The sequence below is a fragment of the Luteolibacter rhizosphaerae genome, from assembly GCF_025950095.1.
Lineage (GTDB): Bacteria > Verrucomicrobiota > Verrucomicrobiia > Verrucomicrobiales > Akkermansiaceae > Haloferula > Haloferula rhizosphaerae.
The window spans coordinates 576,717-692,059 of record NZ_JAPDDR010000001.1 but is presented as its reverse complement, the minus strand read 5'-3'; the positions used below and the strand labels follow the sequence as shown (position 1 = coordinate 692,059).

Genomic DNA, 115,343 nt, shown 5'->3' with positions numbered 1-115,343 from the left:
CGGCACGCGCTCAAGCCGGGTGTTGCGGATCTTCGCACCAACCTTGTCGGAGGAGCGATCGACCGTCACCCGCACTCCGGCTTCCGCCAGCTTCGTGGCGACGTCTTCCGCGGCGTCGAGGAACTTGTCGGAGATAGGCAGCACACGAACCTGCTCCGGCGAAAGCCAAGTCGGGAACTTGCCTTCGAAGTGCTCGATGAGCAGCCCCGTGAAACGCTCCAGCGAACCGAAGGGCGCGCGGTGGATCATCACCGGGCGGTGCGTGGTGTTATCAGCACCGATATAGCTCAGGTTGAAGCGCTCCGGCAGGACGTAGTCGACCTGCACGGTGCCGAGCTGCCAATCGCGGCCGATCACATCCTTCACCACGAAGTCGATCTTCGGGCCGTAGAAAGCGGCTTCGCCCGGCTCCTCCGTGAAGGGGGCTCCCAGCGTGGCGGCGGCGGCACGGCAGGCAGCCTCGGCGAGGTCCCACTTCGCGGGATCACCCGTGAACTTGCTATTATCCGGATCGCGCAGTCCGACGCGCACGCGATAGTCGTGCATGCCGAGCGTGGTCAGCACCGTCTTCACCAAGCTCAGGCAGCCGATGAGCTCCTGTGCCACCTGCTCCGGCGTGCAGAAAAGGTGGGCATCGTCCTGAGTGAAGCCGCGGACGCGCGTCATGCCGCCGAGTTCACCGGATTGCTCCCAGCGATACACTGTTCCGAACTCGGCCAAGCGCACCGGCAGATCGCGGTACGAGCGGTGCTCGCTGGCGAAGATCTTGATGTGGTGCGGGCAGTTCATCGGCTTGAGCATGTAGCCCTCGTAGGTGCCGTCGGACAGACCGTTGATAAGGGTCGCGCAGCTCGCATCCTCGTCGGCGAGCTTCTCCAGCACGTCGCGCTCGGCGATCGGCGGATACTGGCTCTCCTGATAGTAGGGGAAGTGGCCGGAGGTGCGGTAGAGGTCCAGCTTGCCGATATGCGGCGTGAAGACCTGCGAGTAGCCCTGCTTGTCGAGCTCCTGGGTGATGAAGTCCTGCAGCGCGCGGCGGATCATCCCGCCTTTCGGTTTCCAGAGGATGAGCCCCTGCCCCACCGCTTCGTCGATATGGAAAAGGTGCAGCTCCTTGCCGAGACGGCGATGGTCGCGCTTCTTCGCTTCCTCCAAACGCACAAGGTGCTCTTCAAGCAGCTCCTTCGATTCAAAGGCCGTGCCGTAGAGACGCTGGAGCTGGCCCTTCGACTCATCCCCCAGATAGAAGGACGAGGACACGGACATTAGCTTCACATTCTTGCACTTCGAGGTGTAGCCCACGTGCGGGCCGGCGCAGAGGTCGATGAACTCGCCGTTCTGGAAGCAGGAGATCTCCTCGCCTTCCGGAATCTTGTCGATCAGGTCGAGCTTGAAGCGGCTCGGGTTGTCCGGGCGCTCGGAGAGCCCGCCGAGGCGGCCGCTCTCTGCCATCGCCTTCGCCTCCTCGCGGGAGATCGCGCGATATTCGAACTTCTGGTTCTCCTTCGCGACCTTCTTCATCTCCGCCTCGATCTTCTCGAAGTCATCCGGGGTGATCCGGTGCTTCATCTCGAAGTCGTAGTAGAATCCGTTTTCGATCGGCGGGCCGTAGGCGAACTGCGCGTCCGGCCAGATCCGCAGGATCGCGGTCGCCATCACGTGGGCGCAGGAGTGGCGGAGCCGATCAATATCGGACATTTGCTGGCGCTCATCGAGTGTCTTCCGGTCGGACATGGGGCGGAGAGACTGCAACGGAAACCGGGTTTTTCAATACCCGATTGCGCCAAGCTCCAAGGACGGGCAACACCCCGAAGCAGCCGCAAGGACGGGGAAAAGTGATCCGCAGGGTCGCGCGTGACTATTTCTTCACCTCCCCGTGGAATCGCACCTCATCCCAAGCCTTAGCGCCCACCACCTCCAGGTAGGGCTGCGAGGCCGCCGCGCCCCCCTCGGTCCCCAAGGCCTTGTACAGATGCCAGATCGGCTTGATGCCGTGCGAATCCTGGGGATCGTCGCCGAATTTCCGTAGCCCCAGCCTCAGGCCGCCTTCGCCGCGATCGTCCGCCCAGAGATGATATTGAAAGGCGGTGACGGTGTCCAAGGGCGCGATCTTCTCCCACGCGTAGGCCATACCCGCCGCTTGGTCCCGCAGCGATTTCTCGGAGTAGTCCGGTGAGTTGAGCCCCTGCTCGGTGAGCTGGATCTCCCGCGGCTGGCCCCGGTAGCGCACCCGCTCCTGCCGCGCCCAAGCGTCGAGCACCTCGATGTTCCGGTAGGTCAGATAGGGCGTCGCGAAATCGAAGGTCGCCTGCGAATCCTCCCAGGTCCGCGGATTGAAGATATCCTGTGGGTAGGGATGGTGTGCGATCGCCCACGGGAAATCCCCTTCCCTATGACCAAAGGATACCATGTGCTCCATGAGATCCCGCCCCGCATAGCCCCGAACATCAGCGCGACGGCCCCAGCAGTGCTCCAGCGATATCAGCGGCTTTGCATTCGGATCATACTGTCGCGCCAGCAGACAGGCCACGCGCATGGACTTCTGATAAAGATCCATGTAAGTGAGATCGGTCTTTTGCCCGGCGCTAGCCCAGAAGAAGCCGCTGTTGATCTCGTTGTGCATGATCCAGTGGTGCACCCGGCCATACTGTCCGTCCGGTCGGCTATAGCGCTGGGTCACGAAGTTCATCGCCGCCGCGTAGGCATTCACCCCGGTCTTGCTGGTGAAGTCCGGCAGTACGAAGCCCGCGCCCGGATCGGCTTCGGGATGGGCCGCCTCGCGAATCCAAGCGTTCTCCGGCGCGTTGCGGACCGGTGGCAGCAGCACGATCGCGGAAACCATCCACCCGTTCTCCGCCGCGATCTTCATATCCCGGTCGTAGCGTGCCACCGCCGCGTCCTCCGTATGCCAGGTCCTCCCGGCAAAAACATGGGGCGTGCGCCCCGGGCCGGCCTCGGCATGCAGAAGCTCGTTCAAGATAATGTTCAGCGTGACGGACGCGATCCCCAGTTCCTGCATGTCCGGATGGTCGAAGGGGCAACCGCCGATGCCTTTCTTCGAGCGAGGCTTCGCCGCCGGCAGATCCGCACGGGGGATCTGGTCCTCCACATAGCGCATCGCCGAGAGCAGTTCCGGCACGCCATCACTCATCCGCACCACGGCCCATCCCGAAAGCAACGGCTCGCGATCCTCAACCGCCGCCCGCGAGATGCTCACTTTGAAATTCCCCGCATCATCCGGATCAAGTCCATGCAGGCTCGCGGGGATCTTGAGGGCGGTCACATCCTCCCACATCGGCACCTCGGCGAGCTGACAATCGCGGCCCGCATGCCCCAGCTTCCCTTCCACCGTGATCGTTCCGGCACTAGCACTTACCTTCGTGATCCGGGCGGGGAACTCCTTGGAAAAATAAGCCCGCAAACGCTCCGCATGGGCCGCATCCGCCTCAAGCCGCGCCGTGCGAGAGGCCGCCAAACGAAGCTCCTGCCCTATCGCTTCTCGCGCCCGGAAATTCCTCAAGCGCGCCACCACCCCGGGCCCTTGGCCGAGTGTCAGACGCATCGAAGTCACCGGTCCCTGCGGCCTCTCCAGTGTTTCTCTCAAATCCACCGCGAACTCGCCCCATCCCTCGCGGCGCCCCATGTCCACCGTGATCATGTGTGGCACATCGATCGCAGGCCCCAGGAATACCAAGGTCCGCCCTACCCCGGTGGTACTGAAGTATTCCAGCGAAAGCATCGGCGTGGCCCGAAGATCCAATGCGGCGCCATCTGTCTTGAGAAGCAGGTAGGGATCGGCGCCCGTGGTCCGCACTTCCCACTCTCCGTTCCCCAGATCGCTGAGCTGAAGGTCATTCGTGCCCTGCGGATCAGGAATCAGCCGCAGTTCCCCTGCCGTGAGCAGGCAGGAAAAAAACGAAAGAAAGAGGGCGGTGAAAGAGCGGACCATTGCGGTCCACCCATACGCACCCTCCCCCGAAATGTTGCAGGCTTAGCGCGGCGTCTCCGCCGTCGGGATGGCTGCCGGACTGGTGGCGGGCCAAGACAAGGTGGAGGATGAGGCTCCCTCCGAGATGGTCTTGTTCCCCGCGCCCAGCACGAAGGTTGCCGGATTGAAACTCGGCAGCGGCGCGAAGAACGAGGCCCCGTCGAAACTGCTCGCGGCAGGTACCGTCTGAGAAAAGGTTCCTCCATCCGGCAGGACGTAAGTGTAGGTCTGCTCATAGGCGCCGCTGGCACGCAGATGGAACGCGGAGAAGCTGCCGTTCCCCCTCATGGTTCCGGAATTCGTCAGCATGTGTCCCTCCGGCACGTGATCGCTCACGAGATCGAAGGACTTCATCGTGGAGCCGCCGTGATAGCTCAGGGTCACGCCCTCCATCGGACTATAGGTGCCCGCGGCACTCATCATACCGGTGCAATCGGCGATGCACCAGAAGCTCGTATTCTGATAGACCACCGGTGCCTCCGGATAGATCCGTTCGCCGCGCAAGTCCGCGCGGAATTTCACGTTCATTACCATCTTCTCGCTAAGACTTCCCGCTTCGTTGAAGTTCCAGGTAAAAGGCACCGTCCACTCCGTGATCGGAACCTCATTACTAAAGGCATCGTAGACGAAGCCGCGGCTCACCACGACCTGCACGCTGCCAACCGGCGCCGGATTCGGCACCCGGACGTAAATGCGGTCCGCGCCCTCCCATCTCAGCACCGGCAAGACTTGCCCGCCCCAGATTACACTCCTCTGCCCGGACCCCGGATCCTCGCCGAAGTTGCCTTCGATCATCAGCGCGCTGAAACGCTGGTCCGGCCCTGCCACCTGATTCAGGATCCGGATAATCGTCGGCTTCAGCACATAGGCCGGCGTGAGCGGATGTTGCTTCCAGATCAACTGTGCATTCGAGCGAGTCTGCCCCGGATACTTCGGGCTGGGGTCGAATTCATAGCCTTGCTGCCACATCCACGTCTCCACGATCGGCTGCGAGAACGAGCGCTCTTTCACGGTGGAGATGGGTGCCTCCTGATTCATGCCCAGCATCCGGTCGAAGATCTTCCGGCAGGATTCACCGCTGCGCTTGCCTGACTCCCAATCCCAACTGACGTAGGAGCCCGCGCCAGAGTCGATGAAGGACTGGGCCAGTTCGGCATTGGTGCCATGGCAGGCGTCGATAACCACCAGCGAATTCGCGGCGAAGCGCATGTACTTCCGTACGAAGGTGGGGGTGATCACGTAGTAGGGCACCGTCTGCCCGCGATCGATCGCCAGCGCCAGTTCGCCGCTGTCGCGCATCGCCTTGTAGGCACCCTGGCTCAGCGCCACGCTGGCGAATTGGCGCGTGACCAGCCCCACGCTCTGCACGCCATCCTTCTCATAGGAGCAGCCGTGCACATGCCAGAAGAGCACTCCGAGCGAACCCGAGGAGAACCAGCTCTTCACCTCATCCACCGTCGTGCCGCTGACCTTCTTCACGCTATAGCCTGACGAAGCGAGCCAGTTCCCGATGGTCGGTGCGGAGTCAGGAAAGAAAGCCTCGAGCGAGTGCGCGGTCACCGCCCGGTTGCTAGCTGGCAAGCCCAAGCTCTCGGTAAAGGGTGCCTCCGGCCCACGTTCCCTCCGCCTCATCTCCACCGCCGCGGCAAACTTGCGGGAGAGCTCCGTGTCCGTCCGGTAGGTTCCGGCAGGTGCAGACTCGGGAACAAGCGTTTCGGAATCCCTCTGCTTGTTCAGCAGCACGCAGACATCGCCGTCGGTGAAGCGGATCGCCACATTGTCCGCAGGCATCGACACCGACGCCACCGCCACCAGCGGCTTGGTATGCGCCCATCCGATCAGCCGCGCCTGATACTCCGCCCTTGGCAGCGACGCCCACTCCCGCATCTTGGCCGAGGCGTCGCGCAGGAAATCCAGCTTCACCTGCTCGCCCAGACCACTCTCGTAGATCACCGTGTAGAGCGTGGGATCGCTCAACTGCGCCGCGGGCACCGTCGTTTCCGGCCCCGTCCTCACCCGCAGGATCTCCTTCGTGCTGAATCCCGCCTGCACCCGGAAGATCACCCGTGCCGCGCGACCATCCAAGGCACCTGCGACCAAGTTCTTCCACCTCATCGGCGGCCCTTGGACATGTGATTCCAGAACCGCGTGGCGCGAACCCGGTGGCACGTCGACCTCCACGGTGTATCGCCCCTGGCTATCGAAGTAGGCGGAGCTCGCTTCGAAACCATCCGCCGCCAGCGCGCCCACCGGCAACATCAGCACTAATAACAATCTCAGGATATTTCTCATGGGAAGGGTCATGGGATGAGGCAGCCACCGCACCCTGCCCTTCCTCCCCGGAGCTGGTAAATACACCGGAAGGTGGTGAAACCGACCCCGCCGCCGAGGCGGACTAGAAGCTCTCCAAAGACATTCTCCCGTCCCTTCCCGCGGATGAAGCTTGCCGGGCCGGAAGCGCCCGCTATGCACCCGGATCGTCCATGAAGCGCCCCGCCCTCGCCTCCCTTCTTCTCCTCGCAAGCCTATACCCTTCCCACGCGGCCTTCGAGAAATGGACCAACAAGGACGGTAAGACCGCCGAGATGGAAATCTCCGGATTCAGCGGCAGCGGCACCGATACCTTGGTCCACTTCAAGACCCGGGCCGCCAAGGAAATCAGCCTGGCTCTCTCCGATCTCTCCACCGCCGATCAAGCCCGCGCCCGCAAGTGGCGGCCGCGCTTTGAAACCCGCTATCTCAAGTCGGATCTCGACGACTCTAACATCAGCTTCTCCTTCGATGTCGCCGCCCCGGGCTTCATCGGAGCCGCGGAGACCCCGGTGGAAGTGAAGCGCTTCATCTTGGGTGCCAGCACCATCGTCGCCACCGATTGGTCCGGCGGCATCTCGCAGGATCCCTTCGCCCGCGAAGTCCCGCTCAAGAGCAGCAATCTCGTCATCCGCGCCAAGATCGATCCGGCCAAGCTCGACGAACGCTCGATCGACAAGACCGATCTCCAAGCCACCCTCTACATGCAGCAGGGCGGCACGCCGAAGGAACTCACCGCGACCTTCGATCTGCCCACCGGGATGAGCGACCGCAAGTTCCAAGAGCTCGGCCCCTTCCGCGTGGCCCTCATCGGTCGCCCGAAACCTTCCGACTCTCCCTTCGGCAAGCCTGTCGATGCCGGCAAGAAAATCGAGGAATACGCCGTCGTCGTCGCCGAGGATGATCCCCGCATCATCAGCCAAACCATCGTCGCCGGTGACAAGGACTACACCGACTCGGTCGAAGTCGCGAAAGCCAACGGCCCCGTGAAGGTCATCATCAAATACTGGTCCGAAGTCCGCGAGGTCCCGGTCACCCTGACCAAGAAGCCCGGTCAGAAGCCGCTCATCACCGCGCCGAAGTAGCCGCCTACGAAGGCTGGTTCGTGCGCGTGGAGGTATCCTTTCTCCTCGCCGATTGGGACATCATCCACAGCCCGTCCTTCCAGCTCCCGGAGAGCAGCGGACACTCCGAAAGCTCCCGCGCAGCTTCGGCACCACCTTCGCCGTGATGCATGATCGCGTTGCTCCGCGCGATGCTCCACTGCGGCCAAACCCGCTCGCGCAGCTCGATGCCGTCGCCTGCCGAGACATGCCCGTGCTGCAGCACGCGGAAGTAGAAACCCGTCTTGCCGTTCCGCTCCACCTGCGCCGCCAGATCCTTCACCCGCCAGCGCCGCGCCAGCTTCCAGCACGGCTGCCGCGGCTGCGATACCTGCACCAGCGCCTCGCCTATCTGATAGATATCACCGATGCAGGCCTCCTCCTCCGTCAGTCCTTGCGTACTGAGATTCTCGCCGAAGGCACCGCTCGCCATCTCGCCCAATCCCGGGAGCGCACGCCAGTAGTCCAAATGCTCGCTGGCATACACGCAGACCGCCTTGTCCACGCCGCCATGATAGCGGGTGTCCGCCACCTCGTCCCCGCGGAAGCCCTGATAGCCGAGCCAACGCGGGCCCTCCTGCGCCTGCTTGTGAAAGCCGGTCCGCCACTCCTTGTCCCACCACTCGCCGCTACCTTGGGATGCCACCTCGCATGCGGGTGCCGTATGGAGCGCCAAGATCAGCATGCCGCATTCTCTCAAGCCCGCGCCGGGGGTCAAGCGGGCACCTTTTGGTACCCACCCGTATCATCATCGGATCTAACGCGCCTTCTTCTTCGGCGCCTCACGTCCCAGCTCCGGCCCCTTGTCCGCTGGCATCGATTGGTGCCACGCCACCGCAGCCTTCGCCAGACGCTCCGCCGTCCCTTTCTCCTCGCCTGCCAGATTCTTCGCCTCACCCGGATCCGCCACCACGTCGAACAGGCGCGTCTTCGTGCCATCATACTCGCAGAGCAGCTTCCACTTGCCCTCCCGCACCGCCAGATCCGGCTTCGGCCCGTTCGCATTCTTCCGGTCCGGCGGGCGCCGCCAGTAGATCGCACCCTTCCGCGAGTCCTGCGATTTCCCTAACAGCGTCGGCGAAACATCCTCTCCGTCGAACTTCACCTCCGGTGCTTCCACCGCCGCGATCTTCAAGAGCGAGGGCGCGAGATCGAAGGCCGCAAACACGGAAGCATCGTTCGCACTCCCCGCCTTCGCCTTCTCCGTCCAACCCGGGCCCCACACCACCAGCGGCGAACGCACCCCGCCTTCCAGCAGGGTTCCCTTCGCTCCGCGGAATTCTCCCGCCTTCCCCGCACCCGGCTCCGGCCCGTTGTCGGAGAGCACGATGATCAGCGTGTTGTCCCTCAGCTCCGGCGTGGCCCGGATGTGGTCGAAGAGCTTGCCCAATTGCCGGTCCATTTCCTTCAGCACCGAGAGATACATCCCGCGCTTCCCCTCCACCCATTGGTTCACCGGCGGCCAGAAGGGCGAGTGCACATCGTCCGGCCACAGGTTGATGAAGAAAGGCTTCTTCGCCTCCGCCGCCTTGTCGATGAACGGGATCGCCGCATCGACGAATCCGGTCGTGATCTTCGAGCGCTGCATCCAAGTCACCGGTCCTCCCAGACGCTCCGCATCCTCCCAGATCTTCCCCGGCGTCGTCTCGCCCGGCTTCAGCGTCAGCGGCAGCAGCTTCGGCCCCATTCCCTCGAAGTTCGTCAGACTCACATCGAAGCCATACTCCGTGATCGCCGGTGCCTCGGCCACGTCCCGCTGGCCGCCCAAGTGCCACTTGCCGAAGTGACCGGTCGCATAGCCCGCCGCCTTCAGCGATCTCGCCAGCGTCGGAGCCTTCGGATCCAGCCACTGCGCCATCCCGCGCCGCTCGTTGTCCGCGCGGTTGTTCAGGAAGGACGTGATCTTCCAGCGCTGCGGATACTGCCCCGTCGTCAGCGCGCAACGCGAAGGCGAGCAGATCGGCGAGTTCACATAGAATTGCCGGAACCTCAGCCCCTCGCTCGCCAGCCGGTCGATGTTCGGCGTCTTCGCCTCCGTATTCCCGAAGCAGGAGAAGTCCCCCCAACCCATGTCGTCGATCAACACCACCACGACATTCGGCCGCCGCTCCACCGCGGAGAGTGGGGGAACGAGCATGAGAAACGACGCGAGGATTCTAACTTTCATAAGGAGCTACATGCAGTGATTTCGTCGGAAGGGAAAGCGTGCCACTGATTTCCTGCATTTCCCCGATGAAATTAGTTGGTCTTGCCCCGGTCAGCCGCTTTGGGCTTCATCCCATCATGCCCATTCCCTTTCATCGCCTCGCGGCTTTCATCTGCATCCTCTGCAGCGGTTTCGCCTCCGCGCAGGATAATAGGGCCCATTTCGAAAGCTGGCTGCGGGAGAACCGGGAGAGCTTCCCCATGGTTGGATTCGGTCGCGACAAGATCCCCTTCGCGCGTGTCCACACCATGCCGCCCATCAAATCCCAGCTAAAATGGAAGGACCGCTACTTCACCGGTTTTCGCTTCACCACCCCGGAGTGGCATGAAGGCCATGTGTTCTGGATGTTCGGCATGCCGGGCGATTTCTCCGCCCAGCCGGACTTCCACTGGTATATCGTTCCGGAGCAAGCTCAGGAGGAGGAGTTCCGGCTCGTGACCTCTCGTCAGGGAGCGCGCTTCTATCCCCGTTTCCGCGAACTCTTTCCCGGCTGCGGATCCATGGTCCAGCAAACTTTCGATGGCGAGCTCCTCAAGCCATCCTCTCGCTATATCGTTTGGTTCTCCTACCCCACTCCCCAAACCCGCGAGTTGCGCTTCGCTCTGACGGTCGGCTCCAAACGCGGTATCGCGGAATTCGGGATGCTCCCGAGCGGCTATCCGGACATCGGTCCGCTCGAATGCTTCCGCAAGTCGCCCGATCTCAAACCGGTCCCTCCCAAGGATCTCCTAGCTGCCGGGATGAAGACCTTCAAGGAGAAGGGCATCGCTCCCGCACTCGAAGAACTCGACCTCGGCCTGCGCCGGAATATCGACGCCGGAGCACCCTTCCAGGATTTCTGGGTGACGATCTGGCGGGAAGCGCAAACCGGCAGCGGCCGCTCGGAACGCGAATGGGCGGCAGCACTCAACCTCTGGCTCCAAGAGCGCTGTCTGGAATTCGATGCCACCGATCTCGCCGTCCAGCTCGGCTCAAATGGAGCGACCTCCTTGATGAACGTCTATCGATACGGCAGCGCACGTTCAACGCTGATTCCATTCCACGGGCAAATGGAGCGCCGCAAGTTGTCGCTTGATCCCACGTCCTATCCAGACTCCGGCCCGGCCTTCGCATCCCTTCCCGATGTGAGGATGCGGGAGTTTCCCGTCGCGGGTCTGCAAGGGGCATCCTACGTGGCACCCAACGGCATGATCGGCACCCGTCGCGAAATGCCGAATGCCTTTGGCGCGTGCATGCACAATCTTGCCGCCCTCGAACTGATGGGCGGTGAGTGGCGCACGGCGATCGAGCGGAACCTCTGGGTCCGCGCTTGGGCGGAACGCATGCGCGAGAAAATCTTCGAACCCGAAGGCTCTTGGTACGGCAGTCAGATCGGGATCGCCGACGCCCTCTTCGATCTCGGCCTCCTGGAACTGGCCGATGCACAATATGAAACCGCTCTCTCCCACGATTGGCCCGATATCTACCAGAACCGCAGCAAGCTCGCGGCGCGGGGGAACAGAATCTCGATCCGACTGGAACTCGGCCAAGCCGATCCCCGTATGCTGGAGGAACTCGACGAAATCCATAAAGCCACCAAGGAAAATCCCTTCTGCCATCGCCGGGCGTGGGAAGCGGTGGAGATCACCAAGGCAAAATGTCTCGCACAACTCGGCCGCGACGCAGAATGCAATGAGATCCTCAAGCGTCTCGCCGATGATGGCAGCCACCCCGCCCGCCTCGCCATACTCAAAACACAGATCCGTTCCGGAAAAATCGAGGGTGTCGAAGAAGAGCTACTCGCGATCCTCGAACTCACCCGCGATTGGGGCCGCAAGCTGGATGAGGCCGCTCTCTACTCGCTCTATGCCGACTTTCTGACAAACAACGGACGCTTGCCCGAAGCGCTCGCCATGCGCCGCGAAGCGGTACGCCTGATGCGGAGCTTCGACCTTTTCGTCCAACTCCCGCAGGAACTCGCACGGCTTTCGGTCCTGCTCTCGAAGTGCGGGGATGCCCCGGCTTCCGCTTCCTCAGCCGATGAAGCGACCCGGCTCGGTGATGCCAAGGACCGCCTTCCACCGCGCGTGCAGGCGGAGATCGCCGGGATCTTGAAGCAACGCGCCGCCTCCAAGCCGGTGGCCGCCCCGAAGTCTCTTCTCGTCGACCTTCAGCCTCTGAACGCGTCCATGGTTCCGGTGAAAGGCAGGCCGCTGCGCGGGCGACTCACTCTCTCGAATCCCTTCGCCCAGGCAGTCGAAGGCACTCTTTCGTTTTCCGGCCTACCCGTGGATGCCGCATGGAAGCAGGCCAGCGGGGAAGCGACAGTGCTCTTGGGAAAGACCGGCACGAACCAACTTGCCAATGTCAGGGTCGAAGCCGGTAGCTTCGCTGTGATCGACCTCACTTCGCCTCCGGACCAATTCGCCCCGGGAGAACTCTCCGTGATCTGGAGTTCGCCGGGACAGAAGGATCAGATTTCGGTGTGGACCATCGAGGACACCGAGGCCGCAGTCGCTGCCGCTGTTGTGGACGCGGGAGTGTTCAAGCGGAATGCATTCTACGGGGTGCCGGTTCACCACCACTACCAAAGCCCGGCCGCTGATGACGGAAGCGCTCCAATCCGCGCAATCTGTTCCATCCCGGCCCGGGTCGAACTTTACGATGCGGAAAACCGGCCGGTCTATGTCGACGCAAATGGCAACGGCGAATTTGGCGATCCGGGAGATGTCGTTCATCAGGATCAGGACCGGGATGGAAGCCCCGACATCCAGCTTCGATCCGGTGAGACCCGCATGCGACTTCAGGTGTTCCCCTCGGGCGATCTTCCTAGCGATGGCTTGAAGATCGCCTTGGAATCTCGTTTTCAAGCGAAGTGGACCCCCTTCGCGGAGGATCTCCTGCAACCTTGATGGGAAGCGCACGCTCCTCCATTCACGGACCTCTCCGTGAAACAAGCCGGCCGCTCTCTCGGTAGATCGGCGATGACGTCTCTCCGCACTGTCGGGATCGCCGCTCTCGCGCAGATCCTCGTGGTTCTCTCCAGCCATGGGGCAGAGCCTCAGTCCCCTCCCAACCCCGCCGTCGCCACCGCTCTCGAGCCCTATCTCACCACCCACAAGCTCGCCGGCTTCATCGGCATCGTCGCCGATCGCGAAGGCACGATCCGCTACCGGAACACCGCCGGATACGCCGATGTCGAGGCCCGCAAGCCTCTGACCGAGGACAACCTTTTCTGGGTCGCCTCCATGTCCAAGATGTTCGTCGGGGCCTCCATCATGATGCTCGTCGATGAAGGCAAGCTCGCCCTCGACGACCCTGCCACCAAGTTCATCCCCGAGTTCGACCGCTGGCGGGTCGTGACCGAGCAGGATGCCAAGCACACCCTGCTGAAGCCTCTAACAACACCTGTCACGCTCCGGCATCTTCTCAGCCACACTGCCGGGCTCGAGCCCCTCGCCGAGCTCCAACATCTCGCCGGTGCCGATACCACCTCCATCAAGGCCCGTTCCATCCCCTCCGTCACCGGTCCGCTCCAGTCCCAGCCGGGCCAACGCTACGCCTACGGCAACCAAGGCATGAACATCGCCGCGCGCATCGTCGAGATCGTCAGCGGCATGTCCTACGAGGATTTCCTCCAGCAGCGCTTCTTTGATCCCCTCGGCATGAAGGACACCGGCTTCTGGCCCAGCGAGGCCCGGCTCACCCGCCTTGCCGGCGCCTATGGCCCGAACCAGGACGGCTCCGCTTGTGTCCGCGGCGACATTTGGTTCCTCACCAAACCTTACAGCGATCGCGCCCGCCGCTTCCCGGAGCCCGGCGGCGGCCTCTTCTCCACCACCGGAGATATCCTCCGCTACGGCTTGATGCTCGCAAATAACGGCGAGCTCGCGGGCAAACGCTATCTCTCCCCCGCCGCCATGGATGAACTCCGCAAGGAGCAAACGGGCACCACCAAGGTGAACTACAGCCTCGGCTATCATCTCCGGAACGGCATGTTCGGCCACGACGGAGCCTACGGCACCGACCTCTCCGTCAACCCCGTCACCGGCATGATCGCCATCTTCATGGTCCAATGCACCAGCGGCGACCAATGGCAGGCCCGCGATGCCTTCCTCGAGAAGGCCGCCGAAGCCCTTGGCAGCGCGGAGTAAACTCCTGCCGTCGTGCCCGTGCAGTCGCTCAAGCGCAGAATTCCGCACCACACCAGAATCTCCAACAGCATTGGACGCGCCCGCCCGGTCGTGCTATGGGCCGCGCGCATGCTCCGCCCCACCCTTGCCCTTCTCTCTCTCGCCGCCGCGGGTCATGCCTCGGCAGGCACCCTCGACATCCTCGGCCCGGGCACGGACATCACCGATTCCGTTAACTACTCCAGCTTCGTTTTCTTCGACTGGAATGGCGACGGCAAGGAAGAGGTAGCCGGGGTGGATAGCGTCAAGTCGCGCCTCTATCTCGGCAGCGTGGACTTCCCGGGGATGTATATCGGAGAAGGCACCGCCCTCGCTTCCGGACTGGACCACGCCGCGGTCAGCTTCTCGGCAGACACGGATGGCGATGCGAAGTCAGACCTGATCTTGGTCGATGGCACCCGGCTCCGGGTTTGGAAGTCTCGGAGCCGCCCGGGCCTCACCGCTGCCGCTCCGGATATCGACCGGGAATTGCCGTCCGGAGTGATCCAAGGCTCCTATCCCCCTGTCCTCGCTGATTTGGACCGCGATGGCAGCCCCGATCTATTCCTTCCGGAGGAGCCGGGCCTTCGTAGCGCCAGCATCATCTTCTCATTCACCACCGCCACTCCGCTTCTGGTCGGGTTGCCGGAGGACTCACGAGCCACACGGGTTGGTCCTCCTTGGACAGCTGGAGGCTCTCCCACCTTGGTTTCCGGAGATGGCAGCTTCCATGGCGGCACCGTGCGTATCTATGTCGCCGGACAGGACCGCACCATAAGTTTCGTGGCAGACACTCACAAGTTTGGCACCCTCGTGGAACTCGATGGAGAAGCACCGCCGGAACTCTTCGGCATCGAGCACAACCCGATCCAAGGCACGGTTCATTATCCCGTCTTCAGCCTCAGTTCCGGTGCTTGGACCGAGGTCTCCTCGCTCGGCTCCGGCTCCCCCTTTCCCGCCTATCCGCCGGAGCAGGCAGTCTTGGATGCGGACAACGATGGACGCCAAGAGCTCTACGTTTGCTCACCCGGCGAGAAGCGCCTGCAGGTGCTTCGCAGCAGCTCCACCGCAGCGGCTTCAAGCTTGGTGAACCTCCCCGAATCGGCACGTCCCTTGATCGGACTCAGCGAGGTCCGCGTGCCCAGCTTGGGACGCTCCCTGCTCGCACTTCATAGTGGATCGCTCATGTGCTTGCGCTACTTCGTCGGCTTCGATCTCTGGCACCCGGGCCATGGATTGCAGCCAGCGGTACGCCTGTCTCCGCTTTTCACGGGATATGCCACCGACAGGAACGTTCCCATCAAGAATACCCCCGGCCGAATTGGCTCGGCGAAGCTGGACAAGGACTCGCTTCCGGACCTCGTCGTGATGGGTGCGGACAGCTTGGAATTGGAAGCTTACCTCGGGCCTCTGCTCCCGGCGGTGAACGAATATCGTCCGTGGTCACGGGAGTTCTGGGGCGCGGACAGCCTGCTCCTTGCCGACTTCACCGGTGATGGCGTGGCCGACCCGCTGGGAGCTAGCCAGAATGGAGTGGCCGTCGTGGAAACGATCAATCAAGAGCCCGGCTGGCCCGAGATATTCTTCCGCAAACGCTCGGGAATCGATTGGTCCGGCACGGGCAGCACCAATGTTCCCAGTCGCGTGCTCGGCGCCGCAGACTTCGATGGCGATGGCGATCTCGATCCCTTGTTCATCCGCCGTCCGGATGAAACGCTCGCGTGGTCACGAAACTCGGCCGGTGGCACCCTGTCCGCCGCGGAGTCCATCTCGGTCGCGGGACGCACTTGGATTCCGCCGCAAGACGGAGTTGCCGGCCATTATCGCTGGCTCACTCAGGACCAGGTCTTGACCACGGATGCGGATGGCGATGCTGACATCGACATCATCACCGCGCCGTCTGCCTTGGGAAATCGCCTCGCCCTGCACAGGAATCTTGGTGCTGCCGGATTCTCCATCGAACCCTTCGGCCCTGACCTTGCCTCTGATGGCATTCCCAGCCATCTGCTCAAGGGTAGCTTCCTCAGCTCCGGGGAACCTTTCCAAATGCTCGCCTTCTGCCAACAGGGCCACCTGGGCATCACCGCCCGGATATTGAAGGGCACCGGTGGTGATGTATCGGCATTGGCTCCCACCGTATTGGCCGAAGGAGACGCCGTGACCGTGACGGACTTCGACCAGGACGGCTTGGACGACTTGATCTGCGGCGGCCTCGAACTCCACTTCTATCGTTCTCAAGGCGATGGAACCTTTGCCCGGCCGGTGACACTCGGCCGGACCATCGGCATCGCCAGTCAGATCCTCGCCGCAGACCACGATGGCGACGGACTCGTGGACCTGGTGGTCGCCTCCGAGAAGACCGGTAGCATCGAGATCTTCACGCACGATAGCATCCCCGCTCTGCCGGGATATGACGAATGGGCCGCCACATTGCCGCCGGAGGATCGTAGCCCCGATGCGGACGCCGATCATGATGGAGTTGCCAATATCCTCGCCTACGCCGGCGGGATGCATGCAACGGCAGGCAGCACCGCCCCTTTCACGGCGGCCATCGATGTGACGGACCACTACCGGTTGACCGCACGGTTTCCTCGGCCACGCCTGACCGACGGTTCCGCGGTCGAGGTTATCCTCCAGAGCTCTCCGGATTTGAAGACTTGGCAGCCGGTGGAAGAAGCGGCCCGGATCATGGTCGATTCCCTGCATCCGGAGTGGGAGATTCTCCAGTGGGGCATTCCGGTGTCCATCGACGAGGAGGTGCCGAGGCTCTACTTCCGCTTCCACGTGACTTGGCAGCCGGCTCCCTGACCCCTGCGCTCCCCGCCACCTCTCCCTCTTTTTCCCTCGCTACCGCTACTTGCTACTCGCTACTTCCCCCCGTGCCCACCCACCACGAATGGCTCGTCCTCGCCGCCGGCTTCTTCGCCGCGGTGATGAATGCCGTCGCCGGCGGTGGCACCATGCTCACCTTCCCCGCCCTCATGGCGGCCGGTCTCTCGCCGGTCCTGGCGAATACCACCTCCACCGTCGCCCTCTTCCTCGGCATGCCCGGCAGCGTCTGGGCCTTCCGCAAGCGCCTCGTGGAGGTGAAGTCGTGGATCCTTCCCCTCGCCATCGTCAGCTTCCTCGGCGGCCTCGGCGGCGGCGTCCTGCTCCTCGCCCTCCCGCCTTCCGTCTTCGAGCGGGTCGTCCCCTGGCTCCTGCTCATGGCCACCCTGCTCTTCTTGCTGAATGCCCCGATCCAGCGCTGGCTCAAGAAGAAGCGCGGCGAGCACGCCGATGAAAAGGAGCCGGAGCGCCCCCGCCCTTGGGGCATCGTCTTCCAATCACTCGTCGCCGTCTACGGCGGCTACTTCGGCGCTGGCATCGGCATCATGATGATGGCCGGTCTCAGCCTGCTCGGCCTGCGCGAGGTCAACCGCATCAATGCCCTGAAGGCCCTCCTCGCCGTCGTCTGCAATGTCGCCTCCGTCGTCTGGTTCATCTCCCGCGGCAGCGTCGATTGGCGCCTCGCCGGCTGGCTGGTGCTCGGTTCCATCCCCGGCTACTTCCTCGGCGCCCATTTCGCCCAGCGCATCCCCGCCACCGCCGTGAGAATAATTGTGGCCGTCATCGGACTCGGAATCGCCGGAAAGCTCTTTTGGGGGCAAATCGCAGCATAATCGGCCCGAATTACGCTTTCGCGGGACTTGCGCCGTTCGCCAAAGGCTGCTAGACGACGCCCGTCCACCCTACCCCCCCTACATCCATGAAGATCAGCATCATCGGGACCGGCTATGTCGGTCTTACCTCCGGAACGTGCTTTGCCGAGGTCGGCCATGAGGTCACCTGCGTTGACAACAATCCGGAGAAAGTCGCCACCCTCCTCGCCGGCAAAGTGCCGATCTACGAGCCGGGCCTTGAAGAACTGGTGAAGTCCAACGTGGCCGCCGGTCGCCTGAAATTCACCACCTCCACCGAGGAAGGCGTGAAGAACAGCGATGTCATTTTCATCGCCGTTCCCACCCCGCCCCAGCCGGATGGCTCCGTGGACCTCTCCTTCATCGAGAAAGTCGCCCGCGAGATCGCCCAGTGCCTCACTCCGGAGCTCGGCTACCGCGTCATCGTCGACAAGTCCACCGTGCCCGTGAAGACCGGCGACAAGGTCGAGCAGACCGTCCGCCGCTACGCCCCTCCGGGTGTCGAGTTCGGCGTGGTGTCGAATCCCGAGTTCCTGCGCGAAGGCTGCGCCGTCGATGACCTGCTCCACCCGGACCGCGTCGTCATCGGCTCGAACGACGACCGCGCGCTGGCCTACATGCAGAAGATTTATGAGCCCTTCGTGGCTCCAGTGCTCGTCACCGACATCAACTCCGCCGAGCTGATCAAGCACGCCGCCAACTCCTTCCTGGCCCTCAAGATCTCCTACATCAATGCCGTCGCCAACATCTGCGAAGCCTCCGGCGCCGACGTCGAGAAGGTCGCCGAAGGCATCGGCATGGACAAGCGCATCGGCCGCGCCTTCCTGAATGCCGGCCTCGGCTACGGCGGCTCCTGCTTCCCGAAGGACATCAAGGCCTTCATCCACATCTCCGAGACCCTCGGCCAACCCTTCGGTCTGCTCAAGGAAGTGGAAAGCATCAACGCCCACCAGCTCGAGCGCTTCCTCAACAAGATCCGCGAAAAACTCTGGGTCTTCCGCGAGAAGAAGATCGCCCTCTGGGGCCTCGCCTTCAAGCAGAACACCGATGACGTCCGCGAGTCCGTCGCCATCAAGCTCTGCCAGAAGATGCTCAAGGAAGGCGCCGTCGTCGCCGCCACCGATCCGGAGGCTCTCGGCACCGCCCAGAAGTTCGGCGAGCTCACCGGCGATATCACCTATCACGAGGACATGTATGCCACCCTTGATGGCGCGGACGCCCTCGTCATCGGCACCGAATGGCCCGCCTTCGCCAAGGCCGACCTCGCCGAAATCAAAAAGCGCCTTCGCACCCCCCTCGTCTTCGACGGCCGCAACCTCATCGACCCGAAGGACGCCAAGGCCGCCGGTCTCGAATACCACTCGATCGGTCGCTAAGCCCGATCCAAGACAAGTCTTGAACAAGGAGGCGCGGGCATCAGCTCGCGCCTCTTTTTTCTTTCGTCAGCCGGCATCGCTCGGGCATTTTATCTGATGCCCGCCTCATGCGGCTTCCTGGCATGAAACATTTGCTCCGGAGAAAACGGTTTCGCGTTGTCGCATACTGCGTCGCGGCCCTGCTCGCCTTGTTGGCAGCTGGCATCTCTGCTGCGAACCGCCGGGGCGCAAAGGAATTGCGTAGGGCTTTGGAAGAAGCGCGGACGGAGGGCATCCCGATCAGTCGTGAAGAACTTGAATCGGACATGCCCCCGCAGCAGCTCAACGCTGCTCTGCACGGCATCCTTCAAGAGTGGGAAGCTGCGATGGCTAGGCCTCCCATCCAAGGACGCGATGCCCGGCTTGCTTCTTTGAGATCCTTCATCGGCCCCCAGTGGGACACACCTTGGAGCGAGCCCAAGATCGCACGGAGCGCTTCCAAGCACCGCAAACCGAAACAGCCGAAGGGAAGCTTGGAGATCATAGGTCCTCCGCACCCTCTTCCATCGGTCGGCTCGGCGGACTTCCGGCTACTGAAGAAGGCCGATGGCTACGGTCGGGATCCGGCAAGTTTCTTGGCCGAATTCGAGAGCAGGCATGGCGCAACACTCTCACGCCTCCGCCATGATCTCTCGGCCTTGCCAAATCTCCGGCGACAATTGGCTGATACCACTCCCTTGGTCACCGACCTCGTTCGTGATCGTCTCGCCTATCGCTGCGAGAGCATTCACGCAGCACTGGCGCTGCGAGCGGAAGCAGCGCTCCAAACGGACCAGCCGGATCTGGCAACCGATAGCATCCTACTGAGTCTGAAGTTGACCGAGGCCCTCGGCTCCCGGGGACCGAGCGGAACATGGACGATGTCCCGCACGCTGAGAGTCATCGCAAAGCCGCTCAGGACTGGAATCGCACGTCGGCAGTGGAGAGAGGATGACCTCCATCGGATCGTGGCCGAGTTGGAATCCATGGATCTCCGGGCTGCAGTGAAAAGGGATGTGGAAGCCACCCTCCTCATGCTGCCTCTATGGGAGAAGTGGAGGAACGATCGTCACGATTTTCGGCGTCAAGTTCATCTGGCTTTCGAGGTCACCGACGCTCGCCCGATCGAATACGCGTTGGTGAGCGACTTCGGAGCTTATCTGCTTCCCGGCGGCTGGTTCGACTGGAACGCGGCGGCATTTCTGCGAGCGACCATGGAGTGCCGCAGGATTGCAATCTCGCCCGGTCCTGTCAGTGCTTGGACGGAGGGGGCGGCGGATCTGAGAAGTGCTCATTATCCTGACGTAACGAAAAAGAACCACCTCCTGATCGCCTTTCCCCACGCGACCTGGCCGCTAACGGTGGGAGCAAATGCAATGGTACTGCTTGACCTTATGGTGGCGGCATGCTTGATCGAACGATCTTGCCTGAAGGACAAGGCCTACCCGGAGCTCCTGCCGCCTGATATCCCGGAGGATCCCCGTTTTTCCCGACCTTTCGCGTATTTTCTGAAGCCGGGTGGAGGCTTCGAAGTTTACTCGGTCGGTGCCAATGGCACTGATGACAGCGCACGTTCCAAGAGCAAGCGCCGCCAGAAAGATGACATCTGGTGGTGAATTTGGTGAGCGCCCTTAGGCGGTTCCAAAGCAACCGCTTCCAAAATGAAAAACCCCCGGCGAAGTCGCCGGGGGCTTGGAGAATGACGTAGCCTAGCGCCGACGGCGCATCAGTCCGAGCAAACCGAAAGCGCCCAGCATCGCCGCAGCCGGTTCCGGCACGGCGGTGATTTCGGAGAAGGTGTCGATGCCCATGTAAACGCCATTCTGCGCCCCGATATCCCCGTCGGCATCATAGGGAAGGAAGCTGAGCATCATCGACTCGGAGGTGGCTGTGAAGGTGATGATGCGCTCCTCCCAGTTGAGTTCCGTAGCCTTGTCCGGATCATCCCATGCCAAGGTACTCGTGGTTGGAATCGTGGTTCCTACCAGAACTCCACCCGCATACACCTGCCAGCTTCCAGCGTCGTCCCGTCGGTTGGTGTGCCCCACAACCGCTTGGAAGAAGCTGAAGGAGTACTCCTGTCCCACCGTGAATCCGCTCACGGTCTGCTGGAGTCCCTCCTGAAGCGTGTGCGGGCTGATAAAGCCGTGGACACCGGCATAGAAAGTGGTTCCGGAGTTCGCAGCGCCGAACAACCCCGAAGCCAAGGAAGGACCATCCGCGGCGAGGATATCACCGGTAACTCCCGAGGAAACCGTGGCCAAGCTGTAAGGGGCGTCGTGGGGAATGAGTTCCCAACCGGTGGGAACAGTAGATTGGGCTGCCGGAGTGCCTTCCAGATCGGCATTCGTAAAGACGATGGCACTGAAAGCGGGTGATGCGAGGGCAAGGGACGCAGCCAGAACCAAGGGGCTCAGGCCACGACCGGGGCAGGACGTGTAGTTCATGTAAGGGTGTAATTGCAGGGTGAACGACGCGGCAGCAGTTGCAGGACTACCCCGTCGGTGCCCGCCTCTAACAATCACCTAACAATCCATCAACCCGGAATATTGCGGAACCCGGCATTTTGCAAACTTTGCAGAGTAAGATGTTTGAATCACCGCGCACCGCCGGGAGCCGCGGACCGCCCTTCATCCCGCATTTCCCTCGGCAGAAGACTTGAATCCCCGGCTCAGCCGGGCTTCCCTCCCCTTCCCGCACCTCAAGTCTTGTGGCTTGAGTCTCCAAGTCCTGAGTCTCCCGTATGAAATCCCCGCGCCGCGCCGCCGTTTCCATTCTCCGTGCTTGGTCGAAGGGCCATGCCTACGCCGAGAACCTGATCGAGCGCCACGCCTCGCGGAACGATCTCTCCTCCGCCGACCGCGCCCTGCTCAATGCCATCGTGCTCGGCGTGCTGCGGAACCTGCGCCTGCTCGACCACTGGATCGCCGAGCTCCGCAAGGGCAAGCTCGATGACGAGACCCGCGACATCCTCCGTGTCGGCCTCTGCCAGCTCCTGATCCTCCAGCTTCCCGATCACGCCGCGGTCTTCGAAACCGTGGAACTCGGCAAGAGCGGTGTCCGCGGCTTGCTGAATGCCGTGATGCGCCGCGCCGCCTCCTCCAAGAAGAAGCTCTTCGATCTCGATGAGCTTCCTCCCGAGGTCCTCTATTCCCACCCCGATTGGCTCTACAAGCGCTGGCGCAAGTCCTTCGGCAAGCAGGACGCGATCGCCCTGATGGCCTTCAACAACGAGCCCGCTCCCGTCTACGCCCGCCTCAATCCGCTGGCCGAAGCCATCGAGATCCCAGAGCCCGCCGAAGGCAGCGAGCCCGAGGGACTTCCGCCCGGCTTCATCCGCATCGAGGGCCCCATCCCCGGCGAATGGCTCAAGAAGGGCGCCATCTACATCCAGGACACCGCCACCCGCCACTGCGTCGAGCTCCTTGCCCCGCAGCCCGGCGAGCAGATCCTCGACGCCTGCGCCGCTCCCGGCGGGAAGGCCTTCCTCATCGCCGCCGCCCAAGGCGGTGCCAGCACCCTCACCTGCACCGACTCCAACGAGAAGCGCCTCCCGCGCCTGGAAGACAACCTCAAGCGCCTCCAATGCTCCGGCGCTACCGTGGAAGTCCACGACTGGGCCACCCCGGCTCCCGCGAAGTGGCACGCCGCCTTCGACGCCATCCTCCTCGACGTCCCTTGCTCAAACACGGGCGTCTTCCGCCGTCGTGTCGATGTCCGCTGGCGCCTCCGCCACTCCGACATCACCGAGCTCACCAAGCTCCAGCGCAGCATCATCGAGAATGCCCTGCCCTGCCTGAAGCCCGGCGGCCGCCTCGTCTACTCCACCTGCTCGATCGAAGCGGAGGAAAACCAGCATCTCATCACCGCCCTGCTCGGAGCCCATCCCGAGCTCGAACTCGTCGACTCCCGCCAGGCCCTGCCTCATCGCGACCAGACCGACGGTGCCTACGCCGCCTTGCTCCGCCTCCGCTGAGCCAGACCGCGCAACCAAGGGGAAAGAGGCTTCTTGCCCATCCCCTCAAAACCTGAACACTCCCTGCCCAGCGCTCCACGATGAAATCCTGCCTCGGCCTTCTCCTCACCCTCCTGATATTGGTAGCGGTCGTCGGCACCGGAGCGGCCATCTGGTATCTCAGCGGCACCGCCGAGTTCTCCCGCAAGGAAGCCCCCGCCGCGCCCTGAACAAAGCCTCCCGAGACTTCTCAAACAGGAGCTTAGGGAGAAAATGGAGGCACTGCGCCTTCATCCCATCCATCGGACTCATCCCGGTCCAAACCCTTTTCATCCGCGGTTGAGCGATGGCAAAAAAATTGCCCGCCGTCGCGCCTGAAAAGTCTCCGTATCATGAGCGATCCGGCGACAAAGTGACGCGACGACGGGACATCCGGCTGGACTCAGCCTCCGTGGAGACCGACTTACCAAAAGTTGACGCAAACTAACTTGGCCCCGCCAGACACTAAGAACCAGTCCCCGGATCAGGGGGTATTTCCGCATCACCCGAGCGAAAGCGCGCAATCAGCTCCGCTTGCGAATGCACCCTGAAGTGACGGAAGATGTCCTTCACATAGCCATCGATGGTGTGGACCGAGATCCCCATCGTCGCCGCCATCTCCTTGCGCGATTGCCCTTCCAGCATCAGGTGCAGCACCGTCCGTCGCCGCGGCGAAAGGCTCGGCAGCAGCGCCTTCTTCTCCTCCGGCCACTCCGTCTCGTGCAGCCACGGCACCTCCGCGAGAACGATGTGCGCCATCCGTGCCGCACGCGCATCGAACGAATCCTCACCCACCTGGCGGTAGATACCCACCGCGCTCAGATCGCCATCGGGCAGCGGACATGCCGAGATCATCAGATCACCGATCCCCGCATCATGCCAAAGCTCCTTCACCTCCTCGCGGACGAAGTATCCTTCGGAGTCCATCTGCCGCCGCGTCCATGTCAGATGCTGGCTCCGTTCCTTCATCTCCCGGCTCATGCTGGTGAAGATCCCCCAACTCCCCGGATGATCGAGTGCTCTTAACAGTTTCGGAAACTGTCCATCTTCGAATCCACCGTGCGCCACCGCGGTATAGAGCGGCTGCTTGCCCGGCTGAATCCGCTCCCGGGAGGACAAGGTCCAGAACCACCGGTGCGCGTCCACCAGCCGGATCAGCCCATCCATCAGCACCCGCCGCTTCTCGTGCGGGCCTCCACGCGAAGCCCCGACATCGCCGACGAGGCGGATCATGGATCGCACGTCTGCCTCGCTAAGCTCCGGAAACAACATGGAAAAACTTCAATCAGGGGAGTGCGGGGGGAAGCGCGTTATCGGCCCCGGCCATGATCTATGCAATCACGATTCGGTTAGATCACTTGCTTTTTTGATAGAACGACCGTCATCCGAACGGCACACTCCCACACAATAAGACAACTCCCTCGAATCAACAGTCGCAAAATTGGCAAAACACGCACCCACGCGGAGAGACAGGCCGTCCGACAACTCAGAAAAAGAGCAGCCGCAAGCCCGCCACGACCGAGAACCCGATCACCATCCACTCGAAGGCCCGCTGCGGCACCCGCTGCACCAGCCACTTCCCGATCCAGATCCCCGCGAGCACCCCGGGCAGACACTTCAGGTTATCCATCAGCGAGTCTCGCGTGATCAGGTTCAGGCTCCCGCTGAAGGGCAGCTTCAGGATGTTCACCAGCAGGAAGAATCTCGCCCCGATCCCTAACAGCTCCATCTTCGGCAGCCGCCGGGACAGCAGGTAGAGTTGGATCACCGGCCCCGCCGCGTTCGCCATCATCGTCGTCACCCCGCCGGCAGCTCCCGCTGCCGTTCCGAAGCCCCGAGAATCCGCCAGCCGGGCTGACCACTCCGGCCGCCACGCTCGCACCGACTGTAGCGCCACCATCGTCAGGATGCAGCCGCCGATCACCTTCCGCGCCACTTGATCCTCCTCGATCACCCCCAGCAGCCACCAGCCGGCCAGCAGGCCCACCACCGTCGCTGGCAGCAGCTTCCACACCGGGGCCCAGCTCGCATGCTTCCGGAATGCCGGGTAGACCACCAGGTCCGCCACGATCAGCAGCGGCAGCACCACCCCCGTCGAAGTCTCAGCACCATACAGGTCCGCCATCAGGAACACCGAGATCAACGAAATCCCAGTGAACCCCGCCTTCGACATGCCGATACAAAACGCCGCCACCAGGGCCAGCGTCAGATCGGTAGGACTCGAAAGCACGGCCAGCCCTTAAAGCTCAATGCCGTCTCCGACAAGCCCGACGACCGCTTCCCGCATTCGGAAGCTCGCCCCCTCTCACTTCTCCCGCCACTCCGGATACTTCGACTTCAGCATCATCCGGTACTCTTGGGCCCCGGAGGGATCTGCCTTTTTCTCCAGAGCCACCGCCACCTTGTGGATCGCCTCCGGCTTCAGCACCCGGTCGTTGTCGTCCAGTTGCTCCACCGCCGCCACATAATCCATCGCCGCCCGCGCCGGATCGTTCCGCTTCATCTGGATGTCGCCGTTCACGATCATCACCTCGGCATTCGTCCGTCCCTGCGGGCGTAGCGCCCGGCACTCCGCCGCAGCCGCCGACGCCTCATCAAGGCGACCCAACGCGATCAAAGCCTTGGCCCGGTCTAACAGACCATCCGCCTTCCACATCCCGCTGTCTTCCACATCCAGCGCATTGGCGATCGGCTGCAGGGCTTCTTCCGCCTTACCCGCCGCCAGCAGCGCCTTGCCCAGATAGCGCCAGGTCTGCTTCGCCGTGCTCCGCGGCTCGTCCTCGTCGGCGATCAACCCGTAGAAGCGCGCCGACTGCTCGAAGCGGTCGGCGCTATAGGCCTGCATCGCCGCCCAATCGATGAGCTGCTCGGGCAGGTAGTCGATGTAGTCTTCCTTGATCGCGCGATCCACGTCGTCGCAGAGCTCCGTCGGGTTCTGTAGCGTCCAGTGGGCCAGTGCCAGCAGCGCCCCGGCATTCTTGCCATAGGTCGCGGAGTCCAGTTCCCGTGCCGTTTGCGCATGGGTCAACGCCTCCTTCAACCGGTCCTTCTTCACCAGCCCCCAAGCCAGCCAATAGTTCGCCTTCGCCTTCCGCGCATTCGAGGCGTCCGGGAATTGATCGAGGAAGCGCTGATAGCGCCCGATCATGTCCTCCACGCTGCCCTCCTGCTTGGCGATGTCCGCGGACTCCAGATAAGCCGTCGCGGTGAATTCCTTGGTCAGGTTCTGCTTGATCACCAAATCGTAGTCGGCCAGTGCCTTCACCGCCTCGCCACTCGTCTTGTAGGCTTGTGCACGCTGTAGGAGCGCCTCCGCCGCACGTGGATCATCCGGATAGTCCGCGATGAATTCGCTAAAGGAACGCACCGCTCCCTGCGGATCCTCCGCAGCCAGCAGGCACCAGGCCCGCTTGTAGAGCAACCCCTTCCGGTTCTCCGCGCTCAGCGTCGTCGCATCGATCTCGTTGTAAACCTTCGCCGCTTCGGACGCCTTCTTCTCGTCCATCAGCGTCTCCGCCTTCATCAGCAGCGCCGAATGGATCTTCGGATCTCGCGGGCGGTTCTTCCGGTAGATGTCCAGGAAGCCGTCCACCTGGTCTGGCACATGGCGACCCTCGATCCGGTAGAAGCACAGCAAGCGCAGGTAGTTCGCCTCGAAGGCGTGGATGTTGTTGGGAAGCATCAGCTTCTCCACCTCGCGGAAGAGCTCCAGCGCCTGCACGTTCTTCTCCAGCTCCATGTAGGATTTCGCCGCCACCATCAGACGCCGTGCTTCCTGCTCGCCCTGCGCCTTCTCCTCGCTCCGCCGGAAGAGCGCGATCACCTCGCCATACTCCTTGCTCTCATAGCGCGAGACCATCAGCGCGATCTGAGCATCCGGCCGGTAAGTCTCCATTCCGGGCGTGCTCAGCACCAGCATCAGGTACTTGTCGGAGTTCTCCTTCTTTCCCAGTTTCGCCGCCACGATCCCGGCTTCCACCGCCGCAGGTCCGCGCACGTCGGAAGCGCTCTTGGACATCACCGCTTGATCCAGCAGCGGCATCGCATCCTCCAGCCTCTCCGCTCGTGCGAAGAGACGGCCCAGATGCAACTGTGCCTTGTGCAGGAAAGGGTTCGCCCCTTCCGGCTCGTCGATGACCTTGCGGTAGTATTCGGTCGCCTCACGCGTCCGCCCTTGCAACTCATACGCGTAGGCCGAATAGAAAAGCCCCTTCAGCCGGTGGTCCGCGCTCGTTGCCGCGCTCACCATCTTTTCAAATAGAGGGGCCGCCAGCGCATACTGCCGGTTGTTGAAATGATCCACCGCCAGACGGAAGGCTGCGGCACTCGCATAGCCACCCTTGCCATAGCGGCTCAGGATCCCGTGATAACAGCGCCGGGCATCATCCACCCGGCCGCCGCCATAGTAGCTCTCGCCGAGGTACCAATAGGCGGCCTCGGCATCCGGCCGGTTCGAGTACTCACTCAGGTAGCGCGAGAAGACCTCCACCGCCGCCGCATAACGATCCAGACGCTGGTCGATCACCGAGCTCGCCTTGGCCGAGTCGTGCAGGCGCTTGCCGTGGGCGAACAAATCCGCCGCCGGATCCGGGGCCGTTTGCACTTCCGGCTCCTCCACCGGTTCCGCCCGTCGCACCTCGTCTTGGGCGATCGCGGTCGCCGTAGCGGCTAGACAAAGAAAGAGGCGGGTCATCACGGCAGGCGGATCATCACCCCTCGATCGCCGTTTGCCAAGGAACCGTTTTGCCGCAAAACCAGCATTTCATCCGCTCCCGCTACTGCGACGGCCTTTGCGTGGCGAAGGAGATGTTCCAGATCCCCGCCTTCTGGCAGGTATCGATCACCGTCACCATCGTCTGGTAGCTCGCTTCGTTGTCCCCCCGCAGGCGGATCGGTTGATTTTCGTGCAGCTTGGCGATCGCCGTCAGTTTGGTCCGCAGCTGGTCCTGGCTCATCGTCTGACCCTCCACCACCACGTCACCGTTGGCCCGCACGTTCACGATGATCTCGCCCCGCGCGCGCTTCGCATCCGCCCCTTCCTGTGCCTTCGGTACTGAAACCTTCAGATCCATCTCCGAACGATGGAACTCGAAGGTCACGATGAAGAAAATCAGCAACTGGAACACCACGTCGAGCATCGGCGCGAGCTGCAGCTCCGCCGGCGCCATCTTGTGATTGCGGAATTTCATCGGCGCGCGGCTTCAGATACCGTGGAGATCCGGGCGATCCTCCGTCAGCGGGGACGGCACCGGCATCGCGTAGTCCTCGCGCCCGCGGCGCTGGGCAGCCGCCGGACCTGCCGCCTGTGGCGCCGCATGGCGATCCACCTGCGCGCGTAGTACCGCGATCAAATGCGTCGCCGCACCTTCCATGTCGGAAATCAGCTTCTGCACCTTGCCGCGGAAATAGGCGTAGAACATCAGTGCCGGCAGCGCGATTGCCAGACCTCCCGCAGTCGCGATCAGAGATTCGGACACACCGCTCGCGAAGGCCATCTGCCGCGCTCCTTGGAAGCCGCCATCGGACACATGGTAGAAGGACTTGATCATCCCCATCACCGTGCCCAGCAAACCCACCATCGGCGCAATCGCACCGATGTCCGCCAGATAGGAAACCCGCGTGGTCAGCATGCTCGCTTGGCGTGATCCTTCCGCCTCCGCGACATCGCGCACCTCGGAGAAGGTCGCACCGCTGTTCTTGGTCATGAACTCCAGCGCCCGCTGCGTGATCCGCGCGATGCACTCGTTCCGGCGGTGACAGTAGCTGATCAGGCCCAGGAAATCGTTCCGGCGGATCAGCGCCTCCGCATTATTCATGAAGCGGTCGCTCACCACCGCATTGCGGCGCAGCAGCAGCAGGTAGAGCAGTACCAGCACCACCGTCAGCACGGACATGATCGCCAGCACCGGCATCGTGAAGCCGCCGGCCTCATACAGGTGCATCAGGTCGATCTCCTGCTTCGGCGGCGTGGCCGTCTCCTGAGCCGAGGCGAGGCCCGGCAGGAAGCCCGCCGCCCCCGGTAAAATCGTGCGCCACGTCATTTTCAAGGCCGGGAGCTTAGCCAAGCGCCCCCCTATGGCAAGCCCCGCGCGCCCGCCTCCGGCGGGAAGTTCCCAGTCAGAAGTTCCGAATTCCAAGCAAGACATGACGAAAAGCGGCGCATCTACGCAGCCAGCCCCCCCCGGCCTTTCCAATTCCCCCGCCGGAAATCGAGAATCCTCGATTCTCCCCCTTGCATCCCCTATCCCGACAGCTTCCATTCCTCCCGTGGCCACCGCGGCATGTAAGGAGAAACTCAGGACCGTCCCCCATCAGCCCGGCGTCTACCTCATGAAGGACCGCCTCGGCTCCATCATTTACGTTGGCAAGGCCCGCGACCTCCGCAAGCGACTCTCCTCCTACTTCCTCGCCTCCCGCAAGACACGCGCTGATCTCAAAACCCGCGCCCTCATCGATACCATCGTCGATTTCGAGTTCCACCTCGTCCGCAACGAGGCGGAGGCCCTGCTGCTGGAAGGCAAGCTGATCAAGGATTACCGCCCGCGCTACAATGTCGCCTTCCGCGACGACAAGCGCTTCCTGCTGGTGAAGATCCAACCGAGCGAGCCATGGCCGCGCTTCGTGCTCACCCGCATGAAGAAGGACGATGGTGCCCGCTACTTCGGCCCCTTCGCCCACTCCGGAGCACTCCGCGCCACCATCTCCTGGCTGAACCGCAAGTTCGGCCTGCGCGCCTGCCGCCCGCTCAATCCCGGCGAGAACGACTACAAACACTGCAATGCGGACATCATCCGCAATTGCTCCGCCCCCTGCATCCTCCGCACTACCCGCGAGGACTACCTGCGCCGCATTGATGAGGCTTGCCTGGTTCTTGAAGGCAAGGGCCGCCGCGAAATCTTCAGCGACCTCGAAGCCGACATGGCCAAAGCCGCCGAGCGACTCGACTTCGAGAAAGCGGCCCTGCTCCGCGATGTCGTCGACAATCTCAAGAAGACCCTCAACCCGACCCGCCAGTTTACCCGTGGTCGTGGCGTCCCCACCACCGTCAAGCCCACCGAAGACCTCGCCGATCTCGGCGAAGCCCTCGGCCTGCCCGGCCCGCCGCGCGTGATGGAGTGCTTCGATATTTCGAACGTCTCCTCGAATCACATCGTGGCCTCCATGGTCCGCTTCACCGAGGGCAAGCCGGACAACCAGAACTACCGCCGCTACCGCATTCGCACCGTCGCCGGGCAGGACGACTTCGCATCGATGGCGGAGGTGATCCGTCGCCGCTATTCGCGCATCCTTGGTGAGAACTCCCAAGCGAATCCCGAAGAAGAATACTCTCAGGAAGATCCCGTGGAGATGCAGCGCCGCTTCGCTCGCGAAGGCCGCGCCAAGATCGTTCTGCCCGATCTCGTCATCGTCGACGGCGGCAAGGGGCAGCTCTCCATGGCAGTTCGCGAGCTTCACAACCTCGGACTTCACGATCTTCCTGTCGTCGGCCTCGCCAAGCAACGCGAGGAAGTGTTCTTCCCCGAGAAAAGCGACCCCTTGCTCATCCCCCACGACCGCGGTGCCCTGAAACTCCTCCAGCGCATCCGCGATGAGGCCCACCGCTTCGCCAACGGCTACAACGCCCTCCTCTACCGCCGCCGGATGAAGGAAAGCCTCCTCGACGATTGCCCCGCCATCTCTCCCAAGCGCAAGCAGACCCTGCTCGCCAAGTTCGGCAGCGTCGATCGCATCCGTAAGGCCAGCGTCCAGGAAATCGCTGCCCTCCCCGGCATCTCCGGGAAGTCAGCCGCGGCCATCCTAGACTGGCTTGCTTGAGATCGTCCTGATCCCCGACCGCTCATCCGGCCCGGCAAAATGCGGAAACCTGTTGCGACCGTTACAATCTTCACTTGGCTTTGTGGATTTTAGGTCCACCGTGGGCTCCGTTAGGCCATGGCGAATCGCAATAATCCTCCTCGGAAGTCTCTATCTGCCAAGCAGCTCTCTATCCCAAAGGCCCCCACGGGAATTACGGGTTTGGACGAGATCACGGAAGGCGGATTCCCCACGGGACGCCCGACACTGGTTTCAGGGAGTGCTGGCGCGGGTAAAACCATGCTAGCCACCGAATTCTTGGTGCGCGGTGCCACGCAGTTCAACGAGCCGGGGGTTTTTCTCATGTTCGAGGAGAATTCGGAGGAACTCACCGCGAATGTTCGTTCGCTCGGCTTCGACCTCGATAAGCTTTCCGCGGAGAAAAAGATCGTCCTCGACCATGTCCGCATCGAACGCAGCGAGATCGAGGAAACCGGCGAATACGACCTTGAGGGCCTCTTCATCCGCCTCGATCATGCCATCCGTAGCATCGGTGCCAAGCGGGTCGTGCTTGATACGCTTGAAGCCCTCTTCGCCGGACTCCCGAGCCACGCCATTCTCCGTGCCGAGCTCCGCCGGCTCTTCCGCTGGCTCAAGGAGCGCGGCATCACTGCCCTTGTCACGGGGGAAACCGGCGAGGCCTCCCTCACACGCTACGGCCTTGAGGAGTATGTCGCGGATTGCGTGATCACTCTGGATCATCGCGTAACCGGGCAGGTTTCAACCCGCCGTCTGCGTGTCGTGAAATACCGCGGCTCCAGCCACGGAACCAATGAATACCCCTTCCTGATCGGCGAGCATGGCCTCTCCGTGCTTCCGATCACCTCGCTGCGCCTCGATCACGCTGCTCCCACCGAGCGCTTCCCAACGGGCATCGACGGCTTGGACCAAATGCTCGGAGGAAAAGGGGTTTTTCGTGGTGCTAGCATCCTCGTCTCCGGTTCACCTGGCACTGGCAAGAGCAGCATCGGGGCAAGCTTCGTCAATGCGGCCTGCCGCAGGGGCGAACGTGCCATCCTTTTTGCTTACGAGGAATCCGCGGATCAAATCGTCCGGAACATGCGCTCGATCGGCCTCGACCTCGCCCCTTGGATCAAGAAGGGCCTGCTCCAGATCCATGCCTCCCGCCCTACCCTTCAGGGCCTTGAGCAGCACCTTCTCGCGATGCACGATCTTATCGCCGACTTCAATCCTTCCGTCGTCGCAGTCGATCCGATCAGCAACCTCACCTTCGTGCGCGATGACATCGAGGTGAAGCCTACTTTGATGCGCCTGATCGACCACCTCAAGAAGCACGAGATCACCGCGGTCTTCACCAGCCTTACCTCGGGAGCGAACAGCACCACGGCACCGGAGGATTCCCAAGTCGGGGTGTCCTCGCTGATGGATGTCTGGCTGCTCCTCCGCAACCATGAGATGAACGGCGAACGCAATCGGACTATCTACGTCCTCAAGGCTCGCGGCATGTCCCATTCGAATCAGGTTCGCGAGTTTCTCCTTAACGATAGTGGCATTTCGCTCGTCGATGTCTACATCGGCACGGACGGCGTGCTTACCGGGACCTCCCGCGTGGCTCAGGAAGCTCGCGAACGCTCCGATGCAGAACTGCGCCTCCAATCCCACGCCCGCAAGCTCCGCCAGCTTGCCAGCAAACGGAAGACGATCGAGTCTCAGATCGCCGCCCTCCAAGCCGATTTGGATGTGGAATCCGCGGAATTGGACTTCTCCGTTGCAGAAGAAGCGGCCCGCATTGAAAATGATCGCCGCAACTTGGACAAAATGGCGATACGCCGCGGTAGCCAGCTGTCCGCGAAAGACAGTCTAAAAAAAGGAAAGCGATGAAAGAGCCGAAATCCTCTTCCAAACCTTCATCTTCGGGGGCAACCGTCCCGGCTTACCAATTGCGTCTCTACGTCGCGGGCCAAACATCCAAGTCGCTCGCTGCCTTCAATAACCTGAAACGCATTTGTGAGACTCATCTCGCCGGCCAGTATCGCATTGAGCTGATCGATCTGCTCAAGACGCCGCAACTTGCCGCCGGAGATCAGATTTTGGCTGTACCCACCTTGGTCCGGCGCCTTCCGGAGCCGATCAAGAAGATCATCGGCGATCTCTCCAATGAGGAGCGTGTCCTTGTCGGCCTCGATGTCCAGCCGCTTACGGACTGAGATCCGATGAAGAAAGCCTCCTCTACCGACGAGAATCTCCGCGCCATGGAGGCCGCTTCTGCGGAAAATGCCGCTGCTTGCATCAAGCTCCGGCTTTACGTAATCGGCGATACGCAGCAGTCCAACCGCGCGATCGTAAACACCCGCCGGATCTGCAACGAGCATCTGGCGGACCGCTACCACCTCGATATTCTCAATCTAAGGGAGCATCCCGAGCTGGCGGCCGTGGATCAGATCATTGCGGCGCCCACGCTCGTGAAGATCGGACCGCTTCCGCTGCGCCGCTTCATCGGTGATATGTCGGATACGAGAAAGATCCTCTCCGGACTCGGTCTCGACCCCTCTTACCCGGGCTGAATGAGTGCGGAAGATTCCACTATCCTGCAGAAACTCCGCGCCGAGAACGCCGATCTGCACGCACGGCTTGAAGAGGCGGAAGATACGCTGCGGGCGATCCGGCATGGCGAGGTGGACGGCCTGATCGTTGAGGGCGAACCCGGCCCCCAAGTCTACATCCTCCAAAGTTCGGACGCCGAATCAAACCGTTTTCGCAGCGATATCCTTTCAAAGGTCAGCGAGGCGGTGGTCGCACTAGATGCGAACAACAAGGTCATCTATTTCAACACTGCCGCCGAGGAGCAGTATGGCATTCCCACCTCCGAAGCGCTCGGACGCCCCCTCACCGAGCTCTACCAGTATCTCTGGGTGCGACCGGAAGACGAAGCCCTCTCCTTCGCGGAAATCGCATCCACAGGCCATTGGCGCGGCGAGAACATCCACATCCGCCGCGATGGCGTCCGCATTCATGTTGAGTCTTCCGTCAGCCGGCTGATCGATCGCGATGGAATGCCCGGTGGACTTCTCGCCGTCATTCGCGACATCACGGGACGACGTCAAGCGGAGGCAGCCCTGCGCTCTTCGGAAGAGCGCTACCGCACTCTCTTCAACTCGATCGATGAAGGGTTCTGCGTGGTTGAAGTGCTCTTCACTCCGGACGGCGAAGCCTACGACTACCTGTTCTTGGAGACCAATCCGTCCTTCCTCCATCAAACCGGACTGAAAGACGTTGTTGGCAAGACCTCCCGCCAACTCATGCCTGGGCAATCGGATGAGTGGTATGGAATCTACGGGAACGTCGCACTCACCGGGGAGGCCCTGCGCTTCGAGCGTTTCGCCCCCACCTTGCGCCGACATTACGACCTCTATGCCATGCGCGTCGGCGAGCCGGGCCAGAATCTCGTCGCCATCGTCTTCAACGACATCACCCAACGCAAGGAAGCGGAAGAAGCCCTGCGGCGAAATGAAGCGCTCTTCGTGGAGATCATTCGCCGCGCCCCGGGGGGCGTCTATGTTGTCGATGAAAACTTGGATATCGTAGAGGTGAATGAGAAGGGTCGGCCTGTTTTCTCCGAAGCGGAACCTGTGATCGGCAGACCCCTGCTCGAAGCGCTCTCCATCCTCTGGGGCGAGGATCTCGCCGAATCCATTACCGCCCGCTTCCGCCACACCTTGGAAACTGGCGAGCCTTTCGTGTCTCCGCGTTTCACCCAAACCCGCGAGGACATCGGCGTGGTTCAGTCTTACGAATGGGAACTTCAGCGCCTCGCCCTCCCCGGTGGCAGCCACGGCGTGGTCTGTTATTTCAGCGACATCACCGAGGAAATCCGGCTCAAGGACGCGCTGCTCGCCCAGACCACGGCTCTCGAGGAAGCGGACCGTCGCAAGGACGAATTCCTCGCCATGCTCGCCCATGAGCTGCGCAATCCGCTCGCCCCGCTCCGCAACGCCGCGGAGATTCTCCAGATCGACGACACCAAGCCGATCGACCGCGCGGCCGCCCAGCGTCTCATTGGCCGTCAGATCGAGAACATGAGCCGCATGATCGACGACCTCCTCGATGTCTCGCGCATCACCGAAGGCAAGATCACCTTGCAGAAGCAGACCATCCCCCTCGCCGGCATTCTCCAGTCCGCCGCCAATCTCATCCGCCCCGCCTGCACCTCGCAGGGCCAGCAGCTCACGGTCTCGCTTCCCTCGCAGCCGGTCTACGTCCACGCCGACCCCACCCGCCTCGAACAAGTCTTCGGGAACCTGCTGGGCAACGCTTCCAAGTACGCCGGCAGCAGTTGCCACATCTCGATCAGCGCGGAACTGGAGCCGGAGCGCAACCTGGTCCTCATCCGCGTCGCGGACGACGGAGCGGGCATTGACCCCGAACTTCTCCCCCGCATCTTCGATCTCTTCGTCCAATCCAGTCGCACCCTCGACCGAGCTCACGGAGGTCTCGGCATCGGCCTCACGATCGTTCAGCGCCTCGTCACCATGCACGACGGCTTCATTGAGGCACATAGCGACGGATTGGGCCGCGGCACCGCCTTCACCATCCGCCTCCCTGTCCGGGATGCTCCGTCGACCGATTCGCGGGCCACGCCGGCGTACACCTCCTCACCCAAGGGACTGCGCATGCTCATCGTGGACGACAACCGCGATTCCGCCGAGAGCATGGCCATGCTGCAGGAACTCTCCGGTCATCTCACCCGCATCGCCCACACCGGCCCGGAAGCCATCCTCGCCGCCACCGAGTTCCACCCCGAGGTCGTCCTTCTCGACATCGGCCTCCCCGGCATGGACGGCTACGAAGTCGCCCGCCAACTCCGCGCCCTCCCCGACCTAACGGATGCTTTTCTTGTTGCACTCACCGGCTACGGCACCTCCGAGGACCGCCAGCGGGCCAAGGACGCCGGCTTCAATGAGCACCTCGTGAAACCCGCCGACCTCAACCAGCTCCGCCGCTGGCTTCAAGACCTCCCCCGCTAACCTCTTCCACCCCTACAATCCGCCCATTAAATTCCCCTGCAGCTTCTCTTCATCTCGGCTACAATTCCCACAATGACCCAAGCCATCAAGCCGCCGGAGCCTACTCCAGCCGAGAAGATCGCCAATGCCATCTTGCGCTTTGTAGGTGAGGTCCCCGCGAGCACGCAGGTCGCTAGTTTCACGCCCAAGTCAAAAGCACTTTCCCTCGCTAACGCCGCCGCCCTCAAGGCAGGAACGACAGCAGGGATGCTTTCGCTCCCGCCCGGACCTCTCGCTTGGCTCACAATCCTACCCGAACTCATCGGCGTCTGGAAAATCCAGCAACAGATGGTCGCCGATATCGCTGCAGTCTTCGGCAAGTCCGGAGAGTTGTCCAAGGAGCGCATGCTCTACTGCCTCTTCCGCCATACCGCCGCTCAGGCAATGCGTGATCTCGTTGTCCGCGTGGGAGAGCGCTACCTTGTGCGGCAGGCTTCCTTTCAGACCCTTCAGAAGGTAGCCAGCCGTATTGGAGTAAAGATCACCCAGACCAGCATCCGCAAATCCCTCTCACGTTGGATCCCCGTCGCCGGCGCGATCGGAGTCGGCGGCTATGCCTATGCCGATACCCGCAAGGTTGCGCTCACCGCCATTGAGTTCTTCAGCAGCGATGCCTCTCTTCTTGAAGAGGACTCAGCCCCATCGATCACTCTCGGCGACAACCCATCCCCAAAGCTTCCTCCGCCCTTGCCGCCCGCCTGAGAGCGGGCACCTATTCCTCCTCGGGCGACTCCTTCTTCTCTTGGGGCCGCTTGAGCCGGATCTGAAGATCGGCAAGAGCGTTCATGAAATAGATGTAGCCATCGTAGGCGCTGCCGTAGGGCGAGAAGTATTGATGAACGCTCCCGTCCGTCCCTCCCTTGGTAGACATCCAATAGAAATGATCGGAGGTCTGCATCTTCGCCCAGACATGGCTGAGGCTCGGGTCCTTCGCCGCCAAAACCTCTTCCTCCAGGCGATGAATCTTGGCGATCGCTTCCTGCTGCATGACGTTTCCAGTCCAAGCGCTGAGATCGCGCTCGGCATCTGCCCATGAAGTAGGCCAGTGGCAGTCGTAGTCCTTGGAGGCGCGGAAGAGATCAACCACCTCACCGGGAGTGACCCATTTGATATCCTCATCAAGCACTGCCTCGGGTAAAGCCTCCCAAAACTCGAAGATCCCGGTGTCCTTCCACTGGTGCTCACCGATCGTCTCGTAGTCGAGGAAGAGATTCACCACATCGCCCGGAGCCTTCTTGAGCCATTTCGCAAACTTCTCCGGAGTCAGCGGCCATTCGGACCAACTCTTGTCGGAGAAGCGGAAGCCCAGATCATCGGAGAGCCCGATGTTGCGGAGAATCGTTTTGAGCTGCGAGACGTGCGGCGCGCGATACAGGAAATTCGGCGATTGCCCGTTGAGAACCCAAGGCACTCCCTCAGCAAGAATGCCGTCGAAGCCCATCGTCTCCGCTTGGGCGGCAATGGCATTGTTGTAGATAAGCTCGGTATTGCGGAAGACCCGGGGCCGCACGTGGAAAACTTCTTCCAGCTTGTCCAAGTGAAGCTCCACCTGCCGTTCGAACTCCTTCTTCGAATGAAGGATGGCAAGCGAGTGGTAGTAGGTCTCGGCGAGCAACTCGACATTGCCGGTGGCCACCAAATCTTGGAACGACCTCAGCACATCCGGGCGATGGTGCTCCATCTGCTCGATGACCGTCCCGCTGATGGACAGGGCCATCCGGAATCGCCCCTTCGTCTCCTTGATCGCCTTCTGGAAGAGTGCGTTCGCAGGAAGATAGCACTTCTCGGCAACCTTCGAGAGAACTTCACCGTTCAGCCCATCATCCTCGTAGAAAGCGTGTTCACCGATGCGGAAGAAATCGTATGGGATCAACCTGTTCGGCTGATGCACCTGAAAGTAGAGGCAGACGTCGGGCATGGAATCCGGAAGCGATGATCAGCGGGAAGAGAGGAGATCGCGGTAAATCGAGACGACTTTCTCCGCTGCGGCGTCCCATGTCGAGGCAGCCATGTCCTGTTCGGCTTGCTTGACCACTCGCTCTCGAAGCTCGTCGTCTTCAAGGAGATCGATAATGTGCTTGGCCATCAGGTCGACATCCCAAAAATCGGCCTTAAGCGCGCCCTTGAGCACCTCGGCAACGCCGGACTGCTTCGAGATCACCGCGGGGATCCCGAATTGGGCCGCCTCCAAGGCGGACAAGCCGAAGGGCTCGGAGACGGAAGGCATGCAATAGATGTCGGTCATCGAGAGAAGCTCGTTGACCTTCTCCTTGTTAAGGAAACCCGTGAAGTGGAAGTAGCCGCCAAGACCGCGGAAGGCCCCGCTTTCGATCAATGGCTTCAAGCGTTCGCCCGTACCGGCCATCACGAAACGCACGTTCTTGTTCACATCAAGAACCTTGGAAGCGATCTCCAGAAAGAACTCCGGCCCCTTCTGCGCAGTGAGACGACCGAGGAAGAGAACCAGCTTCTCCGGAAACTTCTTTTTCGTGCTGAAGACCTTCACCGACTCGGCACCATTGTGAACCGGGTGAATCTTCGCGGGATCGATCCCATAGTGGCCGGCACAGACCTGACCGGTATAGCGACTCACAGGAATGACGGCATCAGCCTCCTCCATGCCATACTTTTCGATGTCGTAGATCCATCCTCGGGCATCGGCACCGGCGCGGTCATACTGCGAAGCGTGGACATGCAGGACGAGCGGTTTACCGGTGGCTTTCTTCACCTCCACTCCGGCCAGGAAAGTCATCCAGTCGTGAGCGTGCACGATATCGAATTCGCTCAGCATCGCGAGCTTCGCCGCGATCTTGGAGAACTCGACCACCTTCGTGCCGAGGTCGGCACCATAGAGTTCTCCCATCTTGAATTGCTCCAGTTGGTTCCGCGTGGTGGTGGAGAACCTGATCTCGCCGCCGGGCTCCATGCGGATCTGCTCCACGGTCGTTTCGCTGGTATCGTAGGGATCGAGGTGGATCGGAACGCGGTCGATCTGGGCGAAACTCTCGTAGCGGTACTTTCCCTCCACGGTCTGCAGCTCTTCCACGCGGAGATTGTTCAGGCCGGTGAGCTGAAAGCCATCGAAGTTCGCTTCGGGCGCGGAGCGCGGGACGACCACCCGGAGGTCGACATGCTTGGCGAGAGCTTGCGAAAGACCGAGGCAGGCAACTCCCAGACCGCCGTTAATCAATGGGGGGAACTCCCAGCCCAACTTGAGCACGCGAAGACGATTCATGAGCGAAGAAAAAGCACCGTGGGGGCCTGATTTTCAGGCACTCCGGGGCCACCAAAGTGCCTGAGCAATGGGCGGGCCAATGTCGAGGGAAAATACGAGGATACACGTAACGGGTTGGCCACGCTGCCGTTGAAAACATTCATTGCAAGGGGCGGGTTGTGCGGAGGTCCGGGGAGATGTCCGGTTTCGCGGCGGGGGGAAGCGATTTTGCCACGGTCGCCGCCGATTTTGCCCGTTGTTGGAAAAGGCGCGGATGCTTGGGATGACGACGGTTTCCCATTCATTTCCTCTCAACCCGAATCCCCACGACTCCCCATGAAGTTTCATGCCTCCAAGCTGCTCCGTCTTTCCGCCATGGGCGGGACCGGTCTGGCCCTCGCCCAATCCTTGCACGCCGCCACGATCCTGAGCGGAACCGGACTCGCCAATAACACCGCGGTGCCGGCCGCTCACGGCAGCAACGCGCCCGGCACCCCGGACATCGCCGTGAACTGGAGCGATGTGGGTCCGGCCGTGGGCTGGGAATCCTACAATGCCTGGCCAGGCGGCGGGCAGGTCTATCAACTCGATGCCCCGGGCAGCGGCTACCTCGGGACGACGACCTACAACATCGCCTTGACCCCCTCGTCCGCGACGATCGCGGTGGTCCTGACGTCAATCGACCTGAACGATTGGGTCGGGCCGACGACGGTGAGCTTGCAAAACACCACGCTGAACTGGAGCGTGACCGGAAGCGTTTCCGGTCTGCTCGGAAGCGGGACAGGACTGGTGGTAAGCAACGGAACGGTGCAGGCGCTGAACTTCGGTCTCCAAGGCGCGGGCGGCGAGACGCTGACGCTGGCTTTGACGCCGACGGGTGGCTCCGGATCCTACTTCGCGGTGGACAACTTGAGCTTCGACCAGGTGACCGTGCCGGAGCCCTCGGCGGCAATCTTGGCGGCCACAGGTCTAGGGGCTCTGGCCCTGCGCCGCCGCCGGAAGTGATGGGTTCCACTTCCAGCCCGCATCCGCGCATGCCGCGCGAGATGCGGGCTTTTCCTTTTTCAGAATGGATGCAGGGTTCCGTGCGGTGAACAAGGAAGCACTGCCGCCATCCGGGCCCGACGGCCTGTTAGAACAGGCGACTCTCCTCCAGCGCCTGTATCGCTCCGGGGATGCCGGCCCACTGTGGGAGCGGCTACTGGAGCACCAGGGGGCCGATAGCGCGCAGTTGCTGGCGGCGGCGAGGCAGTGGTTCCAAGCAGGACGGTTCCGGGGAGCCGCGCGCTTCACCGCGCGCGCTTTGGCGATGGAACCCGGGGCTGCGGACACCGCGGCACTGCATGCCGCGGCGCTGGAGCGTGCGGGCGAAGTGGAGGAAGCAGAGCGGGTGGCCGCGGAGATGTTAGAGCGTCATCCGGGACACGCGCGGCTAGTGCGGCAGCTGGCACGGATCGAAAGGCGCCGCGAATCCTTCGGGGTGGCCGAGGAGCGGCTGAAGGAACAACTGCGGCGCTTCCCCGGTGCGGAAGACTGGCGCCTGCGCTACGAACTGGCAGCCGTGCTCGACCGGACCGGCGACTACTCTGGAGCGATGCGGGAGCTCGAGCTCGCGAAGAGGCAGTTGCTGCCGGAGGCAGCGAAGCACCGGCCACTGTGGCGGGCTATTTCCGCACGCCAGCGGGAGGTGCTGGAAGGGCTAGACCCGGAGCGACTGGCACGCTGGCAAAGGGATCCTGTCGACGAGAGGCGCATCTGCCTGATGGCGGGCTTCCCGCGCTCGGGAACCACGCTGCTGGAGCGAGTGCTGGTGTCACATCCCGAATGCATCGGAACGGATGAGTCCGGGGTGCTGGCCACGCAGTTCCGGGATCCGATCGTGTTCGGAGCCGGATCGTCCGCGGAAGTGCTGGCGGAGTTGGACGCCTACGAGGCGGAAGATCTTGCGGCAGGCCGGGCCGAATACTTCCGCTGTACCGCGGATGTGCTGGGGGAAGAACCGGGAGAGCGGGTCTTGATCGAGAAGGACCCGCTGCTGACGCCGGATTTGGCACTGCCGCTGCGCCTGTTTCCGGAGGCGAAGATCCTGATGCCGCTGCGCGATCCGCGCGATGTTTTGATCAGCTTCTATTTCACGATTGTGCCGCTGGCTCCGAACAGCGTGGCCGCGGCAAATCCGGAAGACTCTTGCCTCTATCTGGAAGAGGTCATGGGCCACTGGCTCTTCCTGCGGGAAAGGCTGGCTCCGGAGCGCTGGATGGAATCGCGCTACGAAGACCTGCTGGCGGAACCCGAGCAGCGGACGCGGGAGCTCGCCTGTTTCCTCGGGCTAGACTGGCGCGAGGAGATGCTGGCGCCGCACCGTCATGAAGCAGTCCGCGGCGGCGGCACGCCGACCTACGAAGACGTGTCCAAACCCCTCTACACCCGGGCCCGCGGGCGATGGCGGAACTACCAAGCCTGGCTGGAACCGCACTTGGAACGGCTGGAGCCGCTGCTCGACGCATTCGGGTATCCCGCGGGCTGAAACTGCTGGGCCATTTCGGCATAACGTGACCTCGCTTCTTCGGGCCAAGGAGAGTGTTTGTCTGGGAGCGTAGCCCACGGATTAAACACGACCATAAAAGGAAAACCCTACACGCCCGAGGAGAAGACCCGCATCCTGCGGCAGGCCGATGGCGGCAAGAAGATCACCGACGTGCGGCGCGATGGCAGCCGCAACCAGGAGCTGCTTAGGCGATGCAGAACGACACGAAACCGTGCGGAATACATTTCACCCCGCGAGCCACGGCCGAGGGCGGAAAATTACTTCGGGTTGCGTCAGACTTCACTGTGCGTCCCCTTCAGCAAAGGTATCACCTCCTTCCCGATCAACCTGATGGAGTTTAGCGCTTGATCGTGGGGTAGTGAGGCGACGCTCATCTGAAAGGTCATGCGGGAGATGCCGCCGAGCTCGGCGTCGTAGGAGAGGATCTTTTTCGCGACGGTTTCCGGATCTCCGACCATCAGGGCTCCTCGGGGCGAAGCTCCAGCGTTGAAGTGAGCCCGCGTGGTGGGTCCCCAGCCGCGCTCCTTGCCAATTTCGTTGAAGCTGCGGAGGTAGCCGGGCGCGAAGTCTTCCGCCGCCTGTTCGTTGTTCTCCGCTACGTAGCCGATCGCGTGGACTCCCAAGGTGAGACGCTCGGGCGGATGACCGGCCTGTGCCCCTGCCTGTCGGTAAAGATCGACCAAGGGACGGAAGCGCTCCGGGGAGCCGCCGATGATCGCGACCATGAGGGGAAGGCCTAAAACACCGGCACGGATGAAGGATTCCGGCGTGCCTCCGACCCCGAGCCAGACGGGCAGAGGGTTCTGGATCGGACGCGGATAAATTCCCTGTCCGGTGAGCCGCGGGCGATGCTTGCCGGACCAGTGAACCATCGGGTTCTCCCTGATCCTGAGCAGAAGCTCCAGCTTCTCGGTGAAGAGCGAGTCGTAGTCGTCCAAGGAGAGACCGAACAGCGGGTAGGCATCGACGAAAGAACCGCGCCCGACGATCATCTCAGCGCGACCTTTCGAAACCAAGTCGAGGGTCGCGAAGTCTTGGAAAACGCGCACCGGATCGTGCGCACTGAGAACGGTAACAGCGCTGGTGAGGCGGATACGCTGGGTGCGGCCCGCTGCTGCCGAGAGGATGACCGCGGGTGCCGAATCCGCAAAGTCAGGCCTATGGTGCTCTCCGATTCCGAAGACGTGGAGCCCCGCTTGGTCCGCGCACTCGATCTCTTCGAGAAGGTTGCTCATGCGGTCGGCGGTGGTGAGTCCACCGCCATCAGGTGCCGCCGATGAGTTGATAACGAAGCTATCGATACCGATTTCCATTGGAGGAGCCTTGCCCATTCCGCCTAGGGTGCAAGCGCGAGCGGTGTTCGTTCATTGACGTAGCAACCGGCATGGACCGGGGACGCATCCCGGAGAGGTCACCTTTTCGCGGAGAACCAGACCGGGGAACCGTTCGGCAAACCACGAGTTCCAAGTGGAATTCAAAGAGAGCCGAATGGCGTCAGCGCAGGCACCGGGAACCAATTACAATCCTACAAGGCTTTTAGGATTCATCTCTTGCGCCGGCTAGCTTTCCGCAAAAGCTCGATGAACGCGCTCGTGTGAGGTTTGGGGTTCTTCTGGGACCATCCGATTTTCGCAATCACCGGGTCAAACGCCGGGAAAAAGGGGCGGCAAACCAGTGACCGCGGCATGAAACTCACGGCGCTTTCTGCCAAAATGGCGGCTGCGTTGAGAGCCTCGATGCTCGCGAACATGGTCGAGACGCCGTCCCGCTCCAAGGCCACAAAATGGGGTCGGACGTCGAAGGGCTTCAGGATCTTCTTAACGTAAGGCACGTGTTCCGGAAAACTCTCCGGGGCAAGGCCGACGAGTGGAATATCACGCAGGCGGGATGGGGGTATGCGCTTTAGTTTAGCGAGCGCGTGGTTGGCTGGCATCACCAGGACGATGCGTATCCTGGAAAGTTCCTCCCACCTAAATTGGGGCACGGGCGACCCGGGAGCTTCCAGCGTGATGACGATGTCCAGCTCCCCGTCTCTGGCCTTGTTCATCATGTCTTTCGGGAAAAGGTCCGTGAGCTCAACGCGCACGCGTGGATACTCCGCGTGAAACCTCTGCAGCACACTTGGAAGGAGGCCGGCTGTGACTGAAGGCGCGTAGCCGACGCGCAAGATCTCGGTGTGAGGCTGGTTACGGATGCGCTGAACCGCCAAGTCCACGCGGGCAATGATCTCCCGCGCCTCCTCGTAAAATGAATCGCCAGCGGCCGTCAGCGTCACCGCGTTTGTCCCCCGCACGAACAGCGGCACGGAAAGCTCTTCCTCCAGATCCTTCACCTGCCTGCTGAGCGCAGGCTGCGTGAGGTGCAAGGTCTGCGCGGCGCGATTGAAGGAACCATGCTTCGCGACGGCTATGAAATAACGCAGATGACGAAGTTCCATCCTCTCAGCCGAGCTCATACTAAAAGTATGAGCAAGCCCAAAAACACGGCATTGGAGTGTGAAACCGCGGTTCAGGTATTCTCCGGTCGATGAAAGCAGACACACAACTACCAGAGGCAGTAACCCGATACATCGAAGCATCCAACCGCTTCGATGCGGAATCGGCGGCCGCCTGTTTCACGCCCGAAGCGACCGTTCGCGACGAAGGGAAAACTCACGTCGGAACCGAGCAAATCAGGAGCTGGGTCTCGCACTCGAGCGAAGCGTATCAACCTCAAGCAAGCGTCGTCGGAGCTGAGCAAAAGGGGGATAAGCTGGCGGTCACGGTCAACGTCACCGGTCAATTCCCCGGAAGTCCGGTCGAACTCGATTTCGAGTTTCTCCTGAGTGGCGAGAAAATCGCCGAACTCGCGGTTCATTGAGTCGGGCCAACCACGGCTATCGCTGAACCCTACATCATCGCAAAAGCAACCTTAGCTTCGGAAAATAATCATGAACCAATTCGCTTACATCCCTGACGAGTTCAAAGGGCAACGCATTCTTGTCACCGGCGGCACGCAAGGCACCGGCAAAGCCATCACCGAGCGCCTGAAGCGTGGCGGTGCAGAGGTGATGGTGACCGCCCGGCAGGAACCTGACAGCTTGATCGCAGACCACTTCGTCGCGGCTGATGTCACGTCTCCGGAAGGAATCGCAAAAGTGGTGGATGCTGTGAAAGCATCATGGGGCGGCATCGACATGATCGCTCATAACGTCGGAGGTTCGAATGTGCCGGGCGGTGGCTTCGCTGCCCTTACGGACGACCTCTGGCAGCATGAGCTGAACCTCAATTTCCTTGCCGCTGTCCGGCTGGATAAGCAGCTCCTGCCCGGAATGATTGAACAGAAGCGAGGCGTCATCATCCATATCTCCTCCATCCAGCGCATCCTGCCTCTCTTTGAATCCACGCTGGCCTATGCAGCAGCCAAGGCAGCACTAACCACCTACAGCAAGGGCTTGTCCAAAGAGGTGTCGCCAAAGGGAGTGCGCGTGATGTCGGTATCTCCCGGCTGGATCAACACCGAGAATGTTACGGGTTTTCTCCAGCGGCTGGCAGAAAGCGGTGGCATCACCATCGAGGAAGCAAAGCAGAATGTGATGGCCGCCCTTGGCGGCATTCCTATCGGGCGACCGAATCAGCCGGAAGAAGTGGCGGAACTCGTCGCATTCCTTCTCTCGGATCGCGCTGCCTGCATCAACGGCACCGATTACGTCATCGACGGAGGAACGGTCCCCACGATCTGACCGCCGCTCTGATCGCAATCGATCATCGACCAAACAGCAGTCCCCTCCGCCCAACCGGAGGGATCCAATTACGACAAAATGAAAGCGAAAGATTTGACCCTATGGTCGGCGCTGGGCGCGGCCTCTCTTTTCCACATCGGTGCCGAGCCCGCAGCCGCACAGTCGGACGGAAATGCACCGGCGGTAAGGAATGTAGTGCTGGTGCATGGAGCCTTCGCCGACGGCTCGGGCTGGAGAGGCGTCTATGACATCCTGACTCGCAAGGGGTATCGTGTGTCTATCGTGCAGAACCCCCTTACATCGCTTGAAGACGACGTTGCCGCTACCAGGCGTGTCCTCGCCAGACAGGATGGCCCGTCAATCCTCGTGGGACATTCCTACGGTGGCAGCGTGATCACGGAGGCCGGAGTCGATGAGAAGGTGGCTGGCCTCGTCTACATCTCCGCCCTCGCGCCGGACGCCGGTGAGTCAACTGCCGATCAATTTGCGGAGATCCCCGCTCCACCCGAGTTCGTGATCGAACAGGGGGCCGACGGTTTCGGGTTTGTGAACTTCGAGAAGATCAAACTCGGATTCGCGAACGATACCTCCAATGCCGACGCGGCCTTTTTGAGGGATTCACAGGTGCCCATCAACATGGCGATCTTTGGGACCAAGCTCACGAAGGCCGCGTGGCGGACCAAACCGAGCTGGTTCATCGTCGCGACCGAGGACAAGGCCATTGCTCCCAAGCTTCTGCACAAGCAGGCCAAACGCATCGGTGCAGAGGTGGTGGAAGTCAAAACCAGCCACGTCCCATTCATTACCAAGCCGAAGAATGTGGCTGAGGTCATCGAGAAAGCCGCGATCAACTCTGTGAAGGAAACTCCATAACGCCGTCTATTTAAGCAGACGGAACCGGTGAGGGGGCCTGACTACCTCAACCGCACAACGCGAGAGGACCATTCGGCATGCAGGCAGCTTCGCGATTCTCTTCATTGCCGGGGTGGTCGTTGGGAGCATCCTCATCATCATTGGGTCACTGACGCCTCTGAAGCTGACTATCGACCGGATGTATGCCTGAGGCCGGTATGATGCTCCGGGCGAACCTCTAGCTGCAGCAAGGTCCCCGGCGCACTACCAGCCTCCTCGAATATGGCCAGGGCGTTATCAGGCGGAGGTCCTGATCGGACGAGTAAGAGAGGATACTGGTCTGAAGGGGGACCTAGGCACAGAACCTCCATTACCGACTGCGTTATACCATATTGAAATAGCCCTCAGACTTGTGACAGCTCTCGCTTGCCGTCCCCTTTCCGGCAGAAGAGGATGGGGAGCCATGAAACGACTGACCCCCCTCGTGCTTTGCGTGCCGCTCGCCTCATGCTCGATCGAACGCAACTGGCCTGCCGGCATGAAGGCGGAAACATACAGTGGCCGGATACTGCGAGAGTCCACCGGGAAGCCGGTCGGCGGTGCGGAGATCGAGTTGAAGCGGCGAGGGAAGAAGTTCTCGAAAAGCTTGCTCGGTGGCTGGGCCGCGGTTCAGACCCCAGAACTGATCGGCACCGGAACCTCAAAAGCCGATGGCTCGTTCCAAATCACCACCCGCAGCGGCTATGCCACTTCCGCCGCCGCCCAGAAGGGAGAACTCTACGGGAGCATCGGGTCCTCCGACCAGAATCATTCGGAGTCCAAGCGCCTGCCAGACATCTTGAAGATCGAGGTGAAGTAAGCCCGGAAGTCAGCGCCACGATGGAGGCTTGCCGAAGACCTTGGCGAAGCGCCCCCGATCGGCAATCTCGCCGATGAGATCGATATAGCGCTCGGAGTCCGTCCGTTTTGCTGCCCCTGGCGGCGAAAATGCACCTACCCGAGATGGGGCGGTCATCCCAATCTTGAGATGACCCCGACCAAACCCGTCGTCATGAAGGCCCTCCTCTTATCGCTCGCATTTGTCGTTGCATCGATCTCCTCCTTGTTCGCGCAGGCCACGTTCCAGCTCGATAAGGCAAGCTACGCTCCCGGTGAAACGATCGTCAGCTCCTGGACCGGCAGCACGAACACGAAAGACTGGATCGGAATTTATCCGCGCGGGATCGTGCCGGATGGAAACCCGGTTTCCACCAGTTGGGGTTATGTGACGGGGGCGAGCGGCTCGCGCAATTTCACGACGCCCACACCGATCGGGGTCGGTGAATGGACCGCATGGTTCCTAGCGAACGACGGCTACGGGGTGATGCCGGGAAGCGCGCCGGTGGACTTCGCGGTGGTGAATCCGAACCCGCAGATCACGGGATTCACCTCAAGCACGAACTTCGCCGGCGGTGCTCCGGTGACACTATCCTGGACCATCACAAATCCCGGGCTGGTCACGAGCCTGACGATCGAGGACGGAACGAATCCGCCCGTGGACGTGCTGGGGCAAAGCTCGCTGGCGGTGAATCCCGCGGTGAACACCACCTATGTGCTCAAGGTAAACGGCGGCGTCTCCACCGCGGACCGGCTGGTGATGGTGGCGGGCGCGAACAGCCCGGCCTTCTCGCTGAACCGGCTGGAGTACGAGGTGGGTCAGCAGGTGCAGGTGAGCTGGTCCGGCGCCACGGCGAATCCGGACTCGTGGATCGGCATCTACAAGGCCACGGCGACGCCTCGCGCGCAGGTGTCCGACCAGTGGAATTATCTGAACGGAACCCGGACGGCCGGCGGAAGCGTGCCGGAGGGTTCCATGCAGTTCAATCTGCCCGCGGGTTTGTACTACGCCGTCCTCTTCACGGATGAAGGCTACGTGGTCGAGCAGGGCCCCATCTCCTTCAGCGTGGTGCAGGAGCGGAAAGTGAGGGTTTCTTCGTTGGTGAGGACTGCCACCACCATGACCATCGAGTGGCACTCCCGGGCGGACTGCGAGTACGACGTGTATGCCACGGACACCCTCGCGGGAGATCCCGCCCCGGTGTGGGAATTGCTCGAGCTGGGACTGCCCACGACAGGAAACGGGACCATGAGCTATACGGAGACGCTGCCACAGCCGACACCCGCGCGACGCTTCTACAAGGTCTACGAGTTCAGCCTTCTTCCGGACTAAAAGGGCTTCCGGAGGAGGGCGGGAAAGCGGCGGAGAGAGCCACCCGGGATCGGCGCGCTGCCGGGTAGCGGTGGATCTAGGAGTTGGCATGGTCCCGGCGATGATGTTCGGCAAGGGGTTCAGCGCGCTCTAACTTGCCATAGTTGGGGAAGTGCCGAATGATCCTTCCATCATGAAGAAGCGTGTATTCACCGCATTGGTATCCGGTCTGATGTTCTTGCTACCATCCCCTTTGAAGGCTGCGGAGAAAGACCCCTTCGCCGCCAAATTCGGCGGTCCCTACAAGGAGGGGGTATCGGAGCAATTCAGGAAGGATCTGCTGGAGTATGGCAGCGAGCTGAGGGCGGCGGTTCAGGTGAAGATGGCCTTCGCCTTCGTGGCGGATCCGGCGGCGCTGCCGGAAGAGGAAAGAAAGGAAATGGAAGGCTTTCTGAAGGCAAGCGTGATGCCCGGTGAGGCGGAAGACGAGGTAAACCGATTCACAGGGTTGCTGCTGCGTTTCCCGGGCTACGCGATGAAGATGGATTTCGAGTCGTATCAGAAACTTCTAAAGCGGATCAAAGAGGCGGAGGAGTAGCGATGGCAGGAGGAGTTGGCATTGTAGTGGCTATGGTGCTAAATAAGACGCATGGCATCCGAAGAGTTTTCCGGCAACTACATGGAGAAGCACACGACCGCGGTGGCGGTGGTGGATTTCTCGCCCGGTGGCATCCGTGAGGCGCGGCGGCCGGGGAATGGGATCTTCGAGTTCGTGACGGACAACGGGGTGCTGATGCGGATGCAACTGGTGGCGGAGGGAATCGTGAGATTCCGCTTCACGCCGGAGGGGCGCTTCGAGGATGACTTCTCCTATGCGATCGATCCGGCATTCCGGGGCGAGCTACCGGCGCACGAGCTGATCGAGTTCGCGGACGGTTATGCATTGAAAACCGGGAGGCTGTCGGTGCGGATTGCACGGCAGGGGCTGAAGACGACGATCACCGACACGGTTTCGGGGAAGATTCTCTGCCAGGACGAGAAAGGTTTCCACTGGGAGGACAACAAGATCTTCGGCGGCGAGGTGGTGAAGATGGCGAAGGTCTGCCAGAACGGGGAATATTTCTACGGGCTGGGCGACAAGAGCTGCGACCTGAACCTGCGAGGCCGGAAGTTCGAGCTATGGGGCAGCGACACCTATGCCTACGGACGGGACACCGATCCGCTGTATAAGAACGTGCCCTTCTACCTGAGCCTGTGCCGGGGCCTGTGCTACGGAATCTTCTTCGACAACACTTTCCGCACGGGCTTCGACTTCGGCAACGACAAGCCGAACGTGACCAGCTTCAAGGCGCAGGGCGGTGAGATGGATTACTATTTCATCCACGGCGAGACGCCGCTGGAGATCGTGCAACGCTACACGCGTCTAACAGGGATGGCGGAGATGCCACCGCTGTGGGCGCTGGGCTACCACCAGTGCAAGTGGAGCTACTATCCGGAAGCGACGGTGCGGAACATCACGCGGGGCTTCCGGCAGCGGAAGATTCCCTGCGATGCGATCTACCTGGATATCGACTACATGGATGGCTACCGCTGCTTCACGTGGGATGCGGAGCGCTTCCCCGATCCGAAGAAGATGGTGAGCGAGCTGGAGGCGGAGGGCTTCAAGACCGTGGCGATCATCGACCCGGGGCTGAAGATCGACCCGAACTACCCGGCGTGGGTCGAGGGAATCGACAGGAACTACTTCTGCCGGCGGCAGGACGGCGCGCTGGCGAAGGGCTCGGTGTGGCCGGGCCTGTGTCACTTCCCGGACTTCACGCGACCCGATGTGCGGGAATGGTGGGCGACCCTGTTCAAGGATCTGATCGGCGAGACCGGCGTGCGCGGGATCTGGAACGACATGAACGAGCCCGCGGTGTTCGAAGAAGGAACCTTCCCGCACGATGTGCGCCACGACTACGACGGGCATCCCTGCTCGCACCGGAAGGCGCATAACATCTACGGCATGCAGATGGTGCGGGCGACGCGGCAAGGGCTGAAGCTGTGGGGCAAGGGGCGGCGGGCATTCTCGATCACGCGGTCGGCCTATGCGGGGACGCAGCGTTTCGCTTGTGCGTGGACGGGAGACAACGTGGCAAGCTGGGAGCACCTGAACATGGCGAACACGCAATGCCAGCGGCTCGCCACTTCGGGGATGTCTTTCATCGGTTCGGATATCGGCGGCTTCATCGAGACACCGACGCCGGAGCTCTATCTGCGCTGGGTGCAGCTGGCGGTGTTCCATCCGTTCTTCCGCACGCATTCCTCGGGTGATCACGGGGAGCAGGAGCCGTGGAGCTTCGGCGAAGACACGACAGACTGGGTGCGGCGGGCGATCGAGATGCGCTACCACCTGCTACCGACGATCTACACGGCCTTCTGGCAGTATGTGAGCGAGGGCACGCCGATGCTGAGATCCCTGCCGCTGGTGGATCACCAGAATCCGGATGCCTACTGGCGCAGCGCGGAGTTTTTCTTCGGCGACCATCTGTATGTGGTGCCGATCATGGCGGAGGGCGAGGAAGGTCGCTTCCTGTATCTGCCGAAGGGCGATTGGTTCGCGTATCACGACGACTCGCGGCCGAAGGCGGTGGCGACGGATATCTGGATCGAGTGTCCGATCGACCGGATCCCGGTGTTTGTCCGCGGCGGGGCGGTGGTGCCGCACTGGCCACTGCAGCAGCATGTGGGAGAGATCGCGAATCCGGAGCCGGAGCTGCGGGCTTGGTGGAAGAACGGTAAGGAGACGAGCCGCTGGTATGAGGACGAGGGGGATGGGGAGCAGTGGAAGGAGGAGGTCTACCGGGACTCGACGATTTTGTTAGAGGGTGAGGAGGGGCGTGTGGCGATCTCGCGGGAGTGGAAGGGTTCCTGGACTCCGGGATATGAGTCGGTGGAGGTGAGCTTCTGCGGGATCGGGAGCGCGGAGGCGGAGCTGGTGGTGAGCGTGGATGGAGCGGAGCGTGCGGCGCTGCGGGGGGATGATGGGAGGTACCGGGTGAAGGTGCCGCGGGATTTCAGGAAGGTGGAGATGGTATGGGTGCCGGTGGAGGTGGAGGTGGCGAATGCGGGGAGGGAGAGATCGAACGTGGAGTGAGATCCCGGGGAGGAGGATGGAATCTCCGTCAGGGATAGGGACCGGGATGGATAGGATAGTTGCAACTGGTCCGGGACTTGGGTGAGGTGGGACCGGCGCGGGGTCAGCAGGATGGGAGACGGCTTCGTCCGCTTGAAAGCGGACTACTTACCCTTGTGGTGGCGGGCGGCAGGGGTGGATTCACGGCAGCAGGGCTGCCTGCCGAAAGCGGCAGCAGGCTGCGCGCAGTCCAAGGCGGCGGAGCCGCGAGTGGCTAGTCCCACATTTTCTTGAGGACGATGGTGACGGGTTCTTCGGGGGTAGTGGGTTCGGGGGCGGGTTTGAGCCAGCCCATGATCTGGGAGAGGAGGCGGGCGGCTTCGAGTTTGGCGAGGCCTTTGATGCGGATGAAGTCGGCATCGCCGCGGCGGGTGATGTTGAGTTCCTGAACGAGAGGGTGAGCATCGCTGAGCTCGTTCATGGGGGTGTGGAGGATGGAGACGAGGTAGCGGATCATGTCCTCGCGCTTGAAGTCGGCACGGGCTTCGGCCTCGCGCTGGCGGCGGGCAATCTCGGCGGCGACGTTGGGGTGATGCGCGAGGGCGGAGGCGTCGGCCTTGCTGGATTTCTTGCCGTAAACCTGGAAGTAGGCGGCGGTCTGAGTGGTGCCGTCGGCGACGAGGCGGGCGAACTGGAGCTGGCGCGGGCTGATGGGGCGGGGCTTTTGGGATCGGGTCGGTTGGTCGTCCATTTCCGCTCAGGGTATCAGGAAGGAGGGCGGAACCGTGAGGAAAAGAGGCTTGCCGGCCGCAATTGGGAAATTTGTGGTTTGGGATCCGGGGAGGAGAATTGAACAGGAGAGAAGAGAGGGAATTGAGTTTCCGAGGGTTTTGGGGCCGGAGGGGCGGTCGGACTAGCGGGGCGAGGGAGGGTTCCTCGCCCCTTGGCAAAGGGGCGGATCGCGGTCATGATCGGGTCGTTGTGACGATTCGCCTTTTACTTTGCCTCGCCGCTGCCGGCACTGCCGTGGCTCAGGAAGAACCGGCACCGCCCAAGGCGGAGCCGGTGAACCCGGCGCTGGAGGGCAATGCGGGGCAGGATTGGTACGAGCGCGGGAAGAATCTCTACGATTCGGCGAAGGCGACGGCCAACGAGGGGCAGAGGAAGGAGATCTACGGCCGTGCGGTGGAGGTGCTGAGCGGGTATCTGGGGCAGTTCGCGAATCATCCGAATGCGGATGCAGCTTCCTGGTATCTGGGCGAGAGCCATGCGGCGCTGGGCAAGGAGGAGAGCGCGCGGAAGTGCTATCGCGAGATTGTGAAGCGGGGCGGAAAGTCGCCCTTCACGATGGTGGCGGCGAACCGGCTGGCGGTGGAACACTACAAGAAGAAGGAATTCGCCCAGGCGGCACCGCTCTACGAGCTGATGGCGGAGGCGGCGAGCACGCCGGGGGACCGGCTGAAGGGCCGTTACTTCGCCGCGGTGGCCTACGACCATGTGAAGGACGGGAATGCGAAGGCGGCGGCGAACTACCGCGAGGTGCTGGCCGACAAGTCGAAGGACAACAGCTTCCGCACTGCGAGCCAACTGGCGCTGGGGAGGATTCTAACAAACGATGGGAAGCTGGAGGAGGCACTGCCCTATCTGGAAGAAGCGGCGGGGGCCGGTAGCGCGGCGGAGGTGCGCGGGCCTGCGGCACTGCAGGCGGCGGCGGTGGCGGCGAAGCTGGGGAAGGAAGACGTGTCCGCGAAGTATCTGGAGTTGGTGCTGAAGACGCCGGGCATGGAGGGCTCGCGCGAGAACGCGCGCTTCGCGCTGATGGCGGCGCATTTCGATCGCAAGGACTTCGCAAAGGTGCTGGAAATCTACAAGGCGGACCCGGCTGCGGGAACGAGCGAGCAGGATGCGCGGCGGCTGATGCTGGCGGCGCGATCCAGCTACGAGCTGAAGCAGTATGAGGAGGCGGCTCGACTTTTCAACGAGGTGGAGAAGCACCCGGCGGGTGGTGCATGGGCCTACGAGGCGAGCTATCTGCGGCTGCTCTCCGCGTATCGCGGGAAGGGCTCGCACGACATGGCCGAGGTGGATGCTTTCCTGAACCGCTACCAGAAGGATCATGCGGAAGATCCGAAGATCCACACGGCGCTGCTGATCAAAGCGGAGGCGCTACTGGAAGCGAAGAAGCCGGAGGAGGCGGCGAAGGCATACCGGGCGATCAATGCGGAGCTGGTATCCGGCGAGAACCGAGCGGGGATGCTCTACAACCGCGCGCGGTGCCTGAAGGAGATCGGGGATCTGAAGGGGGCGCTGAAGTCCTTCGACGATTTCATCGCGGGATTCCCGAAGGAGAAGCGTTTGCCACAGGCGCTCTTCAGCCGGGCGCTGACGCATCAGGCGGCGGGGAACACGGCGAAGGCGGTGGCGGACTTCGATGCGCTGATCGCGAGCGAGGGGCCGGACGAGCTGAAGGCGACAGCTTACTTCGAGTCCGGGGAGATCCTGGCGAAGGAGGAGAAGCTGCCGGAAATGATCGTGCGCTATCGGGGCTTCCTGGAGAAGTTCCCGAAGGCGAGCAGCGAGCGGCGGGCGCTGGCGAGCTACCGGGTCGCCTGGGCGCTGGTGAAGAGCGAGCAGGTGAAGGAGGCGCTGCCGCTGGCCGAGCTCTCGCGGGAGCTGGATCCGAAGACTTATGCGAAGCCGGCGGGGCTGATGATCGCGGCCGGACATTACTCGCTGCAGGATGCGAAGGCGACGGGCGACGAGATCGATCGCGCGATCAAGGAGGGGTATGATGCGGAGCTACCCCCGGCGCTGGTGACCTGGGCAGGGACGCAGGCCTTCCAAGCGAAAGGCTACGAGCGGGCGGCGACATATCTGCAGATGGTAGCGGATCCGAAGCAGGCGGCATCGACGCCGAAGGCGGTGTGGCGGATGCTGGGGAAGGCGCAGCTGGAGACAGGGAACCCGGAACCGGCGCTTGCCTCGCTGGATCATGCGCTGGCGGCGGAGGAGCACCCGACGCTGAAGACGGAGATCATGGTGGAGAAGGGCAAGGCGCTGCTGGCGCTGAAGCGAGCGGACGAGGCGCTGGCGATCGCGGGGGAGGCGCAGGATCTGCGGCCGCAGGGCCGGGCGAACATGGAGGTGCGGCTGCTGCTGGGCGACGCCTATATGCTGAAGAAGGATCCGGCGAAGGCGAACGAGGCGTATGTGGTGGCCGTGACCTTCGCCGATCCGAACGACCGCGAGCTGACGCCGCTGGCGTATCATCATCTGGCGAGGTCGCTGGAGGCGGTGGGGAAGACGGCGGATGCGGAGAAGTACCGGAAGGAGCTGAAGGAGAAGTTCCCGGAGTGGAAGGCTCCGGAGTGAGTCGGGTAACAGGGCGGAATTTTAAAAAAATCTTGGCTGCGGCAGGATTTCTGCTAGAAGGCCGCCAGCAGCGCAGGCTCCGGGGGGATCCGGCGTTGCCACTCCCCCACCCTCTCCCTGCGCTGCCCGCGCGATCTCCCTCGCTCCCCAATCCCCCACCCGCCTGCCCCCATGCACACCCCTCCCCCGGTGTACCGTATCCGTCGGAGTGCCTCGACGCTGCCTCACAAGCGTCCGATGAGCCTCTGGCAGCATCTTGCCTTTTTCCTATTGGCCGTGATCGGCGCGGTTCTGGCCGTGTGGGTGACGCTGGTGATGAATTGAGATCCGGCGGCCGGGGCGGGAGGCATCGCTACTATGGAGATAGTAGCTATCAGTGTGGGTTCGGCCAGGCTGGAGCCTGACGCTCCCGGTGTGGCTACTTTTGAAGAGGCAGGTTGAGGAGCCTGAGGGTGCCGGATTGGTCGGTGTATTCGATGCTGGCGTGGTCGGCGGTGACTTGCTTGAGGAGGTAGCGGTTGTTCGCGCCGAAGGTGCTGCCTTCCCCGATGACGAGGGGGGTGCGTTCGGAGCCTTTTACGGCAATGACGGCGGAATGATCGGCATAGGCGGCGGCGTCGATCTCGGCATCCAGGAGGCCGTATTGGGATTCGTAGCGCTTGCCAAGTTTACCGGGGCTGAGGTCTTCGTAGATGGCGACCTGTACATTCTGGCTGGTGCCGGTGAGACTGGAGAAAACTTCCCTCTCGGTGAAGCCGATGAGCTTGAAGCGGCCTTGCATCGCGCCATCGCCGAAGAAGGTGTCACCGGGGTTGAGCATGGTTGCGGGGTTGACGCGGTTATTAAAGGGTTTCTTAAGATGATCCTGACCGAGAAGCTTGGGAGCCCACTTTCCTTCCGACTGCAGGCCGAAGGTGACGTACCACTTGGTGCTGCGCATTTCGAGGAAGCTGAGGTCAGCAGCGGTCCAGACGGGGGTCATACGGGTAGACTCTTCCGCTTCCACCACGGAAGGATCGTAGTCACCGGTCTTCCGGACCATGGAGACAAACTCGCTGCGCTGCTCGCGGGCGTCATCGGCGAGTCCCGGGCGGGCGATCGATTCAACCTTGGCCCATGGGACATCGGCGACATCCGGGAGCTGGCGGAGCTTCATGCCGAAGAGGGCGACGGCGGAGGCGAAGCGGAAGTCGTTTCCGGCCTGTTGCCAAGCGACGGGCTCGCCTTTGACGGTGGTTTCGATGAGCGAGCTATTATCACCTTCCGGATGCTTGTAGCGGAGCTTGAGGGTGAGCCAGTCATCGCTGGCTACGACGTCGCGTTCGAGGGGCTTCTGATAGCGGAGGGGATCCACCGAGCCGGTGGCCGGCATGTCCACGCCATCCGGGACGATCTCGTAGAAGGCGGTGACGGTGTGGCCCGCGCCGATGTCGCCGGCATCGACCTTGTCGTTGTTGAAATCCTCGTGACGGAGGATGCGGTTCGCGTAGCCGATGAGGCGGTAGCCCTTGACCTTGCCGGGATTGAACTCGACCTGGATCTTCACGTCCTTCGCGATGGTGACGAGGGTGCCGGTGAGCTTCTGGAGGAAGACGCGCTGGGCCTCGCCGTCGTTGTCGACGTAGAAGTAGTTGCCGTTGCCATCCTTGGTGATGGCTTCGAGCATGGCGTCGTTGAGATTGCCGGTGCCGAAGCCGAGGACGCTGAGGTAGATGCGGTTGCCGGAGCCGTTCTTGACGAGATTCACGAGGGCGCCCTGGCCGGTGGTGCCGACATTGAAGTCGCCATCGGTGGCGAGGATCACGCGATTGGTGCCGCCTTGGACCAGGTGCTTGGCAGCCATCTGATAGGCGCGCTGGATGCCTGCACCGCCATTGGTGGAGCCGCCTGCTTCCAGCTTCTCGAGGGCTTGGATGGCTTGGGACTTGCCGCGTTCATCGAGCAAGGTGGGTTCGAGGACGACGCCCTCGGTGCCGGCGTAGACGACCATGCCGACGCGGTCGCGTTCATCGAGCTGGTCGATCAGCACGCGGATCGAGCGCTTGAGCAGCGGGAGCTTGTCGGGCGACTGCATCGAGCCGGAGACATCGATGAGGAAGACGAGGTTCGAGGCAGGGCGGGAGTTGTTCGGGATCTCCTTACCCTTGATGGCGACGCGGGCGAGCAGGTGTCCGGGCTTCCAAGGGCAGGTAGCGAGATCGCCGGTGACGGCAAAGGGGCCATCGCCCTGCGGGCCTGCGTAGCGGTAGTCGAAGTAGTTCACGAGTTCCTCGATGCGGACGGCATCCGCGGGGATCTGGCGGCCCTCGGCGATCATGCGCCGGATATTGGTGTAGGAGGCGTTGTCGACATCGATGGAGAAGGTCGAGAGCGCTTCCTGCCACGGGTACTTCCAGGGCTGGTCGATGAGTCGGCCGTAGTTTTCGCGGGAGGGTCCGCTGTCGGTCCGGGCTCTGGCCTTGCCGGGGAGATTTTTGGAGCGCTGCGTTAGTTCGTTGGCCTCGGGCTCCGAGAGAGATTCGGCGAGGGGAGCTTCGGAGGGGAGGACGAAGCTATCCGCGGCGGCACCGGCAAGGGCATCCGACGGAGCGGTTGGTGTTCCCCAAAGAAGCATATTCTGTTCGATGTCCTTTGAGTCTCCCTTAGCAGGAGCTTGAGAGAGATCATGACGCGGGCCACCCATGGCAGAACCGGAGCCGCGACCGCTTCCTGAGTTATCGGCGAAGGATTGGTTCGAAACAGCAGGGGCGGCAGCGGGTGGAGCTTCGAGGGTCTCGAGCTTGAGGGAGGAATCCGGGACGACGAGCGAGCCCTCCGCATCGCTGGAGGTGATACGTGGAGAAGCCGGCTTGGCGGAGGCGACGGAGCGTTGGAGCTCCTTGAGGTCGTTCTCGGGGACGATCTGTTCGCGTAATTGTGACTCGCGATATGAGGGAGCCGCCACCTGCTCGGAACGCTTGGCTTTGTTCATCGCCATATTGGCTGAACCGAGTATGAGCATGCCGAGAGTAACGACAGCGGCCAAGGCTCCGATGACAGCGGGGTTGCTGAGGACGGAGCGCGGACGCTCGGCTTGGGCGGATGCGGGGCTTACGGCGTCGAGCTTCTCCTCGATGGACTTGAGGAGTTCCTCATCGGCGGAGCGGCGGGCCTGCTCGCGCAAAAGGGAATCGACCAAGCGGTCGGAGGGATCTTCAGAAGGATTCATGGAAAGGAACGGGAAAAGGGTTCAGGCCTTGCGGGAGAGGCAGAGGCGGAGGGTTTCACGGGCGCGCTCCAGACGTTTGCGGAGCGCGGCGGGATTCAGGTCGAGAAGGGAGGCGGCTTCCTCGCTGGTACGGCCTTCATCGTAGCAGACGCGGAGGGCCTCGGCCATGGGCGGAGGAAGCTTGTCGCGGCAGGCTTCCAGGCGGACGAAGATCACGGCATCCCCCTGAGGGTGCGGTGAGAGGGTCTCTTCCAAGGCGGAGAGGGCGGCCTCATCGAAGGGGACCTCGCGGGCATGGGTGCGGCAGTGCTCGCGCCACTTGTTCCGGAGGATGCCACGCATCCAGGCGGCGAAGTCGCGGGTGACTTCAAAGCGGCCGATATTTTGCCAGGCGGCGACGAAGGAGTCCTGGACGAGTTCGCGCGCGGTGGCGTCGTTCCCGGCAACCGCCCGTGCGTAGGAGAGCAGGGTAAGGTGGTGCTGACGGATCAGTTCGGAGAAGCGGCTCCTGTCCATGGGCTCGGGTGGGGATATGGCGAGGGCTTGCATGGCGTTCGACAGTTGTTGAAACCAGTGACCCCCTTTGTGACATTTTTCTTAGCGGGATGTCTGTTTGATTTGGTGGTGGGGCGGAAACGAGCAGCGGAGAGCCGGGGGAAATCGACCGCGGATTTCGCGGATGGCACGGATGGGTAGAAATTTGGAAGGCGGAGGAACTGGTAGAACTTGGATCTTGCCATATTTACTTTGCGCGACAAAGCTTCTACATGCGAAGCATCAGTTCATCTCTAAGCCGCCAATTTCTCATCGGTTTTCTTCTATTGAACCATGGATTCGGCGAAGGGCTGGCCCCGGGCGATTCGATCAAGCTGACGCTGCGCGGTGTGGGTAGCGAGGAGCAGGAGAAAGTGAACGGGAACTACAAGCTGGGCCAATCCGGAGGGGTGCGCCTTCCGATGCTCGAGACGCTGCTCAACGCGAAAGGGCTGACTCCGGAGCAATTCGCGCGGAGTGCCGAGAAGGCTTATCGGGAGCAAGGGATCTACACCCAACCGGCAATTGAGATCGAGGCGATAGTAGGTGGGGAGAAGGGAGAAGCCGCGAGCATGGTGAGCGTGGGAGGGCAGGTGAAGAATGCGGGAGACTCCGAATACCGCAAGGGGCTGACCCTGCTCCAAGCGATCAATGCCGCGGGTGGACGAAATGAGTTCGGAGGACGAAACGTGATGCTGGTGCGGGAGGGGAAGTCGTATTGGCTGGATTACTTGAATCTGAAGCACAAGAACCTGCCGCTAAGGCCGAACGATGCGCTACAGGTGGAGCAGCGCGGGGCGATCTCCGATCGGTGGAAGGGAGATGAGGCGAGTGTGAAGGGGCTCTTCGAATGATGATGGGGTGGGTTTCCCCTGCCCTGCTTGAGATGTCTTTAGAAGAGGGCGGCGGCAGGGTGTGGTCGGGGACATATTTTGTGGGAAGCGGATGGCGCTCTAGGGGGAGGCGCGAGCCGCCGGAAGGACGAGAGTCCTTCCGCTACAGGTGGGGTGCGACGGCGGTGAGGGGTGGTTCGTCCGCCTGAAGACGGGACTACTTCCCCTTGATGGCGGGCGATGTATGTGGCTTCACGGCAGCAGGGCTGCCTGCCGCAGTCCAAGGCGGCGGAGCCGCGAGACTGGGAGCAACAGGTGGATTCCTCGGCTTGAAGGCGGAACTGCCTAACCTTGGCGCCGGGCCTTCTCGCTGCGCGGAGTTCGAGGCCTTAGACGGAGATGTCGATGGCCTTCTCCGGGGAGGACGCGAGAAGCCGGAAGGACGAAGTCCATCCGCTACATGAGGGTGCGACGGCGGTGAGGGTGGATTCGTCCGCCTGAAGGCGGGACTACTTACCCTTGGTGGCGGGCGATTTACGTGGCTTCACGGCAGCAGGGCTGCCTGCCAAAAGCGGCAGCAGGCTGCCGCAGTCCAAGGCGGCGGAGCCGCGGGAATACAAGTTCCCCCGTAGTTCAGACGCCGATGGTTTCGCCGATGCGGGGGAGGAGGAGTTCGACGCCCTTTGCGGTGAAGGCGGCGTGGGCGGCGGTCTTGTCGAGCTTGATGGGCGGGAAGGTGTCGTAGTGGACGCCGATGACGGTGCGGGCACCGGTCCAGTTCGCGGCGAGGGCGGCGTCCTCGGCACCCATGGTGAAGTTATCCCCGATGCAAAGGACGGCGAACTCGAGTTGGTGCTGCTCGCCGATGATCTTCATGTCCATGGTGAGGGCGGTATCCCCCGAGACATAGAAGGAGGCGCCGCCGGATTCGACGATGAAACCCATGGGGCCGCCGCCGTAGGTGCCATCCGGCAGGACGGAAGAGTGGATGGCATTCACGCCTTTCACACGACCGAAGGGGAAGTGGAAGGCGCCGCCGGCATTCAGCGGGTGGGCATTGGAGATGCCCTTGCCATTGTACCAAGAGACGATCTCGAAATTCGCGATGAGCTTGGCACCGGTGCGCTGGAGGACCGATTCGGCATCCGCCATGTGGTCGAAGTGCCCGTGGGTGAGCAGGACGTAGTCGCCCTGGATGGCCTCGATGTCGATGTCCTTGGCGAGCTCGTTCGCGGTGATGAAGGGATCGAAGAGGAGCTTGGTGCCGTCGGCCAGTTCGACGCTGAAACAGGAGTGGCCGTAGTAGGTGAGCTTCATGCGATCAGGACATAGAAAAGGCCCGCGGGGATCAAGTTCCCCGCGGGCCCGAGCACATAAATCTATGCCGCTGGAAGCTTACTCGCCTTCCGGAGCACCGCCGGGAGCGGCACCTTCCGGCATCGGGAAGGGCAGGCCGCCGTGCGGGTTGGCCGGGGCGTCCTTGATCTCGGTGAGCTCAAGTTCGAAGATCAGGACGCTGTTCGGTGCGATCTCCGCGCTGCGGCGCTGGTCCTTGTAAGCAAGCTCGCTCGGGATGAAGAGCTTCCACTTCGCGCCGATCGGCATGGTGGTGAGAGCTTCCTTCCAGCCATCGATGACCTGGAGGGTCATCGGGACGGGGCTACCGGCGGGAGAGGCATCGAACTCGGTGCCGTCGATGAGGGTGCCCTTGTAGTTCACGAGGAACTGCTTCTCGGGCTCGCCTTCCTTCGGGGCGACGTATTTCTTGTCGCCGCCCTTGGCGAGGACTTCGTACTGGAGGCCGCTGGCGGTGGTGGTCACGCCTTCGCGCTTGCCGTTCTCGGCGAGGAAGGCCTTGCCGGCTTCGAGGTTCTTGGCGGCGCGTTCTTTCTCGCGGGTCTGGAGGAGATCGCCGAGGGCCTGCATGGAGGCCTTGAGCGCTTCTTCCGCGACTTCCGGCTTGTCGCCCTTGAACGCGGTGAGGAAGCCCTTGAGGAAGGCTTCGGTATCGATGTCTTCGGCGGTGATGCCGAACTGGCCGTAATTTTGCGCGAACTCACCGCCGGTGCGGAAGCCGAGGCCGTAGGAGGAATCGGACTTCACCTTGGCCGGGTCGATCGGGGCGGCGGGAGCGGCCGGGGTCGTCTCGGTAGCGGGCTTCTCCGCGGCACCTTCATTCTGGGCGGCCGCCGGGATCAGGGTGGCGAGGCCGAAAGCCAGGACGCCGGGAGTAAGATACAGTTTCATGTCGGCGCGGACGCTAGGGGGAGAAATGGCACTTGTCTAGCCGCCCTTCTGACCGTTTGGGGGAGCTTTTTGCCGGGTTTGGGGCGAGGTGAAGGGTGGCTTCCGGGGGTGGATGGAGGGGATACCGCGGAGGCGCAGAGATCGCGGAGGAACGCGGAGAGGAAGATGGGTCTACTGCGGATGGCGCGGATGCTGGAGAGGATGGGCGTGGATTTGGCGGAGGGGCATTTCTTCCTCCGCTGGACAGTGGCTGCCGGGCCGTGTTTGGCTCGGGAAATGAAACTTTCCGTCCTGCTCCCTGTCCTTGCGCTCGGCCTTTGTTCCTGCGGTGGCGGGGGATTCGGCGGGACGAGTGTAAGTGATTCCCCGGCGGTGCTGAATGTCTCCGGCTGGGATCCGAAGGAGCGGCAGCGCGGCGGGGCGAGCTACTCGGAGCACGATGTGTCCGCACTGCGGGTGAACGGGGCGCAGGGCTTGATCGCACGCTCGGCGAAGGGGCCGCTGCTGGATGAGAAGTTCCCGGCCTTCCTGCGGTCCACCGACCGGAGCGGGATGCTGCTGGGGGCCTACCACTTCGTAACGATGGATCAGGACCCGGCGTATCAGGCGGACTCCTTCGTGGACCGGGTACGGTCGGTGGCGCGGGCGCAGGGGATCTCGCAGCGGAAGATCCTGCTGGTGGGAGATTTCGATACGGCGTCATCGCCGGACCGGCTGGTGAAATTCATCCAGCGGGTGGAGCAGCGGACGGGTGTCACTCCCGTCACCTACCTGGAGAACAGCGCGAAGCTGAGGGCGAGCCTAAGCAATGCGAGCCCGGCGCAGAAATCGATCATCCGGCGCTCGCCGTATTGGATCGCGCTCTATAGCCCAGCAGGGACGGAGCGGAGCATGGGCGGCGCGCTGACACCGGACGGACTGATGGAGCAGTACGGGATCTGGGACGAGTGGGCGATGTGGCAGTACGGCGGTGTGATCTGGCAGGGCGGCCGCTCGCAAGCGAAGCACTACAACACCGGCTCATGGGCAAGCCCGCGATACTTCGGCAGCATGGGGCACCCGATGGAGCGGAATGTTTTCAAGGGGGACATGGGCGAGCTGAATTCCTTCTGGGACCGGCACGGGTGGGCTTGGTGGTGATACAACGGCCGCCCGATTCACCAGATGTAGCCCGTTATCCGCAGACAAGAATTGCTCCTACTCAAGGGGAGAAACCCGAGGCCCCAAAGCTCCGACCAAAGTTTGTCCAAATCGTTTCTGCCATCTTCCTGAGAGGGGACCTCGATCCAGTCGATCTCGTTATAAAGAGCAAAGGGGGCAGGAAGCATGTCCGGAAGACTATATACCAACAAGGATCCAGCCGGGGGAACCGGCTGGTAGAAAATTCGTTCGTCATCCACGAAGCGCCACCGGATCGGACTTCTCAAATTCTCCGAATTCGCAAGGACCGCGAGAACTTCGCGCCACTTGGTGTTGTTCATCAAACACGCGCGGGCACCCGAAATTCTAGCTTCAAGACGGCGTTGCCGTTCGGATTCTGGAGAACCTGAAGAGGATTTCATCTTTCTTGCGCGTTGACTGCCCAATGATGGTTGAAGATGCCCGGTCGGGAAGCCGGAGTATTGATCAGAAGTTATCTGGCAACTTTACTCCCAAGCTTCCATTCCGGAAGCATCCCCGATCCACGTTCCGAAGTAGGGCAACTCCGCGCCCTCGCGCCACATGAAAACGAAGAAGGGTCGGTCGAAATGGAAATCGCGGGGAGTCATCGGCGGTGGCGGCGGCGCTTCGCCGAAGGGGTCCGCACTGAGTTCCACTTTCGCACGAACCTTCGCCCCCTTTTCGGTTATCTTGAACTTCGTCCGCTGCTCGGCCTTCACGATCGTGTAAGGAACGCTGGTGCCGGGATGGAATCGCAGCCCGTCAAGCGCCGGGAGGAAGTCGGCCCGAGCCTCCAGATCGAGGTAGGGGATGCGCAGGTCATCTTTATCATGCAGCGAAGGATCCGTCGCTGAACCATGCTCGCCCTTCAGCCGCTCCTTGCGCCAGCCCTGCAGCTTCGTGCATGCGGCGCCGAAGCTCTCGCGCTCCTTGGGGAGATAGAGCACCAGCGACTCCTTCTCATCGGAGCGGATCTCCAACGCATGCGAGTCCGCGTCCCGCGAAAGGATCTTCACCATTCCGCCGAAGCCGCCCGAGAGATTCCCGCGCACGCCGAAGAACTTCACCGGTTGCTCCCTCTCCTCACCCCCGCGGAACGCGAGTGGCATCGAGGTGGAGCGGTGGAGCGGCTTCAGGAACTTCAGTTCGCGATCCAGCAAAGCCAGCACCAGACGGCGGCCGGGCCGGGCGTCCGGGTGTTCGGGCGCTGCGGAGAACGGGCCTTGGGCGTCACCCGTCATGCGTGCGGCTTCCCCGTTAGCCATCGCGACGAAATCCGGAGTGGCCGCTCCCGACCAGACTTTCCACTTCCCCTCCGGCATGACCGACCCGGCCTGCCACTTGAAGGCATCGAGACGCGCCATGAGCGCATTGGGTGGCTCGACCTTCACCGGAACGCCGCCCAAGTCGGAGTTCATCCGGTCCCATGCGGCTTGGAAAAGAGGAGTCCAGACCACGGTCCGATCGGTGGCAAAGTCCTCATCGGGGTGAGCCACGGAGAGGACATCCGCAGCATGGACGCCGGTGGAGAGGCCTGCCACTGCGGCCCATTTGACCCAAGGCGAGGAGCGCTTGCGAAGGATCTTCATGGCAGCAGGTCTATCTGATATGTTGAGAAATGTCGTCCCAATTCAGAGATGCCCTTCCTGGACACCGGGAGCGATGATTTCGTTCGCGAGCTTGTTATGGAATTCGAAGAGGTCGGTGCGGCGATCGGTGACGGGGGTGACGCTGCCATTCAGGCGGGAGCGATAAAGGTCCGAGATGTCGAGATCGGTGACGAGCATGGTCTCCACGTTCGGGTCGGCTTCGGCCTGGATGCCATCGCGGGCGAACTCGAAATCGCTGGGGGTGAAGACGGCGGCACGGCCGTAGTGGATGTCCATGGCGGGGACATCCGGCAGATTGCCGACGACGCCTGCGGTGGCAACGTAGATCTGATTCTCGATGGCGCGGGCGGCGGCGCAGAGGCTGACGCGGAGGTAGCCCTGGCGATTGTCCGTGCAGTACGGGATGAATAGTATTTCCACGCCGCGATCGGCGAGATAGCGGGCGGCCTCAGGGAACTCGACGTCGTAGCAGATCAACACACCGATCTTCGCCTTAGGGGTCTGGAGCACGATGAGGGAGTCACCGCCGGAGATGCCCCACCAGGTCTTCTCGGAGGGGGTGATGTGGAGCTTCGGCTGGGAAACGTGGGTGCCATCCGGCTTGAAGATCATGGAGGTGTTCTCCAAGCGGCCATCGGGTTGAGCGACGGGATGGGAACCTGCGATGAGGTAGAGACCCTGCTGGCGGGCGAGGCCGCTCATGAGTTCGATGAACTGCGGGGTGTATTCCGAGAGCTTGCGAATGCCCTCCCGCGAGCCGAGCGGCGGCAGGGCGCTGAGGAGTTGCACGGTGAGGAACTCCGGGAAGACGACGAACTCCGCGCCATAGTCCTCCCCTGCCGTCTCAACGAAGTAGCGGACTTGGTTCGCGAAGTCATCGAAGTCGGTGACCTTGCGCATGTGATATTGAACGCAGGCGACGCGGACCTTGTTACTGGTCTCATCGTTGGCCTGGAACTCCGGGTTGATCCATTCGATCAGCGCGGCGTGATCGCGCGAGCGGTGATCGTGGAGGTAATTCGGCATGATGCCGCGGACGGCGAAGCCTTGCTTGATCTGGAAGCCAAGGACGGGGTCCGGGATCTTGCCGTCCTGCACCTGCCAGACGTATTCCTCCGGAGTGAGGCGGGCGGCGTGTTCGTCGTAGTGCCAGAGGCGGGCGCCGGCGAGGATGCGGCGGAGATTCAGGCGGCGGCAGAGATCGCGGCGGGCGGAATAGAGCGCGGCACCGACGCCGAACTTGCGGGCATCGGGATCCACATAGACGTCCGCGCCGTAGAGGGTGTCGCCCTGGGGGTCGTGATTGTAGAAGTAGCCGTCGTCGGTGATGCCGTCGTAGGTGTGCTTGCGGAGCGGATTGCGCCCGAGCGAAACGATGAGGGAAGAGGCCACGCCGAGGATCTGGCCGTCTTTCTCCGCGAGGAGCTGGCCCTCCGGGAATACGTGAATATGCGAGCGGAGGTGCTTCTCATTCCACGGGCCGCCGGCATCGCCTTCCTGCGGGAAGCAACGGCGATGGAGGGCGAGGATGGCGGGAATGTCGGCGACGGTGGGATTGCGAACGAGAACGGAGCCCAGCTTGGTTTCGTGGTCTTTCGGCGGCACGAGCTAGATCTAGTGCCTGTGAAGGCGGGCGCAAAGGATTTGAGATGTTTGGGCGGGAGATGGGTGTGGGGATTCTTCGCCGCAAAAAGGCGCGAGAAGGCGCGAAAATCTGGAGAGAGATCTGAGCGCGCATGGGATTATCGGCGGTGAGGGTGCTTCACGGCAGCAGGGCTGCCGCAGTCCAAGGCGGCGGAGCCGCGGGAGAAGAGGCGGTAAGGTGAGGCGGAACGAAAGATGGCTTCGTCCGCTTGAAAGCGGGACTACATACCCTTGGGCGGGAAGCCGTAGGGATGGCTTCGTGGCAACATGGTGCTCGGGCTGAAAATCGTTACGGCCGGCACGGGGGTAAACCCAAGAAACCCCGTGCCGGCCGTATTTTGATCGGCTGCTACAAACTGGAGTGAAGAAACCCAAGAAATCACTCCGCTCGCCACAGCCTATGTGGGTCCATTAGAAGCTGCGGTCGTGCCAATTCACGTCCAATAATAAGGAAAAATCGTCACATTGGGGACGATTCTCCGGCTACTATGAATGCCGCGCATCGATCGGCGGCGTTTGCTTGCCGTCCACGATTTCACGCACGTCCTCGTCGGACAGATCGATGCGTTGGTAGACGCCTTTGGCGGCATCGATCATGGCGACGGCGCTTTCGCGTTCGTCGTGGATGACTTCGATTTCGAGGGCGCGGAGTTCTTCGATCTCGGCGGCGAACTTGGCGCGGGCGAAGATCACGATGCCGGGATTGTGTTCGCGGACGATGGGCACGGCGGCCTTGGTGAGCTCCACGGCGGGGAAGGTGAAGGCGACCATGCGGGCGCGGCTGATGCCGGCCAGATCGAGAGCTTCCGAGTGGGAAGCATCCGCGAAGAGGACGGGCTGACCGGCGGCCTTGAGCGCGCGCACGGTGTCCGAATTGAGCTCGAGCACAAGGGTGTCCACGGCACTCTGGCGGAGGGCTTCATTGAGCGAGCGACCGACGGGACCGTAGCCGCAGATGATGGCGTGATCGGAGATCTCCTTGATCGCCAGAGTGGGGGTGAGGTTTTCCCCCACGGTTTTCTTCTTCGGCTTGAAGAAACCGGTGCCTTCCAGGATGCGGCCGGCGTGACCGCTGCCGCGCATGAGCAGGGGCACGGTGGCCATGGTGAAGGCGGCGCAGCTGAGGAGGAGCTGCTGGATGGAGGGATCGGCCGGGCGGTAGTCGGCAGCCTTGCCCAAGAGCACCAGCGAGAACTCGCCGGAGCTGGAGAGGGCGGCGCCGGTGAGGAGGGCCGGGCGCAGGGGCAGCTTGAAGAGGCGGGCGACATTGAAGGCGATGGTGCCCTTCACGATCAGGATCAGGATGCTGAAGCCGAGGATGCGCATCCAATCGTTCATCACGATGCCGAGATCGATCTGCAGCCCGACCGAGACGAAGAAGATCGCGAGGAAGAGATCCTTGAAGGGCATGATGTCCGCCATGATGCGGTGGCGGTAGATCGACTCGCTGACGATGAGGCCGGCGGCGAAGGCACCGAGTGCGGGCGAGAGTCCGAGCAAGGCGCCGAGAACCGCGACACCCGCGCAGAGGGCGACGACAGCCAGGGTGAAAAGCTCGCTGCTGCGGGTGCGGGCCACCGCGTGGAGGAGCGGGGTGATGCCGTAGCGGCCGAGCAGCATGGTGCCGCCGAGGAAGAGGATGCCCTTCCCGAGCGCGAGCGCGATATCGCCGCCGATGGACCCCTCCCCTTTCCCGAAGAGTGCGGGCAGGATGATGAGGAAGAGAATGACGACAATGTCGTCGAAGAGGGCGATGGCCAGGGCCGTTCGAGCCGAGGGATTGTTCGGCTGCCCCATGTCCTGGAAGGACTTCATGGCGACGGCGGTGGAACTGAGCGCCACGGAGACGGCGAGGACCACGACCTCCGAGGCGGGACGGATGCCACAGAACCAGCAGATGGCTCCGCCAATGGCGGAGATGGTTCCGACCTGGATGCCGCCGCCAATCAAGGACACGCGCCAGAGATGCTTCAGCTCGCCGAGGGAGAACTCGATGCCGAGCGTGAACATGAGCAGGATGACGCCCATCTCCGCGAGGTGGGCGATGACGCCATCCATCTGGGTATCCGCGCTGCCGAAGGAACCGAGCAGCGAGGTATTCGCGATGATGATCCCGCAGATCATGTAACCCACGAGGAAGTTCTGTTTCAGCCGGTGCAGCAGGAGGGCCATCAGCACGGCCATCAGGAGGACCATGCTGATTACACCGAAGAGGGGCGAAACATCCGCCGCCCCGGCTGCGAGAACCGAAAAAACAAGCATCGTGGCAGGTTTTCCCGGCAGAGCGCAAACCCGCCAAGGAAAAAGGCTCGGATTGGGAAATTTCGGGGGAATCCCACTCAGGGGCGCTCGCGCTTGGCCCGCTCCATCCACGGTGCCCAAGGGACATCGCCCTTTCTCAAACGTGCCGATAGGTCGGGTGGCAGCTCGGAGAGCTTGGTCCAAAAGACGATGGGCCGCCATCGTCCGGGAGTGCCGAACTCAAGGTAAGCCCGGCCACCGGCGGTGCCGATGTAGGTGGTCCAGCAGGCGCTATTAATCTCCGTGATTTGCTCCGCCTGCGCCTCGAAGGCTCTTCCGCTCAATTTCCGCAGACACCAAAGCTGATCGACCAGCACCGATACCGTAAAGAAGGCGATCACAGCCAGTAGCACCTTGAGGGGTTTCTTCAGCTTCGGCGGGACGGTCATCGCGCCAGCCTAGGCGCCTCCCCGCAAGCGACAAGGAGTTCGTGGTGCGAGCGAATCACCATGCGGCCACGGCCATCTTCCACTTCGGGAAGGGATCGGGGAAACGCTTCGGCCAGAGGTGCTCCGGGGTGGCGAGTTCTTCCGGGGTGAGCAGGGCGGCATCGAGCATCGCGGTGAGAGCGGGGCGATCGAGATTGGTGCCGATGAGCACGATCTCCTGGCGGCAATCACCATTCGGCTCGCGCCAGACGCGGTCGATATGGGTGGTATCGGCGGGCCAGTGATCGCGGGGCACGACGGACCAGAAGTGGCCGGCGCATTCGTAGCGGGCCATGCCGCCGGCTTGCGACCAGTAGCCGGCGAGCTTCAGGCGGGTGGCGAGCCAGAAGACTCCCTTCGAGCGGATGACGCCGGGCCATTCGAGCTGCAGCACCTCATGGAAGCGCTGCGGGTGGAAGGGGATGCGGCGCTCGTAGACGAAGTTCGAGATGCCGTATTCCTCCGTCTCCGGGGTGTGCTCGACCAAGGAGTCGAGCCAGCCGGGGTGCTGTGCGGCTTTCTTGAGATCGAAGCGACCGGTGCCCATCACCTCGGCCAGAGGGACGGCGGAGTTCACCGTCTCGACAATCCGGGCTTGGGGATTGAGGGCGCGGATCATGCCGTGGACGGTGTGGAGTTCGTCGCTCGAGATAAGGTCGGTTTTGTTGAGGAGGATCACATCGGCGAAGTCGATCTGATCGCCGAGAAGATCGACGATGCTGCGCTCGTCGTCATCGCCGAGTGCCTCGCCGCGATCGTCCAGACTCTCGTGCGAGCTGAAGTCGCGGAGGAAATTGAAGGCGTCCACGACAGTGACCATGGTATCGATGCTCGCGATGTCCCCCAGCGAGCGGCCTTGGTCATCGGTAAAGGTGAAGGTCTCCGCGACGGGCATGGGTTCGCTGACACCGGTGGATTCGATGAGCAAGTGGTCGAAGCGACCTTCGCGGGCGAGCTTGCCGACCTCCACGAGAAGATCCTTGCGGAGGGTGCAGCAGATGCAGCCGTTGCTCATCTCGACCATCTTCTCCTCGGTGTGGGAGAGGGCGGCATCGCCATTGCGGACGAGATCGGCATCGATGTTCACCTCGCTCATGTCGTTCACGATCACGGCGACGCGTTTGCCCTCGCGATTGCGGAGGATGTGTTGAGCAAGGTGGTCTTCCCGGCGCCGAGGAAGCCGGAGAGAACGGTGACGGGAAGCTTGTGATTCATGCTAGCGATGTGAGGCAAAGCGTTTGGCGCGGGAGAGGGATTCCGGGGCAGCGAGGAAGTCTCGCAGCCAGTCGCGATCGAGGGGCGGGCGGAGCCACGGGCGGGCACCCGGGAGACGCTTGAACTGGCGATGGCAGGCAGGGCGATAGGCCGGGCCCTTCTCACGCGCGATCCAGTCCTCCGAGTGCAGCCACCACGCGATGAAGGGTGCGGCCAGCGCATGCATCCGCTGCAGGTCATCCGTCTTCAGGAAGGGAGAGGGCCACTCGCCCGGGATGGCGGATTGGCCGCCGTTCCAGACATGGCAACGACCCAAGGGCCGGACGTAAATGAAGCCCTGACCCTGCCGGGAGAACCAGCCTGCACAAGCACCATGCAGCTCGATGCTGCCGCCCTGCCACGGCAGTTTGTAGTGGCTGGTGCCCTTCAGCCCCGCGGACGGCTCGCGACAGAAGCCCTGCCGGACGAGCAGGTTTCCACCCGGGTTCACCACATCTAGGCCCCAAAAGAACATCTGTTGCTTGAAGCCGCCTGCCAGGTCCCGGAAGAGATCCGGCAGGCGGGATGGAATCGCCATGTTCCGCGTAGCCATGATGCGATCAGCGGCGACGGCGGAGAAGGAGGCCGAGCATGCCCAAGCTCCCTAACAGGGCGGAGGCGGGCTCAGGCACCACGTGGAAGGTAAGGGTCTCCGTGGAGGACTGGAACCCATCGGTCACGTGAGTACCGCTCACGGTCATCTCGATCTGCCAAGTGCCGGCCTCGGTGAAGCCCCAGTTGTAGTGAGCGTGGCTGCCGGGCGGCAGGATGAGGGAATCGCTTCCGGGATCGGCAGTGGACATGCGCAAGAGGACCTCGCCGAAGGAGCCCGACTGCCAGAGGGCGAATTCACCATTGCCGCTGGGCGAGGTCACATTGCCCAAGGTGAAGGTGATGTTTCCCCACTCGGAGAGTTCGAGCTCTTCCGTGGCCAAGCCCAGGAAAGGAAGATCGGGATCCTGAACCTCCGGGAGCACCCAGATGGTCTGACCGGTGCCGGCACCCAAGGCCGGGAAATCGATGGGTAGGACGAGCGAGGACGAGGTGCTGGCGATGACGGTGACATCGGGGATGTCATACTCGACATCCCCCGTCACGGAGCCATCGACCGTGGCGCCATCGGCATGGAAGTGGAAATGGAAGTCGCCCGCTTCATAGGCCACGCCGAAGTCGCCGTGACCGCTGGTGTAGAGCGCGGCGGAGGAAGGCAGGCACAAGAGCGCCATGGCCGAGCAGAGAGCAGGCAGGGTGCGGAGCGAAGGGGGAGTTGTCATGTTCATGGTCATGGTTGGTGTTGTCAGGGCCCGGTCACATCGAACCGGAAGAAGGCACGCGAAGGATTCGCGGAAAGATCATCGAGGCGGCGCTTCATGATGCGGCCCCAGGCATTCCCCTCCTCCGCGCCATTCTCGAAGAGCTCCATGGGGAAGCCGGGGGACTGTGGCGAACGGTAGTGCCACGCATGAAGATCCGCGGAGCGGCCCGGCCTGAGTTGCCATGAGGAGCCATTGAGAGGGTCCTTGTAAGTATCCCTCAGGAAAGGGAAGGCCGGACGCCCCGCCCCGTCGCGCGTCAACGCCGGTTGGAGCCGGGCATCCGGCCTGGAAGGGTCAAGGCCATGCCAGAAGAGGAGGAACTCCGCGGAATTGGTGAGGCCATCGCGATCCGGATCGGCTTGGGGATCGGCAAGGGTTCCCGGCGCCAAGTTGGCCGCTGCCTCGAAGCTCGCGCTCCAATCCTGATAAGTAAAATCGACGCCGAGTCCGGAGCCGAAGACGAGAGTGAAGGGCCCCGTGCTTTCCGGCACGCCTTCTACCAAGACGCCGAGGCGAAAGATTCCCTTTGCGGTGAAGGCTGCTACGAGGTTCCTCGTAGTTCCGGGATCGAGTGGCAGGACATCCCCCACCCCGTCGGCCAAGGCGGTGCTGCCATCGAGGAAGGCGAAGTTCCCGGGGCCGCTGAAGCTCACGATCTTCAGGCCGAGGCCGGTCTGTGCGGAGGCGGGCAGGCCGGCCGAGACGAGGGCGGGGTCGATTCCGACTCCATTCGCCATGGTAAGCGGCCCGGTGCCAAAACTCATGGGGACCTGCCACTGCGCACCGGGCAGCAAGGGATGAGCCGCGGCAGGCTGCCGCGCTTCGATCATCACGCGATCCGGGGGATAAGCCACCGACTCCGCGGGATTCGCGACGGCAAGAGCAGGTAACACGCGGACCGAGGCTCCGGCTGCTACCGAAGATGAGAAGGGCACCGCGAAGCGGAAGGTCCTGCGTGCGGAAGTGAGGACATTCCCGTGAGCTGGCATGAGCTTGCCCTTCGCCTCGAAGGTGAGCTCGTAGGTTCCCGGCTTGGTGAAGCCCCAGTTGTAGTGCGTGTGCGAGGAGACCGGGATCGTAGGGATCTCATCGGCCGCGCCGATGCCATCGGTGCTGTCGAAGGAGAAGACGGTGGTGCCGAGGCTTTCGGTCTTCCACGTGGCGAACTGCCCTCCCGCCGCCGGACCGGTGCCGGTCATCGAGACCAAGCGCATGGAGACACTGCCCTGAGCATTCGGCGAGTAGCTATTCCCGACGCGGGCTTGGAAGAGGCCCGCGGCCATGGTGGTCCGCACGCCAAGATAAGGGGTGCCGGACAGGAGATTCTGCGGCAGGACCCAGAGCGGGGTGCCAGCAGGACCGAATCGGCTGAAGGTGCCGGGCGGCGTGGGGACGACCCTCGCGGTGGCGGGCGAAGCGAGGATCACGGTCGAGTCCGGATCCATGCGCACCACACCATCCTGCGAGCTGAAATCGTCATCCCGATCGTAGGAGACGGAGAAGTTCCAGCCGGCGTCGGGGTTTCCCGGAACGGGCTGATAATCGAGGTGGATCTCGTAGTGCCCGTAGAGGAGATCCATACGGGGAGACGCGGCCGAAGCGGCAAGCGCCGGGGCGAGGAGCAGGAGTGGCAGGAGTCGTCCGGGCACGACGCAGCCTTTTCGCATTTTTATTGCATTAGCAATATAAATTCATACGCATCTTTTTTTCATGCGCCTACGGTGTGCGATAGCAAGCTTTCTTGGAATGACATGGATCCTTCGAGGACAGGATCTTTTGGAGGAGTTGCCGGAGGAGGAGGCCTTGGAAGAAATCGTGGTCACCGCCGATTCGGGCGGGGATATTCCCCCTTCCCTCGCGGATTTCTCGATCCAGAAGGTGCAGTCGATTCCGGAAGAGGTGCTGCGGAGGAATGCGCAGGCGAGCCTCGGCGAAACGCTGGCGTGGGAGCCCGGGGTTTCCTCCGGATACTTCGGCCCCGGGGCATCGCGACCGGTGTTGCGCGGATTCGAGGGAGTGCGGGTGCGGATGCTGCGGGACGATCTGGGCACCTTCGATCTCTCGGATATCAGCCCGGATCACGGCGTGGCGCTGGAGCCCGCACTGCTCGACGGAATCGAGATTCATCGTGGTCCGGCATCCCTGCTCTACGGGAACTCCGCGATCGGCGGGGCGGTGAATGCACGGAGCAAGGTGATCGCACGTGAGCGGATGGAGAAGGAGGTCTCCGGAGCATGGGAGACCCGCTATGACAGCCAAGGAAGCGGTCGAGCGGGGGCGGGCCATCTCTCGCTGGCAACCGGTCCCTGGGTGCTGCGTTTCACCGGCTCGGCGCGGAAGGCGGAAGACATCGCGATTGGCGGGCGGGCGCGGACTCCCGCCTACCAAGCACTGGAGAACCCGCAAATCTACCAGCCCGGAAGCGGAGCATTGATCGATGTTCCGAATCCCGACGGGATGCTGCCGAACTCCGCTCACCAGTGCAGCACTTGGTCCGCTGGGCTGTCCCTAATCCCGGAGCAGAGTCCGCTGCGACTAGGGATCTCGTACTCGCGCTTCGATACGAGGTATGGCGTGCCCTACCTCTATCCGGGCGATGCCACCGACCTCTTCGGCGATTACACGCTGGAGCTGATGCAGGACCGGCTCGACTTGGAAGCGAGCCTCGCTCCCGAGCAAGGCCCCGTGAAGGGGATCGACCTGAAACTGGGCTACGCGGACTACGATCATGAAGAGCTATTCCGCGGGCTGGGCAAAGACGCGGGACGGGACTACGCGGATACCATCCTGGCGAAGGATGCCTTCGAGGCGCGGCTCGACGTCAGGCACGAGGCACTGGACGGACGCCTCAGCGGGACGGCGGGAATCAGCGCGAACATGGAGCAGCTCACGGCGACCCGCGCGATCTATCCGCCGCCCGACTTCCAGCAGGCGCGGAACGAGCTCCGGGGGAAGGGCGAAGGGATCTATCTGTTAGAAAAATACCAATCCGGCGAATGGACCGGCCAACTCGGCTACCGGCTGGAAGCGAGCCGGGTGAAGGCCCTAAGCTCGGAGCAATCCGGCTATGTGCGCGGTGAGAGCGGGTATTCGCAGAGCCTGTCCTCCGCGCTCACATGGGATCGCGAGGGCTTTGCGGGGATGGACCGGCTGGCCATCACCGGCATGGCATCGAGGATCGAGCGGCTCCCCACCGCGACGGAGCGCTATGCCTTCTGGCACAATGCCGGGATCGGGCGCTTCCTCATCGGCGGGGACATGGATGGCACGCCGCTGTCCACCGAGGCATCGCTGGGAGTGGAGCTGGGGATCGAGGCGGAGAAGGGGCCGGTGAATGCCCGGGTGAATGGCTACCACTACGACTTTGACAACTTCATCTTCCTGCAAGAGGCACCGGAGCTGACCGGCGGCTTCGGGCGGGCGGTGCAGTACATCGAGCGCGCCGCCACTTTCACCGGATTCGAAGCGGAGATCGATTGGGAGATCATGCCGGGGCTGCGTCTGAACCTGATGAGCGACTATGTGCGGGCGGAGAACCGCAGCGACCACGAACCGATCCCGCGGATGCCGCCGCTGCGATTCGGAACGAGGGTGGAGTGGAAGAACGACCGTGTGACCGTGGGCTTGGAAGCACGCCATGCGACCGCGCAGGAGCGGGTGAAACCGGCTCCGCGTGCAGAGCTGCCGAGCGACGACTACACGCTGGTAAATGCCGACATGAACTGGGAGTTGCCGGTGGAGGGGCAAAAATTCGAGTTCTTCCTCCGCCTCAGCAATCTGCTCGATGAGGAGGGGCGGGTCTCGACCTCCTTCCGCAAGGACGTGGCTCCCCTGCCCGGCCGCGGGCTCTCCCTAGGACTGCGGCATGAATTCTGAGACTCTTGGTTCACGTCAAAAATACGCGCTTGCACTTTTATTACATTAGTCCCTTTGTGGCAAAAATGCTGCGCGCGCTTATCAGCTCACTCCCCCTCTTACTGTGTCTCGCCCCCGTGCTGATGGCGGCGGATGGTCATGACCACTCCGGGCACGATCACGACCATCACGGGCATTCGCATGCAACCGAGGAGAAGGAGGGCTGGTTCCGGCTGGACCCCCACCTTAATGCAGCGATCGCGCTGGGCGGTTCCACCTCGGAAAAGAATCTGGGGCTGATCCGTGGGAGCCATGCGCCGATCGACGATGGATTCAACCTGCAGGGAATCGAGCTGGGCGTGGTGGCAGGACTGGGAGAGTCGGTCTCACTGCATGCGAACCACAATGTCTTCTGGGACAACTTCGACGGCTGGGACGGCGAGTGGGAAGAGGCCTTCGCCGCGGCGAAGCTGCCAGGCGGCGTGAGCATCCGGGCCGGCCAGTTCTTCGCGCCCTTCGGCTACGAGAACACGCTGCACCTGCATGCGCGGCGCTTCGTGGAACCGCCGATCTCGATGATCCGCCTGCTAGGCGAGGAAGGACTGGTGGTGCAGGGTGGCGAGCTGGCGTGGTCACTGCCGGGAACGCAGGACCGGTGGACGATCCACTTCGGCTACGGACAAGCGCGCGAGCACTCCCACGGCTCGCAGCGGGAACTACGACGCGAGGCGTACTTGGAGGGAATCGAGCACGCCGGGGAGCATCACGAAGAAGAAGGAGAGGAAGAGGAGGAGCACGGTCACGAGCACCACTCGCACGGCTTTGCCGGGAACGGAGGGGTGTATGACCCGGAGCAGGCTTATTTGGGCGACGGCTTTTTCTTCGGCCGCCTGGAGAGAAAGGTGGAGCAAGGGCCGGTGGACCGGGCGGGCATTTCCTTCGCGGCGGGGCAGAACGGATTCGGCCGCAGCACGTGGACCGCGGGAGCGGATGTGGGAGGAGACCGGGAGCTGGGCGGCTTCCCGATCTGGTGGCAGGGCGAGGCCTTCTACCGCGCGGTGGAAGCGCGGGATGAAGCGGGAATCAAGGGCGACTACGACGAGCTTGGGATCTATCTGGCCTGCGGCTGTGAGTTCGCGAAGGACTGGACCGCGGGGAGCCGGGTAGAGTGGGTCTCCGGGAACCGGATGGCCGGCAACGAGCGGCGCTGGCGTGCCGCGGCGAACGTGGGAAGACGCTTCGAACTGGCGGAGATGGCTGACCTGCACACCCGAGTGCAGTACACCTATGACCGTCTGGGCGGCTATGCGGACGAGCACAGCGTGTGGCTACAATTCGTGCTCGATGTGGGTGAAGACCACGGGCACCGGCACTAGGCGCGGCGAAGCGTCCGGCAAATGAAATGGACGAGCAGCATGCCCGCACAGGCGGCGATGCCCGCGACCAGGGGCTTCGCCTGAGTGGGGAAAAGCAGGATGAAACCCTTGCCCTTGATCAGCGTCGAATAGCTCGACACGCAAAAGGGAAAGAGAAAGAGGCGGAACTTCGTCCATGGGTCCATGCGCTGGCCGGGGACACCGGTGGCGAAGATCAGGGCGATGCCGATCAAGCCGGAGATCCCGAGGGCGGAGAGCCAAATGGCGGGCGAGGGATCGAAGTAGCAGGCGACCACCGCGAAGTACCAAGCGAGGTAGCACCAGAGCACGAGCTTCGGAGGACGCAGCGCGGCGAAGTAGCGGATGGGACCCATCTCGTAACCCGTTAGTCCCAGACGGTGCCTTGGTTCAGGGCGGCGATGCCTCCCCATGCGAAGGAGCGGCGCAAGGTTTCGCCGAGATACGCCTTCGCGTCCTGAACCGCCTGGTGGAGATCCGCGCCGAGCGCCAACTGCGCGGCGATCGCGGCGGACAGGGTGCAGCCGGTGCCGTGCGAAGCGGCACCCTCGATGCGGTCCGAGCGGAACCACTCCGGCAAGCCGTCATCCCAAAGCAGATCCGCACAGACCGGAGCGCCGAGATGGCCCCCCTTGAGCAAGACGGCGCAGCCATGGCGGGCGGAAAGCTCGGAGGCGGCGCGCTCCATGGTGAGCTCATCCCGCACGGGTGCCCCCCAGAGCACCTCGGCCTCATCGAGATTCGGCGTGATGACCGAGGCGAGGGGGAACAGGCGCTCCTTGTAGGCGGAAATGGCATTCTCTTCCAGCAGAGGATCGCCGGTGGAGGCGATCATGACCGGATCGATGACGAGCGGGATGCCGCGGTACTCCGAGAGGATTTCGGTGACGGCAACGATGTGGGCCTTCGAGAAGAGCATGCCGGTCTTGATCGCGGCGATGGGGAAGGCGTCCAACATGACGCGCAACTGGTCTTGCAGGATGGCCGGGGGCACGGCGTGGACGGAGCGGACCACCGCCGGTGTCTCCGCAACGACGCAGGTGACGGCGGTGAGGCCGAAGACGCCGTGATGCTGGAAGGTCTTCAAGTCCGCCTGCAATCCCGCGCCTGCCGAACAATCGGAACCGGCGATGCTGAGGGCGACGGGAGGGGGCGTATTCACGCGCGGAGGATAAGGCCAAGCCCCGATGCGAAGCAATCCATGATCGACAGCGGGCGACGGGAAGATAGCGATAGAGTCCATGGAAAGCCCCTATCTCCCGCCCTCCTCCACCCCGCCGCCAATGCCCCTGCACACGCCATCGGGGATCGAACCGGGTGTGGTGAAGGCCTTCGGGGTGATCCACCTGATCTTCGCGGGGCTGGGATTCCTGATGGGGACGTGGAGCTTCGTGTCCATCTTCTTGACGGGGATGTTCCTCAACCCGAAGACGCCGGGCTACGCAGCACAGATCAAGATGCAGGAAGACCTGAGATGGATCACGGTGATGTCAGGAGTCTTCACCCTGGGGCTGGCGATCCTGCTGCTGATCTCCGGGCTCAAGCTGGTGCGTTCGCAGCCGGCGGGGATCCCATGGTCGAACCGCTACGCGTGGGCATCCATCACCACGAAGGTGATCTCCGGCGTGGTGACCGCGCTGTGGGTAATCCCGCTGACGCGGCAGATGATGGCCGAAACGATGGGAGGCTCCGGGCTGCCCTCCGGAGCGGAGAAGGGCATGGTCTCCGCCATGGGGTCCATGATGGTGGTGAGCAGCGTGATCACCCCGATCGCCTCCTGCATCTATCCGGCGCTGGCGCTCTATTTCCTCAATCGCCGCGACGTGAAGGAGTGGGCCGCGGCCCGCCTTTCAGGTGGTGTTTGAGGATGCGCTTCACTTCGACGGCGGCCTGCGGGCAGGCAGGCACGCTGTGATTGTAGGGGACGATGCACTCGCTCTCCACGCGATCGAGATGCGATGACCAATAGGGGACGATGCCGTCGGAACTCTTCGGCGTATCACCGCGGCCGCGATCGCCAATGACCGAGTGGATGGCGAGTCGATCCCGGAACGGAACTTCGCCCAAGGCCTTGTAGGCGGGATAAGAAGGCGAGAGCGAGCCGATGCTGGTGAACCAGCCCTCCGGAGAGACCTCTCCATCGGTGGCCAAGCTGCCCAAATCGTTCAGGGTAACCGCCACGAGATCGATGGTCAGCTTTTTGGGCAAGCGGATCATATGGCGGATGACGGTGGAGAAGAAGCGGTCCGCCATCGGTGAGCCGCGGTGAGGTGCGGCCATGAAGATCACGCGGTCGGGGGGCTCCAGCGGCTCATACATGGTCAGGAGGCGGATAGCTTCCCGCATGTCCTTGTTGTCCGTGACCTTCTCCAAGGGGCGCTGGTGGAAGGCCTTGAAGAAGGCGTCTCCCGGTTTCTTGAGCGAGGCATGGGTGATGACACCGCCCATGGAGTGACCGATCACCACCATCTGCTCCCACTTGTCGGTGGGGCCGTGTTTCTTGGCGTAGCGATCCGCCTTCACCATCGCGAGGCGGAAGAGGGCGGCGCTGTAGAGCCAGTTGTTCCCGGTGGGATAGCTGTAGAACCAGACCTGGTAATTCTGGCGGAACCACGGCTCGCGGTTGAGCTCGTTGTAGAGGCGCTTGAAGGTGCCCGGGCTGGAGTTCAGGCCGTGCACCATGACCACGGGGATCTTCTTCGGGTCGTAGGGTGCGACCACGTAGAGGGAGGTCTCATCGCTGAAGCGGCTCGGCAGGAAGACCTTCTCCATATCGAGGTCGTCGAGATCGCTCATCTGCCAGTAGAGGGCGGAGGGTGCCGACCAATCCGCCGCCAAGGGCAACTTGCGTTTGCCCGCCTCGACATCGCGCACGCGACCGGGATAGGCGAAGGACCACTCGGGCGGCTTGCCGGCGGGGAAGCGCAGCAGAGCGGTAAGATTCAGCGGCACGCCGGTGGGCGGCTCGAATTCCCAGCGCGGCTTGCCCTCCTCCGCGGTTTTCTTCCAGCCGACCACGGGCAGCCCCATGCCGTGCTCCACGTGCCGGTCGCCGATCGCCTTGGTCGAGACTTCCGAGGCCGGGACGAGGGCATCGAGATCCTGCAGGCGGATCCCCGCACCGAGGGAGCGGGATTCGTCGAAGACGCAGCCCATGGCCGCGGCGCGATCGTGCAAGGTCCCCTCCCCGCAGCGGAGGCGGTCGAAGAGCTTGGCCACCGCCGTGTTATAGCTGGCGATCGCCTGAGGGTCGCCGCTACGTGCTGCGGTCTGCCAAGCGCTCTTCGCTTCTTGGAGCGTGAGTGCGGGGTCGACGCGCGAGGCGCGAGGGAGGGTGCGGCACTGCGGCGGAGAGGGCGTGCCGCAATTCGCCAGGAGAAGGACACCGGCGAGGAGGGCGATGAGCTTCGGGGTTCGCATGGGAGGGGCGAAGGTGGAAGCTAGCTCAGCGGGCTTGGATCGCGGTGATCGCCCGTTCGATGAAGACGGAAAGCTCGGCATCCGCTCCGGCACGGGCGGCTTCGAGCACCGGAATGCTTTTGGCGCTGCCATTCTTCCCCAAGAGCCGGGCGGCGGAGCGCTTCATCGAAGGTGCTGCCTTGTCGAAGTGGCTCAGCACGAGGTCTTCGATCGCCGGACCGAAGTTCCCGTAGAGTTCTTCCCAGCGGTTGTGATCGGCCACCCAGAGAGCATCGACCAGCGGAATGGCTTCCTGATCCTTTGAAGTCGCGAGGAACTTCACCATGCTCTCCGGCACCTCCCCCCCCTTCGGCGGGAGCTTGGCCAACGCGGCACGGACCGCAGGCACCGAGCCATCCTCCGGCTCCGCCCAGACAATCAGAGCGCGGCAGATCTGATCCTGCATCCGGACATCGCCCTCCTTCATCAGCTGAAGCATCCGTGCCACGATGTCCTTACGGTAGAGTTTCGGCTCGGCATCCGCCAAACGCACGACCGCATTGCGACCGCGCTCCAGATCGATGCTCTCGAGCTCGCGTCGGTTCATCTCGTAGAAGCTCGGGTTGTCCCGGTTCGTGAGTTTGTCGAGGGGGCCTTCTTTGAAACTTTCGTTGTCCACCGCCACCTCGATCACGCGCAGATCGTCGATCACGCGCTTCACCTCGCCGAAGCGTTCGCAGAGGCGGGCCAGCTCCGACAAATCCTGGCTGACTCCGGACACCACCATGAGATAGTCCGGCGTGCGCGGATAGATGTGGGATTCCGGATCCGCGCCGGTGCTGCGGATGATATAATCGCGGATCTGGAGGCGGTGGTAGCCCTGCATGCCGCGCAGCCAGATGCCTGCGGCGCTCTTCCCAGCCAGCTCGGGAGAACTCTTGTAGCGCTCGATCTCCCGCTCCACCTGTTCGTAGCCGAGCTCCTTCTTGAGCGCGCCGTAGGTGGGATCGTGAGGCTCGTCCCGCTCCGGCGGGACTACGGGATTGACCACCAGATTACCGCTATCCTGGCTCTTCGGGGTGTCTCCCTCGGTAAAAAGGAAAGGGAAGGAAAGCAGCAGACCGCTTGCGAGAAGCGCCCCGATGGTCGCCCGGATGCGAGCCCCGGGGTTCGCGGCGAGGAGGAAGACCCAGGCAATGACCGCCGTGAATGCAGCAAGCATCAGGCGCTTGGACTGGGTAGCTCCGTCGAGCATGCCGCCCGGCTTGCCACCGAAGGCCAGCAGCATGAGCACCAGCACCACCGCCGTGACTGCCACCAGGCCGAAGATGAGGCGGAGCGGGGAAGTCCCCGCGACGGGCGTATGGATCGGCTCCTGCACGTAGTGCGCGGTCTGGAAATTAGTCGCCAGTTCGCGGCCCTTGGGAATCCTTGAGAATTGGTCGAGGCCGCGGTCGCGCCGCTCACCCGGGTAGAACCTCTTCTGTCGCACCACCACCTCGTCATTCACCCGGAACCGGTGTTCGCAGGTACCGCACTCCACCATGCGATCCATCAACTCCGGCCCCACCTTGAAGCGCTGGCTACACCCGGGGCAGCGGATCGAAAGTTTGTCAGCATCACTCTGTCGGTCATCCATGCGGTGGCGTCATCATTGGATGTTCCCGGGGCCAATGCAACCCGCGATCCGCCCCTTGCCGCGGGACAAGCTTGCAGCGGCAAGGCCCCGCCGCTAACAAGCGCTTATGTCGCCCTCGATCCAAGCCCTGCTCGTGCTCCAAGACCGCGACCGCCGCCTCCGCGGCATGAACGAGGATCTGGAGCGCATCCCGAAGGACGAGGCTCGCGCGAAAGACCGGCTCTCCGGAGACGAGGTGGCGGTGACGAAGGCCCGCGAGGAACTGATGGCCAACGAGGTGGAGATCAAGAAGGTCGAACTGGACGTGGGCACACGGCGCACCACGATCCAACGGCTCAAGACCCAACAGTTCGAAACCCGGAAGAACGACGAATACCAAGCCTTGGGCCACGAAATCGTCCGTTACGAAAAGGATGTAGACCAATTCGAGACCAAGGAGCTGGAGCTGATGGAGCGGGCCGATGTGCTACGCGCCATCTTGTCGGGAGCGGAGGCAGCATTGGCAAAGACCAAGCTGCTGGTCGATGAAGACTTGGCCTCGCTGGCGGAGCGCAAGAAGCGGATCCAGGGAGAAGCCGCCGAGGTGAAAGCCGAACGCGAACGACTGGCTGCGGATGCTCCTGCCGCCCACATGCCGATCTACGAGCGCCTGCTAAAGACGAAGAACGGACTAGCGATCGTGCCCGCCATCGGCGGCAAGTGCAGCGGCTGCCACATCAAGCTGGTGGCCTCTACCTTGGTGAAGGTGAACTCGGGCGTGGAAGGCACGCAGTGCGAGAGCTGCGGGCGTCTGCTCTACGCGGAGGATTGAAGAATTTTGCAGGATCCCCTCTCCCGCTGGATCGCAGGAGAGGCCCGGGCAGAGCGCTCAGCGGGCGCTGCCGTCGGAGTTGTAAAAGGCCTTGCGGCGTTCTTCCACGGTCACGAGCCAGTTCATCATGTAGATGGGAGGCAAGGCTGCCGGGTGAGTGATCGGCTTGAGGTTCACATCGATCTTGCTGGCGGCGGCATCCGCTCCGCTGCTCATCTTCATGTCGAGCAGGTGAACCGGCGTCTCCGATCCCGTATCGCCGCCCAAGTGCCCGAGCTGCCCGTTCATTTCCACGCGGAACGGATCCTTCTCCGTGCCATAGCGTTTCTCAGGAGCAAACAAAGAGCAGGGCGGAAAGAAAGGCGCAGTCAAGCCCGCCGGCGTAGTCGTCGGGACAATATTGAAGTCGTCTCCGATATAGAGCCGCATATTCGTAACCAGAGAGAAGCCCTTCTCGTAATGGTGAAGGTCGTCACACTCGGTCATCAGCACCCCGTAGTCATTCTCCGGACATGGTGGGGGTCCAGGCTTGGCAAGGGCTGGATTGGCAACGTAGTCCACATTGATCACAATGGAATTGTTCACATTGGTTCCCGAAGGCCCACCTGGGAGGGCAGCGACGAACTCGCGGAGGCGTTCGGGGTAAATGGCGATCGAGCGTTTCGACCCCAACAGCTTGTTATCGAAAGGCAGGGCAGGACGGAAATAGCCCTTCTTGACCTTTGTCACACGAGGATCGCCGAAGGTGGCGTTGTCAAACCTGACCCGACCAGTCACATTCCGAATGTAATTGTAGTAGCCCTCAATGCCGTAAGCCACATCAACGACGCGAGTCCCGAAATTGTATTCCTGATTCTCTTGGGCAACTTCCGCAAATCCATCCTCTAAAGTCCTGGCAGTCTGCGGATTTACGGGCGGAAACATATTAACATCCATCGTGCGCCGCGCGCTTCCTGTCGTTCCGGTGAGATAGGAGAAGCGATAAACCGAAGGAGTAGGATTCGTGGGAGTGAGGACTTCTTTCACGTCCAATCGAAGCGCACATTGGAGAGCTCCGACAGAATAGTTATTCCACGAGGTCGGCGACAAGACGTTGACCTCTACATCCTTGTTGGTTGCATGAAAGCGATCGAAAAACTCGATCCCCCGATTGATCGGAACAAACGCAGCTCGGCCAGCCTCGGATGCCAAGGTAACAGGCATAAAAGCCCCTTCATGCTTGATTTCGTATTTCTCCCGGACTCCCGGATCGAATGGGTTTCCACCGAGATCTTCCGTACCGACCTTAACGTCACTAGCCAAGGTAAGGCCGCGACGGCCTGAAATGCGATCGATGTGAAGTCCCGAACCCACCTCTGCCCGGGTGGTGTAAACGGCACCTTCAATCGTGGTGTTTGCCCACTTCTCCCCATCGGCATGCTTGCCGAGATTGACGAAGCTCTCCGCTGAAATCGCGAGTTGGGAGGGAATCTCGTAGATCGAAAGGATGAAGTCGCGCTCACCCACGCTGCCATCGCCGCGGGAGAAGCTGTTAAGGACCTGATCGTTCTCCCCGAGCTGCATGCTGAAGGCCCACCAGTTCCGTTTGGCCACGAAAGGTTGACCGGGGGCGGAGTAGCCGAAGCGGATCTCTGGATAAGGGATTACATTCAGCCGGGAATAAGTGGCCACCGGCAGGGTAACTCCAGCGCTGGCCAAATTGGAATAGATCTTCGAGTTGGTGATGATCGGATAGTCCTTGTCCTGATCCGCGATGGCAGTTGAGCCTTGCAGGGGCACCGGGAAGCCACCACCCAAGGAACGGTTCATTCCCGTGGACATGTAACCGGGCTCCGGCTCGATCGCATCGAAGATATTGTTCAGATTGGCCAGTGTGGAATCGCCATTATTGGCAACGATGGAAGTTCCGGCCCCCATGCTCGTTTGCAACTGCGTCGAGACAGAACTGCGGGCGTTCGATTGGGTCAGAGCATCCGAGAAGATGGCCTGCCAGCGGAGTTGAGTTGCCTCCGAAGAGGCACCACTCTTCATGGCTCGGATGGCGCGATTCGGCGTGATGTTCACGATGGCTCGAAGGATCTCGTCTTCCTTGTCGGCAAAGTCCACGCGGATCTGGGTTTCCGCCTGAACCTTGTGAGCCATGGTCGCGCGCTGATAGGCGCTGATCGTGAGCAGGGTGAGCACAAGCCCCATTCCTAAGACCATAACGTAGGATACGAACCCGCGCCGGAGTTTCTTATTGGAGCGTGGTAATTTCATAACTGCTGGGTGCCGCCGTAGGTGATCTCCTCGCCATTGGGACCGGTGATCTTCACTTTCAGAATGCCGGCATCGATGGAAAATTCGACATCCGCCGGCCTTGTGGATAGGGCCCACTCTGCGTCGCCCAAGGCCAAGGTGGTGGGGCTCACGTGCCGGAAGTAAAGTCCTTGCGGCTTTTCCCCTTCAGGGTCTTCAAAGGAGAGCATCGAGTAGCGGAAGCTGCCCCCTGGCTCCTTGAACTTTAGCACTAGGACGGAAGCCTCTGTCTCGGAAGGCTCTACATTATCTTCGAAGCCCTCCGGCGTTTCATAAAGCTGGAAGCCTTCCGCAGAACCGAGAACACGGGAGAGGTAGTTATTCAGCGCGGGACCGTCCGTGGTCAGGAAGCTCTGCACGTTAAAGATTTTTAGGAAAGCGAGCTGCTGGTTGAAGATGGCGAGCATCATCAACGCGAGGCCCATGCCCACGCTCATGGCCAAGGTAAGCTCTATCAAGGTGTAGGCACGGCTACGACGGAATCGTCTTTGGAGAGCTTTCATTGCGAGCGGACGACGGTACGGGATTTGATGTAGCTCCGGCGACCCACGGTATACCTCGCCACGCTCTGAAGGTGCCATACCCGCATGCCTGTGGGGTTGTTTGCCGCATTGGCATTGTCGGGGCCGGGTGTGCGTTGACGTGTAATTGTGCCGGTAATCGGCGTGCCACCCGGCAATTTGCCGAATTCGACCGTGGTGGTCACCGGATCCAAGGGCCAGAGGGAGGTCGGTCCGATGATGTTCTCAAAAGACTGCCGTTGGGCGGTGGCCTTCTCGATGGTGAGATAGGAATCGGTGATCGCCTGCTGCAGGGTCCACTGCCGCGGCGTGGTCACGTTCAGCGAAAGTTTCAAAAGGATCAGACCGATGGTCGAGAGCATCGCCATCGCCAAGGTGGCTTCCACGAGCATCGAACCGCGATGCCGTCCAGGCTTGCGGACACGCCGGAAAAACCCGATCTTCCCCGTGTGCGTTCCCATCTGATCCGGCGTTTCGCGATAGGCATCACGAGCCTCTGGCTGACATCCACCAGTGCGGAGGCGCAGGCTCTTCTCGACCCGCCCTTCGGCTTGCGCTGGGGAGACACTCCGGAGAAGTTGATCGACTGGGCTTCCAGACATTCGCTGGACGTTAACATTTTGCTTCCCGGAGATCAACCGGCGCTTCGAATTTTGAAAATTTCCCCAAAAACGGGAAATCTGCCAGGCACTGCCGCCCAGTCCGTGGAAGGACGATTTCATTCGGGAAGGCTCTTCGAGGTGACGGTGAACTACCGCGATCCCGCGACCAGCGCGGATGAAATGGAGGCCCGCTTCAACAAGCTGAAGAAGGCGCTGACCGCGGAATACGGGGCGCTGACCGCCAATCGGCAGGACCGCGCGGTGAAGGATCAATTCGCCACCCGCAGCCTCTCTTTCCACCGCGAGCCGGTGAAGGGGCTGTTCCTCCTGCTGGCCTACAGCGAGATCGAGGATCAAGTCCGGCACAGGCGGGAGGCCACCTTCTCGCTCCTCTACCGGAACGACAACCTGCGGCAGGATTTGGAGAAGCTCCTCGTCCCCGCCAAGCCGCTCTCCGGGGGCGGCGGCGGGGACAAGTAGTGCTGGGAGGGAAGCGTTCATGGCCTCGGGCAAGGGCGACAACCCGCGGGCTGTTAGCCTGACTATTCTTTTGTCGTCAGCGACCCGTTGAACTGGATGGTGCGGTCCAAGTCGAAGGTCACGTAATCGAGCCTATCGATGCCGAAGGGAGTGGAGGTGAGGAGCTCCATAGTCCAGCGACCGTCACCACCCTCGTCAAAAACACTGGAGTAATCGGTGTCCGTGAGGGTGAAGAGCAAGTTCTGCGGCAAGGTATCCGCGATCACCTTGGAGGACCCGGGCACGATCTTGCCATCGACGTTGTTCCGGACCTCGCCCTTGTACACTTGGGCATAGGTGTGGGAATCAGGATAGACATCATTCACCGTGAGCGTGATCGCCGGCAGGCTGAACCGGATCAATTGATTATCTTCGATCCCCGCGATCATTCCGTCCGCTACGGGCCAAACTTGGATATACCGCGAAGCCAGAACCTGCGGGAGCACGTGATAGTTCGGGCCCTGCTGGTCATCGAGCGACATCACCGTGAACCGTTCCTCGCCGCGCACCTTGGCCCGGTTCGTTCCCGGAACATTGTTGAGCGTGAAGCTGTAGATGCGGGTTTCTCCTTCAGGAGATGTTTCTTCCTTGATGGAAGCGGTCTGGAACAAGGTCGCTTGATCGCGGTTGATGCCGATGCCAGTCCCGCCAACCCCGTAGGACTGGACATGGTGCATGAAGTTGACGCTCTTGTAGGCCGCGGGGGCTCCAGCATCCGTCATCAATCCGTTGACTGTAACAGTCACCGAGAAAGGCTGATCCGCACGAATCCGGGGAATCGAGGTGTAAGGATCGGCGGTCATGATCGTCACCGTCGCCTGAGGCACGTAGGCCCCCACATACTGGGTTCCGAGAAGATAATCCTTTGGCGGACTGATATTTTCCGTAGTCCAAAGTTCAAAACGAGCACCGCCCGGATCGATTGAAAGGGGCGATAACTGGGCTCCTTTAGCGGGAATGGGCACGCGCCAATCGACACCGTCCGGCAACTGGACCTGGCGAAGTTGGTTAGTGAAGGTACTGCCCGTTTGAGCATTCAGGAGTGAAGGAGCGAGAAACAGTCCCGCAAGAATAAGAAGTGGCGACTTCATTTGGTTACAGCGGTTGGCTCTTGAGGAACTTTCAAGGGAAGGACCGAGATAGGGCCCTCTTGGAAAGTGGCGACGATGACGCGGGTTTCCTTTTCAAAGGATTTGATCACAGCCTCCGCCATAGGCTTGTTTCCCTCCGCCTGCTTGCGCGAGACAGGAGTAGAAGCGAGCCAAGAGCGGTTCTGTTCCGCGAACTCCTGATAGCTAACAAAGCGTGCCCCTTCCCGCATGCCGATACGGCCAGCATGAGCCTTCGGGATATGGAGAACCGAGCGCTTGGGCACCATCGTAGCAAGGCCGTTACTGCAAAGCACGTCGGAAACCGCAAGCAAGCTCGTGGGCTCCTGCGGCTTGGCCTGCTCGATCTCCTCGGGAGTTGGCTTCCGAAAGGCATTGTCATGCATCTGCTGCTTCGCCTTCTCCTCAGCTTCCTTCCTGGCTACTTCCACGAGATCCTCATGGGTGGCGGCATTCCTGAAGACCGGTTTGACCGGCGTCTCCTGAGCTTGTGCGGCACTTGCTCCGGTGAGAACGGCAGCAACGAGGGCAGCGAAGCGCAGCGTTGAATGAATTGCAGTCCTCATGGCTTCTCAAAGGTTACGAGCAGCACCATGTCCTGAAGGTCGTAACCTTGATCGGACATCTGAGAATCGTGGTGGGTGAGCTCCATGAAGACGATGCAGTCCATGGGGCCGATCTTCACCTTACCTGACGCATCCAAGTAAGGCTTGAGGAAGCTTTCCAAGGTGGGTGCAGTGTGCAGCGGATAGGTGGTGGGAGGGCGCTCGCCGTTCACCAGAATGCGCACGTTTTTGGTGCCGCTATCCGAGTTGAAGTAGGGACCCCAAGAACTGTTGTAGTAGTACCGCCCACCAAAGCGGAGTTTCGACTGTGCAGGCAGGGCGTTAGTGCCCGTACGGGACCAAACCACCGTGCTGGGGTTCACATTGTTGTTGGTACCGTAGAAAATACGGGAATAGCTACCGGTGTTGAGGCGAAGCTGGGCCTCAGTCGGAACGAAGCTCATGTTGCTGCCGTTGCTGTTTGCCACGGTCACGCCGGCACCGAGAACCCGGACCTTCACGTTCAGCTTGGTCTTGGTCTCGATGAAACTTCCGCCGCCGCCGGTGCCAGTACCGTTGTCACCTCCCCCGCCGCCGCCACCGCCAGGATCGCTACCTCCGATAGTGACGACATCCTTGGCGACTTCGGGATAGGTGATTTCCCAAGTAATGGTCGGATTGGTTCCTGTTTGGACCGTCTGCGGAAAGGCCGTGAAGACCTTGGATGCAGGCTTCGACGGTTCCGTCGACTGGGCGAACGCGCACGGTGCGGACACACCGGTGGCAAGGAGAGCGGCCGCTAGGGCAGCCGTACGGCTAGTTTTCATGGCTGGTTTCGGGTGAACAGTTGGCAAACCTCTACAGCCTCTCCTGATTCCCTTGGCAGTGGGACTTGCCGCGGGAGAAGAGGGACCCGGCGAGGGTGCCGGGCACGGGACGGCTCACCAAGGAAGCCGGACCGTGCCCTCTCGGGACAGAGTCCCTCGCCGGGCCTCCGGAGAAACGATCGGGAAATCGCCTCTCCGGACGGGATCAGTTTGTCATGTAAGGTGGACGATCGCTCGTCCGGGTGTGTGTGTCGGGTGTGGGAACAGCAATTGTCAGGTTGCTTGTCGGGTGATCTTTCTCAGCGTTTGGGCAGACCCTCGCGGAAGTCGCCCCAGCCGGACCAAGGTCCATGCGGGACGTCGCGCGCCTCGACGAAACGCCATTGGACGCGCTCGCCGCTGCGGAAGCCCAGGAAGTCGCGGACCGCCGGGCTGATGTCGATGCCAGCCGCGTCGTTGCGGTTGGCGCGGGGTGGCTCATTGCCGAAAACGTACTGCCAGTGGTCCACCTCGAAGGGGCCCACATCTTCCCACTGCGCGTAGCAGACCTTGCCCTCGCGGTGAATCGCTACCCACCGGCCCTTGCAGACCGAGATACCGTCACCACGATATTCGCGCCAGAACCACGGGATGACCTCCGAGGCTTCCGGGCGGTGTCCGCCACCGCGGGCGACGTCGTTGTAGGGCAGTGCGACGTAGAAAGGATTCAGCTTCGGGGTGAAGCCAGCGGGCAGGAAGCCGTTGCGGCGCTCGGGATCATCGTAGCCGCCGAAGTTGGCCTGCCAACTCATGTCCCACGAGCTCATCGTATTCGGGACCGGATTGTTCTGGGTAGGCAGTTCTCCGACACAGAAGACGGTTCCCACCACATTGCCGCGCCAAGCGGCGAGGTTGGAGGGAGTGGCTTGGTCGTCTTCCACCACGATCCGGGCCTTGTCCGGAGCGCCGAAGGGGTCACTCAAGCCGGGCAGGGCCTCGCGGCGATTCTCCAGAAGCAGCCCGTGCATCTCATCCAAACGATCCCCCAACAGCGCTCCCTGCGCGACCGGCACCAAGGCCGGCGCGAACGCCAGGATAAGCATGGGGAGGGATATTTTCATGAAGGGGCAGCTTCTTAAAAAAAAAATCAATCCGTCAGGACTCTTCGCCGCGGACTATGAACAATCAGGAAATTCAAACAAGAAATTTCTAACGATATTTTGAACGCTTTGAAGAAACCGTTGTCTAAGGCGCATTCTCGAAAGAAATACTGAGGAATCAACGGTTTGCACCGGATTCAAATGTCCGATTTTGCGGCAGGAATCCCGATGGCAGCGCGGATCCTCCGACCGAAAAGTCCCGCTCCAACGTCATTCCCCCGCCCTGCCGAATCGGCGGCGACGGGGAAATGACGCGGAACGATCGAACTCATGGACCCGTGTAAGGAAGCAGTAGAAGAGCCTCCAAACAATGAAATTTTTAGGTCTTTTGAATAACCGACTGATTGGACAATCAGATATGACGGATTTTTTTAAAGACCAGCCGATTTCCCCCCCGCAAAACGGCGTTCGAGTTCGCGTAGGGAGTATTCGGTCAGAGTGGGACGACCATCCGGAGCGCAATAGGGCAATTCGCAATCAAAGAGGATCTCAAGCAGTTTCATCGCTTCTTGAGGCCTAGGAGCCTCCGCCAGAGCTGCCCGGCGGGCGAGCTGGCGGGCCAAGGCCTCGAAGCCCAGCCGGGCTCCCGGGATCTGCCCGGAGGCCAGTTCGTCGATCAGGCCGGTAAGGAAGGCGCGGGCATCCCCCACCCGCAGGAAGTCCGGTAGCGAGCCGACCCGCAGGGTGCCGGTGCCGAAGGCCTCCAGCTCGATACCGGCCCGGGCGAACTCGTCCCGGTGACGCAGGGCGAGATCGCACTCGCGCGGGCCGGGTTCCAGCAAGACTGGCACGATCAGCCCCTGACTATGCGAACCGCCTTCCGCCGCGAGCCAGCGCTCGTAGAGGATTCGCTCCCGGGCGGCCCGTGGATCGAGCAGAACCAAGCCATCCGCGGATTCGAGGATCGCGAAACGATCCAACAGGGTGCCGACATAGCGGAAAGGCAAGGTCTTGCGGGCATCAGCCTGCGGTTCCGGCAGCGGGGCCACCTGCGGCATCTCAAGCTGGCGGGCCTTCACCGGAATACTCGCGGGCCAGATGGTGGCAGGTTTCGCCGCGGGTAAAGGTGCCGGAGCCACCGCCCGGTCCGCCACGGCCATCGGCTGCCGCTGCGGTGGCGGCGCGGGAGGAAGAGGCTGCGGTCGCCGTGCGGCCTCGGCCTGAGCCAAGCCCTCCCGGACCGCGGAGTTGAGGGCCTCGCGGAGATCGTGCGGCCGGTGCAGGCGGATCTCCCGCTTCGCGGGATGCACGTTCACATCCACCAGGGTGGGCTCCATTTCGATCCAGAGCCAGGCACAGGGATGAAGGCCATCGGTGAGAGCGCCGCGGAATCCTTCCGCCAGCCCGCGCGAGATCGCCGAGTCCTCCACAGGCCGGCCGTTCAGGAACACGCACTGATGGCGGCGGCCCTTGCGCGCATGCCCCGCGGGCAGGATGAAGCCCTCTACGGAAAGCCCGTTGCCGTGGGTCAGAGGCAACGTCACGAGTTCGCGCCCCAGATCATTGCCGGTCATCCAGCGCACCCGGTCCATGCGCGACATCCCGGCGGGCAGGTCGAAGACCTCGCGCTCATCCTTACGGAAGCGGAAGCGCACGCCGGAGGAGGCCAGCGCGTGCATGCGGAGCTGGTGCTCCACGTGCGCCGCCTCGGTGGTTTCGGCGCGAAGGAACTTCCGCCGCGCCGGCACATTGTAGAAGAGATCCTTCACCTCCACCACGGTGCCCGGGGCACAGCCGGCCTCCCGGACATCACGCATCACCCCGCCTTCCACCGCGATCTCGGTGCCGGAGACCGCCTCGGGTTCACGCGTGACCAAACGGAAGCGCGAGACGCTGGCGATGCTCGGCACGGCTTCCCCGCGGAAGCCGAGGGTGCGGATCGAAGCCAAGCCGGCGGAATCGGCGAGCTTGCTGGTAGCATGCCGCTCCAGCGAGAGCAGTGCGTCGTCGCGGGACATGCCGCTGCCATTGTCGATCACCCGCAGCAAGGCAGCCCCACCGCGCCGGATCTCCACGAGGATCTCCCCCGCCCCGGCATCGAGGCTGTTCTCCACCAGTTCCTTCACCGCGCTGGCGGGCCGCTCCACCACCTCGCCCGCCGCCACCTGGCTGGCAAGGATCTCGGGCAGGATGCGGATGCGGGGCACGCGGGACTTTTAAGTGCCACATCCGAAGTTCCAAGTGCCAATCCGGAAGAGTCGCGCGCTTGCGTCCGCGGCGCTTTTTCGCTCGCTCCTCCGCTCGCCGCGCGTATCACTGCCGCAGCGATGATCTCGATCACGGACAGGGCAGCCGACGAACTGAAGGCACTGCTGGAACGCAAGAATGCGGAACCTGGCCGGGGCTTGCGCCTCGGTGTGAAAAAGGGCGGCTGTGCGGGCTGGCAGTATGTGATGGAGATCGGCGAGCCGGAGGTGGGCGACGAAGTGCTCGATCTGGCCGGTGCTCGCCTGATCGTGGCGGCGGATAGCACCTCCAAGCTGGATGGCTGCCGCGTCGATTACGTCGACGATCTTTCCGACTCCGGGTTCCGCATCGATAACCCGAATGCCGCGCGCTCCTGCGGCTGCGGCACCTCCTTCGAGACGGCGGCCGAACCCACTCCCGAACCCGAGGACTGCGGCAAGAGCTAATGCCGAACCGACGCGACAAGGAGCCGCCGCCGCCGAAGAAGCGTCCGCCCGCCTTTTACTGGTGGACCTTGGTAAACGTGCTCGCGCTCTGCCTCGCGGTCCTGAGCTGGTTGCTCTGCCTGCACGTTTTCCGCCACCCGGAGATCCCGCGGAACTATGAGATCCTGCGGAAGCTCCATCGCACCACGGCGCCGCTCCCGCTGACGGAATTGGAAGCACCGCCGGGGGAATCGGCGGATCCGCGGGCATTTTACCGCCGCTACGCCGCGCTCTCGCAGGAAGACCTGGCGAAGTTCAATGCCGCGCTGATGCGGAACTACCTGACCAACCTGCGCGAACCGAAGCTGATCCAGTATGCGGAAGGGAACTACCGCGTGGACAAGGTGCGGCGCTTGGGTGAGGACGATCTTTTCCACCCCGGCTTCGCGGTGCGTGCCCAAGCGATGGTGGCACCCGACGAGTTCACCGAGCCCGCTCCGTGGCCGGTGATGATCGAATATCTCTTCCCGACCTCCGACGAGAAGGCTCCCGGCTGGATCGCGCCGGGAGATATCCTATCGGTGGCCAAGTATCCCAACTGCGCGATGCTGCTGCATGTAAATCGCACGGACAGTGGAGACACGCCGGTGGTGTGCATGACAGTGGTGCCCATCGCCTTCGGCGCCTTCCAAGCCGGCAAGGACCGGACCTTCAAGCTGCAAGCGCCGATGGAACTGAATCCCGCCGGCCCCCTGCCCGCCTTTCCCCCTGCCGCGGAGAACTGAGCGGGATCGCCCTAGACGATTCACGTGATCTTCACACAATCCGAGTTGCTATTTTTCCAGCACTCGCGCACATCGCATCGGTTTTCCCGATGTTCCGTTCCGGAATTTCGATTTACCCCGAGCGCGCGGATCATCCTAACTCCGTGGCGTCGCCTGCCCTGTCTCTTCCTTCCATCTCTCCTCACCTTCATGCATCGTCTTCTCTCTTTGCTCGTGCTGCCGGTATCCGTGCAGGCGGTACCTTTCTCCCAATTCGTTGATCCGAATCCCGCGGACGGGAACCAGTTCGGAAGTATCGTGCTACCGCTGTCGACCGGCAACGTGGTGATCACCTCTCCCGGCGACGACGCGGGCGGCCAGAATGCCGGGGCGGTCTATCTCTTCAACGGTGGCACCGGCGCATTGATCAGCACGCTGCGGGGCTCGACCGCGGAGGATGCCATTGGCAGCCAAGTGGTCGCGCTTGGCAACGGGAACTTCGTGGTCTTCAGCCCCATGTGGGACAACGGGACGCTCGAGGATGCCGGTGCGGTGACTTGGGCCAGCGGCAGCACGGGCATTAGCGGTAGCGTGAGCGCAGCAAACAGCCTCAGCGGCAGCACGGCGCTTCAACGTCTTGGTACCCGATCCTGCATAACGCTCCTGGGCAACGGTCACTACGTGGTGAATAGCCCTGCATGGAGCAATGGCTCCGCTACCTACGCAGGTGCAGTGATCTGGTGCAACGGCACTGCACCGACCACCGGGCCGATGACCGCGGACAATAGCTTGGTCGGCAGCGCTGCCGGAGACGGTGTGGGTGGGGGCAAGTGGGAAAGCGATCTCGGGTCCGGGGTGATCGCGCTTCCCGGAGGCAATTACGTGGTGGTGAGCCCGACTTGGAACGGGGGCAATGGCGCCGTCACTTGGGGCAATGGCAGCACCGGCACGAAAGGCGTGGTCTCCGCGACCAACAGCTTGGTCGGGACCACCGGCGGCTCAGTAGGCAGCCATGGCGTGACCATTCTTGCGAACGGCAACTATGTGGTCTCCAGTCCTTACTGGTACAAAGGCAGCACTGCGAACGTGGGTGCCGCCACCTGGGGCAGCGCCGCAACGGGCGTGAAGGGCGCTGTCTCCGCCAGCAACAGCCTGATCGGTGGCAAGGTGAACGATCACGTCTCGATCGACGGCATCACGACCCTGACCAACGGGAACTACGTCGTGATCAGCACCGAGTGGGGCATGGGCAACAACACCCTGACGCGCGGTGCGGTGACGTGGGGCAACGGCACGACCGGAGTGAAGGGAGCGGTAGCTGCAACCAACAGCTTGGTCGGATCAATCACCGGAGATAGCGTCGGTTCCTCGGGAGTCGCCGCCTTGACCAATGGCAACTACGTGGTCGGCAGCCCCTACTGGAAAGGCCTGATCGGCGCGGCGACTTGGGGCAACGGCAGCACCGGCATCAAGGGAACCATCAGCGCTTCTAACAGCATGACCGGGATCCAGAACTACGATGGCACCGGGAGCCGCGTGAAAGCCCTTTCGAACGGTCACTATGTGGTGGTCTCCGGCGGCTTCATTCACAATGGCGTGAGAGGCGTGGGCGCGGTGACCTGGGGCAACGGCAGCACCGGCACCAAGGGCGCGATCAGTGCCGCGGGCAGCTTGATCGGGACCAAGCAGGACGATGGCGTCGGCAGCAGCGACATCACGCCGCTCGCCAACGGGAACTACGTGGTCAGCAGCCAGTTTTGGGACAATGGCAGCAACATCGATGTGGGGGCGCTTACCTGGCGTTCGGGCAGCGGACCTCATCCCGGAGTGGTCGATGTGGCCAACAGCCTCGTGGGGTCGCATCACTACGGTGAAGTAGCAGCACGGGGGAGAGTAACCCCGCTGCCTCAAGGCGATTATCTGGTTCTATCGCCAAGATGGCAGCGCAACGATGTCTCCTACACGGGGGCAGCAACCTGGGGAAGCGGGACCACCGGCGTAAGCGGTCCCATCAGTCCGGAGAATAGCCTGGTCGGCGGGCAATACGGGGACAACGTGGGCATGGCACCGGCGATCATTCTTCCAAACGGGAACTACCTGATCCCTAGTCCAAGGGGTGTGGCTCTGGGTCAGGGCACCAGCGGTGTGCGCGGCGAGATCAGCGCGGCGAACAGCGTGATGGGCAACCTGAGCATCATCGAGCATGTGGGAAACATCCTCACCCTCCCGAATAACAACTACGTGGCGATCACGGGCACCGGCAATTCCTTCCTCGCATGTTCCCTGATCTCCGGTGCGGATGGCCACGGCCAGGCGCTCGACTACAGCACTGCATTCACCCGGCCCTTCAGCGGGTATTCGTTCGCGTTCCGCCATGACGAGCACCACTCCTTCTACTTCGCGAGCCCCGGAGATGGCAGTGGCAAGGTATTGGTGGGCGACCAGACCACCGGCTTCAGCACGAGCAAGCTCGCGGTGGCGCGTGCGGATAGCTCGCCCCTCTCCTCCGGCACCACGATCGACTTCGGCGAGGCACCTCCGAGCCCGGCGATGGTGATGCCTATCACGCTGAAAAACACCAGCAGCACCGCGGCAAGTCTGGCGATCTTCGAGGCGACGGTCACAGGCCCGGATCGATACAACTTCCGGATGGAGGTGGCCCCCGCGAGCATGATCGAAGCGGGACAATCCTCCACCTTGCAGATCCACTTCAGCGCCGATAACAGCAAGACCTACAACGCGACTCTGACGCTGACGACCAACGATCCCGACCAACCGACTTTCAGCTTGAATCTCACGGGTCACGGGTTCTCGCAAGCCCGCTTCGGCTACAACGGCTTCGTGGCTGGCGCGGGATTCAGCGGTGACAACGCCGCCTTCGACGCCACGCCTCAGAAGGACGGGGTATCGAACCTTCTGAAGTTTGCCTTCAATCTCGTGCCCCACTGGCCCGACACGCGACGACTGACGCCGTGGAGTGGCACCGGCTATGCCGATACCACCGGGCTGCCACTCTACTCCATCGTCGAGAAGGACGGGCAGACCTGGTTCCAAGTCGAGTATGGCCGCCTCCGCTACGGCGGCATCACCTACACCGCCAAGTGGTCCGACTCTCTGAATCCCGGGAGCTTCGTCCCGATGAACGGGGTAAAGACCGTAGTGCCGAGCTTCGGGGATCGGGACCGTATCATCGAGCGGGTTGCGATCGATCCAGCCACGCGGTCACGCCTCTTCGGGATCGTCGAGGTAACGCTGCCCTGAGGCGGGAACGCGACGCGCGTCTTTGAGAAGGCCCCGGACCCATGGCAATTGCCATCGATCCGGGGCCTTATTCTAGCTAGATCAAGAGGAAAGTATCAGGCAACGCCGCCCGCGCCGGGAATCGGGCAGGGATACATGCCATCGGCACCGGGCTTCGGTCCGGGATCCGCATCCCAAGCGAGCTTCGGCGGCATGGTGTCGATCTTCGAGTTCAGCGCCTGATCCCAGGTGACTTCCTGGCCGGTGTAGCAGGCCATGCGTCCAAGGATCGCGGTCAACGTGCTTTCCGCGGTGTAGTAGGCGTTGTTGATCGGGGTATCGCTGCGGATGTGATCGTAGAGCACCACGTGCTCGGTGTCGTAAGGGTTGTTATCCTGCCCGGTGAAGCGCCAGATGATCTTGCCCTTGCGATCCTTGATCATGCCCGGGTAGGCGTTGCCCTCGGTGCCGGAGATGGTCTCGCTCACGCGGGACCAGACGTTGTCCCAGTGGCGGGATTGCGAGTTCATAACCGTGCCATCGGCGTAGGTGTACTCGACGTAGAAGTGGTCGTAGATCTCGCCGTAGTTCTTGCCCACGCGCTTGGTGCGGCCACCCATGCCCACGGCCTTCACCGGGTGCTGGCCGTCCTTGAACCAGTTGCTCACGTCGAGGTTATGGACGTGCTGCTCGCAGATGTGGTCGCCGCAGATCCAGTTGAAGTAATACCAGTTCCGCATCTGGTATTCCATTTCGCTCATGCCGTCCTTGCGGTCGCGCACCCAGACGCCGCCGCTGACCCAGTAAACCTGCGAGGAAACGAAGTCGCCGATCGCGCCTTCCTTGATTTTCTTGAGGGTCTCCAGATAGCTGTTCTGGTAGCGGCGCTGCAAGCCGCAGACGACCTTCAGCTTTTTCTGGTCCGCCACCTTCGCGGCCTCGATCACCTTGCGAATGCCCGGACCGTCGACGGCAACGGGCTTCTCCATGAAGACGTGCTTGCCCTGCTGCACGGCATACTCGAAGTGCGCCGGGCGGAAGCCGGGAGGAGTGCAGAGCAGCACCACGTCGGCGGCGTCAATCGCCTGCTTGTATGCCTCGAAGCCGGAGAAGCGGCGCTCCTGCGGCACGTCCACGCGCTCGCCGAACTGCCCTTTCAATTGATTGTAGGCCCCTTCCAGATTGTCGCCGAAGGCATCTGCCATGGCCACTAGGCGGGTGCCGGGCACGGCCAAGGACTGGGCAGCGGCACCGCTGCCGCGACCGCCGCAGCCGACGAGCGCGATCTTGATCTCGTCGCTCCCGCCAACCTGCGCATTCAGCACGGAGGGAAGCGAAGAAGCAGCGGCGGCAATGGTCCCGGCCTTCAGGAAAGCACGGCGGTCGGCGAGAGGCATGGTCTCAGACATAAGGCCCACTACGAGGCCCGTTCGCCGATCTTGCGTCAATCCTTCACGACTCCCCTAAGGGGTAGTGCGCAATGACGCGATTTTCTTTAAGGATAGCTCAGGAAGCCGGTTTCTCAGGCGGGACGAACTCATCCACCGCGCGGAAGTCGAGTCGATTGGTCTTCGGGTTTACGAAGAAGAAGACGTACGAGCGCTGTTGCGGATCGACGGGCCAGCGGGTGGTGCTGAGGGCGCGGTCGCCCTCCTTCTCCCGCACGCCGAAGCCGACATCGTAATACTTCTCCGGCTTCGCGCCTTCCGGGCGAAGGGTCTGTCCCTTGCCCGGTTCCAGGATGAACTTGGCGGTACCCACGTAACCAAGCACCGGCTTGTCGGAGTGATTGTAGAAATAGACGTCGCCCGGCTTGAAGGACGCATCCGAAGGAACCACCACCGGCTTGTAGCCGCTGGCGGCGGGGATGAGCAGAACGATGAAAGCCTTGCCGCTCTCCGGCAGGGTCACCGCGGCGAGCGGAGTCTCCTTCCCCGACTGGCAGACGCTGAAGGCGCGGGCCGGCGCCGACTGGACTTCGGAGAGATGATTCACCGGCAGCTCGAATCCGGCGGAGCGGACCTTGCCCGCCAGCAGTTCCACCTGCCCGAGATTGGCAGGAGCCCGTTCCGCGAGGAAGCGGACCTTTAGATCACTCTTACCGGATTCCTGAGCGGAAAGCAGCGGGACGAAGCAGCAGGCAAAGAAAGCAACAATTCGATACATGGTGAGGCGATATCAGATTTCTTCCGGATGCAGCCAGCGAAATGAGGTCATCACGTAGCGGCGCCCAAAGGACTCGTTGACGTCTTCGGAAAGACTGGTGATCGCGGTTTCCGGAGTGTCGTTGCCGTCGATGAATTGCTTGTCGCGCTCCACCGTGGCTTCACACCAGGCCCGGGCCAGCACCTTGCCCTCGTTGTCGACCGACTCGCCATAGGCGCGGATGATGAAGCTATCCGAGCGGACGGAAAGAACCGGTGCGATCGGGGTGAGGATATCACCTTGCTTCACCGCGCCCGGTGCGCCGTAGGCAGCCGTGCCTTCTTCGGCCTCCGGGAAGGCGAAACGATTCGACACGCCGCTGCCGATGGAGCGCCCGCTACCGCGGAAGCCATCGTTGATCTTCACATCCTGTGAATCGAGCGCGCTCTGGATGGCACCGCAGCGGGCAAGATCCTCGTCGCCGCCGGGACGGCGGTTCACGAAATCCGCCAGGCTCAGGAAGGGTCCGCGCTTCCTCACCTCGCGAACGATCGCATTGGCAAGCGACTCGATCTCTCCCTCCGAGAGACTGCGGCGGCCAACCCACTGCGAGGGATCCTTCACATCGAGATTGCCGGACCCATCCACCAGCGCGCCATGCGGACCGCGGAGGTTCGCGACCGGCGTACCTTCGTCGGTTACGATCGACTCGGCACCGGTCTCATCCCGCACCACGATCTGGCGTCCTTTCAAGGAGCCCAGCATCGCCTTCCATGCCTCCACCGAAGTGGAGTTCACATTGAAGAGCCCATCGACGCGGATCAGGCTGGCGATCTCACGAGTGGCGGCATCGTTCGGAACGCTGCCGGAGAAGAAACCGGAGATCAGATCCGCGGGATCCTGGCCACCGGTATCCGGCAGATACCGCACGACGGGAAGCTGGCCGCTGCCCTCGAGGAACTGGAGAGCGGTATCCCGCTGGGCGCGCCGCTTGGCGAAGCCGGCCACCGTCTGCGGCGAGATGCCCGAGAGAAACCAGTCATCCCACAACGCCCGGTTGGCGAGATACGAGTGGTCGGCAAGCGGTCTGCCACCGGCCATGGACCCTTCCGTCCGGCCGGCGGCGAGCATCGATGGAGCCATCGAATTGCCAATCGCATGCGAGATCTGCGGCAGCAAGGGCTCGCGGCCGTTGAGCGTGGCGTAGCCATACTTCGGCTTGGTGATCTCGAAGCCGTTCGCGGTCGAGTGCTGGAAGGAGGCCAGTGAAACCAAGGGCTCCCGCGGCACCGAGAGCGTGCTCACGTAGCTATTCCCGAATTCCGCATTCATGCCCCCGCCGAAGTAGGCATTGCCATTCGTACTGACCTCCAGCGAGCGGTTGCGCCATGAGTCCAGCGCCTCGACCTTGAACTCGTAGGGCAGGATATCGCGCTCGGCATCCGTGAGATCGTAGAAGTCCACGTGATGGGCGCGCGGATTGAAGCGGGCCAGGTAGCGGGTCCCCCGGTCCGAACCGGCCTCCGTCTTCGCCTCGTAGGAGAAGAGCATGAAGGGAGCCTTGCGACCGCTGAGTTCCGATCCGCTAAGCGGACGGGTATCCTGATCCTTGAGCGTGCGGAAGATCGCCGGGAAGCGGTTCGCATACAGCCGCTGCCCGGAAGGCTTGGTGCCCGGCTGGGTTTCCGAACGGATCTCCGAGGATCTCACGCGACGGTTGCCGAAGTCCCAGTCGATATACATCCCGCCGATGCCGAGGCTGTTCGTGCCGCGGTCCTCGCCGATGTAGTACTCGTGATGCGAGAGCGAGAAGTGGCGGGTGTGGGCATTGCCACCCGTGATGGTGTTACCGCTCGCACTGGTCTTGCCGGCGGTCAGGTTGTTCGGGCGGGCTTCGTAGCGGATCGTGTCCGAGGCGGAGATCTCGATGAATGTGCCGGCCAGGTCTTTCACCGGCAAGGAGACACCCCCGGTGTAATTGAAGCCGGCCTTGCCCGCCAGCTTGTGATCGGCCTCGTTGGTGCCCTTCACCAAGGTGGCCCCGCTCTGCGACATCTTGATCACTTCGCCGGGCTTGAAGACCATCTGCTGGAGCTCGCCCACGCGCAGCGAGAGGTAGTTCGCATCGCCGTTGCCGGAGGCGGTGGCATTCGACAGCGAAGCGGCGAGCGGGAAGCGACGCATGGCCCCGCCATTGATGCTGATATAGAGATCATAAGGCACCTGCCAGTATTTCACCGAGAAGAAGGTGGAGCGCGGCACGACCACCGGCACGTCGAGCGGATTCCAGAAGGTGAGGATCGGGTCCGCGACCACGTGCAGGCGGTTCATCGCGCGACCGTTCACCGTGGTGGTGCGGGTCTCGAAGGAGAGCGCGAGTTGGTAGCTGATGATGACCGGCTGCTTGAGGTGGAACTCGTCGTCGGTCTGGCAAGCCGCCGCGCTGGCTTCAACTTGCAGGAAGGGCGTATTGCCACCGATCCGCCCGCCGGTGGTAAAGGTGGTGCCGCCGGAGCTACGGACTTCCTTGTAGAGATTATAGTAGCACCAGAGTTCCTTCAGGTTGATCCCCTGCTCCCCGCCCACGCTGTAGAGCGCGGTGCTCGGCGCGCTGGAGGCGGAGCGCTCGAGCTGCATCGAGAGGTCCTTCCGGAAACCGCCGGCGCGAACGTTCGTGAGCATGCCGGACGACATCGGCGCGAGGTCATGGAAGAGCTCGCGGGGAGACTTCACATCGGAAGCAAGAAAGCCGGACTGCTGCCAGCCGGACACCGCAGCGAGGCGGGGGTCTTCCGGATCCAAGTTCGCGAAGGGCCGCTCGGTCGTGCTCTCCACCAGCTCGACTGCATTCCGCGGCGCACCCTGGGTGGCACCCCGCAGGTCGGCGAAGCCATGATCCTCCGGCTGCCCCGGCGTGGAAAGCGCGGCCTTCGTGCCTTGATCACCCGTCCACCAGGCAATGCGCGGGGCGTGATCGCCGCCGTTGCTCACACGCAACGCGGGCACATCCACCCGCCCTTCATCGGCAGCCGCACCCATGGTGCCCTCGCCGATCAGGGAAATCGTGTCGCCCGTGGAGACACTCCTTGCGGTGGCCAGCTGCTTGAGGTCCTCCGGATGCCCGGAAACCAGCCAGGAGAGAAAGTTCGGGCTCGGGCGATCATTCTGGTTTGCAGCCCATGATTGGTAAGTGCCGGTCCAGTGGCGGCGCTCCGGGGCGGCCGAGCTGTCACTGCCGTCGCCCGTCGTGAGCTGATCCGCCGGTGCCGTGATGCGCTGATCCGGGCCGCTGGTCCGCTGCAACTGGCCGATCGCCATTGCCAGCGCCAGCCGGGCATTCGCTCGCGCTTGGGCGATCTCCCCATCGCGACCGGAGGTCCGGAGCGAAAGAGTGGAAATGCCTAGCAGACCGACCGCGAGGATCGTGAGCAGGACCATGAGCGAGAGCGAAATCACCAATGCGAATCCATTCTTGCGCAGAAGCGTCAATGGACGGGCGTGGAGATTCCGCCGTGCCGGGATGATTGGGTTTTTCATCAAAGCGAGCGGCTATTTGGGTTTCACTAGGTATATACAACCCACTAGATCTGTCTGACAACTACCAAAATGAGGTAGTCTCCGAGAATGACATCCCACGTCATGGAATCCTATGCAACAAAGCCCCACACCACTGAAGGTGTGAGGCTTATCGAATAGTTGTCAGACTGAATAAATGTCCGGATTCCTCAGAATTCGCATTGCCCGGGGGTCCGGACGAAGGGGATCACGTCCCGGATATTCTGCATTCCGGTGACAAACATGAGCATTCGCTCGAATCCCATGCCGAAGCCCGCATGGGGCACAGAGCCATACTTCCGGGTATCGATATACCAAGAATAGTCCTCCGTGCTCAAACCATGGCGCTCCATATTTGCCAGCAGCACATCAAGCCGCTCCTCGCGCTGGCTACCGCCGACAATCTCACCGATGCCGGGAACCAACAGGTCCATCGCAGTGACGGTTTTGTCATCGTCATTCAAGCGCATGTAGAAGGGTTTGATCTCCTTCGGGTAGTTGAAGATGGTGGTCGGCTTCTTGAAGTGCTCCTCGGTCAGCCAGCGCTCGTGCTCACTCTGGAGATTCAGGCCATACTCGACCGGGTATTCGAAGCTCTTGCCGGACTTCTTCAGGATCTCCACGGCATCGGTGTAGGAGATCCGCTCGAAGGAATTGTCCGCCACGAACTCGAGACGCGCCCGCAGGCCTTTGTCCACGAACTTCTCGAAGATCGAGAGATCGCCGTCCTGGTGATCGAGCGCCTCTCTAACAAGATACTTCACCATCGCTTCGGCCAAGTCCATGTCGCCCTGAAGGTCGCAGAAGGCCATCTCCGGCTCGATCATCCAGAACTCCGCGGCATGGCGGGAGGTATTCGAGTTCTCCGCACGGAAGGTTGGCCCGAAGGTGTAGATATTTCCCAGCGCGGTGGCGAAGAGTTCGCCCTCCAACTGTCCGGACACCGTGAGGTGCGCGGCCTTGCCGAAGAAGTCTTCCCCGTAGGACTTCGCCTTGCCTGCAAGCGGATCGATCGTGGTCACGCGGAACATCTCCCCCGCCCCTTCACAATCGCTCGCGGTGATGATCGGCGTGTGGACATAGTAGAAGCTCCTCTCCGCGAAGAAGCGGTGCACCGCGTGGCTCATGCGGCTGCGCACGCGGAACATCGCACCGTAGAGATTCGTGCGCGGCCGCAGGTGGGCGATGCTGCGCAGGAACTCCGGGGAGTGACCCTTCTTCTGCAGCGGGAAATCTTCCGGCGCCTCGCCTAACAGACGGATCGAAGTCGCCTGCAACTCCCATGCCTGCTCGCCGCCCTGGGACGGGATCAGCTTGCCCTCCACCGCCACCGAAGCGCCGGTGCTCATTCTCACGAGATCCTCTGAACCCGGGATCCCCACGTCGGCGATCACTTGCAGGTTGCCGAGGCAGGAGCCGTCGTTCAGGGAGACGAAGGAAAAGGCCTTCGAATCGCGACGCGTCCGGACCCAGCCGGCGGCTTGGACGGAATCGGCCGGAGCCGCAGAGGCAAGAAGATCACGGATGAGGCTGCGCATGCCGTCTCGTCTAGCTGCCACGACACGCATCGGCAAGGGGGGAAGAGGTCCCCCGTGGACATGAAAAGAGGGGGAGGCTGCCCACCTCCCCCTCTCGCTCATCGAGCGGTCATGGCAAGGAAAACTACTGCAAGCTCACCTTCACGCGACCCAGCCGCTTGGTCGTCGGCGGCAGCGTGGCGTCATCGGTGATGAGATGCTCGCGGCGGCCATCCACCGGCTGGCCGATGCCAGTGCTCGCGGCACCGTTCCAACCCGTGGTGCCCTGCTGGTCCGCGATTACCGTCCAGTTCCCCAGATCATTCGTGACCTGCACCTCGTAAAGAACGTCGGCGGGAACGAACTCGGGTAGCGTGAATCGCAGGCGCAGACGCTTCTTCCCGGCCACCTCCACCACCTCGGGTGTCAGGCGACCCATGCCCATATCACCCGTTCCCTTGGGATTGGTGCCGAAGGCATACTCGATGAGGTTCGCCACGCCGTCACGGTCCGGATCCGCATCCTGGCCGACGATCAGGGGATTGGCGATCTCCTGCGGCGTGAAGTTCGTGCTCACCCACTGGTTGTAGCCACCGGCTGGCATCCAGTTCACCGCATCCACCCACGCGCTATCAGCCCCCGCCGTGCCTGCGCCGTTCTTCACATAGCGCCAGCGCAGCACGTGCTGTCCCGGATCGATGGCGTAGGACTTCAGCTGCCAGTCCACCTCCCCGGTGATGCGACCGGTCTTCAGCACCCCATCGACGTGGAACTCGAGGTAATCCCCGGACTGCGAGGACACCTTCCAAGCGAAGGCCATCTCGCCCGGGCCATTCACCGTGGTCTCCATCCATGCCTGCTGGTTGTTACCGATTGGCGCGCTCTGGGCGGCATCGGTTCCGTCCATGCTGGTGACCGTTTGCCCAAGCCAGATACCGTCGCCACCGGTGGTAATGGCCAGCGGGGTATCGAGTGCCACCGGCAGGCTCACGCCGAAGTTCGCGGTGATGTTGCGGTCCGCCATGATGGCGAATTGCAGCGGATTGCTGGTTCCCGTCGCCCCCACCGACCAGCCGGTGAAGATCAGTCCCGGATTCGGAGTCGGGGTGAGAGTCACCTGCGTGCCGCGATCATATTTCGGCAGGTTCGGTGCTTTCGTCACGCTGCCGAAATTCGCGTTCACGTTCAGGAAATACTTCGCGGAGTTAATGTCGTTCGGGACGGTGCCATCGGTCTGCTCCACCAAGTTGCTCACGCCATCGCCATCCGGATCCGCCGCACCGTTATGGGTGAGGCTGTTGAAGTACTTGCGTTCCCAGGCATCGAGCAGGCCGTCGTTGTCCTCGTCTTCAGTGCCGGCATTCACGCCTGCCACATTCACGAGCACGTTGGCTTGGGCGGCCCCGTTGTTCACGATCCGCAGGTAGTAGGTTTGCGCGCTTTGCCATGGCCAACCCGTAGCGGTCAGCACTTGGTTCATCGTGCTGTTCGCGGTGGAACTGTTGCTATGCTGCGTGCCACTGAGACCGGGAATGGTCCCCTGCTCCACGCGGAGCTGCACGGTGGCCGGATGGGTGGAGGTCCACTTCAAGCGCGTCCCCTCAGCCGGTGCGGCGATCTTATAGAGCACGTTGCCACCCGCCGGGATGGCGGTATCGATCACGCCATTGTAGAAGCTCACCGGGGTCGCCACCGGCGCATTGCCGGTGATGTTGCTGGTCAGACTGAAGGTGGCATCGCTCGTGGCGCGGAAGCCCGCGTAATAGGTGTGCCCGGGCCGTAGCGGCGGGGTATTGAGGCCATAGATCTGCGGCGCATCGTAGCCGCCTGCCAGATAGGGTCCTTGGTTCTTGGCATCGTCCACCCAACTCTCGATCGAGCTGTTCGCCGAGCTCGTGCCTGAATTCTGTCCGGAGGGAACCGCATCGCGAACCCACATGACCACATCTCCCACCTGCTGGGTGAAGCCGAGATTCCACGTCGCCGGGGCATCCACCGGAACGGTGAAGCGGTAGTAGCGCGAGTCGCGCCCGATCAGGGTTTGATTGGTCACGCTCGCACCGCTCAATTCCAGATCCGTGACATTCCCGGTCGAGGCCAGCAGGCGGTAGCGCGCATTGCTGCCGCCCGCCGCCTTCACGCCCAGATACCAGCGGCCCGGGCGGAGCTGGCGTTCGGCACGGCCATCCACCGGCACCCAGTTGCCATACTCGGAGCCGCTGTCTTTCATCTCGCGGTGGACGAGGGAGGCACCGCCGGTTTCGCCGCCATTGGCATCGTGGTCCGTGGTCGGCACGCCGTCTTCACGGATGTAGAGGTCGGGGTTGCCGCTGATCGCGCGCAACTCCGTGCGCAACAGTCCGGAGTTTCTTTGCGGCACATCGATCGCGTACACATGCCAGTCGTCCTGACCGATATCCACGCCGCGGTCTCCGGGCAGAGGATTGCCGCTGCTGTCGTTGCCACTATCGCCAAAGGTGAAGTTGTGGCCGGTCGGCATCTGCCACGCCGGACGTTCCAAGGTCACCGGCCGGCTGGTCAGCGTGTAGTTGGTCAAGCCGGTGGCCGTGACCTCCACGAACCAGGTTTCGTTGAAGGTGAGAAAGGGCGGTACGATCAGCGCGGCATTTCCCGTCACCTGGATGCCGGTCGAGGTATTCCCCCAAGTCTTGTAGACGCGCAGGGTGGTATCGCCTTGGGCGTGATTCACCTTCAGGATCCAACCGATCACCGCTTGGTTTGAGAGGGTGGCGGGAACGGCGATCTCATAGAACTGCTTCTGGCCGTCCGCGAGCTGCTTGGTATCGCTGTGCGAAAGGCCGTTGCCATTCTGGCTGGAAGCGAAGTTCAAGGCGGTGCGAGGACGTGCCACGATCACCAGATCCCCGGTGGCATCCGGGTAAACGCTGCTCAGGTCGTCCGCCCGGACCGTCAGGCTGTAAACTCCCGGAGGCGGATTCGGCACCGTGATGAGGCTGTCCGCCAGTGTTCTTGCGAAGCCTTCCGCGGGGGTCGTGGATTGCCCTCCGCCGATCCCGAACTCGTTCACCGAGCTATCTGGGAAGGGCAAGCGATTGCCCGAGATCAGCGCCATGCGCGGATTGCCGGTACGGTTGTTGAGCTGGAGCTCCAAGCTCACCACGCCTTCCGGCACCGTGAACTGATATCCTTTCACCTGGGCACCGGAAAGGCTCACGGCGTGATTGATCGGCGTGAGCGAAGCAGTGCCGAGATTGGTCACTGCCGGCGAGCCGTTGCTCGCCAGGGTGCCGCTGCTGCTGCCGCTGCCGATCACCGTCGAGTTCGGCGGGTTTACCCCTTCCGAGACCACGGCGATGTAGTAGTCGCCCGCCAAAATCTTGTCCTCGTTGTTCGACGGCAGGAGCAGGTAGCGCTCGGCACCGGCCTTCTGTACCTTGATCTGGCGGCTGGTGCTCGCATCCTGCAGGTTGCCACCGGCGGCGGCATTGAAGTCCGGGATGAAGCCTTGGCGTGCTGCCACCATGGTCTCGCCGGAGATCGGCGCGAAGGTGAATTCCCAGCTCGGGGTGTTCGCCGGGATACTAAGCTTGTAGTAGGCCGCCTCCCGGGGAGCGAGATTGTTCACCGGCACGCTGCTGCCCGCGACATAATCGAGTGTGCGGATCGGGATCGCCTTACCGTTTCCGATGAAGCGGCTCTCGATGGTATAAGAGGACATCTGGTTGCTCCCACCGCCGATCGGATCGGAGCCACCGTTCAGGACGCCGATGAAGTAGGTGCCCGCCTCCAAGGGGCGGCCCATCGCCATCACCAGCCGGTCGTTCATCTCGCGACGTGCGGAGACGGTCGTGTCATAGCCGCGCTCGGTCCAGTCCTTGCCACCGGCCCACTGGTTGCCGCTTGGCCAGGAGGAGGTGGCAGAAGGGCTCCACGGGGTGGTGCCGCCGGTATTCGTGCCGGTATTTGCGGGGATCTGGTCCCGGCGCACCGCCCAGCTCACATCGCCGCCGGTGATATCCTTGATGCGCAGGTCCCAGCCCGCGATGTCGGCGGGCACTTCGACGCGGAAGTACTTCCACGAGTTCGGCCCGTGATTGGTCACCACGGTGCTTCCACCTCCCAGAGGCAGATCCTGCGGGACATTCGCGCGGATCACAAAGTCCGCGGTCGCGGGATTCGCCACATCGTCCGCACGGACCGTGGCGGTATAGACGCCCGGCGGAGGATTGGTGAAGGTCTGCAAGCCGCTGATAGATTGGCGGCTCATGCCACCGCCTGCAGGTGCGGAGCTTTGTCCGCCAGCCACGCCGTAGTCTTGCGCGGAACTGTCCGGCTGCGGGATCTTCGTGCCGGAGATGATCGCCAGCACCGGATTCCCGATCTTGTTATCCAAGCCGATTTCCATGCTCAAGGTGCCCGCAGGAACCGTGAACTGATAGGCCTTCGTTTCCGCCGCCGCGAGCGCGACGGCTTGGGTGCTGCCCGCGGTGCTGACCGTGCCGAGATCCGCCGCATTGATCGGCTGCTGGATGGTGAAGGTGGCGCTGCTGGTGCCCGTGCCGGTCACCGTGGAGCCCGGCGGGTTCACCCCTTCCGCGATCACCGCCAGATAATAGTCACCGGGGAGGATCGAATCCTGGTTATTTTGGGGCAGGAGCAGGTAGCGCTCCATGCCGGTGCGTTGCATCTCGACTTGGCGGCTGCCTGAGCCGGTGTCCTGCACATCCCCTCCTTCGGCGGCATTGAAGTCGGGCAGGTAGCCGCGGCGCACGATCATCATCGCCTCGCCCGCGGTGGGGTTGAGATTGAACTCCCAGCGCGGGGTGTTCGGGGGAATGGTGATCTTGAAGTAGGCAGCCTCACGGCGCGGCAGCTCGTTAACCGTGGTGGCACCACCGATCACGAAGGGAATCTCTCCCACGCCGATTGGCTGGCCCGCTCCCACGCCGCGGCTCTCGATGCTGTAGCTCGCAGGCGTATTGGCGGTACCGGTGAGCGGATCCGTGCCTTGGTTGAAGACACCCACGATGTAGGTGCCGGGGGTCAGGGGGCGGCCCATGGCCGCGAAGACCCGCTCTCCCACGCCGCGCCGGGGTGAGGTGCTGGTGTCGAAGCCGCGACCCGTCCAATCGACCCCGCCGGTCCACTGGTAGCCGCTCGGCCAAGTGGTCTCGGTGGAAGGATTCCACGGGGTGCTATTGCCGACATTCGTCCCCAAGACCGAGGGCAACTGGTCGCGGCGGATCACCATCTGCGGATTGCCGCTGAGAATATTCGTCAGGCGCAGGTCCCAGCCCATCACGCCATCCGGCACGGTGACTTGGAAGTAGCGCCATGCGGCTGACGTGTGATTGCTCACGATCTCCGTGTCGTTGAAATCCATCGGCACCGGCCCGTTCGCCATGATCACGAGATTGGCGCTCGCATCCGGGTAGACGCTGTTCAAATCCTCCGCCCGCACCGTGAGCGTGTAGATCCCCGCCACCGGGTTCGCGATGTTGAGCAAGCTGCCGGTCGTCACCCGGCCCATGCCGCCGCTTGGGGCAGCGGTCTGCCCACCGGCGATCCCGTAATCATGGGCTGAGGCATCGGGCTGCGGGATCTTGGTTCCGGAGATCATCGCCAGTTGCGGATTGCCCGCGCGGTTGTCGAGGCGCACTTCCAACGCCGCGGTTCCCACCGGCACCGTAAATTGATAGGCCTTCACCTGAGCGCCGCTCAGGCTGATTTGCTGTGTGATCCCCGAAGTGCTCGCCGCGCCGAGATCCTGGATGGCCAGAGGTCCGCGGCTGGTGAGCGTGGCGCTCCCTGGGGCCGACCCGACGACGTTCGAGGCCGGAGGATTGAGCCCTTCGCTGAGAACACCGATGTAGTAATCCCCAGCCAGAAGCGCCGGCTGGTTGTTGAGCGGCAGGAGCAGGTAGCGCTCGCTACCGCTGCGTTGCACCTTCACTTGGCGCGTGGAGTTGTTCGAGGTGTCCTGCACGTCACCGTTGTAGACGGCATTGAAATCCGGGATCGCGCCGCGGCGCGCGACCACCGCCGACTCGCCGGGGCCCTGATCCAGCGTGAACTCCCAGCTCGGGGTGTTCTCTGGAATACTAACTTTATAGTAGGCGGCTTCGCGCGGAGCGAGGTTGCTCACCGTCACGCCGCTCCCGGTCGCAAGACCCAAGCTACCGACCGGAATGTCCAGCCCGGCACCGATACCGCGGCTTTCCAAGGTCATGCTAGCCGTCTGCCCGCTGGTCCCTGCCACCGGGTCGGAGCCGTCGTTGTAGATGCCGATGTAATAGGTTCCGGGGACCAAAGGACGGCCCGCGCCCAGCAGCAGACGGTCATTCATCTCGCGGCGCGCGGTGCCGGTCACGTCGTAGGGACGGCCGGTCCAATCATTGCTGCCCGTGATCTGATAGCCGCTCGCCCAACTGGTCCCAGAGGAGGGCGACCATGGGGTGGTCCCGCCGGTGTTCGTTCCGGTTGTCGATGGCAACTGATCGCGCCGCACGACCAGGCTGCAGTTGCCGCCGGTGGCGTTCTTCAGGCGCAGGTCCCAGCCGAGCATCCCGCTGCCGATATCCATCCGGTAGTAGTGCCACTTCTGCGCGGGGATCGGACCCACCGCGGTGCTGGTCTGGAAGGGAATGGTGGCCGGAGTGATCGGATGCACGTCCAGGTTGAAGGCTCCGAGCGCTTGCTGCGGCAGGAAGATCCCCACGTACCAGACATCTGCCTGGTGATTCATGCGCTGGACGAAGCCGTTCGTGCTCGAGTCGTCCATGTAGGCGCTGTTCGTGTCGGTGACTCCGGCGCCACCGTCCACGCGCTTCTGCCAGCGGCCCGGCACCTTGTTCCGGCGCAGCGCGATCTGGGTGCCGGGAACATGATTGGCGAGCTGGAGCTCCCAGCCTAAGGCGCCGACCTGCGAGGGGATGTCGGTCAGTGCATAGAAACGCCAACCGGCACGCGCGGGCTGGTCGTTCACCTTCGTATCGGTGAACGAAAGCGGGGTGATGACCGGATCTCCGTTCTTCAGCGTGAAGGTGTAGGGCGCGTCACCCCAAGCCGTGATGTACCAAGTTCCGTCGGTCAGGTAATTCGGCACCAGCGTGATGCCCTCGGTCGCACTTCCCGCCGTGGCGGAGAAGGCTTCGTTGTCGAACTCCGCGGGCACATTGCCCTTGCGTACGGCGATGTCCGGATTCCCCGTGACCGCCACCGCATTGATGTCCCAGGCGATTTGGTCCACCGGCACCTGCACGCGGAAAACGCGGTAGGGTGCACCCGTCACCGCGACGTTCGAGACGGTGCCATTGTAAGCCAGATCGCTGACAAACTGGATCCGCGAATCCAAGCCGACCAACTCGCCCGCAGGTGCCACGATGCTCGAATACCAGGTGCTGCCGGTGCTCCCGATCACCGGAGCCACCGCCAGCATCCGCCCGGCTTGCTTGCGGGTGTAGTTGTTCGTGTGGTTGTGGAAGGGTAGTTTGTTAGAGCGCAGCGCGATCTCGCGGTTGCTGCCGTTTAGCCACAGGCTCCAACCTGGAGTGCCGGTCGGCAGCACGGACTTGTAGAAGCGGATACCTTCCGGCGGCATCGGCGCGGCCGGGGCATTCTGCGCGCTCACCGCCTCGCCGATGTCATACTGGCCGTTCGAGTTTGCATCCGTGAAGGGCAGAGCCCCCAGGTCATGCACATAGGGCTTGCCGCTCACGAGGTTCCACTGCGCACCCTCCGTGGCAAAAACCATCAGCGTCCACTCTTCGTTCGCCGCGAATTGGTCGTCGCGTAGCACCAAGCCGTCGGACCCCGTCTGCACCGAGCTATGGGTGCTACTGCTCGTGGTCGGCAGGATCGTCTTCGAGAAATACAGGGCGGCTTCACCGCTCGTCACCGTCAAGCGGCTGCGCCAGCCGCCGATATCCGAAGACTGCGTGGTCACCTTGAAGAAGTGTCGGCCCGCGCGCGTGTTAGTGTTGGAGAAGACCTCCGTCCCCGCCTCCGCCGTACCCGGGTCCCAAGCCAAAACGGTCACCGTCGGCTGCCAGTCATCCAGCACCACCGTGGTGGCGGTGTAGTTCACCCGGAATGACCCGCGGTCGTTCGGCAGCGTGTAGCGCGAACCGTTCGGCAGCCCCGTGAAGGTCCCGCCGATGCTGCTGCCTTGCAGGATCGTGAAGCTATTGCTGGTCGCGATCATGTCGTGGAAGTTGTTCACCAGATCCACGCTTAGCGTCCCCGCGACATTCACCGCGCCCGTTGCCGTGATCTTGTCGTAATTGCTCCCCATCGAGGTCCCGCCGATCTCGATCGACGTGGAGCTCCCCGGCTGCAGACTGAAGATCCCGCTGACCTGTAGCGAACCCGTCGCCCCGGGTGCCGCCGGCGAGACGCTGCCCGCCACGCTCAAGGGGCCGGTGACCGCACCGTGCAACCGCAGCGAAGCACCCGCCGTCACCGTCATTCCACCCGCAGTCGAAATCGTTTGGGAAGTCGCCGAGCGCAAGGTGCCCTTCTGCAGCGTGACCGATCCCGCGCCGGCATTGAGCGTGCCCCCGATCACGAACTCGCCCGTCGGAGCCAACACCACTGCTCCGCCGTTCGTGGTGATCCCCTGCGTGCTCGTGATGTTCCGCCCGGCATTCAGCGTCAGCGGCATGGCCCCGCCCGAGGCGGAGAGCGCGCCACTGATGCTGATATCCCGTGCCGCGGTCAGGGCAAGCGGACTGAGGGCTCCGCTGTTCTTCGTCACGGCGTTGGAGATCGTGAGATCGCCGTTGCCGGAGAACGCGCTCGCGGTATCAACCGTCACCCCCGTTCCCGCATTCAACTCCGTTTGAAGGGCGGAAACCTGCAGGTTCGCGGTGGCGGCGCTGGCCGTGAAAGCCTTCGGGTTCGTCCCGCTGAGGGCTCCGCCCGAGGTCGCGGCTGTGGAAATCGTGATATCGGAAGCGGCCCTGAGGCCGGTGGGCAGTGCCCAGAGCGGCAGCGCCAGAAGGGAGAGAGTCAGGCGATTCATGGATATTTTGAGGAGGCGAGCCCGGAAGACGAAGCTTCCGGAACACGGGTAGTCGGCCCGGCGGAAGGGGGTTCATTCCCCCGCCGGTCGCGTTCACCCCCGTTTGTCGGGCGGGACGCGCATTTCTTGGCGAATACCCCGGGAATTGTTGGAGACGCCACCTCGGACTGCCCCATACCACCCAAAGTGGTATGCCCCGCATTTCCCGGATGCGGCGCATTTCACTACCCAACTGTCCTCTCGACCTACCGCCGATTCCGCGTAGGAAAAGGCTCCGAAACCCCGTATCCGTGCCGACCATGATGACCCGCGCCTCGATCCTCCTGCTCGCCTGCCTCACCCCGGTGATGGCCGACGACTGGAAAGCCCCGAAACCCGCCGATAAAGTAGCCGCCGATCACTTCAAAGTCCCTGAGGGTCTGGAAGTTACCGTCTGGGCGTCCACTCCCGATCTCTTCAATCCCACCAACATGGACATCGACGCCGCCGGGCGCATTTGGGTGGCGGAAGGCGTGAACTACCGTGGCCATAACGGCCGCCGTCCCGAAGGCGACCGCATCGTGGTGATCCAAGACAAGAACGGCGACGGCAAGGCCGACGAATCGCACACCTTCGTACAGGAGAAGGGCCTCGTCGCCCCCCTTGGCGTGGGCGTCTTCGATAACGTGGTGATCGTCTCCCAACCGCCGGACCTGATCAAATACACCGACGTCAACCGCGACCTGAAGTTCGACCCCGCGGTGGACAAGCGCGAGGTGCTGCTCACCGGCTTCAACGCCCGCAACCATGACCACTCGCTCCACTCCGTGACCGGCGGTCCGGATGGCAAGTGGTACTTCAACAACGGCAACTGCGGTGCCGAATTCACCGACAAGTCCGGCAAGACCTTCCGGATGGGTGGAGATTACTATAAGGACGGCGGCGGCGAGTGGTTCATCAATTCCCGCGAGATGGCCGGCAAGAAGAGCGACGACGGCTACATGTGGACCGCCGGCTTCTCCGCCCGCATGAACCCGGACGGCAGCAACGCCGAGATCATCGGCCACGGCTACCGCAATAGCTTCGAACACTGCACCACCTCGCTCGGCGATCTCTTCCAGAACGACAACGACGACCCGCCGGCCTGCCGCACTTCCTACGTGCTCGAATATGGCTCCGCCGGCTACTTCACCCGCGAGGGCCGCTTCTACAAGACCGTGCAGCGCCCGAACCAGAAGTGGGAGCGCGTCCACTGGCGCCAGGATGATCCCGGCACCTTCGATGCCGGCGATGTTTACGGCGGCGGATCTCCTACGGGCATCGTATTTTACGAGAACGGCGCGCTCGGTGCCAAGCACGCCGGTACGCTGCTGAGCTGTGAGGCCGCTCGCAACGTGGTCTTCGGCTACCAGCCGCAGCCGGAAGGTGCCACCTACAAGCTGGACCGGACCGACTGGATGACCAGCAACACCACCGGCGAGTTCGACGGTGCGGACTTCACCGGCGGGGCCAAGAAACAGGAGTCCCGCAGCGCGGGCAATCCCCTGCTCTTCCGTCCCTCCGACGTCGCGGTCGGCGCCGATGGCGCACTCTACGTGACGGACTGGTTCGACCCCCGCGTGGGCGGCCACGGCGACATGGATGAGTCCTGCTCCGGCACCGTCTACCGCATCGCGCCGAAGGGCTTCAAGCCGGTCAATCCGAAGGTGGACCTCGCCACCATCGAAGGCGCCGTCACCGCCCTCAAGAGCCCCGCGATCAACGTCCGCTGGACCGGCTTCGAGGCTCTCAAGGCCAAGGGCGATGAGGCGGTGGATGCCGTGCTCGCCGTGACCAAGGACAAGGATACTTGGATCTCCGCCCGCGGCATCTGGCTACTCGCGAATCTCGGCCCGAAGGGCGAAGAAGCCTGCAAGGGTTTCCTGACCTCCACCGATACCCGCCAGCGCCTCGTCGCCTACCGCGCCCTCAAGCGTGCCGGTAAGGACATCCTGCCTTTCGCCGAGAAGCTCGCCGCCGATCCGGTGCCGGCCATCCGCCGCGATGTCGCCCTGTCCCTCCGGGGACTTCCTGCCGAGAAGACCGCGCCGATCCTCGTGACCGTCGCCAAGGGCTGGGATGGCAAGGACAAGAACTACCTCGAGTCCATCGGCCTCGCCGCCGAGAATCAGGAGAACGATGTCTGGAAGGTCATGAAGGCAGCCCTCGCACCGGGCGAGCCGAAGAGCTGGACCGATGCCTTCGCCAAGCTGACCTGGCGTCTCTGGCCCTCCGCCGCGATCTCCGATCTCAAGTCCCGCGCGCTGGATACCTCGGTGAGCGCGGATGCCCGCAGCTTTGCCTGTGAATCGCTGTCCTTCATCGATGACAAGGGCGCCGCCGAGGCACTCTTCGAGGTCGCCGCGGGTCCCGATTCCTCCGCCAAGGATGCCGCCGTCGGCTGGCTCTTCATGCGCGGCACCGGTGCTTGGGCAAAGTTCGGCCTGCAGGACGAGCTGAAGAAGCGGAACATCTACGATCCGGACAAGATCCAGCTCCAGGAAGCCATCTTCCCCGGCAAGCCGGATAAGACCAACTTCACCACCGCCGATGTGATGAAGCTCAAGGGCGATGCCTCAC

The 115,343-nt window shown here is 62.5% G+C and carries 82 protein-coding genes and 1 pseudogene (2 of these 83 cut by a window edge); 37 read left to right on the top strand and 46 right to left on the bottom strand.

Going from position 1 to position 115,343, the window contains the following annotated elements:
• From thrS to OJ996_RS02735, 3 genes are all read right to left on the bottom strand, one after another.
• Positions 1-1,734, bottom strand: the 5' portion of a protein-coding gene (thrS, locus tag OJ996_RS02745) for a threonine--tRNA ligase (RefSeq protein WP_264510894.1). Its footprint begins 141 nt before the window's first position; the window shows 1,734 of its 1,875 coding nt (coding positions 1-1,734); it begins with the start codon at positions 1,732-1,734; the stop codon falls past the left edge of the window.
• Between the two features lie 124 nt (positions 1,735-1,858).
• Complete coding sequence (locus OJ996_RS02740) at positions 1,859-3,949, bottom strand: DUF5722 domain-containing protein (RefSeq protein WP_264510892.1); 2,091 nt, start codon at positions 3,947-3,949, stop codon at positions 1,859-1,861.
• Between the two features lie 42 nt (positions 3,950-3,991).
• Complete coding sequence (locus OJ996_RS02735; protein WP_264510890.1) at positions 3,992-6,280, bottom strand: hypothetical protein; 2,289 nt, start codon at positions 6,278-6,280, stop codon at positions 3,992-3,994.
• Positions 6,281-6,471: 191 nt separating this feature from the next.
• Here OJ996_RS02735 and OJ996_RS02730 point away from each other — a divergent pair, with 191 nt between their 5' ends.
• Complete coding sequence (locus tag OJ996_RS02730) at positions 6,472-7,383, top strand: hypothetical protein (RefSeq protein WP_264510888.1); 912 nt, start codon at positions 6,472-6,474, stop codon at positions 7,381-7,383.
• Positions 7,384-7,387: 4 nt separating this feature from the next.
• Here the strand turns inward: OJ996_RS02730 and OJ996_RS02725 are convergent, their stop codons facing one another.
• Together OJ996_RS02725 and OJ996_RS02720 are read right to left on the bottom strand one after the other, a co-directional pair.
• The gene (locus OJ996_RS02725) at positions 7,388-8,086 is read right to left on the bottom strand and encodes an MOSC domain-containing protein (RefSeq protein WP_264510886.1); all 699 of its coding nucleotides are present in this window, start codon (positions 8,084-8,086) and stop codon (positions 7,388-7,390) included.
• Positions 8,087-8,158: 72 nt separating this feature from the next.
• Positions 8,159-9,568, bottom strand: coding sequence for a sulfatase family protein (locus OJ996_RS02720; RefSeq protein WP_425605537.1), 1,410 nt, complete (start codon positions 9,566-9,568; stop codon positions 8,159-8,161).
• Between the two features lie 116 nt (positions 9,569-9,684).
• On the opposite strand from OJ996_RS02720, the gene OJ996_RS02715 reads away from it, so the two are divergent.
• The 6 genes from OJ996_RS02715 to OJ996_RS02690 all read left to right on the top strand — a co-directional run bounded on the left by OJ996_RS02715 (position 9,685) and on the right by OJ996_RS02690 (position 20,448).
• On the top strand, positions 9,685-12,498 hold the full coding sequence (locus OJ996_RS02715) for a hypothetical protein (RefSeq protein ID WP_264510883.1): 2,814 nt from the start codon (positions 9,685-9,687) through the stop codon (positions 12,496-12,498).
• Positions 12,499-12,570: 72 nt separating this feature from the next.
• Entirely contained in the window at positions 12,571-13,740 is a 1,170-nt protein-coding gene (locus tag OJ996_RS02710) for a serine hydrolase domain-containing protein (RefSeq protein WP_264510881.1), read from the top strand.
• Positions 13,741-13,848: 108 nt separating this feature from the next.
• Complete coding sequence (locus tag OJ996_RS02705; protein ID WP_264510879.1) at positions 13,849-16,566, top strand: FG-GAP repeat domain-containing protein; 2,718 nt, start codon at positions 13,849-13,851, stop codon at positions 16,564-16,566.
• A gap of 71 nt (positions 16,567-16,637) precedes the next feature.
• Positions 16,638-17,420: a sulfite exporter TauE/SafE family protein gene (locus tag OJ996_RS02700; RefSeq protein ID WP_264510877.1), complete on the top strand. Its 783-nt coding sequence runs from the start codon at positions 16,638-16,640 to the stop codon at positions 17,418-17,420.
• An 86-nt stretch (positions 17,421-17,506) separates the two neighbouring features.
• Complete coding sequence (locus OJ996_RS02695; RefSeq protein ID WP_264510875.1) at positions 17,507-18,814, top strand: UDP-glucose dehydrogenase family protein; 1,308 nt, start codon at positions 17,507-17,509, stop codon at positions 18,812-18,814.
• Between the two features lie 986 nt (positions 18,815-19,800).
• Entirely contained in the window at positions 19,801-20,448 is a 648-nt protein-coding gene (locus tag OJ996_RS02690; RefSeq protein WP_264510873.1) for a hypothetical protein, read from the top strand.
• Positions 20,449-20,541: 93 nt separating this feature from the next.
• Here OJ996_RS02690 and OJ996_RS02685 read toward each other — a convergent pair whose 3' ends face one another.
• On the bottom strand, positions 20,542-21,279 hold the full coding sequence (locus OJ996_RS02685; protein ID WP_264510871.1) for a PEP-CTERM sorting domain-containing protein: 738 nt from the start codon (positions 21,277-21,279) through the stop codon (positions 20,542-20,544).
• 296 nt (positions 21,280-21,575) lie between these two features.
• Here OJ996_RS02685 and OJ996_RS02680 point away from each other — a divergent pair, with 296 nt between their 5' ends.
• Both OJ996_RS02680 and OJ996_RS02675 read left to right on the top strand, forming a co-directional pair.
• Positions 21,576-22,808, top strand: coding sequence for a transcription antitermination factor NusB (locus OJ996_RS02680; RefSeq protein WP_264510869.1), 1,233 nt, complete (start codon positions 21,576-21,578; stop codon positions 22,806-22,808).
• 80 nt (positions 22,809-22,888) lie between these two features.
• Entirely contained in the window at positions 22,889-23,017 is a 129-nt protein-coding gene (locus tag OJ996_RS02675; protein WP_264510868.1) for a hypothetical protein, read from the top strand.
• 274 nt (positions 23,018-23,291) lie between these two features.
• Here the strand turns inward: OJ996_RS02675 and OJ996_RS02670 are convergent, their stop codons facing one another.
• From OJ996_RS02670 to OJ996_RS02650, 5 genes are all read right to left on the bottom strand, one after another.
• A complete protein-coding gene (locus OJ996_RS02670; RefSeq protein WP_264510867.1) occupies positions 23,292-24,059 on the bottom strand; it encodes a helix-turn-helix transcriptional regulator in 768 nt (255 codons plus the stop codon).
• Positions 24,060-24,312: 253 nt separating this feature from the next.
• The gene (locus tag OJ996_RS02665) at positions 24,313-25,056 is read right to left on the bottom strand and encodes a sulfite exporter TauE/SafE family protein (RefSeq protein ID WP_264510865.1); all 744 of its coding nucleotides are present in this window, start codon (positions 25,054-25,056) and stop codon (positions 24,313-24,315) included.
• 75 nt (positions 25,057-25,131) lie between these two features.
• Positions 25,132-27,519, bottom strand: coding sequence for a tetratricopeptide repeat protein (locus OJ996_RS02660; RefSeq protein ID WP_264510863.1), 2,388 nt, complete (start codon positions 27,517-27,519; stop codon positions 25,132-25,134).
• Positions 27,520-27,601: 82 nt separating this feature from the next.
• A complete protein-coding gene (locus tag OJ996_RS02655) occupies positions 27,602-28,015 on the bottom strand; it encodes an ExbD/TolR family protein (protein WP_264510861.1) in 414 nt (137 codons plus the stop codon).
• Positions 28,016-28,027: 12 nt separating this feature from the next.
• A complete protein-coding gene (locus OJ996_RS02650) occupies positions 28,028-28,867 on the bottom strand; it encodes a MotA/TolQ/ExbB proton channel family protein (RefSeq protein WP_264510989.1) in 840 nt (279 codons plus the stop codon).
• 226 nt (positions 28,868-29,093) lie between these two features.
• Between OJ996_RS02650 and OJ996_RS02645 the strand changes: the two genes are divergently transcribed.
• From OJ996_RS02645 to OJ996_RS02620, 6 genes are all read left to right on the top strand, one after another.
• Positions 29,094-30,641: an excinuclease ABC subunit UvrC gene (locus OJ996_RS02645; protein ID WP_264510858.1), complete on the top strand. Its 1,548-nt coding sequence runs from the start codon at positions 29,094-29,096 to the stop codon at positions 30,639-30,641.
• Between the two features lie 117 nt (positions 30,642-30,758).
• Positions 30,759-32,522 (top strand): circadian clock protein KaiC, encoded by a 1,764-nt coding sequence (gene kaiC / locus OJ996_RS02640; RefSeq protein WP_264510856.1) that lies wholly within the window; start codon positions 30,759-30,761, stop codon positions 32,520-32,522.
• On the top strand, positions 32,519-32,848 hold the full coding sequence (locus OJ996_RS02635; RefSeq protein ID WP_264510854.1) for a circadian clock KaiB family protein: 330 nt from the start codon (positions 32,519-32,521) through the stop codon (positions 32,846-32,848). The genes kaiC and OJ996_RS02635 overlap by 4 nt, the downstream gene beginning before the upstream one ends.
• 6 nt (positions 32,849-32,854) lie before the next feature.
• A complete protein-coding gene (locus tag OJ996_RS02630) occupies positions 32,855-33,205 on the top strand; it encodes a circadian clock KaiB family protein (protein WP_264510852.1) in 351 nt (116 codons plus the stop codon).
• A complete protein-coding gene (locus OJ996_RS02625; RefSeq protein WP_264510850.1) occupies positions 33,206-35,665 on the top strand; it encodes a hybrid sensor histidine kinase/response regulator in 2,460 nt (819 codons plus the stop codon). It abuts the gene before it with no gap.
• Positions 35,666-35,737: 72 nt separating this feature from the next.
• A complete protein-coding gene (locus OJ996_RS02620) occupies positions 35,738-36,406 on the top strand; it encodes a hypothetical protein (protein WP_264510848.1) in 669 nt (222 codons plus the stop codon).
• 10 nt (positions 36,407-36,416) lie between these two features.
• Here OJ996_RS02620 and OJ996_RS02615 read toward each other — a convergent pair whose 3' ends face one another.
• Positions 36,417-37,622 carry a glycoside hydrolase family 57 protein gene (locus OJ996_RS02615; protein WP_264510846.1) on the bottom strand — a complete coding sequence of 402 codons (1,206 nt, stop codon included), beginning with the start codon at positions 37,620-37,622 and terminating at the stop codon, positions 36,417-36,419.
• Between the two features lie 18 nt (positions 37,623-37,640).
• The gene (locus OJ996_RS02610) at positions 37,641-38,939 is read right to left on the bottom strand and encodes a glycosyltransferase (protein WP_264510845.1); all 1,299 of its coding nucleotides are present in this window, start codon (positions 38,937-38,939) and stop codon (positions 37,641-37,643) included.
• 315 nt (positions 38,940-39,254) lie between these two features.
• Here OJ996_RS02610 and OJ996_RS02605 point away from each other — a divergent pair, with 315 nt between their 5' ends.
• Positions 39,255-39,923 (top strand): PEP-CTERM sorting domain-containing protein, encoded by a 669-nt coding sequence (locus tag OJ996_RS02605; protein WP_264510843.1) that lies wholly within the window; start codon positions 39,255-39,257, stop codon positions 39,921-39,923.
• A gap of 64 nt (positions 39,924-39,987) precedes the next feature.
• On the top strand, positions 39,988-41,445 hold the full coding sequence (locus OJ996_RS02600) for a tetratricopeptide repeat-containing sulfotransferase family protein (RefSeq protein WP_264510841.1): 1,458 nt from the start codon (positions 39,988-39,990) through the stop codon (positions 41,443-41,445).
• Between the two features lie 293 nt (positions 41,446-41,738).
• Here OJ996_RS02600 and OJ996_RS02595 read toward each other — a convergent pair whose 3' ends face one another.
• Both OJ996_RS02595 and OJ996_RS02590 read right to left on the bottom strand, forming a co-directional pair.
• Positions 41,739-42,779, bottom strand: coding sequence for an LLM class flavin-dependent oxidoreductase (locus tag OJ996_RS02595; protein ID WP_264510839.1), 1,041 nt, complete (start codon positions 42,777-42,779; stop codon positions 41,739-41,741).
• 230 nt (positions 42,780-43,009) lie between these two features.
• On the bottom strand, positions 43,010-43,903 hold the full coding sequence (locus tag OJ996_RS02590) for a LysR family transcriptional regulator (RefSeq protein WP_264510837.1): 894 nt from the start codon (positions 43,901-43,903) through the stop codon (positions 43,010-43,012).
• Positions 43,904-43,992: 89 nt separating this feature from the next.
• On the opposite strand from OJ996_RS02590, the gene OJ996_RS02585 reads away from it, so the two are divergent.
• The 7 genes from OJ996_RS02585 to OJ996_RS02555 all read left to right on the top strand — a co-directional run bounded on the left by OJ996_RS02585 (position 43,993) and on the right by OJ996_RS02555 (position 51,363).
• Positions 43,993-44,325 (top strand): nuclear transport factor 2 family protein, encoded by a 333-nt coding sequence (locus OJ996_RS02585; RefSeq protein ID WP_264510835.1) that lies wholly within the window; start codon positions 43,993-43,995, stop codon positions 44,323-44,325.
• A 70-nt stretch (positions 44,326-44,395) separates the two neighbouring features.
• Positions 44,396-45,187, top strand: a complete 792-nt coding sequence (locus tag OJ996_RS02580) for an SDR family oxidoreductase (protein ID WP_264510833.1) — start codon at positions 44,396-44,398, stop codon at positions 45,185-45,187.
• Positions 45,188-45,265: 78 nt separating this feature from the next.
• Positions 45,266-46,060, top strand: coding sequence for an alpha/beta fold hydrolase (locus OJ996_RS02575; RefSeq protein WP_264510831.1), 795 nt, complete (start codon positions 45,266-45,268; stop codon positions 46,058-46,060).
• A gap of 442 nt (positions 46,061-46,502) precedes the next feature.
• Positions 46,503-46,898, top strand: a complete 396-nt coding sequence (locus OJ996_RS02570; RefSeq protein WP_264510829.1) for a DUF4198 domain-containing protein — start codon at positions 46,503-46,505, stop codon at positions 46,896-46,898.
• Between the two features lie 192 nt (positions 46,899-47,090).
• The gene (locus tag OJ996_RS02565) at positions 47,091-48,248 is read left to right on the top strand and encodes a hypothetical protein (protein ID WP_264510827.1); all 1,158 of its coding nucleotides are present in this window, start codon (positions 47,091-47,093) and stop codon (positions 48,246-48,248) included.
• 172 nt (positions 48,249-48,420) lie between these two features.
• Complete coding sequence (locus OJ996_RS02560; protein ID WP_264510825.1) at positions 48,421-48,825, top strand: hypothetical protein; 405 nt, start codon at positions 48,421-48,423, stop codon at positions 48,823-48,825.
• A gap of 51 nt (positions 48,826-48,876) precedes the next feature.
• A complete protein-coding gene (locus tag OJ996_RS02555; RefSeq protein ID WP_264510823.1) occupies positions 48,877-51,363 on the top strand; it encodes a glycoside hydrolase family 31 protein in 2,487 nt (828 codons plus the stop codon).
• Between the two features lie 253 nt (positions 51,364-51,616).
• On the opposite strand, the gene OJ996_RS02550 is transcribed toward OJ996_RS02555, so the two are convergent.
• The gene (locus tag OJ996_RS02550) at positions 51,617-52,093 is read right to left on the bottom strand and encodes a terminase small subunit (RefSeq protein ID WP_264510820.1); all 477 of its coding nucleotides are present in this window, start codon (positions 52,091-52,093) and stop codon (positions 51,617-51,619) included.
• A 230-nt stretch (positions 52,094-52,323) separates the two neighbouring features.
• On the opposite strand from OJ996_RS02550, the gene OJ996_RS02545 reads away from it, so the two are divergent.
• Entirely contained in the window at positions 52,324-54,714 is a 2,391-nt protein-coding gene (locus OJ996_RS02545) for a tetratricopeptide repeat protein (protein ID WP_264510818.1), read from the top strand.
• A gap of 171 nt (positions 54,715-54,885) precedes the next feature.
• A complete protein-coding gene (locus OJ996_RS02540) occupies positions 54,886-55,038 on the top strand; it encodes a hypothetical protein (protein WP_264510816.1) in 153 nt (50 codons plus the stop codon).
• Between the two features lie 94 nt (positions 55,039-55,132).
• On the opposite strand, the gene OJ996_RS02535 is transcribed toward OJ996_RS02540, so the two are convergent.
• Positions 55,133-57,922, bottom strand: a complete 2,790-nt coding sequence (locus OJ996_RS02535) for an Amuc_1099 family pilus-like system protein (protein ID WP_264510815.1) — start codon at positions 57,920-57,922, stop codon at positions 55,133-55,135.
• 21 nt (positions 57,923-57,943) lie between these two features.
• Complete coding sequence (locus tag OJ996_RS02530) at positions 57,944-58,438, bottom strand: RNA polymerase sigma factor (protein WP_264510812.1); 495 nt, start codon at positions 58,436-58,438, stop codon at positions 57,944-57,946.
• 305 nt (positions 58,439-58,743) lie between these two features.
• Between OJ996_RS02530 and OJ996_RS02525 the strand changes: the two genes are divergently transcribed.
• On the top strand, positions 58,744-59,310 hold the full coding sequence (locus OJ996_RS02525; RefSeq protein WP_264510811.1) for a polysaccharide biosynthesis/export family protein: 567 nt from the start codon (positions 58,744-58,746) through the stop codon (positions 59,308-59,310).
• Between the two features lie 612 nt (positions 59,311-59,922).
• On the opposite strand, the gene OJ996_RS02520 is transcribed toward OJ996_RS02525, so the two are convergent.
• Positions 59,923-60,606, bottom strand: a complete 684-nt coding sequence (locus tag OJ996_RS02520) for a metal-dependent hydrolase (protein ID WP_264510809.1) — start codon at positions 60,604-60,606, stop codon at positions 59,923-59,925.
• A gap of 78 nt (positions 60,607-60,684) precedes the next feature.
• Entirely contained in the window at positions 60,685-61,536 is an 852-nt protein-coding gene (locus OJ996_RS02515; RefSeq protein WP_264510807.1) for an FKBP-type peptidyl-prolyl cis-trans isomerase N-terminal domain-containing protein, read from the bottom strand.
• Between the two features lie 276 nt (positions 61,537-61,812).
• Here OJ996_RS02515 and OJ996_RS02510 point away from each other — a divergent pair, with 276 nt between their 5' ends.
• A complete protein-coding gene (locus OJ996_RS02510) occupies positions 61,813-62,676 on the top strand; it encodes a GH25 family lysozyme (protein WP_264510805.1) in 864 nt (287 codons plus the stop codon).
• A gap of 17 nt (positions 62,677-62,693) precedes the next feature.
• On the opposite strand, the gene OJ996_RS26500 is transcribed toward OJ996_RS02510, so the two are convergent.
• The 9 genes and pseudogenes from OJ996_RS26500 to OJ996_RS02470 all read right to left on the bottom strand — a co-directional run bounded on the left by OJ996_RS26500 (position 62,694) and on the right by OJ996_RS02470 (position 72,899).
• A complete protein-coding gene (locus tag OJ996_RS26500; RefSeq protein ID WP_425605539.1) occupies positions 62,694-63,017 on the bottom strand; it encodes a DUF6678 family protein in 324 nt (107 codons plus the stop codon).
• A gap of 165 nt (positions 63,018-63,182) precedes the next feature.
• Positions 63,183-64,286 carry a serpin family protein gene (locus OJ996_RS02505; RefSeq protein ID WP_264510803.1) on the bottom strand — a complete coding sequence of 368 codons (1,104 nt, stop codon included), beginning with the start codon at positions 64,284-64,286 and terminating at the stop codon, positions 63,183-63,185.
• A 42-nt stretch (positions 64,287-64,328) separates the two neighbouring features.
• Entirely contained in the window at positions 64,329-65,912 is a 1,584-nt protein-coding gene (locus OJ996_RS02500; RefSeq protein ID WP_264510801.1) for a bifunctional GNAT family N-acetyltransferase/carbon-nitrogen hydrolase family protein, read from the bottom strand.
• Positions 65,913-66,437: 525 nt separating this feature from the next.
• Entirely contained in the window at positions 66,438-68,213 is a 1,776-nt protein-coding gene (locus tag OJ996_RS02495) for a cation:proton antiporter (RefSeq protein ID WP_264510799.1), read from the bottom strand.
• A gap of 77 nt (positions 68,214-68,290) precedes the next feature.
• Positions 68,291-68,641 carry a hypothetical protein gene (locus OJ996_RS02490; RefSeq protein ID WP_264510797.1) on the bottom strand — a complete coding sequence of 117 codons (351 nt, stop codon included), beginning with the start codon at positions 68,639-68,641 and terminating at the stop codon, positions 68,291-68,293.
• A 55-nt stretch (positions 68,642-68,696) separates the two neighbouring features.
• Positions 68,697-69,895 (bottom strand): annotated as a pseudogene (gene zigA / locus OJ996_RS02485) (zinc metallochaperone GTPase ZigA).
• A 1-nt stretch (position 69,896) separates the two neighbouring features.
• Positions 69,897-70,487 carry a hypothetical protein gene (locus tag OJ996_RS02480; protein WP_264510795.1) on the bottom strand — a complete coding sequence of 197 codons (591 nt, stop codon included), beginning with the start codon at positions 70,485-70,487 and terminating at the stop codon, positions 69,897-69,899.
• A 7-nt stretch (positions 70,488-70,494) separates the two neighbouring features.
• Entirely contained in the window at positions 70,495-71,208 is a 714-nt protein-coding gene (locus OJ996_RS02475) for a choice-of-anchor M domain-containing protein (RefSeq protein WP_264510793.1), read from the bottom strand.
• A 23-nt stretch (positions 71,209-71,231) separates the two neighbouring features.
• On the bottom strand, positions 71,232-72,899 hold the full coding sequence (locus OJ996_RS02470; protein ID WP_264510791.1) for a choice-of-anchor M domain-containing protein: 1,668 nt from the start codon (positions 72,897-72,899) through the stop codon (positions 71,232-71,234).
• A gap of 97 nt (positions 72,900-72,996) precedes the next feature.
• Here OJ996_RS02470 and OJ996_RS02465 point away from each other — a divergent pair, with 97 nt between their 5' ends.
• Positions 72,997-75,126: a TonB-dependent receptor gene (locus tag OJ996_RS02465; protein WP_264510789.1), complete on the top strand. Its 2,130-nt coding sequence runs from the start codon at positions 72,997-72,999 to the stop codon at positions 75,124-75,126.
• Positions 75,127-75,191: 65 nt separating this feature from the next.
• On the top strand, positions 75,192-76,481 hold the full coding sequence (locus OJ996_RS02460; RefSeq protein WP_264510787.1) for a porin family protein: 1,290 nt from the start codon (positions 75,192-75,194) through the stop codon (positions 76,479-76,481).
• On the opposite strand, the gene OJ996_RS02455 is transcribed toward OJ996_RS02460, so the two are convergent.
• On the bottom strand, positions 76,478-76,855 hold the full coding sequence (locus tag OJ996_RS02455) for a hypothetical protein (protein WP_264510785.1): 378 nt from the start codon (positions 76,853-76,855) through the stop codon (positions 76,478-76,480). The genes OJ996_RS02460 and OJ996_RS02455 overlap by 4 nt on opposite strands.
• A gap of 11 nt (positions 76,856-76,866) precedes the next feature.
• Positions 76,867-77,661: a bifunctional hydroxymethylpyrimidine kinase/phosphomethylpyrimidine kinase gene (gene thiD / locus OJ996_RS02450; RefSeq protein WP_264510783.1), complete on the bottom strand. Its 795-nt coding sequence runs from the start codon at positions 77,659-77,661 to the stop codon at positions 76,867-76,869.
• Positions 77,662-77,740: 79 nt separating this feature from the next.
• Between thiD and OJ996_RS02445 the strand changes: the two genes are divergently transcribed.
• Positions 77,741-78,364 (top strand): hypothetical protein, encoded by a 624-nt coding sequence (locus tag OJ996_RS02445; RefSeq protein WP_264510781.1) that lies wholly within the window; start codon positions 77,741-77,743, stop codon positions 78,362-78,364.
• Here the strand turns inward: OJ996_RS02445 and OJ996_RS02440 are convergent.
• Both OJ996_RS02440 and OJ996_RS02435 read right to left on the bottom strand, forming a co-directional pair.
• Positions 78,309-79,919: an esterase/lipase family protein gene (locus tag OJ996_RS02440; RefSeq protein WP_264510779.1), complete on the bottom strand. Its 1,611-nt coding sequence runs from the start codon at positions 79,917-79,919 to the stop codon at positions 78,309-78,311. The genes OJ996_RS02445 and OJ996_RS02440 overlap by 56 nt on opposite strands.
• Before the next feature lie 25 nt (positions 79,920-79,944).
• Positions 79,945-81,537: a zinc ribbon domain-containing protein gene (locus OJ996_RS02435; RefSeq protein ID WP_264510777.1), complete on the bottom strand. Its 1,593-nt coding sequence runs from the start codon at positions 81,535-81,537 to the stop codon at positions 79,945-79,947.
• 106 nt (positions 81,538-81,643) lie between these two features.
• Between OJ996_RS02435 and OJ996_RS02430 the strand changes: the two genes are divergently transcribed.
• The gene (locus tag OJ996_RS02430) at positions 81,644-82,348 is read left to right on the top strand and encodes a zinc ribbon domain-containing protein (protein ID WP_264510775.1); all 705 of its coding nucleotides are present in this window, start codon (positions 81,644-81,646) and stop codon (positions 82,346-82,348) included.
• A gap of 57 nt (positions 82,349-82,405) precedes the next feature.
• On the opposite strand, the gene OJ996_RS02425 is transcribed toward OJ996_RS02430, so the two are convergent.
• From OJ996_RS02425 to OJ996_RS02415, 3 genes are read right to left on the bottom strand one after another with little or no spacing between them, the layout of a single operon-like run.
• Positions 82,406-84,607 carry a hypothetical protein gene (locus OJ996_RS02425; RefSeq protein WP_264510773.1) on the bottom strand — a complete coding sequence of 734 codons (2,202 nt, stop codon included), beginning with the start codon at positions 84,605-84,607 and terminating at the stop codon, positions 82,406-82,408.
• On the bottom strand, positions 84,604-85,149 hold the full coding sequence (locus OJ996_RS02420; RefSeq protein ID WP_264510771.1) for a type II secretion system protein: 546 nt from the start codon (positions 85,147-85,149) through the stop codon (positions 84,604-84,606). The genes OJ996_RS02425 and OJ996_RS02420 overlap by 4 nt, the downstream gene beginning before the upstream one ends.
• Positions 85,146-85,553, bottom strand: a complete 408-nt coding sequence (locus OJ996_RS02415) for a hypothetical protein (RefSeq protein WP_264510769.1) — start codon at positions 85,551-85,553, stop codon at positions 85,146-85,148. The genes OJ996_RS02420 and OJ996_RS02415 overlap by 4 nt, the downstream gene beginning before the upstream one ends.
• 63 nt (positions 85,554-85,616) lie before the next feature.
• Between OJ996_RS02415 and OJ996_RS02410 the strand changes: the two genes are divergently transcribed.
• A complete protein-coding gene (locus tag OJ996_RS02410) occupies positions 85,617-86,249 on the top strand; it encodes a hypothetical protein (RefSeq protein ID WP_264510767.1) in 633 nt (210 codons plus the stop codon).
• Between the two features lie 62 nt (positions 86,250-86,311).
• Here the strand turns inward: OJ996_RS02410 and OJ996_RS02405 are convergent, their stop codons facing one another.
• From OJ996_RS02405 to mutL, 5 genes are all read right to left on the bottom strand, one after another.
• Positions 86,312-87,091 (bottom strand): hypothetical protein, encoded by a 780-nt coding sequence (locus OJ996_RS02405; RefSeq protein WP_264510765.1) that lies wholly within the window; start codon positions 87,089-87,091, stop codon positions 86,312-86,314.
• 284 nt (positions 87,092-87,375) lie between these two features.
• On the bottom strand, positions 87,376-87,963 hold the full coding sequence (locus OJ996_RS02400) for a hypothetical protein (protein WP_264510763.1): 588 nt from the start codon (positions 87,961-87,963) through the stop codon (positions 87,376-87,378).
• The gene (locus tag OJ996_RS02395) at positions 87,960-88,769 is read right to left on the bottom strand and encodes a hypothetical protein (protein ID WP_264510761.1); all 810 of its coding nucleotides are present in this window, start codon (positions 88,767-88,769) and stop codon (positions 87,960-87,962) included. The genes OJ996_RS02400 and OJ996_RS02395 overlap by 4 nt, the downstream gene beginning before the upstream one ends.
• 299 nt (positions 88,770-89,068) lie before the next feature.
• On the bottom strand, positions 89,069-89,869 hold the full coding sequence (locus tag OJ996_RS02390; RefSeq protein WP_264510759.1) for a hypothetical protein: 801 nt from the start codon (positions 89,867-89,869) through the stop codon (positions 89,069-89,071).
• Between the two features lie 410 nt (positions 89,870-90,279).
• Positions 90,280-92,055: a DNA mismatch repair endonuclease MutL gene (gene mutL / locus OJ996_RS02385; protein WP_264510757.1), complete on the bottom strand. Its 1,776-nt coding sequence runs from the start codon at positions 92,053-92,055 to the stop codon at positions 90,280-90,282.
• 120 nt (positions 92,056-92,175) lie between these two features.
• Between mutL and OJ996_RS02380 the strand changes: the two genes are divergently transcribed.
• The 3 genes from OJ996_RS02380 (at position 92,176) to OJ996_RS02370 (ending at position 96,545) form a co-directional block, all read left to right on the top strand.
• Positions 92,176-92,541 carry a HesB/IscA family protein gene (locus tag OJ996_RS02380; protein WP_264510754.1) on the top strand — a complete coding sequence of 122 codons (366 nt, stop codon included), beginning with the start codon at positions 92,176-92,178 and terminating at the stop codon, positions 92,539-92,541.
• Entirely contained in the window at positions 92,541-93,305 is a 765-nt protein-coding gene (locus OJ996_RS02375) for a hypothetical protein (RefSeq protein ID WP_264510752.1), read from the top strand. Before OJ996_RS02380 ends, OJ996_RS02375 begins: the two co-directional genes overlap by 1 nt.
• Positions 93,306-93,494: 189 nt before the next feature.
• Positions 93,495-96,545 (top strand): hypothetical protein, encoded by a 3,051-nt coding sequence (locus OJ996_RS02370; RefSeq protein ID WP_264510750.1) that lies wholly within the window; start codon positions 93,495-93,497, stop codon positions 96,543-96,545.
• Positions 96,546-96,640: 95 nt separating this feature from the next.
• Here the strand turns inward: OJ996_RS02370 and OJ996_RS02365 are convergent, their stop codons facing one another.
• From OJ996_RS02365 to OJ996_RS02345, 5 genes are all read right to left on the bottom strand, one after another.
• Positions 96,641-97,921, bottom strand: coding sequence for a Gfo/Idh/MocA family protein (locus OJ996_RS02365; RefSeq protein WP_264510748.1), 1,281 nt, complete (start codon positions 97,919-97,921; stop codon positions 96,641-96,643).
• Between the two features lie 109 nt (positions 97,922-98,030).
• The gene (locus OJ996_RS02360; protein ID WP_264510746.1) at positions 98,031-98,690 is read right to left on the bottom strand and encodes a hypothetical protein; all 660 of its coding nucleotides are present in this window, start codon (positions 98,688-98,690) and stop codon (positions 98,031-98,033) included.
• A 12-nt stretch (positions 98,691-98,702) separates the two neighbouring features.
• Entirely contained in the window at positions 98,703-102,206 is a 3,504-nt protein-coding gene (locus OJ996_RS02355; RefSeq protein WP_264510744.1) for a pilus assembly PilX family protein, read from the bottom strand.
• Positions 102,207-102,394: 188 nt separating this feature from the next.
• Entirely contained in the window at positions 102,395-103,762 is a 1,368-nt protein-coding gene (gene asnS, locus OJ996_RS02350) for an asparagine--tRNA ligase (protein ID WP_264510742.1), read from the bottom strand.
• 124 nt (positions 103,763-103,886) lie between these two features.
• The gene (locus OJ996_RS02345) at positions 103,887-112,745 is read right to left on the bottom strand and encodes an InlB B-repeat-containing protein (protein WP_264510740.1); all 8,859 of its coding nucleotides are present in this window, start codon (positions 112,743-112,745) and stop codon (positions 103,887-103,889) included.
• Positions 112,746-113,044: 299 nt separating this feature from the next.
• Here OJ996_RS02345 and OJ996_RS02340 point away from each other — a divergent pair, with 299 nt between their 5' ends.
• On the top strand, positions 113,045-115,343 hold the 5' portion of the coding sequence (locus OJ996_RS02340; protein ID WP_264510738.1) for a PVC-type heme-binding CxxCH protein. It continues 389 nt past the right edge of the window; 2,299 of the gene's 2,688 nt are visible here — the first part of the coding sequence; it begins with the start codon at positions 113,045-113,047; the stop codon falls past the right edge of the window.

Bases quoted from the DNA above. Each gene is read 5' to 3' on its own strand.
- OJ996_RS02740 (WP_264510892.1), bottom strand. From the start codon at position 3,949: ATGGTCCGCTCTTTCACCGCCCTCTTTCTTTCGTTTTTTTCCTGCCTG.
- OJ996_RS02735 (WP_264510890.1), bottom strand. From the start codon at position 6,280: ATGAGAAATATCCTGAGATTGTTATTAGTGCTGATGTTGCCGGTGGGC.
- OJ996_RS02730 (WP_264510888.1), top strand. From the start codon at position 6,472: ATGAAGCGCCCCGCCCTCGCCTCCCTTCTTCTCCTCGCAAGCCTATAC.
- OJ996_RS02725 (WP_264510886.1), bottom strand. From the start codon at position 8,086: ATGCTGATCTTGGCGCTCCATACGGCACCCGCATGCGAGGTGGCATCC.
- OJ996_RS02720 (WP_425605537.1), bottom strand. From the start codon at position 9,568: ATGAAAGTTAGAATCCTCGCGTCGTTTCTCATGCTCGTTCCCCCACTC.
- OJ996_RS02715 (WP_264510883.1), top strand. From the start codon at position 9,685: ATGCCCATTCCCTTTCATCGCCTCGCGGCTTTCATCTGCATCCTCTGC.
- OJ996_RS02710 (WP_264510881.1), top strand. From the start codon at position 12,571: ATGACGTCTCTCCGCACTGTCGGGATCGCCGCTCTCGCGCAGATCCTC.
- OJ996_RS02705 (WP_264510879.1), top strand. From the start codon at position 13,849: ATGCTCCGCCCCACCCTTGCCCTTCTCTCTCTCGCCGCCGCGGGTCAT.
- OJ996_RS02695 (WP_264510875.1), top strand. From the start codon at position 17,507: ATGAAGATCAGCATCATCGGGACCGGCTATGTCGGTCTTACCTCCGGA.
- OJ996_RS02685 (WP_264510871.1), bottom strand. From the start codon at position 21,279: ATGAACTACACGTCCTGCCCCGGTCGTGGCCTGAGCCCCTTGGTTCTG.
- OJ996_RS02680 (WP_264510869.1), top strand. From the start codon at position 21,576: ATGAAATCCCCGCGCCGCGCCGCCGTTTCCATTCTCCGTGCTTGGTCG.
- OJ996_RS02675 (WP_264510868.1), top strand. From the start codon at position 22,889: ATGAAATCCTGCCTCGGCCTTCTCCTCACCCTCCTGATATTGGTAGCG.
- OJ996_RS02670 (WP_264510867.1), bottom strand. From the start codon at position 24,059: ATGATCCGCCTCGTCGGCGATGTCGGGGCTTCGCGTGGAGGCCCGCAC.
- OJ996_RS02660 (WP_264510863.1), bottom strand. From the start codon at position 27,519: ATGACCCGCCTCTTTCTTTGTCTAGCCGCTACGGCGACCGCGATCGCC.
- OJ996_RS02655 (WP_264510861.1), bottom strand. From the start codon at position 28,015: ATGAAATTCCGCAATCACAAGATGGCGCCGGCGGAGCTGCAGCTCGCG.
- OJ996_RS02650 (WP_264510989.1), bottom strand. From the start codon at position 28,867: ATGACGTGGCGCACGATTTTACCGGGGGCGGCGGGCTTCCTGCCGGGC.
- kaiC (WP_264510856.1), top strand. From the start codon at position 30,759: ATGGCGAATCGCAATAATCCTCCTCGGAAGTCTCTATCTGCCAAGCAG.
- OJ996_RS02635 (WP_264510854.1), top strand. From the start codon at position 32,519: ATGAAAGAGCCGAAATCCTCTTCCAAACCTTCATCTTCGGGGGCAACC.
- OJ996_RS02630 (WP_264510852.1), top strand. From the start codon at position 32,855: ATGAAGAAAGCCTCCTCTACCGACGAGAATCTCCGCGCCATGGAGGCC.
- OJ996_RS02625 (WP_264510850.1), top strand. From the start codon at position 33,206: ATGAGTGCGGAAGATTCCACTATCCTGCAGAAACTCCGCGCCGAGAAC.
- OJ996_RS02620 (WP_264510848.1), top strand. From the start codon at position 35,738: ATGACCCAAGCCATCAAGCCGCCGGAGCCTACTCCAGCCGAGAAGATC.
- OJ996_RS02615 (WP_264510846.1), bottom strand. From the start codon at position 37,622: ATGCCCGACGTCTGCCTCTACTTTCAGGTGCATCAGCCGAACAGGTTG.
- OJ996_RS02610 (WP_264510845.1), bottom strand. From the start codon at position 38,939: ATGAATCGTCTTCGCGTGCTCAAGTTGGGCTGGGAGTTCCCCCCATTG.
- OJ996_RS02605 (WP_264510843.1), top strand. From the start codon at position 39,255: ATGAAGTTTCATGCCTCCAAGCTGCTCCGTCTTTCCGCCATGGGCGGG.
- OJ996_RS02600 (WP_264510841.1), top strand. From the start codon at position 39,988: ATGGATGCAGGGTTCCGTGCGGTGAACAAGGAAGCACTGCCGCCATCC.
- OJ996_RS02595 (WP_264510839.1), bottom strand. From the start codon at position 42,779: ATGGAAATCGGTATCGATAGCTTCGTTATCAACTCATCGGCGGCACCT.
- OJ996_RS02590 (WP_264510837.1), bottom strand. From the start codon at position 43,903: ATGGAACTTCGTCATCTGCGTTATTTCATAGCCGTCGCGAAGCATGGT.
- OJ996_RS02585 (WP_264510835.1), top strand. From the start codon at position 43,993: ATGAAAGCAGACACACAACTACCAGAGGCAGTAACCCGATACATCGAA.
- OJ996_RS02580 (WP_264510833.1), top strand. From the start codon at position 44,396: ATGAACCAATTCGCTTACATCCCTGACGAGTTCAAAGGGCAACGCATT.
- OJ996_RS02575 (WP_264510831.1), top strand. From the start codon at position 45,266: ATGAAAGCGAAAGATTTGACCCTATGGTCGGCGCTGGGCGCGGCCTCT.
- OJ996_RS02570 (WP_264510829.1), top strand. From the start codon at position 46,503: ATGAAACGACTGACCCCCCTCGTGCTTTGCGTGCCGCTCGCCTCATGC.
- OJ996_RS02565 (WP_264510827.1), top strand. From the start codon at position 47,091: ATGAAGGCCCTCCTCTTATCGCTCGCATTTGTCGTTGCATCGATCTCC.
- OJ996_RS02560 (WP_264510825.1), top strand. From the start codon at position 48,421: ATGAAGAAGCGTGTATTCACCGCATTGGTATCCGGTCTGATGTTCTTG.
- OJ996_RS02555 (WP_264510823.1), top strand. From the start codon at position 48,877: ATGGCATCCGAAGAGTTTTCCGGCAACTACATGGAGAAGCACACGACC.
- OJ996_RS02550 (WP_264510820.1), bottom strand. From the start codon at position 52,093: ATGGACGACCAACCGACCCGATCCCAAAAGCCCCGCCCCATCAGCCCG.
- OJ996_RS02540 (WP_264510816.1), top strand. From the start codon at position 54,886: ATGCACACCCCTCCCCCGGTGTACCGTATCCGTCGGAGTGCCTCGACG.
- OJ996_RS02535 (WP_264510815.1), bottom strand. From the start codon at position 57,922: ATGAATCCTTCTGAAGATCCCTCCGACCGCTTGGTCGATTCCCTTTTG.
- OJ996_RS02530 (WP_264510812.1), bottom strand. From the start codon at position 58,438: ATGGACAGGAGCCGCTTCTCCGAACTGATCCGTCAGCACCACCTTACC.
- OJ996_RS02520 (WP_264510809.1), bottom strand. From the start codon at position 60,606: ATGAAGCTCACCTACTACGGCCACTCCTGTTTCAGCGTCGAACTGGCC.
- OJ996_RS02515 (WP_264510807.1), bottom strand. From the start codon at position 61,536: ATGAAACTGTATCTTACTCCCGGCGTCCTGGCTTTCGGCCTCGCCACC.
- OJ996_RS02510 (WP_264510805.1), top strand. From the start codon at position 61,813: ATGAAACTTTCCGTCCTGCTCCCTGTCCTTGCGCTCGGCCTTTGTTCC.
- OJ996_RS26500 (WP_425605539.1), bottom strand. From the start codon at position 63,017: ATGAACAACACCAAGTGGCGCGAAGTTCTCGCGGTCCTTGCGAATTCG.
- OJ996_RS02505 (WP_264510803.1), bottom strand. From the start codon at position 64,286: ATGAAGATCCTTCGCAAGCGCTCCTCGCCTTGGGTCAAATGGGCCGCA.
- OJ996_RS02495 (WP_264510799.1), bottom strand. From the start codon at position 68,213: ATGCTTGTTTTTTCGGTTCTCGCAGCCGGGGCGGCGGATGTTTCGCCC.
- OJ996_RS02490 (WP_264510797.1), bottom strand. From the start codon at position 68,641: ATGACCGTCCCGCCGAAGCTGAAGAAACCCCTCAAGGTGCTACTGGCT.
- OJ996_RS02480 (WP_264510795.1), bottom strand. From the start codon at position 70,487: ATGGCTACGCGGAACATGGCGATTCCATCCCGCCTGCCGGATCTCTTC.
- OJ996_RS02475 (WP_264510793.1), bottom strand. From the start codon at position 71,208: ATGACAACTCCCCCTTCGCTCCGCACCCTGCCTGCTCTCTGCTCGGCC.
- OJ996_RS02465 (WP_264510789.1), top strand. From the start codon at position 72,997: ATGACATGGATCCTTCGAGGACAGGATCTTTTGGAGGAGTTGCCGGAG.
- OJ996_RS02460 (WP_264510787.1), top strand. From the start codon at position 75,192: ATGCTGCGCGCGCTTATCAGCTCACTCCCCCTCTTACTGTGTCTCGCC.
- OJ996_RS02455 (WP_264510785.1), bottom strand. From the start codon at position 76,855: ATGGGTCCCATCCGCTACTTCGCCGCGCTGCGTCCTCCGAAGCTCGTG.
- OJ996_RS02445 (WP_264510781.1), top strand. From the start codon at position 77,741: ATGGAAAGCCCCTATCTCCCGCCCTCCTCCACCCCGCCGCCAATGCCC.
- OJ996_RS02440 (WP_264510779.1), bottom strand. From the start codon at position 79,919: ATGCGAACCCCGAAGCTCATCGCCCTCCTCGCCGGTGTCCTTCTCCTG.
- OJ996_RS02435 (WP_264510777.1), bottom strand. From the start codon at position 81,537: ATGGATGACCGACAGAGTGATGCTGACAAACTTTCGATCCGCTGCCCC.
- OJ996_RS02430 (WP_264510775.1), top strand. From the start codon at position 81,644: ATGTCGCCCTCGATCCAAGCCCTGCTCGTGCTCCAAGACCGCGACCGC.
- OJ996_RS02425 (WP_264510773.1), bottom strand. From the start codon at position 84,607: ATGAAATTACCACGCTCCAATAAGAAACTCCGGCGCGGGTTCGTATCC.
- OJ996_RS02420 (WP_264510771.1), bottom strand. From the start codon at position 85,149: ATGAAAGCTCTCCAAAGACGATTCCGTCGTAGCCGTGCCTACACCTTG.
- OJ996_RS02405 (WP_264510765.1), bottom strand. From the start codon at position 87,091: ATGACCGCCGATCCTTACACCTCGATTCCCCGGATTCGTGCGGATCAG.
- OJ996_RS02400 (WP_264510763.1), bottom strand. From the start codon at position 87,963: ATGAGGACTGCAATTCATTCAACGCTGCGCTTCGCTGCCCTCGTTGCT.
- OJ996_RS02395 (WP_264510761.1), bottom strand. From the start codon at position 88,769: ATGAAAACTAGCCGTACGGCTGCCCTAGCGGCCGCTCTCCTTGCCACC.
- OJ996_RS02390 (WP_264510759.1), bottom strand. From the start codon at position 89,869: ATGAAAATATCCCTCCCCATGCTTATCCTGGCGTTCGCGCCGGCCTTG.
- OJ996_RS02380 (WP_264510754.1), top strand. From the start codon at position 92,176: ATGATCTCGATCACGGACAGGGCAGCCGACGAACTGAAGGCACTGCTG.
- OJ996_RS02375 (WP_264510752.1), top strand. From the start codon at position 92,541: ATGCCGAACCGACGCGACAAGGAGCCGCCGCCGCCGAAGAAGCGTCCG.
- OJ996_RS02370 (WP_264510750.1), top strand. From the start codon at position 93,495: ATGCATCGTCTTCTCTCTTTGCTCGTGCTGCCGGTATCCGTGCAGGCG.
- OJ996_RS02365 (WP_264510748.1), bottom strand. From the start codon at position 97,921: ATGCCTCTCGCCGACCGCCGTGCTTTCCTGAAGGCCGGGACCATTGCC.
- OJ996_RS02360 (WP_264510746.1), bottom strand. From the start codon at position 98,690: ATGTATCGAATTGTTGCTTTCTTTGCCTGCTGCTTCGTCCCGCTGCTT.
- OJ996_RS02355 (WP_264510744.1), bottom strand. From the start codon at position 102,206: ATGAAAAACCCAATCATCCCGGCACGGCGGAATCTCCACGCCCGTCCA.
- asnS (WP_264510742.1), bottom strand. From the start codon at position 103,762: ATGCGCAGCCTCATCCGTGATCTTCTTGCCTCTGCGGCTCCGGCCGAT.
- OJ996_RS02345 (WP_264510740.1), bottom strand. From the start codon at position 112,745: ATGAATCGCCTGACTCTCTCCCTTCTGGCGCTGCCGCTCTGGGCACTG.